139 protein-coding genes and 1 pseudogene (2 of these 140 running past the window's edge) are annotated in these 105,506 nt (G+C 69.2%); 30 read left to right on the forward strand and 110 right to left on the reverse strand.

Going from position 1 to position 105,506, the window contains the following annotated elements; genetic code table 11:
* A protein-coding gene (locus IE267_RS23810) for a hypothetical protein (protein WP_189764605.1) crosses the window boundary here: on the reverse strand, positions 1 to 106 show its 5' end (the start). 608 nt of this gene lie to the left of the window's left edge; only the first 106 of its 714 coding nucleotides appear in the window; its start codon is at positions 104 to 106; its stop codon lies off the left edge, out of view.
* Between the two features lie 125 nt (positions 107 to 231).
* On the opposite strand from IE267_RS23810, the gene IE267_RS23815 reads away from it, so the two are divergent.
* A complete protein-coding gene (locus IE267_RS23815) occupies positions 232 to 558 on the forward strand; it encodes a DUF6233 domain-containing protein (RefSeq protein ID WP_189764606.1) in 327 nt (108 codons plus the stop codon).
* 74 nt (positions 559 to 632) lie between these two features.
* Here the strand turns inward: IE267_RS23815 and ku are convergent, their stop codons facing one another.
* Positions 633 to 1,559 (reverse strand): non-homologous end joining protein Ku, encoded by a 927-nt coding sequence (ku, locus tag IE267_RS23820; RefSeq protein ID WP_189764607.1) that lies wholly within the window; start codon positions 1,557 to 1,559, stop codon positions 633 to 635.
* A gap of 101 nt (positions 1,560 to 1,660) precedes the next feature.
* Between ku and IE267_RS23825 the strand changes: the two genes are divergently transcribed.
* Positions 1,661 to 1,879: a hypothetical protein gene (locus IE267_RS23825; RefSeq protein WP_189764608.1), complete on the forward strand. Its 219-nt coding sequence runs from the start codon at positions 1,661 to 1,663 to the stop codon at positions 1,877 to 1,879.
* 83 nt (positions 1,880 to 1,962) lie between these two features.
* Here IE267_RS23825 and IE267_RS23830 read toward each other — a convergent pair whose 3' ends face one another.
* The 3 genes from IE267_RS23830 to IE267_RS23840 form a co-directional block, all read right to left on the reverse strand.
* Positions 1,963 to 2,304: a hypothetical protein gene (locus IE267_RS23830; RefSeq protein WP_189764609.1), complete on the reverse strand. Its 342-nt coding sequence runs from the start codon at positions 2,302 to 2,304 to the stop codon at positions 1,963 to 1,965.
* 146 nt (positions 2,305 to 2,450) lie between these two features.
* Complete coding sequence (locus IE267_RS23835; RefSeq protein ID WP_189764610.1) at positions 2,451 to 3,749, reverse strand: hypothetical protein; 1,299 nt, start codon at positions 3,747 to 3,749, stop codon at positions 2,451 to 2,453.
* On the reverse strand, positions 3,746 to 4,354 hold the full coding sequence (locus IE267_RS23840) for a recombinase family protein (RefSeq protein WP_189764611.1): 609 nt from the start codon (positions 4,352 to 4,354) through the stop codon (positions 3,746 to 3,748). Before IE267_RS23840 ends, IE267_RS23835 begins: the two co-directional genes overlap by 4 nt.
* 251 nt (positions 4,355 to 4,605) lie before the next feature.
* On the opposite strand from IE267_RS23840, the gene IE267_RS23845 reads away from it, so the two are divergent.
* The 3 genes from IE267_RS23845 to IE267_RS23855 all read left to right on the forward strand — a co-directional run bounded on the left by IE267_RS23845 (position 4,606) and on the right by IE267_RS23855 (position 6,265).
* Positions 4,606 to 4,830, forward strand: coding sequence for a hypothetical protein (locus IE267_RS23845; protein WP_189764612.1), 225 nt, complete (start codon positions 4,606 to 4,608; stop codon positions 4,828 to 4,830).
* A 364-nt stretch (positions 4,831 to 5,194) separates the two neighbouring features.
* Complete coding sequence (locus tag IE267_RS23850; protein ID WP_189764613.1) at positions 5,195 to 5,380, forward strand: hypothetical protein; 186 nt, start codon at positions 5,195 to 5,197, stop codon at positions 5,378 to 5,380.
* A gap of 276 nt (positions 5,381 to 5,656) precedes the next feature.
* Positions 5,657 to 6,265: a hypothetical protein gene (locus IE267_RS23855; protein ID WP_189764614.1), complete on the forward strand. Its 609-nt coding sequence runs from the start codon at positions 5,657 to 5,659 to the stop codon at positions 6,263 to 6,265.
* A gap of 31 nt (positions 6,266 to 6,296) precedes the next feature.
* Here the strand turns inward: IE267_RS23855 and IE267_RS23860 are convergent, their stop codons facing one another.
* The 35 genes from IE267_RS23860 to IE267_RS24035 all read right to left on the reverse strand — a co-directional run bounded on the left by IE267_RS23860 (position 6,297) and on the right by IE267_RS24035 (position 35,796).
* Positions 6,297 to 6,434, reverse strand: coding sequence for a hypothetical protein (locus IE267_RS23860; RefSeq protein ID WP_189764615.1), 138 nt, complete (start codon positions 6,432 to 6,434; stop codon positions 6,297 to 6,299).
* A complete protein-coding gene (locus IE267_RS23865; RefSeq protein WP_189764616.1) occupies positions 6,434 to 6,817 on the reverse strand; it encodes a hypothetical protein in 384 nt (127 codons plus the stop codon). The genes IE267_RS23860 and IE267_RS23865 overlap by 1 nt, the downstream gene beginning before the upstream one ends.
* Complete coding sequence (locus tag IE267_RS23870) at positions 6,807 to 7,232, reverse strand: hypothetical protein (RefSeq protein ID WP_189764617.1); 426 nt, start codon at positions 7,230 to 7,232, stop codon at positions 6,807 to 6,809. Before IE267_RS23870 ends, IE267_RS23865 begins: the two co-directional genes overlap by 11 nt.
* A gap of 3 nt (positions 7,233 to 7,235) precedes the next feature.
* Complete coding sequence (locus IE267_RS23875) at positions 7,236 to 7,601, reverse strand: hypothetical protein (protein WP_189764618.1); 366 nt, start codon at positions 7,599 to 7,601, stop codon at positions 7,236 to 7,238.
* 9 nt (positions 7,602 to 7,610) lie between these two features.
* On the reverse strand, positions 7,611 to 8,471 hold the full coding sequence (locus tag IE267_RS23880) for a glycoside hydrolase family 25 protein (RefSeq protein ID WP_189764619.1): 861 nt from the start codon (positions 8,469 to 8,471) through the stop codon (positions 7,611 to 7,613).
* A complete protein-coding gene (locus tag IE267_RS23885; RefSeq protein ID WP_189764620.1) occupies positions 8,471 to 9,346 on the reverse strand; it encodes a hypothetical protein in 876 nt (291 codons plus the stop codon). Before IE267_RS23885 ends, IE267_RS23880 begins: the two co-directional genes overlap by 1 nt.
* A gap of 1,239 nt (positions 9,347 to 10,585) precedes the next feature.
* On the reverse strand, positions 10,586 to 10,840 hold the full coding sequence (locus IE267_RS23895; protein ID WP_189764622.1) for a hypothetical protein: 255 nt from the start codon (positions 10,838 to 10,840) through the stop codon (positions 10,586 to 10,588).
* 13 nt (positions 10,841 to 10,853) lie between these two features.
* Positions 10,854 to 11,390, reverse strand: a complete 537-nt coding sequence (locus IE267_RS23900) for a hypothetical protein (protein ID WP_189764623.1) — start codon at positions 11,388 to 11,390, stop codon at positions 10,854 to 10,856.
* A 9-nt stretch (positions 11,391 to 11,399) separates the two neighbouring features.
* Positions 11,400 to 14,252, reverse strand: coding sequence for a hypothetical protein (locus tag IE267_RS23905; RefSeq protein WP_189764624.1), 2,853 nt, complete (start codon positions 14,250 to 14,252; stop codon positions 11,400 to 11,402).
* Between the two features lie 10 nt (positions 14,253 to 14,262).
* On the reverse strand, positions 14,263 to 18,042 hold the full coding sequence (locus IE267_RS23910; RefSeq protein WP_189764625.1) for a phage tail tape measure protein: 3,780 nt from the start codon (positions 18,040 to 18,042) through the stop codon (positions 14,263 to 14,265).
* Between the two features lie 38 nt (positions 18,043 to 18,080).
* Positions 18,081 to 18,503: a hypothetical protein gene (locus IE267_RS23915; RefSeq protein WP_189764626.1), complete on the reverse strand. Its 423-nt coding sequence runs from the start codon at positions 18,501 to 18,503 to the stop codon at positions 18,081 to 18,083.
* A 34-nt stretch (positions 18,504 to 18,537) separates the two neighbouring features.
* Complete coding sequence (locus IE267_RS23920) at positions 18,538 to 18,681, reverse strand: hypothetical protein (protein ID WP_189764627.1); 144 nt, start codon at positions 18,679 to 18,681, stop codon at positions 18,538 to 18,540.
* 116 nt (positions 18,682 to 18,797) lie between these two features.
* Positions 18,798 to 19,202, reverse strand: coding sequence for a hypothetical protein (locus IE267_RS23925; protein ID WP_189764628.1), 405 nt, complete (start codon positions 19,200 to 19,202; stop codon positions 18,798 to 18,800).
* 89 nt (positions 19,203 to 19,291) lie between these two features.
* The gene (locus IE267_RS23930; RefSeq protein ID WP_189764629.1) at positions 19,292 to 20,443 is read right to left on the reverse strand and encodes a phage tail tube protein; all 1,152 of its coding nucleotides are present in this window, start codon (positions 20,441 to 20,443) and stop codon (positions 19,292 to 19,294) included.
* A complete protein-coding gene (locus IE267_RS23935; RefSeq protein ID WP_189764630.1) occupies positions 20,440 to 20,691 on the reverse strand; it encodes a hypothetical protein in 252 nt (83 codons plus the stop codon). The genes IE267_RS23930 and IE267_RS23935 overlap by 4 nt, the downstream gene beginning before the upstream one ends.
* Positions 20,692 to 20,762: 71 nt before the next feature.
* Entirely contained in the window at positions 20,763 to 21,254 is a 492-nt protein-coding gene (locus IE267_RS23940) for a hypothetical protein (RefSeq protein WP_189764631.1), read from the reverse strand.
* Positions 21,255 to 21,271: 17 nt separating this feature from the next.
* Positions 21,272 to 21,940, reverse strand: a complete 669-nt coding sequence (locus IE267_RS23945) for a hypothetical protein (protein ID WP_189764632.1) — start codon at positions 21,938 to 21,940, stop codon at positions 21,272 to 21,274.
* A 3-nt stretch (positions 21,941 to 21,943) separates the two neighbouring features.
* On the reverse strand, positions 21,944 to 22,294 hold the full coding sequence (locus tag IE267_RS23950; RefSeq protein WP_189764633.1) for a hypothetical protein: 351 nt from the start codon (positions 22,292 to 22,294) through the stop codon (positions 21,944 to 21,946).
* Between the two features lie 70 nt (positions 22,295 to 22,364).
* Positions 22,365 to 22,970, reverse strand: a complete 606-nt coding sequence (locus tag IE267_RS40470; protein WP_189764634.1) for an HNH endonuclease signature motif containing protein — start codon at positions 22,968 to 22,970, stop codon at positions 22,365 to 22,367.
* 119 nt (positions 22,971 to 23,089) lie between these two features.
* Positions 23,090 to 24,460 (reverse strand): SU10 major capsid protein, encoded by a 1,371-nt coding sequence (locus IE267_RS23960; RefSeq protein WP_189764635.1) that lies wholly within the window; start codon positions 24,458 to 24,460, stop codon positions 23,090 to 23,092.
* A 124-nt stretch (positions 24,461 to 24,584) separates the two neighbouring features.
* A complete protein-coding gene (locus IE267_RS23965) occupies positions 24,585 to 26,444 on the reverse strand; it encodes a DUF6582 domain-containing protein (protein ID WP_189764636.1) in 1,860 nt (619 codons plus the stop codon).
* A gap of 2 nt (positions 26,445 to 26,446) precedes the next feature.
* Entirely contained in the window at positions 26,447 to 26,830 is a 384-nt protein-coding gene (locus IE267_RS23970) for a hypothetical protein (RefSeq protein ID WP_189764637.1), read from the reverse strand.
* Between the two features lie 16 nt (positions 26,831 to 26,846).
* Positions 26,847 to 28,304: a 2'-5' RNA ligase family protein gene (locus tag IE267_RS23975; RefSeq protein WP_189764638.1), complete on the reverse strand. Its 1,458-nt coding sequence runs from the start codon at positions 28,302 to 28,304 to the stop codon at positions 26,847 to 26,849.
* Between the two features lie 2 nt (positions 28,305 to 28,306).
* Entirely contained in the window at positions 28,307 to 28,588 is a 282-nt protein-coding gene (locus IE267_RS23980) for a hypothetical protein (RefSeq protein WP_189764639.1), read from the reverse strand.
* 84 nt (positions 28,589 to 28,672) lie between these two features.
* Positions 28,673 to 30,244, reverse strand: coding sequence for a phage portal protein (locus IE267_RS23985; protein ID WP_189764640.1), 1,572 nt, complete (start codon positions 30,242 to 30,244; stop codon positions 28,673 to 28,675).
* A complete protein-coding gene (locus tag IE267_RS23990; RefSeq protein WP_189764641.1) occupies positions 30,241 to 31,839 on the reverse strand; it encodes a terminase large subunit domain-containing protein in 1,599 nt (532 codons plus the stop codon). Before IE267_RS23990 ends, IE267_RS23985 begins: the two co-directional genes overlap by 4 nt.
* Complete coding sequence (locus IE267_RS23995) at positions 31,742 to 32,269, reverse strand: hypothetical protein (RefSeq protein ID WP_189764642.1); 528 nt, start codon at positions 32,267 to 32,269, stop codon at positions 31,742 to 31,744. The genes IE267_RS23990 and IE267_RS23995 overlap by 98 nt, the downstream gene beginning before the upstream one ends.
* Before the next feature lie 11 nt (positions 32,270 to 32,280).
* Entirely contained in the window at positions 32,281 to 32,673 is a 393-nt protein-coding gene (locus IE267_RS24000) for a hypothetical protein (RefSeq protein ID WP_189764643.1), read from the reverse strand.
* A 145-nt stretch (positions 32,674 to 32,818) separates the two neighbouring features.
* Complete coding sequence (locus tag IE267_RS24005) at positions 32,819 to 33,052, reverse strand: hypothetical protein (RefSeq protein WP_189764644.1); 234 nt, start codon at positions 33,050 to 33,052, stop codon at positions 32,819 to 32,821.
* Between the two features lie 14 nt (positions 33,053 to 33,066).
* Positions 33,067 to 33,318: a MerR family transcriptional regulator gene (locus IE267_RS24010; protein ID WP_189764645.1), complete on the reverse strand. Its 252-nt coding sequence runs from the start codon at positions 33,316 to 33,318 to the stop codon at positions 33,067 to 33,069.
* Between the two features lie 124 nt (positions 33,319 to 33,442).
* Entirely contained in the window at positions 33,443 to 34,183 is a 741-nt protein-coding gene (locus IE267_RS24015) for a hypothetical protein (protein ID WP_189764646.1), read from the reverse strand.
* A gap of 67 nt (positions 34,184 to 34,250) precedes the next feature.
* Positions 34,251 to 34,577 carry a hypothetical protein gene (locus IE267_RS24020; RefSeq protein WP_189764647.1) on the reverse strand — a complete coding sequence of 109 codons (327 nt, stop codon included), beginning with the start codon at positions 34,575 to 34,577 and terminating at the stop codon, positions 34,251 to 34,253.
* A complete protein-coding gene (locus tag IE267_RS24025; RefSeq protein WP_189764648.1) occupies positions 34,574 to 34,981 on the reverse strand; it encodes a DUF6221 family protein in 408 nt (135 codons plus the stop codon). The genes IE267_RS24020 and IE267_RS24025 overlap by 4 nt, the downstream gene beginning before the upstream one ends.
* The gene (locus IE267_RS24030) at positions 34,978 to 35,274 is read right to left on the reverse strand and encodes a hypothetical protein (RefSeq protein ID WP_189764649.1); all 297 of its coding nucleotides are present in this window, start codon (positions 35,272 to 35,274) and stop codon (positions 34,978 to 34,980) included. The genes IE267_RS24025 and IE267_RS24030 overlap by 4 nt, the downstream gene beginning before the upstream one ends.
* 138 nt (positions 35,275 to 35,412) lie before the next feature.
* Positions 35,413 to 35,796, reverse strand: a complete 384-nt coding sequence (locus IE267_RS24035; RefSeq protein WP_189764650.1) for a hypothetical protein — start codon at positions 35,794 to 35,796, stop codon at positions 35,413 to 35,415.
* 94 nt (positions 35,797 to 35,890) lie between these two features.
* Between IE267_RS24035 and IE267_RS24040 the strand changes: the two genes are divergently transcribed.
* Positions 35,891 to 36,142 carry a hypothetical protein gene (locus IE267_RS24040; RefSeq protein WP_189764651.1) on the forward strand — a complete coding sequence of 84 codons (252 nt, stop codon included), beginning with the start codon at positions 35,891 to 35,893 and terminating at the stop codon, positions 36,140 to 36,142.
* A complete protein-coding gene (locus IE267_RS24045) occupies positions 36,139 to 36,540 on the forward strand; it encodes a DUF6221 family protein (RefSeq protein WP_189764652.1) in 402 nt (133 codons plus the stop codon). The genes IE267_RS24040 and IE267_RS24045 overlap by 4 nt, the downstream gene beginning before the upstream one ends.
* A 58-nt stretch (positions 36,541 to 36,598) precedes the next feature.
* Here IE267_RS24045 and IE267_RS24050 read toward each other — a convergent pair whose 3' ends face one another.
* The 14 genes from IE267_RS24050 to IE267_RS24115 form a co-directional block, all read right to left on the reverse strand.
* Positions 36,599 to 36,934 carry a hypothetical protein gene (locus IE267_RS24050; protein WP_189764653.1) on the reverse strand — a complete coding sequence of 112 codons (336 nt, stop codon included), beginning with the start codon at positions 36,932 to 36,934 and terminating at the stop codon, positions 36,599 to 36,601.
* A 10-nt stretch (positions 36,935 to 36,944) separates the two neighbouring features.
* Complete coding sequence (locus IE267_RS24055; protein ID WP_189764654.1) at positions 36,945 to 37,163, reverse strand: hypothetical protein; 219 nt, start codon at positions 37,161 to 37,163, stop codon at positions 36,945 to 36,947.
* Positions 37,164 to 37,174: 11 nt separating this feature from the next.
* Entirely contained in the window at positions 37,175 to 37,669 is a 495-nt protein-coding gene (locus IE267_RS24060) for a hypothetical protein (RefSeq protein ID WP_189764655.1), read from the reverse strand.
* Between the two features lie 32 nt (positions 37,670 to 37,701).
* Entirely contained in the window at positions 37,702 to 37,929 is a 228-nt protein-coding gene (locus IE267_RS24065) for a hypothetical protein (RefSeq protein WP_189764656.1), read from the reverse strand.
* A gap of 30 nt (positions 37,930 to 37,959) precedes the next feature.
* Positions 37,960 to 40,503 (reverse strand): hypothetical protein, encoded by a 2,544-nt coding sequence (locus tag IE267_RS24070; RefSeq protein WP_189764657.1) that lies wholly within the window; start codon positions 40,501 to 40,503, stop codon positions 37,960 to 37,962.
* 71 nt (positions 40,504 to 40,574) lie between these two features.
* On the reverse strand, positions 40,575 to 40,967 hold the full coding sequence (locus IE267_RS24075) for a hypothetical protein (RefSeq protein ID WP_189764658.1): 393 nt from the start codon (positions 40,965 to 40,967) through the stop codon (positions 40,575 to 40,577).
* A 2-nt stretch (positions 40,968 to 40,969) separates the two neighbouring features.
* Positions 40,970 to 42,145 (reverse strand): hypothetical protein, encoded by a 1,176-nt coding sequence (locus IE267_RS24080; RefSeq protein ID WP_189764659.1) that lies wholly within the window; start codon positions 42,143 to 42,145, stop codon positions 40,970 to 40,972.
* A gap of 117 nt (positions 42,146 to 42,262) precedes the next feature.
* Positions 42,263 to 42,451 carry a hypothetical protein gene (locus IE267_RS24085; protein WP_189764660.1) on the reverse strand — a complete coding sequence of 63 codons (189 nt, stop codon included), beginning with the start codon at positions 42,449 to 42,451 and terminating at the stop codon, positions 42,263 to 42,265.
* A gap of 192 nt (positions 42,452 to 42,643) precedes the next feature.
* Entirely contained in the window at positions 42,644 to 43,741 is a 1,098-nt protein-coding gene (locus IE267_RS24090) for a hypothetical protein (RefSeq protein WP_189764661.1), read from the reverse strand.
* 22 nt (positions 43,742 to 43,763) lie between these two features.
* Positions 43,764 to 44,207, reverse strand: coding sequence for a hypothetical protein (locus IE267_RS24095; RefSeq protein WP_189764662.1), 444 nt, complete (start codon positions 44,205 to 44,207; stop codon positions 43,764 to 43,766).
* Position 44,208: 1 nt separating this feature from the next.
* A complete protein-coding gene (locus IE267_RS24100; protein ID WP_189764663.1) occupies positions 44,209 to 44,376 on the reverse strand; it encodes a hypothetical protein in 168 nt (55 codons plus the stop codon).
* Positions 44,377 to 44,405: 29 nt separating this feature from the next.
* Entirely contained in the window at positions 44,406 to 44,555 is a 150-nt protein-coding gene (locus IE267_RS24105) for a hypothetical protein (RefSeq protein ID WP_189764664.1), read from the reverse strand.
* The gene (locus tag IE267_RS24110; protein ID WP_189764665.1) at positions 44,555 to 44,782 is read right to left on the reverse strand and encodes a hypothetical protein; all 228 of its coding nucleotides are present in this window, start codon (positions 44,780 to 44,782) and stop codon (positions 44,555 to 44,557) included. Before IE267_RS24110 ends, IE267_RS24105 begins: the two co-directional genes overlap by 1 nt.
* Positions 44,779 to 45,111, reverse strand: a complete 333-nt coding sequence (locus IE267_RS24115) for a hypothetical protein (protein WP_189764666.1) — start codon at positions 45,109 to 45,111, stop codon at positions 44,779 to 44,781. The genes IE267_RS24110 and IE267_RS24115 overlap by 4 nt, the downstream gene beginning before the upstream one ends.
* A gap of 249 nt (positions 45,112 to 45,360) precedes the next feature.
* Here IE267_RS24115 and IE267_RS24120 point away from each other — a divergent pair, with 249 nt between their 5' ends.
* From IE267_RS24120 to IE267_RS24155, 8 genes are all read left to right on the forward strand, one after another.
* Positions 45,361 to 45,606, forward strand: a complete 246-nt coding sequence (locus IE267_RS24120; protein ID WP_189764667.1) for a hypothetical protein — start codon at positions 45,361 to 45,363, stop codon at positions 45,604 to 45,606.
* 131 nt (positions 45,607 to 45,737) lie between these two features.
* Entirely contained in the window at positions 45,738 to 46,373 is a 636-nt protein-coding gene (locus tag IE267_RS24125; protein WP_189764668.1) for an NUDIX hydrolase, read from the forward strand.
* Positions 46,370 to 46,783 (forward strand): NUDIX hydrolase, encoded by a 414-nt coding sequence (locus IE267_RS24130; protein ID WP_189764669.1) that lies wholly within the window; start codon positions 46,370 to 46,372, stop codon positions 46,781 to 46,783. Before IE267_RS24125 ends, IE267_RS24130 begins: the two co-directional genes overlap by 4 nt.
* A gap of 575 nt (positions 46,784 to 47,358) precedes the next feature.
* Positions 47,359 to 47,898 (forward strand): GntR family transcriptional regulator, encoded by a 540-nt coding sequence (locus IE267_RS24135; RefSeq protein WP_189764670.1) that lies wholly within the window; start codon positions 47,359 to 47,361, stop codon positions 47,896 to 47,898.
* Between the two features lie 143 nt (positions 47,899 to 48,041).
* Positions 48,042 to 48,461 carry a DUF6907 domain-containing protein gene (locus IE267_RS40475; protein ID WP_373304586.1) on the forward strand — a complete coding sequence of 140 codons (420 nt, stop codon included), beginning with the start codon at positions 48,042 to 48,044 and terminating at the stop codon, positions 48,459 to 48,461.
* Positions 48,458 to 48,625 carry a DUF8839 family protein gene (locus IE267_RS24145; protein WP_189764775.1) on the forward strand — a complete coding sequence of 56 codons (168 nt, stop codon included), beginning with the start codon at positions 48,458 to 48,460 and terminating at the stop codon, positions 48,623 to 48,625. Before IE267_RS40475 ends, IE267_RS24145 begins: the two co-directional genes overlap by 4 nt.
* A gap of 129 nt (positions 48,626 to 48,754) precedes the next feature.
* On the forward strand, positions 48,755 to 49,225 hold the full coding sequence (locus IE267_RS39725; protein ID WP_229861391.1) for a hypothetical protein: 471 nt from the start codon (positions 48,755 to 48,757) through the stop codon (positions 49,223 to 49,225).
* Between the two features lie 12 nt (positions 49,226 to 49,237).
* On the forward strand, positions 49,238 to 49,375 hold the full coding sequence (locus tag IE267_RS24155; RefSeq protein WP_189764672.1) for a hypothetical protein: 138 nt from the start codon (positions 49,238 to 49,240) through the stop codon (positions 49,373 to 49,375).
* 57 nt (positions 49,376 to 49,432) lie between these two features.
* Here IE267_RS24155 and IE267_RS24160 read toward each other — a convergent pair whose 3' ends face one another.
* A complete protein-coding gene (locus tag IE267_RS24160; RefSeq protein WP_189764673.1) occupies positions 49,433 to 49,582 on the reverse strand; it encodes a hypothetical protein in 150 nt (49 codons plus the stop codon).
* A gap of 94 nt (positions 49,583 to 49,676) precedes the next feature.
* Positions 49,677 to 50,219 (reverse strand): hypothetical protein, encoded by a 543-nt coding sequence (locus IE267_RS24165; RefSeq protein WP_189764674.1) that lies wholly within the window; start codon positions 50,217 to 50,219, stop codon positions 49,677 to 49,679.
* A 447-nt stretch (positions 50,220 to 50,666) separates the two neighbouring features.
* On the opposite strand from IE267_RS24165, the gene IE267_RS24170 reads away from it, so the two are divergent.
* Positions 50,667 to 50,861: a hypothetical protein gene (locus IE267_RS24170; RefSeq protein ID WP_189764675.1), complete on the forward strand. Its 195-nt coding sequence runs from the start codon at positions 50,667 to 50,669 to the stop codon at positions 50,859 to 50,861.
* Here IE267_RS24170 and IE267_RS24175 read toward each other — a convergent pair.
* From IE267_RS24175 to IE267_RS24360, 39 genes are all read right to left on the reverse strand, one after another.
* Positions 50,853 to 51,431, reverse strand: coding sequence for a hypothetical protein (locus IE267_RS24175; protein WP_189764676.1), 579 nt, complete (start codon positions 51,429 to 51,431; stop codon positions 50,853 to 50,855). The genes IE267_RS24170 and IE267_RS24175 overlap by 9 nt on opposite strands.
* Before the next feature lie 90 nt (positions 51,432 to 51,521).
* A complete protein-coding gene (locus IE267_RS24180) occupies positions 51,522 to 52,829 on the reverse strand; it encodes a hypothetical protein (protein ID WP_189764677.1) in 1,308 nt (435 codons plus the stop codon).
* Positions 52,826 to 52,987, reverse strand: a complete 162-nt coding sequence (locus IE267_RS24185) for a hypothetical protein (protein WP_189764678.1) — start codon at positions 52,985 to 52,987, stop codon at positions 52,826 to 52,828. The genes IE267_RS24180 and IE267_RS24185 overlap by 4 nt, the downstream gene beginning before the upstream one ends.
* Positions 52,984 to 53,433, reverse strand: coding sequence for a hypothetical protein (locus IE267_RS39730; protein WP_229861392.1), 450 nt, complete (start codon positions 53,431 to 53,433; stop codon positions 52,984 to 52,986). Before IE267_RS39730 ends, IE267_RS24185 begins: the two co-directional genes overlap by 4 nt.
* A gap of 135 nt (positions 53,434 to 53,568) precedes the next feature.
* Complete coding sequence (locus IE267_RS40585; protein WP_444545462.1) at positions 53,569 to 53,958, reverse strand: FDXHR family putative zinc-binding protein; 390 nt, start codon at positions 53,956 to 53,958, stop codon at positions 53,569 to 53,571.
* Positions 53,955 to 54,218 (reverse strand): sigma factor-like helix-turn-helix DNA-binding protein, encoded by a 264-nt coding sequence (locus IE267_RS24195; protein WP_189764679.1) that lies wholly within the window; start codon positions 54,216 to 54,218, stop codon positions 53,955 to 53,957. Before IE267_RS24195 ends, IE267_RS40585 begins: the two co-directional genes overlap by 4 nt.
* A complete protein-coding gene (locus IE267_RS24200; RefSeq protein WP_189764680.1) occupies positions 54,215 to 54,466 on the reverse strand; it encodes a hypothetical protein in 252 nt (83 codons plus the stop codon). Before IE267_RS24200 ends, IE267_RS24195 begins: the two co-directional genes overlap by 4 nt.
* A gap of 74 nt (positions 54,467 to 54,540) precedes the next feature.
* Entirely contained in the window at positions 54,541 to 55,152 is a 612-nt protein-coding gene (locus IE267_RS24205) for a hypothetical protein (RefSeq protein WP_189764681.1), read from the reverse strand.
* Positions 55,149 to 55,448 carry a hypothetical protein gene (locus tag IE267_RS24210; protein ID WP_189764682.1) on the reverse strand — a complete coding sequence of 100 codons (300 nt, stop codon included), beginning with the start codon at positions 55,446 to 55,448 and terminating at the stop codon, positions 55,149 to 55,151. The genes IE267_RS24205 and IE267_RS24210 overlap by 4 nt, the downstream gene beginning before the upstream one ends.
* On the reverse strand, positions 55,445 to 55,672 hold the full coding sequence (locus tag IE267_RS24215; protein ID WP_189764683.1) for a hypothetical protein: 228 nt from the start codon (positions 55,670 to 55,672) through the stop codon (positions 55,445 to 55,447). The genes IE267_RS24210 and IE267_RS24215 overlap by 4 nt, the downstream gene beginning before the upstream one ends.
* A 44-nt stretch (positions 55,673 to 55,716) precedes the next feature.
* A complete protein-coding gene (locus tag IE267_RS24220) occupies positions 55,717 to 56,211 on the reverse strand; it encodes a hypothetical protein (protein WP_189764684.1) in 495 nt (164 codons plus the stop codon).
* Positions 56,212 to 56,287: 76 nt separating this feature from the next.
* Entirely contained in the window at positions 56,288 to 56,575 is a 288-nt protein-coding gene (locus IE267_RS24225; RefSeq protein ID WP_189764685.1) for a hypothetical protein, read from the reverse strand.
* Positions 56,572 to 57,936, reverse strand: a complete 1,365-nt coding sequence (locus tag IE267_RS24230) for a replicative DNA helicase (protein WP_189764686.1) — start codon at positions 57,934 to 57,936, stop codon at positions 56,572 to 56,574. The genes IE267_RS24225 and IE267_RS24230 overlap by 4 nt, the downstream gene beginning before the upstream one ends.
* Positions 57,933 to 58,556 (reverse strand): DnaA ATPase domain-containing protein, encoded by a 624-nt coding sequence (locus IE267_RS24235; protein WP_189764687.1) that lies wholly within the window; start codon positions 58,554 to 58,556, stop codon positions 57,933 to 57,935. Before IE267_RS24235 ends, IE267_RS24230 begins: the two co-directional genes overlap by 4 nt.
* Positions 58,537 to 59,340 carry an LvrA C-terminal domain-related protein gene (locus IE267_RS24240; RefSeq protein WP_189764688.1) on the reverse strand — a complete coding sequence of 268 codons (804 nt, stop codon included), beginning with the start codon at positions 59,338 to 59,340 and terminating at the stop codon, positions 58,537 to 58,539. Before IE267_RS24240 ends, IE267_RS24235 begins: the two co-directional genes overlap by 20 nt.
* 84 nt (positions 59,341 to 59,424) lie before the next feature.
* On the reverse strand, positions 59,425 to 59,772 hold the full coding sequence (locus IE267_RS24245) for a helix-turn-helix domain-containing protein (RefSeq protein ID WP_189764689.1): 348 nt from the start codon (positions 59,770 to 59,772) through the stop codon (positions 59,425 to 59,427).
* Positions 59,769 to 60,632, reverse strand: coding sequence for a hypothetical protein (locus IE267_RS24250; protein ID WP_189764690.1), 864 nt, complete (start codon positions 60,630 to 60,632; stop codon positions 59,769 to 59,771). The genes IE267_RS24245 and IE267_RS24250 overlap by 4 nt, the downstream gene beginning before the upstream one ends.
* Positions 60,629 to 60,874: a hypothetical protein gene (locus IE267_RS24255; RefSeq protein WP_189764691.1), complete on the reverse strand. Its 246-nt coding sequence runs from the start codon at positions 60,872 to 60,874 to the stop codon at positions 60,629 to 60,631. Before IE267_RS24255 ends, IE267_RS24250 begins: the two co-directional genes overlap by 4 nt.
* Positions 60,871 to 61,353 (reverse strand): hypothetical protein, encoded by a 483-nt coding sequence (locus tag IE267_RS24260; protein WP_189764692.1) that lies wholly within the window; start codon positions 61,351 to 61,353, stop codon positions 60,871 to 60,873. Before IE267_RS24260 ends, IE267_RS24255 begins: the two co-directional genes overlap by 4 nt.
* Entirely contained in the window at positions 61,350 to 61,688 is a 339-nt protein-coding gene (locus tag IE267_RS24265; protein ID WP_189764693.1) for a hypothetical protein, read from the reverse strand. The genes IE267_RS24260 and IE267_RS24265 overlap by 4 nt, the downstream gene beginning before the upstream one ends.
* Positions 61,685 to 62,035 carry a hypothetical protein gene (locus tag IE267_RS24270; RefSeq protein WP_189764694.1) on the reverse strand — a complete coding sequence of 117 codons (351 nt, stop codon included), beginning with the start codon at positions 62,033 to 62,035 and terminating at the stop codon, positions 61,685 to 61,687. Before IE267_RS24270 ends, IE267_RS24265 begins: the two co-directional genes overlap by 4 nt.
* Positions 62,036 to 62,105: 70 nt before the next feature.
* The gene (locus IE267_RS24275) at positions 62,106 to 62,882 is read right to left on the reverse strand and encodes a recombinase RecT (protein ID WP_189764695.1); all 777 of its coding nucleotides are present in this window, start codon (positions 62,880 to 62,882) and stop codon (positions 62,106 to 62,108) included.
* Positions 62,879 to 63,799 carry a YqaJ viral recombinase family nuclease gene (locus IE267_RS24280; protein ID WP_189764696.1) on the reverse strand — a complete coding sequence of 307 codons (921 nt, stop codon included), beginning with the start codon at positions 63,797 to 63,799 and terminating at the stop codon, positions 62,879 to 62,881. The genes IE267_RS24275 and IE267_RS24280 overlap by 4 nt, the downstream gene beginning before the upstream one ends.
* On the reverse strand, positions 63,799 to 64,041 hold the full coding sequence (locus IE267_RS24285) for a hypothetical protein (RefSeq protein ID WP_189764697.1): 243 nt from the start codon (positions 64,039 to 64,041) through the stop codon (positions 63,799 to 63,801). The genes IE267_RS24280 and IE267_RS24285 overlap by 1 nt, the downstream gene beginning before the upstream one ends.
* Positions 64,042 to 64,151: 110 nt before the next feature.
* Positions 64,152 to 64,304 carry a hypothetical protein gene (locus IE267_RS24290; RefSeq protein ID WP_189764698.1) on the reverse strand — a complete coding sequence of 51 codons (153 nt, stop codon included), beginning with the start codon at positions 64,302 to 64,304 and terminating at the stop codon, positions 64,152 to 64,154.
* A complete protein-coding gene (locus IE267_RS24295; RefSeq protein ID WP_189764699.1) occupies positions 64,301 to 64,834 on the reverse strand; it encodes a hypothetical protein in 534 nt (177 codons plus the stop codon). The genes IE267_RS24290 and IE267_RS24295 overlap by 4 nt, the downstream gene beginning before the upstream one ends.
* Before the next feature lie 60 nt (positions 64,835 to 64,894).
* On the reverse strand, positions 64,895 to 66,004 hold the full coding sequence (gene dnaN, locus IE267_RS24300; RefSeq protein ID WP_189764700.1) for a DNA polymerase III subunit beta: 1,110 nt from the start codon (positions 66,002 to 66,004) through the stop codon (positions 64,895 to 64,897).
* Positions 66,001 to 66,147, reverse strand: a complete 147-nt coding sequence (locus tag IE267_RS24305; protein WP_189764701.1) for a hypothetical protein — start codon at positions 66,145 to 66,147, stop codon at positions 66,001 to 66,003. The genes dnaN and IE267_RS24305 overlap by 4 nt, the downstream gene beginning before the upstream one ends.
* A gap of 69 nt (positions 66,148 to 66,216) precedes the next feature.
* Positions 66,217 to 66,645 (reverse strand): hypothetical protein, encoded by a 429-nt coding sequence (locus tag IE267_RS24310; protein WP_189764702.1) that lies wholly within the window; start codon positions 66,643 to 66,645, stop codon positions 66,217 to 66,219.
* Positions 66,642 to 66,824 carry a hypothetical protein gene (locus IE267_RS24315; RefSeq protein ID WP_189764703.1) on the reverse strand — a complete coding sequence of 61 codons (183 nt, stop codon included), beginning with the start codon at positions 66,822 to 66,824 and terminating at the stop codon, positions 66,642 to 66,644. The genes IE267_RS24310 and IE267_RS24315 overlap by 4 nt, the downstream gene beginning before the upstream one ends.
* On the reverse strand, positions 66,821 to 66,979 hold the full coding sequence (locus IE267_RS24320; protein ID WP_189764704.1) for a hypothetical protein: 159 nt from the start codon (positions 66,977 to 66,979) through the stop codon (positions 66,821 to 66,823). Before IE267_RS24320 ends, IE267_RS24315 begins: the two co-directional genes overlap by 4 nt.
* On the reverse strand, positions 66,976 to 67,224 hold the full coding sequence (locus tag IE267_RS24325; protein ID WP_189764705.1) for a hypothetical protein: 249 nt from the start codon (positions 67,222 to 67,224) through the stop codon (positions 66,976 to 66,978). The genes IE267_RS24320 and IE267_RS24325 overlap by 4 nt, the downstream gene beginning before the upstream one ends.
* A complete protein-coding gene (locus IE267_RS24330) occupies positions 67,214 to 67,660 on the reverse strand; it encodes a hypothetical protein (protein ID WP_189764706.1) in 447 nt (148 codons plus the stop codon). Before IE267_RS24330 ends, IE267_RS24325 begins: the two co-directional genes overlap by 11 nt.
* A gap of 100 nt (positions 67,661 to 67,760) precedes the next feature.
* Positions 67,761 to 67,946, reverse strand: a complete 186-nt coding sequence (locus tag IE267_RS24335; RefSeq protein WP_189764707.1) for a hypothetical protein — start codon at positions 67,944 to 67,946, stop codon at positions 67,761 to 67,763.
* A complete protein-coding gene (locus tag IE267_RS24340; RefSeq protein WP_189764708.1) occupies positions 67,943 to 68,341 on the reverse strand; it encodes a DUF6197 family protein in 399 nt (132 codons plus the stop codon). Before IE267_RS24340 ends, IE267_RS24335 begins: the two co-directional genes overlap by 4 nt.
* A complete protein-coding gene (locus IE267_RS24345) occupies positions 68,338 to 68,598 on the reverse strand; it encodes a hypothetical protein (RefSeq protein WP_189764709.1) in 261 nt (86 codons plus the stop codon). The genes IE267_RS24340 and IE267_RS24345 overlap by 4 nt, the downstream gene beginning before the upstream one ends.
* Positions 68,595 to 69,377: a phage antirepressor N-terminal domain-containing protein gene (locus tag IE267_RS24350; protein WP_189764710.1), complete on the reverse strand. Its 783-nt coding sequence runs from the start codon at positions 69,375 to 69,377 to the stop codon at positions 68,595 to 68,597. Before IE267_RS24350 ends, IE267_RS24345 begins: the two co-directional genes overlap by 4 nt.
* A gap of 126 nt (positions 69,378 to 69,503) precedes the next feature.
* On the reverse strand, positions 69,504 to 69,785 hold the full coding sequence (locus IE267_RS24355) for a hypothetical protein (RefSeq protein WP_189764711.1): 282 nt from the start codon (positions 69,783 to 69,785) through the stop codon (positions 69,504 to 69,506).
* Between the two features lies 1 nt (position 69,786).
* Complete coding sequence (locus IE267_RS24360) at positions 69,787 to 70,035, reverse strand: helix-turn-helix domain-containing protein (protein WP_189764712.1); 249 nt, start codon at positions 70,033 to 70,035, stop codon at positions 69,787 to 69,789.
* Between the two features lie 176 nt (positions 70,036 to 70,211).
* Between IE267_RS24360 and IE267_RS24365 the strand changes: the two genes are divergently transcribed.
* The 5 genes and pseudogenes from IE267_RS24365 (at position 70,212) to IE267_RS24385 (ending at position 76,586) form a co-directional block, all read left to right on the forward strand.
* Positions 70,212 to 70,631, forward strand: coding sequence for a hypothetical protein (locus IE267_RS24365; protein WP_189764713.1), 420 nt, complete (start codon positions 70,212 to 70,214; stop codon positions 70,629 to 70,631).
* A 444-nt stretch (positions 70,632 to 71,075) separates the two neighbouring features.
* Entirely contained in the window at positions 71,076 to 72,398 is a 1,323-nt protein-coding gene (locus IE267_RS24370) for a site-specific integrase (protein WP_189764714.1), read from the forward strand.
* Positions 72,399 to 72,467: 69 nt separating this feature from the next.
* Positions 72,468 to 73,277, forward strand: a pseudogene (locus tag IE267_RS24375) (alkaline phosphatase D family protein); the annotation flags it as partial.
* Between the two features lie 154 nt (positions 73,278 to 73,431).
* Positions 73,432 to 74,838 (forward strand): GNAT family N-acetyltransferase, encoded by a 1,407-nt coding sequence (locus IE267_RS24380; RefSeq protein WP_189764716.1) that lies wholly within the window; start codon positions 73,432 to 73,434, stop codon positions 74,836 to 74,838.
* Between the two features lie 71 nt (positions 74,839 to 74,909).
* Entirely contained in the window at positions 74,910 to 76,586 is a 1,677-nt protein-coding gene (locus tag IE267_RS24385) for a DUF885 domain-containing protein (protein ID WP_167155298.1), read from the forward strand.
* Positions 76,587 to 76,667: 81 nt separating this feature from the next.
* Here IE267_RS24385 and IE267_RS24390 read toward each other — a convergent pair whose 3' ends face one another.
* On the reverse strand, positions 76,668 to 77,180 hold the full coding sequence (locus tag IE267_RS24390) for a rhodanese-like domain-containing protein (protein WP_189764717.1): 513 nt from the start codon (positions 77,178 to 77,180) through the stop codon (positions 76,668 to 76,670).
* Positions 77,181 to 77,274: 94 nt separating this feature from the next.
* On the opposite strand from IE267_RS24390, the gene IE267_RS24395 reads away from it, so the two are divergent.
* The gene (locus IE267_RS24395; protein ID WP_189764718.1) at positions 77,275 to 77,721 is read left to right on the forward strand and encodes an Lrp/AsnC family transcriptional regulator; all 447 of its coding nucleotides are present in this window, start codon (positions 77,275 to 77,277) and stop codon (positions 77,719 to 77,721) included.
* On the opposite strand, the gene IE267_RS24400 is transcribed toward IE267_RS24395, so the two are convergent.
* The 4 genes from IE267_RS24400 to fusA form a co-directional block, all read right to left on the reverse strand.
* On the reverse strand, positions 77,686 to 80,733 hold the full coding sequence (locus tag IE267_RS24400; RefSeq protein ID WP_189764719.1) for an AAA family ATPase: 3,048 nt from the start codon (positions 80,731 to 80,733) through the stop codon (positions 77,686 to 77,688). The genes IE267_RS24395 and IE267_RS24400 overlap by 36 nt on opposite strands.
* Positions 80,730 to 81,884, reverse strand: a complete 1,155-nt coding sequence (locus tag IE267_RS24405) for an exonuclease SbcCD subunit D (RefSeq protein WP_189764720.1) — start codon at positions 81,882 to 81,884, stop codon at positions 80,730 to 80,732. Before IE267_RS24405 ends, IE267_RS24400 begins: the two co-directional genes overlap by 4 nt.
* A 167-nt stretch (positions 81,885 to 82,051) precedes the next feature.
* The gene (locus IE267_RS24410) at positions 82,052 to 82,678 is read right to left on the reverse strand and encodes a YigZ family protein (RefSeq protein ID WP_189764721.1); all 627 of its coding nucleotides are present in this window, start codon (positions 82,676 to 82,678) and stop codon (positions 82,052 to 82,054) included.
* A 70-nt stretch (positions 82,679 to 82,748) separates the two neighbouring features.
* Positions 82,749 to 84,815, reverse strand: a complete 2,067-nt coding sequence (gene fusA, locus IE267_RS24415) for an elongation factor G (protein WP_189764722.1) — start codon at positions 84,813 to 84,815, stop codon at positions 82,749 to 82,751.
* A 480-nt stretch (positions 84,816 to 85,295) separates the two neighbouring features.
* Between fusA and IE267_RS24420 the strand changes: the two genes are divergently transcribed.
* From IE267_RS24420 to IE267_RS24430, 4 genes are all read left to right on the forward strand, one after another.
* Positions 85,296 to 86,024 (forward strand): squalene/phytoene synthase family protein, encoded by a 729-nt coding sequence (locus IE267_RS24420; RefSeq protein ID WP_308428839.1) that lies wholly within the window; start codon positions 85,296 to 85,298, stop codon positions 86,022 to 86,024.
* Positions 86,021 to 86,248, forward strand: a complete 228-nt coding sequence (locus IE267_RS40300; RefSeq protein WP_308428840.1) for a hypothetical protein — start codon at positions 86,021 to 86,023, stop codon at positions 86,246 to 86,248. The genes IE267_RS24420 and IE267_RS40300 overlap by 4 nt, the downstream gene beginning before the upstream one ends.
* A 130-nt stretch (positions 86,249 to 86,378) precedes the next feature.
* Positions 86,379 to 86,786 carry a CoA-binding protein gene (locus IE267_RS24425; RefSeq protein ID WP_161245622.1) on the forward strand — a complete coding sequence of 136 codons (408 nt, stop codon included), beginning with the start codon at positions 86,379 to 86,381 and terminating at the stop codon, positions 86,784 to 86,786.
* A 99-nt stretch (positions 86,787 to 86,885) separates the two neighbouring features.
* Positions 86,886 to 87,749 carry an alpha/beta fold hydrolase gene (locus IE267_RS24430; protein WP_189764723.1) on the forward strand — a complete coding sequence of 288 codons (864 nt, stop codon included), beginning with the start codon at positions 86,886 to 86,888 and terminating at the stop codon, positions 87,747 to 87,749.
* Positions 87,750 to 87,817: 68 nt separating this feature from the next.
* Here the strand turns inward: IE267_RS24430 and fxsT are convergent, their stop codons facing one another.
* From fxsT to IE267_RS24455, 5 genes are all read right to left on the reverse strand, one after another.
* Positions 87,818 to 91,792 (reverse strand): FxSxx-COOH system tetratricopeptide repeat protein, encoded by a 3,975-nt coding sequence (gene fxsT / locus IE267_RS24435; protein ID WP_167155280.1) that lies wholly within the window; start codon positions 91,790 to 91,792, stop codon positions 87,818 to 87,820.
* Complete coding sequence (locus IE267_RS24440) at positions 91,785 to 93,131, reverse strand: TIR-like protein FxsC (protein WP_229861393.1); 1,347 nt, start codon at positions 93,129 to 93,131, stop codon at positions 91,785 to 91,787. Before IE267_RS24440 ends, fxsT begins: the two co-directional genes overlap by 8 nt.
* Positions 93,132 to 93,321: 190 nt before the next feature.
* Positions 93,322 to 95,751, reverse strand: coding sequence for an FxsB family cyclophane-forming radical SAM/SPASM peptide maturase (locus IE267_RS24445; RefSeq protein ID WP_189764724.1), 2,430 nt, complete (start codon positions 95,749 to 95,751; stop codon positions 93,322 to 93,324).
* A gap of 20 nt (positions 95,752 to 95,771) precedes the next feature.
* Positions 95,772 to 95,963, reverse strand: coding sequence for a hypothetical protein (locus IE267_RS24450; RefSeq protein WP_161245620.1), 192 nt, complete (start codon positions 95,961 to 95,963; stop codon positions 95,772 to 95,774).
* A gap of 450 nt (positions 95,964 to 96,413) precedes the next feature.
* Positions 96,414 to 96,986 carry a helix-turn-helix domain-containing protein gene (locus IE267_RS24455; protein ID WP_167155274.1) on the reverse strand — a complete coding sequence of 191 codons (573 nt, stop codon included), beginning with the start codon at positions 96,984 to 96,986 and terminating at the stop codon, positions 96,414 to 96,416.
* A 128-nt stretch (positions 96,987 to 97,114) separates the two neighbouring features.
* Here IE267_RS24455 and IE267_RS24460 point away from each other — a divergent pair, with 128 nt between their 5' ends.
* Positions 97,115 to 97,981 (forward strand): EamA family transporter, encoded by an 867-nt coding sequence (locus IE267_RS24460; RefSeq protein WP_189764725.1) that lies wholly within the window; start codon positions 97,115 to 97,117, stop codon positions 97,979 to 97,981.
* On the opposite strand, the gene IE267_RS24465 is transcribed toward IE267_RS24460, so the two are convergent.
* A complete protein-coding gene (locus tag IE267_RS24465) occupies positions 97,982 to 98,737 on the reverse strand; it encodes an acyltransferase (RefSeq protein ID WP_189764726.1) in 756 nt (251 codons plus the stop codon).
* A gap of 100 nt (positions 98,738 to 98,837) precedes the next feature.
* Positions 98,838 to 99,368 (reverse strand): gamma carbonic anhydrase family protein, encoded by a 531-nt coding sequence (locus IE267_RS24470; RefSeq protein WP_189764727.1) that lies wholly within the window; start codon positions 99,366 to 99,368, stop codon positions 98,838 to 98,840.
* Between the two features lie 111 nt (positions 99,369 to 99,479).
* Between IE267_RS24470 and IE267_RS24475 the strand changes: the two genes are divergently transcribed.
* A complete protein-coding gene (locus IE267_RS24475) occupies positions 99,480 to 99,983 on the forward strand; it encodes an SRPBCC family protein (protein ID WP_189764728.1) in 504 nt (167 codons plus the stop codon).
* A 42-nt stretch (positions 99,984 to 100,025) separates the two neighbouring features.
* Here IE267_RS24475 and IE267_RS24480 read toward each other — a convergent pair whose 3' ends face one another.
* From IE267_RS24480 to IE267_RS24490, 3 genes are all read right to left on the reverse strand, one after another.
* Complete coding sequence (locus IE267_RS24480; RefSeq protein ID WP_161253365.1) at positions 100,026 to 100,682, reverse strand: DedA family protein; 657 nt, start codon at positions 100,680 to 100,682, stop codon at positions 100,026 to 100,028.
* Positions 100,683 to 100,757: 75 nt separating this feature from the next.
* Positions 100,758 to 103,241, reverse strand: coding sequence for a beta-glucosidase family protein (locus IE267_RS24485; RefSeq protein ID WP_189764729.1), 2,484 nt, complete (start codon positions 103,239 to 103,241; stop codon positions 100,758 to 100,760).
* Positions 103,242 to 103,497: 256 nt separating this feature from the next.
* Positions 103,498 to 103,935, reverse strand: coding sequence for a DUF4442 domain-containing protein (locus IE267_RS24490; protein WP_161253376.1), 438 nt, complete (start codon positions 103,933 to 103,935; stop codon positions 103,498 to 103,500).
* 134 nt (positions 103,936 to 104,069) lie between these two features.
* Here IE267_RS24490 and IE267_RS24495 point away from each other — a divergent pair, with 134 nt between their 5' ends.
* Together IE267_RS24495 and IE267_RS24500 are read left to right on the forward strand one after the other, a co-directional pair.
* Positions 104,070 to 105,146, forward strand: coding sequence for a DUF8017 domain-containing protein (locus IE267_RS24495; RefSeq protein ID WP_189764730.1), 1,077 nt, complete (start codon positions 104,070 to 104,072; stop codon positions 105,144 to 105,146).
* 102 nt (positions 105,147 to 105,248) lie between these two features.
* Positions 105,249 to 105,506: the start of an MFS transporter gene (locus tag IE267_RS24500; protein ID WP_229861394.1), read on the forward strand. The gene runs 1,041 nt beyond the window's last position; only the first 258 of its 1,299 coding nucleotides appear in the window; its start codon is at positions 105,249 to 105,251; its stop codon lies off the right edge, out of view.

Raw genomic sequence — 105,506 nt, forward strand, 5'->3', positions numbered from 1 at the left:
TGATGTAGTCGACGAGTTCATCGCGGGTGAGGGTCGCGCCGCTGGAGAGCTCCAGGCGGGTGCCGCCGTTGTAGAGGTCTTCGATCTGGTCTGCGGTGATGGCCATGGCGGGCTCCTCCCCTGACGCCACCTTGTGTAGCGCGCTACACAAACAATCTCACCGGAACCCCATCATGTCAAGCGCGCTACACATGCGTTGCGATGGGTCGAACTCGCCGTAGACTCGAACACGTGTCCGAACCCTCCCGTCTCGACCAGCTCCACTTCCTGCGCCGGTACCTCCTCCAGGAGCTGGCCCGGGTCGACGGCTGGATCCAGCGTGAGGAGGAGCGGCAGGCAGCAGAGACCCGCCGGACACCGCCGCCCGTACCCGACTGGGTCCTCGAACACTCCCTCACCGGGACGCCTCAGCGGCTTCACGTCGGCGGCTGCGGCCTCGGCGGCACACAGGCCCGCACCAAGCCGATCAGCCGTGACCAGGCACTACGGGCCCTCGGCGAGGGCGTCGAGGCATGCGGTATCTGTCGACCTGACGCCGCCCTCGGCTGGCTGGAGTAGGCCCCGCCCCATCGCCCACGAGGAGACGGGGCCCACCCGACACCTGTACGCGGCGACCACCTGCGGATGCACTCCTAGGCGCTGCGCGGCTTCCGGCTTGCGGCTTTCTTCGCGGTCGCCTTCTTCGCCGCGGTCTTCTTGGCGGCCGTCTTCTTCGCCGGCGCCTTCTTCGCGGCCCGCTTCTTGGGCAGGTCGTGGACGGTGGCGTCGCCTGTCTCGCCCCGGGCAGCCTTGGCCGACTCCATGGATGCCGTCAGTGCGGCCATCAGGTCGACGACCTTCCCGGCCTGCTCTGGCGCCTCACCTTCGACGGGCTTCGGGCGCCGATGCTCGGCCTTGGCGGTGAGCATCTCCTCGACGGCTTCGCGGTAGTGGTCGGTGTAATCGTCGATGTCGTCGCGGGCCATCGTCTCCAGGAGCTGGATCGCGGCGTCGACCTCGTCGTCCGTGAGCTCGACCGCCTTGGGTGCCAGGGCCTCGGGGCTGCGGATCTCGTCGTCCCAGTGCATCGCGTGCAGCACGATCGCGTTGTCCTTCACCCGCAGCAGACCGAGGCGCTCGCGGTTGTGCCACGCGAACTTCGCGACCGCCACCTTGCTGGACCGCTCCAGGGCCATACGCAGCAGCTTGTACGGCTTCGCCGCGACCTGCCCGGCCGCCTCGAGGTAGTAGCCGGCCCCGACACGCACCGGGTCGATGGTCTCGGCGGCCACGAACGCCACGATGTCGATGGCCTTCGCCGTGGGGAGCGGCATCGAGTCGAGTTCCGCGTCGGTGATCTCGACGATCGTGTCTTTCGAGACCTCGTAGCCGCGGCCGATGTCGTCCCGGCCGAGCTCCTGCCCGTCGATGTCGCACACCTTCTTCGTGCGCACCCGGGCCATGTCCTCAAGATGGACCTGATGGAAGGCGATGTTGCGGTTCTCGGTGGCAGCCACCACGCGGATGGGGATCGTGACGAGTCCGAAACTGATGGCGCCGGTCCAGATGGGGCGGGGCATTTTTCGCGGGCCTCCCAGGACCCCCCTGGTCGGACGTCCAGCCTACGGTCGGCGCTACCGCTCGGCATGCGCTGACCGGCCGCCCGCATGACGCTGGGCCCATGGATCCGACGATCATCGTGCACCGGCCCAGACCGGCAGGCGGCCGGCACGTCACCGTCCTCGGCCAGGACATCGGCGTCGCCCACTCCGACCGCGACCTCATCGAGTTCCTCCGTCAGTCCGGCCTCGACGAAACCGACGCCGAAGCCATGGTCGACGGAGACAGCCCCGAGATCGAATGGATCGGGACGGCAGCGCACGAGTACGGGGCAGCTTGAACCCTCCCGCGGGGAGGCCGGGAGGGGTCGGCCCGCGCCCAGTCGCAGCACCAGGCACGGGCTCGGAACCGGACGCCTTTAGGTCATGGGCTGATGTTTCGTCGGTGCGCTTCCCGTCGAATGTGCACCGCCAGTGTCTGTGCCCTCTCGGCCCGCTCCACCTGCTCGTCCGTCAGGTGGAGCGGCAGCGGCCGAGGGCGCCCGCGATCGTCGAGGAACAGGTCCGCCTTGCGCGGTAGTGGCAGCATGTCTGCGCTGGCGTAGCAGTCGTCCCAGCTGATGGTCCACCCGGACGGCGGGCAGCAGATGTCGGCGTCAGCTTCGGCGAGCAAGGCGTGGGCTTCCTCGCCTCCGAGCTCGGACTCGTGCGGCTCGGGCAGAAAGCGACAGGTGTACTTGGCGGCGTTGACGCGGCCGATGGGCATGGGGGCTTTCCAAACTGCGGTCAGTTCCTCGACCGCTTCAGGCCCCGCGCCTGCAACGACGGTAGCGCAACTCTCACTTCTCGGCTGGTGAGGTCTCCCTCTGCCGGACGGCGAGGGCTCACCTTTGACTGCCGCGCCACGTCCGCTCAGCGCGTCAGCTCCACCCTTGCGTCATCAGAGTCGAAGATCACAGCTGTCTCGACATCGACGTCCACAACATCAAGTACCTCAGGCGGTTCGACGGCGCTGTACACGTCACTCACGTCCACGACGACCGGACGTGGCGACAGGCCCGATACATTCGTGAACCATTCACCCGCCAGATCTAGGACGTCTTGCAACGCTGCCGACGGGAAGTACTCAACACCTCGCGTCGACAGCCACCCTTCTCTGTCGAGTCCGTCCAGGACGAACCTTTCTAGCGTCCTCGCCGTCCCCGCAGGCAGCCCCGAGATCCGAAGATGCTGTGCGGTCAGTCCGTCCTCGGCGTGCTGCCGGAGGCGGTTGTAGCCGCTTCCCGAGCTGATGCCAGGCTTCACGGTCTCCTTGCCGGTCGTAGCGTCCAACCCGCTCACGACGTAGTACACGTCGTGAGGTGGGACAGATCCGCCGTACATCCCTCGTGGGCACTCGGGGCAACCACGCTTCATCTTGTTCGGGACGAGGCCGAACTCGTGCGCGGCGAAGCAGACCGCCCGGTGCGGTCGTGACGCTGCTATCCACTTCGACTCAAGGATGGTGATGCCGAGATCCTTGGCGCTCTCCGAAAAGCTCTGAAACTTGGCCATCTTGCCGCAGTCGCCGCAGAAGTCCGGACGGATGGCCTGACGTCCGTCCCAGCTGTCGACGCTGAACGTGTGCAGGTGGCCACGTCGGCATCTGACATCGGCGCCGTTGACGTACTTCTTGACGATGGCCGAGCGCGTCTCGCGGACGACCGCCTCGATCTTGGCGAACCCTTCCGCGAACTCGGCGACCTCCTTACATCTGGCGCAGAGGACGACCGGATCACCGCGCCACGTCCTCGTTCGTGCGCCAGTCAGCGTGAAGACGTGCCCCTCTGGGCACTTAGCCGAGAACACGACATGACCGTCCCCGGTTGCGTCTCGCTTATTGGTGACCGTGAGCTCTATGCCCTGGGCCTCAGCTACTACCTTCAGATCGGCCTGGCATTGCGCGACCCAGCTGATATTGCGGCACTCCCCACACCACGGCTCGCCGGGGTCGACCCCGAAGGGCCTAGGGCTCGTTACGACATCCAACGCGGTGACGCTGAAGTCGTGCCCGGCGCTGCACCTGACGTCGGTCCAGCCCTTCAGACCGCGCTCCTTGTTCAGCGTCCAGTCCTGGCGCCGGCATGCCTCACGAAACAGGTCCATCAGCGCCGCAATATGGACGGCGGCTTCGGCGCTCACGTCCTGCGACTTCGACGCGTCACCGATCACTGGGCGACCTCTATCGCGGCGTCGTGAGCTTGCAGGGCCTGCGAGATGGCACCGATGCTGGGGTTCTTGCCCTTGTTCGCGCCCTCGGTGATCCGCAGGTGGGGCTGGATCTGCTTGAGGCTGAAGCCCTGTGCGCGAAGGGCCACGGCTTGGATCACCAGGGGCTCGGTCATCACAGGGCGGCGGCCACCAACGCGTCCGCGCTTGCGGGCCGCTTCGAGACCGCTCTTGGTCTTCTTGACGATGTCGCGCCTGCGGTCCTCGGCGAGCGCCAGGGCGAGGTCGAGGATCAGGGAGCGTTCGGTGTGCTCGCCGGCGGCGATGCCCTCCAGGACTTTGACGGCGATGCCTCGCTCGAAGAGATCGTTTAGGACGATCAGGCCTTCGAGGAGGTTCCTGCCGAGGCGGTCGACTTCCTGGACGCAGAGCATGTCGCCGTCGCGGATGTAGCCGAGAGCGTCCATGAGCGCGGGGCGCTCTTCGGCTTGGAGCTTGCCGCTGACCTTCTCCTCGAACACCTTGATGCAGATCGGGTCCAGCGCGTCGTGTTGTCGCTCGGTGTTCTGCCTGTCGGTGCTTACTCGGACGAGCCCAACTAGGGCCATTCAGAGTCTCCTTCGCTCATCAAACGTCTCACCATCGTAGATGAACGACACGAGTAGATGAACGGGTTTCTGAACAACTCGCCCTCGGGGTAAGACTCTTGCTTCATGATCGCGTTCAGGTTCACTACGCGACCGTTTGATGAAGGGCTTGATCGCTCAAGCCCCCCTGCTTCAGGGTGCGTTACGCGGTCCATCCTGACGATCTTGACGCGCACCCTTGACTGCAACCCTTGAATGACTACCTTGGGTCCATGACGACTGAGACCACGCAAGGCACCCACTTCTGGTTCATGACGATCCACTCCCCCAACGCTGCCGGCTTCTTCATGAACAGCTATCAGGGGGCGTGGACTCCGGAGCCGAGCGCAACGCGGCTGGACACCTTCAATGCCATCCGCCGGTACGTCGACACGGAAGACGCGCGGGCCCGCGGTGGCATAGTCACCGCCTTCGACATCCAGCCCAACGAGCTCTGAGAGGCGCCGCCGTGACCAACAGGCCCCGTCTTATCCCGACTGGCAACTGCTGGTGCGGCTGCCAGCGGGAGGTCGGCCTCGGGAAGTTCTTCGCCCCGGGCCATGACAAGACGGCTGAAGCCGCACTGATCGCCCTCAGGTACGAGGGCAGCGTCCCGCACTTCCTTCACGCCCACGGCTACGGCCCTCAGCACTCCGTGACCGGAGACGCAGTGGAGAAGACCAACTGGGTGGAGTGCCCTTGCGGCTATCGCGGTGCACCATCCAGCGTCCGTCGCCACCAAGACAAGGCTGGCCACGGCGACATGGAGGTGTAGGCGTAGGCAAGCCCGCACACCGACGTCGTCATGGAGAAGTGAGGGCCATGACCATGAACAGTTCGTCCCGCACGAACATCGCCTTCTTCGTCCCGCTCCTCGTCGCCCTCGGCGTGTTCGCAGCGATCGTGCTTCCTGGCGAACTGGACGGTGCGCGCTTCGCTGTGGCCGCCGTGGCGCTCCTCGCCATCGCTCCCGGCGGCGCTTGGCTCCTCAGTCGTCTCCTGCGGTAGCCGCACAGCGAAGCGGCCCCGCCCTCCGGAGAGGACGGGGCCGCTCTCGCAATCAAGACGGAAACCTCGGGCCCACCGTTGCAGCGGGGGCTCAGTCACGGGTGCGCTCACGCCGTTGAGTTGCAGCACCGGAGCCCAGTATGGCAGCAAAAAGCTCCCGCCACTCAGAGAGTGTCGGGGAGTCTTGAGCCTCATCTGCCGCTGGCGAGAGCGCCAGGATCGGGACGATCAGGAACTCGTGAGCTGCCCGGCCTACTGCCGCTAGAGTCCGGGCGCATGAACATCCCTTGGGGCGACATCACTACCTCCGTCGCAGCTTGCGCAGGCGTGGTTGCCGCATTCGGCGCCTGGCGTGCAGCAGATCGCTCGGCCAAGACGGCCGATCTCGTCGCCAGCATCGAGCGTGAGCGCTGGCATGCCGAGCTCACACCGCAGTTCACCATCGAGTTGATGGAGACAGGGAACGGTCAGGCGGTGATCAACGTCCACTTGGATGGGCCCGATTCGCTTCGCCATCTCGACTCTGTCGCTATAGCCGTCGGCAACGACGACAGAGGGCGCACGCTCCTTCACCCGGAGGGGAGGCTGACGCAGGCCGACATTGACGCCCACGTCTGGGGGCCCTTCAAGTTCACGCCGGGCGCCAACGGAATCGACGAGCACGGGCGCGGGCCGGAACCATTTCCGCTGACCGTCGGCAGCGGTCAGCCTCGGGCGATGCAGCGCACGAGGCCTGGCCATTGGATGGACGGCAAGACTCAGGGGGTCTGGCAGGGCGAGTACGCAGGCAAGCCGGTCAGGCTGGTGTTGACGTGCCGACGCGGGGACGACGAGTGGATCATCCATCGGCAGCTGGAGAATCCGCCGTTCCAGTCAGCGGTATGACGAAAGCCCCCTCCCGTAGGAGGGGGCAGTCTCAGTCCAGTTCGGTCTCGTCGAGCTGCACGGCTGGGGGCTCTTGGAAGAGGTTCTGCCAGCTGGGTTGCGGCGGCGTCTGGGTGCCCGTTTCTGCGGGCGCTCCTGCGCCGGTGGCGCTCGCGTCTGGTGTGGGCATTACGCCTCCGGGTGGTACGGGATGAGCTCGGCAGGGACCGGCTCTTCGGGGAGCCCTGCGGCGATGAGGCGCCGGTTGGCGCGCCTGATCACCTTGAGGGCGGTGCGGAGGAGTTCTTGGAGACGGCCTTCACGTGCCTCGCCTTGCTCCATCAAGTCGGTCATTCGGTCGACTTTCTGCTCCAGCCGCGTGATCTTACTCTGCATGTCCTGCCAGATCGCAGGGCTGACCTGCAACTGGCCGGAGATTTCGACGACTTCGGCCGGAGCCGAAGCCTGGATCTCGCCGGATGGCGGGCGGGGCCCGCGCCGTCCGGTGTAGATCACGCCGATCAGGCCGATCACTGCGACGACGGCCCCCCACAGGCCGCTGTCAGCGCCCATGGCCGCCGCCTCTCAGGCCGTACTCCGGCCACCCATTGATCCGGATTGCGATGTAAACGAACACCCCCCATGTCACGCCCGACGTCCACGCCTGCGAGAACGAGCCGGAGATCCACGCGACGAAGTTGGCGCCGGACCACAGGCTCATGGGGAGCGTGGCCGCGGCGAATCCCCACCTGTCCCAGCGGGGGCGCGGCTCGAAAGCGAAGACGAGCGCCAGGAACCCGGCCACCATCCAGAGGGCGCCCCACCACTCCATGGGGAGAAGATTTGTCAGGACGCCTACGCCTCGCACAACGCCGTAGCGGGGATCCGTAGCGGCGCCGAAGCCGTAGAACGATTCGAAGATCCCGAACGCGGCGAGGATGGAGCCGCGGCGGCCCAGGCGTTTGGACAGCCGTCGGGCCGCCTGCACGCGTCACACTCCCTGCGGCCCGGCCGGCCGAGTGAGGGCAGCGGCGGGGACCGACGCGGTGACCTGGGTGCGGGTGTACGCGGCGACGGCTGCCGAGACGAACGCGAAAACAACGGCCTGGGTGTCCGGCGCCCAGTGCAGGCCGAAGCCGACGGCGGCGGCGATGGCGGCCTGGGTGAAGCCGAGGAACGCGGCGCCGACTCCGTCATGCACCTGGAACGCAATGATCAGCGCGACGATCGCGGCGGCGACGGTGTTGACGAGCGCCTGCTGATCAGCGCTGGCGTGAAGCCAGAACGCGCTGATGAGCTTTACGGAGGCGGCGACGAGGCCGAGGACGAGGGCGGGTTCCCTACCGAAGATCTTCATTGCGTGCTCCTAGTTGGCGAGGCGGGTGGCGAGATTCGCGGCGATGGCCGCCCCGAGGGCGTTGGCGAACGTGGGGCTGGAGGTGAGCTTGTCGGCGAGCGCCTGCAGCTGCGCATCGCTCACGACCGGCGCGGAGAGCGCGTCGACTTTCTTGCCGAGTGCGACAACGCCGGCCTGTGCGGCGGCGGCCGCGTTTGCGGCGTTGGCGAGGGTCTGGTGGACGTCCGGCTTGTCGCCGTGGGAGTACGACCAGACGTCGGCGGGGGTGGGCATGTCGTCCTCCGGTTGGGGTTGGGTTCCGAGCGCCCAGGCGCGGAGTGCGGTGGCGTCGAGGTGGCAGTAGTCGCGGTCGACGTTGTCGGCGCTGTACTGGTGGAACAGCCAGTTGGCCTGGATGGCGGGGTCACCGGCGGCGCGGTTGGCGGTGGCGATCCACAGGAAGTCGCCGTAGTAGCCGGTGGTGTCGACGTTGCGCCAGTAGTCTGTGTTGGCGTACATGCCGACCCTGTTGTTCGGCAGGCGGCCCTTGACGTACTTGATCCAGGCGTCTTTGTACGCGGCCTGCCGCGCCTTGGGGACGCCAGCGTTGGCCTTGTCGTAGCCCTCCCAGTCGAGGACGACGAGGTCGCCGGGCTTCCAGGCGACCTGGGACAGGAAGTAGTCGGCCTCGGCCTGCGGCGAGTTGCCCATGTGCGGGTAGTGGTAGGCGCCCCAGACCAGCCCATTCGCCTTGGCATGGTCGCGCTGGGTGTGCCAGACGGGATTGATGTAAGAAAGGCCTTCGGTGACCTTCACGAAGACGAAGGAGAGGCCGCTCGTGCTCGGCTGCGCGGACTGGTACGAAGCCCAGTCCTGCCCGTAGATCCCCATCAGAGCCCCTTGGCCGCGAGCCAGGTCCGGGCAGCCGCCGCCATTACCTGGTCAGCGCTTGCCGGAACTGGGGCCGGTGTTGGGGCCGGCGAAGGTTGGGGCTGCGGCATGGGGCTGGGCTTGCCAGTGATGGCCGCATAGTCCTGGCCGAGGGTGTACGTGTCGATGCCCGTCGGTGACTTGCCGTTTACGAACCAGTCGGCCGTGACGGGCAGCCAGATCTCGTCGACTTGGTGCACGTAGAACGAGGACGTCATGGCCTGCTCGGCGCCCCAGGTGACGACCTTCCAGACGGCCGGGCTGTAGGCGCCCACGAGGACGCAGTGGCCGCCGAGATTCCGGGAGCCTTTGACGTAGTCCCACGGCTTCCCGGCGTTGAACTGGTCTTCGGCGGACTGCGGCACGTTCATGCCGACGGACACCGCGCCGAAGAGCGCGATCGCCTGCTGGACGAGCTTGGTGTTACTGGGGTGGATCGACGCGTAGGCAAGGATCTTGTGTCCGGCGATGCCGGTCTTCATCCAGTACGCCATGACGTCCGCGATGTAGCAGCCCGTGTCGGTGGACTCGTTGCCCGGGACGAAGCCGCTGACGGCCTCGTAGCCGGTGAGGACGTCGTTGTCGCTGACCTTCACGGCCTTCCCGGACGCGTTGCGCGTCACCAGCTCAATGTGGTGACCGACCTCGGCGAACGTGCAGTCGCCGCACTCGTCGTTGAGGTACATCGGCCAGCTGGCGGAGTCGACGGGAGCCTGCCAGTCGACACTTGCGGGCGGGTCGGCAAGCGCCGGGGTGACGTAGTCCTCCAGGCGGAGCTGGGGCCGGGCGGGCTGCGCGGGGCGCTTCCCTCCCCGGAAGGTGATGTTGCGCGGCATCCGTGAATCCCTTCTGGCACGACAAACGCCCCGGCCGAAGGCTCGGGGCGTCTGGGGAGTGAAATGGCTGCTAGGCGGTGGCGCGGAGTCCTACTCCCTCGGCCAGGTACGTTGTCTGATCTTGAAGAGATAGGTCGTAGACGGGGCCGAAGTAGTCCTCATTCTCAATGCTGCGCACCCGGCGCCATACGTGCGTATCGGTCTCGCGGCAACGCCCGGCGCCTGCGGGCATGCTCAAGGTCCACCGAGGTTGCCTTGTCGCCGCTGCCGAGTTGAGGGTCGGCCGCGACCAAAGGATGCAAGGGTGGCGCCCGTTTGCCTGGGCTATGTCATACATCGCCAGCCCCAGGTCGGCGCTGATGGTGACGCCTTCGACGCAGCCGTCTTTGCGCTGACATCCGTCACCGTCGATCCAGCCTCCCAACATGGCTGCAAGGAACTCTCGAGAACCGCCCATAAGGCTGTCGTGAGGCCGCTTTAGCCCGGACCCGTTGCCGCAGAGCCCAGACAGAAGCAGCGCCCACCCAGTTCCGTGAGCGGTCACGTTGATCGAGTTGTTCGGGCGATGCGCAACGTGCGCACTCACCCCCCAGCAGGTTCGGAGGAGGTGAACAGTCTCAGCCACCAGGGTGTCCGCCTCTTTCTTCGCGAACGTCCAGCGTGCTTTGGACGCGTCACAGGACCCTTCCGCAAGGAAGAGCCCCAGAAGGCGACCGGTGCTTTCGTCCAGATCAATAGTGTCTGGAAGCGCGTTTGCGTCGACACGGAGTCCCTTGCGTCCGGGGGGCCCAGCCCAGCGATTGCCACGAGTGAGTCGATGCGAGGCCTTGGTCACGAACTGCTCGACACTCACGGAATCCGCCGATCCGTCGAGGTACTTGGGAAGGCAAACCTCGTCGCTTGTGAGGAGCCCCCGTGCTGGCACCAATCCGCGCGCGGTGACGACAGGATGATCTCTCGTCAAGCGGAGATGCGAATGGCCCCACAGGACGAGCCGCACGAGCCTCGTTGGTTCGTCACGGACAGCCAAGCGGCGGACTTTCGCCGTACCCAGATCCGAGGTCACAACACTGTCGAGCAACCTGACTTCCGAAATGCGACGTTCAGAACCATCGGCCATGCGGATTCGCGTGCCTGGTAGGTGCGACATAGAAACGATTTTACGCTGATCGAGGGAGGGGATTTGGTGATTTGCGCGAGCGCCCCTTAAGAACATCCGCCCCTCGGACTCCGGAGCGATCAGGTGAAGGTGGGCGGCGAGAGCGTCAGGTTCGTCGTGTAGACCCGGTACTCCATGTCCTGCTTGGTGACGGTCATCGGGTTCACGACGCCGGCGGGCCACGGCTGGGAGTTGAACGCTTTGGCGATGCCGAGGGCGATCTCGTCCGTGACTCCGGCGCCGGCAGTCAGGACGAAGCCTCCGTCGTTCTCGCCGGTCTCGCTGCTGATGGAGAAGCTGAACTGGTACTGCGTGCTTTCGTTGACGCTGCTCACGGGGTGCTCCTCGCTATCGGCTGATCCAGAAGACGCGCATGGAGGGCGCAAAGAGGCCGCCGACGGTGGTCGATAGGGCGGACGTGCTGGAGTGGGCGCACATGATCTCGATGTAGTCCGTGGTGCCGTTGCAGGTGACGAACGAGGTGGTTTGGATGCCGTGGAGGACGGCCTGCGTCGGGTCCATCGAGGCGCCCGATCCGATGACTGCGCCGCCGTTCAGGCCTACCTGGATGCGGCGGTCACCAGCCGTGTTCGCCACCCAGCCCGCGTTCCCTGCCACGAAGTACAGGCCGGCCACGGTCGGGGTGTAGCGGGAGGTGTTGGTGACGGTGCTGTGTCCGCCGTCGGGGTCCAGGAGTTCGGTGTCCATGGTCAGCGCGGTCATGGCGTTGGCGTTGGGTATGGACTGGGCGCTGGACTGGTAGCCCCAGAACACGGGCGGGCCGAGAGCGAAGTTGTTGAAGTCGCGGACCTGCGCGTTCCAGGTTGCCGACGTGACGAAGAGTCCTGGCGATTCGGTGACGGCTACGGGGACGGTACGGGCCATCAGCCCCTCCTAATATGCGAAGGCGACGGCGTCGAGTGCGGCGACGGCGTCCCAGGTGGTGGGGTCGGTAGTCCCGGCCGGAAGGACCTCGCTGATCAGGTCCCCGGCTGTATGGGCTTTGGTGGTGGCTGCGGTGAGCGTGATGACGGCGCTGGTCCAGCCCGTCGAGGTCACGCCGACTGCCGAGACGGTGACGGTCTCCTGGTTGGCGGTGTTCTGCCCGAGAACGATCTGCGTCCCAGCGGCCAGCTGGGATGCGAGCGGGTTGGTGTTGTCCTGGCTGTTGTTGATCGTGATCGAGGTGACACCGCTGGCGACGGTCGTCTTCAGCGTCGTGTGCCAGGCTGCGAAGATCGCATAGGGCGTGGTGTCTGCCGGGGAGCACTGCAAGGTGACGGTGGCTTCGCCGTTGTCGTCCCAGTCGATCTTGATCGACTCGACGAAGCATTCGATCTGGATCGCGTTCAGGTTCGGGGGCCGCCTCATCACTCGCACCCGGGTGCCGAGTTCGAGGCCGAGGACCACCGGCCACAGAGCCGGGTACGCCGAGGGGTGCAACTTGAGCGAGGAGACCCGCGTCGAGGGCTGCTTGTACCGAGACAGGAGGTAATCGGCGGCATCTTGGCATTCTGCTGCCGACGACGAGTTGATACTTCGGGTCAGCGTCCGCGGCATGTACGCCTGGATGGACGTGGCGTCCTGCGCGGCAAAGGTCTGCCCGGTGCCGCTCTGTGTGACCGTGATCTGGTTGGCGAGGTGCGTCGGGTCGTAGTCGAGCTGACAGTCCTCGTAGGGGAACTCGCCAGCCGCCACGTTCTCCCCGAATGTGTACGCCGGGGTGAGGGCGTTGTACCGGGCGGCCCTGGAACGGAAGTTGACGCGCCCGTTCGTGCCGACGAAGTGCTCGCCGTTCTCGGTGTCCACGACGGCTTGCAGGGCCGTGAGGGCGTCCTGTCCACCGAACGCGGCTGGCCCCATGCTGGTGGTGAGGCCGGTCTGGATGTTCGAGAGGGCGGTTGAGCCAGCGTATTGCAGAATGCGGCTATAGCGGGCATCAGTGGACTCGCCCGTGAACGAGTTCTTCCACGCCGCATAGATCGCGTCCGTGTTGTTATTGAACAGGTAGCTGCTGAATTCGCAGGCGAACGCGATGTCGCCCTGCCAGTTATCTCCTGCGGCACCGCCGAGACCGATGTCATACCAGGCGCCGAGGGAATCTGAGACGAGGCCGGTCGGGGTGATGGCTGATGTGAAGCCGGTGAAGAACCAGTTGTTGCCGTCGAGGGAAGTTCGGATCTCGCCGGCGGCCTGGTTCCATCCGAAGATCGCAAGGTGCCAGTTACCGTCGAGGACGTTGGGAAAGCTGCCGTTGTTGGCGGTGAAGGTCGTGTTGCCGAAGGAGCCGGTTGGGCCACCGATGACCAGATGCAGGTGGCCGTCAGGGAATATAGACAGGAAGATCCTGGAGCCGGTGGCGAAAAGCCCCGTTGCAGCGTGCTGACGGTCCATCGATGACCAGATGCACGCCGCGTCCGTTGGCGTCGGCCCCGTGTACCGGAACGCTACGCACCTCGTCCAGGAAGCCGGGTTGGTCGGTCCGGTAATTCCGGCGGTGGTTAGGTCGATTACCGAAGAGGCGAAACCTCCGCCCTGGCCCGGGCTCGGGTTGGTGAAGGTTGTAACGGTTCCGGAGCTACCAGTGAAGATGCCATTCAGTGGGTCCGTGGCAGTGATCTGTGTACCGGCGGCAATCACGCCCGGCCCGTACTTTGACCTCGCGATCCCGGCGGCGTTGTAGGCTCCGAACGCTTCCGTAAAGGTCGTCGAGCCCGCTGGGTCATCGAGCCGGTACGCGAAGCGCGGAGACGCTGCGTTGATAGCTTCGGTCAGTGGATCGTCGAGCTTGACCTGCGACAACAGTGCAAATGCATCAACAGCCGTGGGGCTCACTGTGCCGTAGGTGCCGTACTTCCACGTGGGAGTCCAGCGCTCGACGAATCCCTCGTACATCGGGTACCAGACCCCGGGCTGCACCCAAGCGCTCGCCGAGCCGCCTTTCTCGAACTGCCAGGCGTCGACCTGGATCGAGCACGTGGCAGCGGCAGTGGCGGCGACCACGGCGTCGATATCCACTGCCATGGCCCCGGCCGGCGCGGTCGCTGTGACCGTGATCAGAGTCCAGGAGGCTGTGGCCGACCCGGTCAGGGTGACGGTGGATCCGTAGGTGAAGGAGGTCGCTGGGGCGAGTGGTGCGAGATACCAGCCGATGCCCGCCTTCACCTGCAACGTGGTGGACGGGGTGACGTTCCGGATCCGCATCTGCATCGTGTACGTCTGGCCGGGCAGTACCGCCGGCTCCATGGTGCGGCAGATCCGAGCTCCGACCGCAGATCCGCTCGGCACGCCGAACTGGAGAACATTCGAGCCTTGGTAGGCCGTGGCAGAGGTGACGATGATGCCGGAAAATGTGGGGTCGGTGTCGCTGAAGATGTCGGCGTTGTAGACGTTGGCGCCGACCGCGTAGCCGCCGAGGTCCCCGCCCGTCGCCATGATCTGCGACAGGAGGTTGATGGACGGCGGCCACATGGCACGCTTGCGGTAGGGCTGGTAGGGCGCGACGTGCCCGTAGAACGGACCGCTGCTGTTGGTCGGGTCGAGGACGCCGTCCGTGTTGGCGAGAGTCAGGGACAGTTCGCCGGTTCGGACTTGGTCGAGCTCGTATTGGCGTCCCCGCTGGCTGCCGCCCGTTCCCATGGTGCGGCCGGTGACCTCGACGAAGCGGTCCCATGGGGCGCCGCCGTTGGCGTTCCAGTACGGCGCCCAGCCGTCCTCGATCAACGGCCAGTTGGGGTTGTTCGCCATGCTCGCCTCCTCACCTGGTGGACTGGTAGGACTGCCAGGTCTGCGAGTTGCGGGCACCGAGGCGGACCATCTGCTGTTCGACCTTGTCCCTGAGATCCCGCTCGGCGAGGATCGAGCCCTGCGCGCTGATCGTCACGCTGTAGTTGTTGATGATCGTGGCGCCCCCTCCTCCCATAGCGAGCCCTGGTGTTCCGAGGGCGCCGGCTCCAGTTACCGCGGTTGCCAGGCCGCGGGCTGCGGTGGTGGCGTGGTGGGTGGCGTCCTGGATGCCTTGGGCGAGGCCTTGTGGGACGAACTGGCCGAGGTCGGCGAACACACGGGACGGCGACCGGATGCCAAGGGCCTTCTTGATGGCCGACTGCATCGATTTGGCGATCTTCACCATCTGGGCCTGGATCGCCTTCTCCTGCGACTGCAGACCCTTGATCAGGCCCTGCGCGGACTGGATGCCCGCCCCGTACATGGAGTCCGCGACCGCCGCGCCCGTCCCGTTGGCCGCCTTCTGCATTCCGGCCCGCATGGTGTTCATCTGCATGATCTGCGACTTCGATGCCGCCGCCAGGGCGGTCGCCGTAGCACCGGCCTGGTCGACGCCAGCCGTGGCGAGCTGACTGATCTGGTCGGTGCTCAGCCCCTTGGAACGGAGCACTTGCAGGTCGGCGGCGAACTGCGTTGCCTTCGCGACCTGGGCACTCATGCTGTTCAGCACGTCGGACGCTGCCATCGGCCTCGTCGCGTCGGGCGAGGCGGTGATGATGGATACGTTCTGCATCATCCCGGCCGAGACCGCGTCGCGTTCCTTCGTCCAGTCCTTTTGGAGGCTGGTGAGACTGGACTGGGCCGCCTTGATGCGGGCTGCGACGCTGTCGCGGTTGTTGGCGAGGCGCAGGAGCGCCGAGTTGTCGTTGGCGACCAGTCGCTGCAGGGATTTCTGTGCCGTCCCGAAGTCGACGTAAAGGGACCGGGCAATGTGCGTCGTAGCGGTCTTGACGCTGGCCGTTGAGCCGGTGAGGCCCTGCAGGAGACCGTGCATGACGTAGCCGCCGAGAGCTGCGAACTTGCGTGACGGCGATCGGATTTCGAGCTCGTCGGCGAAGGCGGACACGGTGCCCTGAGCGATACCGACGGCTGCACTCTGGACGTTCGCGAAGCGGCTGTTCATGCCGTTCACGAGGCCCTCGATGATCATCTGTCCGGCGCCGTGCAGCAGGACCCGGTCGCGGGCGGGCGGGCCCTTCCACGAGGGCAGCAAGCTCGTGAGGTGCGACAGCGTGGACTGCACCTTGCCGAACGCAGACTCGATGCCGTTGAGCAGGCCATTGATGATGTCGCGCCCGGCACTGACGAGCCAGCTTCCGGCGCCGCGCAGGGCGCCCATCACTTTGCCCTGGATCCCTGTGATCAGGTTCAGGATTCCGGCGACGGCAGTCTGTACGGCCTGCCGGGCGCTGTTGATCGCGTTGGTGATGGTCGAGCGGATGCTGTTCCACGCCGATGACGCGATCGATTTGATGCTGTTCAGCGCCGAGTTCCACATGCTGCGCAGTTCGTTGATCCTCGACTGCACTGCGGTATAGATCGCCATGATCGCGTTGGCGATGGCTGACTTGATCGCATTCCAGACCACCGACGCGACCGCCTTGATCGCGTTCCATGCCGTCGACCAAGCGCCAGCCAGGGCACTGGACACGGTCTGCCAGATGGAGACGAAGAAGTTGATCGTCGCCGCGAAAGCGGTCTTCAGTGCGTTCCACACGGCCAGGCCGACCGTCTTGATGGCGTTCCACGTGAACGTCCATGCGGTCTGGAACCACGTGGTTTTCACCGCGATGAACACGATCGCCGCCACGAGAGCGGCAAGCGCGAGGATGATCAGCGAGATGGGGTTGGCGTCCATCGCCACGTTCAGCGCCCACTGGGCAACGGCCGCGGCCTTCTCCGCCACAGTCGTTGCGATCAGCGCGATCTTCTGCGCTGTCCACGCCGCAGCCGCCCGCAGACCTGCCACGGCACTGGCTGCCATGGACTTCATGAAGTCCAGCGACGCGAGCGCCGCGGTCCTCATCGCCGTTCCGACCGTGGAAATGCCTGAGGCGAGACCTGACCAGGCGGCCCTGCCTGCCGAGGCCGCGGCAGTACCGACAGAGCGCCCGAAGTTGGCGACAGCCGTACCGGCCTTGGAGGCGCCCGACTTGAGGCCGTCCCAGGCGTACATGCCCTTCAGGCGCATCGTGTCGAACGCACTGCTGGCGCCAGACGCCACGCTCCCCCACGGGACCTTCTTGATGACACCAGCGATCCCGGTGACCGCCTTGAACAGCGGGCTGACGGCGCCTGCAATGAATTTGAGGACGGAGCCGGTCAGGACGACGCCGATGGCTATGGCGAGACCTTCGGTGGCGGTCTTGTGCTGCTCGAAGAAGCTGACGACGGACAGGATCACGGGGATCAGCTGGGTGCCGATGGTGATCGCCGTGGTCGTGACGGCCTCTTTCAGTTTGCCCATCTGGACGTTGAAGGACTTCTGGGTGATGTCCCAGCCTTCGACGTCCTTGCCGCCGTCCTTCATGGACTTGGCGACCTTGTCGACGCGCTCCTTGAAGCCGTCCGTGTTCTCACCGGTCAGCTGCAAGGTCGTGTTCAGGCCGATGGCGCCGCCCGCCATCTTCTTGATGGCCTCGGTGTACGTCTGGGCTGCCGGGCCGCCCTTCTTCAGCTCGGCGTTGAACCCGGTGGTCTTCTGCAGCAGCGTCTTGAACTGGTTGCCCATCGCGTTCTGATCGGCGGGCAGCGCCTTGATGGCCTTGGCGAACGCACCGGTGCTCATGGCCCCGGTTTGCAGGTCCGTGGCCAGCTTCTGGACGGGCGCGGGCATGCTCTTGAGCATCGTTTGCAGGTCCGCGCTGGCTTGCTTGGTCTTGTTGAACGAGTCGAGCAGGACGGTGCCGGACTTGCCCATCTTCGACAGGACGGTCTGGGACAGCAGGTCGAGGGTGCCGGTCAGTCCGCGCTGGCCCAACTTGGTGGACACATCTGTCGAGGACAGGCCGAGGCGCTGCATCTCCTGGACGGCGACATTGTTCGGTGCGGCCAGGCTGCGGATGGTGGCGGCGAGTTCCTGGGTGGCCTCGCGTGCCGAGGTGCCGTGCTGCGTCAGCGTGGCAATGGCGCCGCCGACCTGGGCAAAGCTGATCTTGTTGGCCGAGGCAATAGGAATAACGGTGGACAGAGCTCCGGAAAACTCCTCCATGGTGATCTTGCCCTCGCCTGCCGCCGTCTTGATCGCGTTCATGACGCTGACCGAGTCGGACGCCTTGAGGTGGTACGAGGCCATGACGCTGGTCATGGCATTCGTGACGTCCTTGAGCGATGCACCTTCCTCGCGCGCGCCCTGAGCCGCGGCCTTCAAGACCTTGAGGCCGTCGGCTCCTCGGTAGCCGGCCTTCTCGACCTGGTACATGCCGTCGGCGAGCTCTTTCGTCGACGTGCCGGTCTCACGGGCCAGCGACAGGACACCGTCCGAGACCATCTTCAGCTTCGACGTCGACTCGCCACAGGCCGTCACCAGGAGGTTCATCTGCTGCTGGAAATCACCAGCCGCTTTGACGCCGTAGGCGACAAAGCCGAGCCCCACGACGGTGGTGGCTTTGCCGACCTTGGTGAGCATCCCCGAGAGGCCGCCCATGCGCTGGGTGAACGTCTCGCCCGACGCCCCCGCCTGGGTCATCCCCGAGACGAAAGGCGCGGTCTCGGCCCGGAGGCGAACAAAAAGATCGGCAACTTCGGACATGAGCACCGCCCCTCAAGTCCTGGTGGGCGGTGCGCGGATCAGATGCGGGGCCAGCCGACCCGGTAGACGCTCATGTACAGCTGCGGTGCGACGACGGTGATCCCGAACCGGTAGGCCGGTCCGAGGAACGGATAGATCGCCCCGTTGCGGAGCCCGGTCTCCAGGGCAAGGCCGTACACGGAAGCGGGCGTCTTGCCGTAAGGCGGGGAGATACCGGCGCCGGTCCCGACTCTGGTTTCCCAGCCGGCGCCGTAGGACACGACCGGGGTGTGCGTGATGGAGCGGCGTAGCGTGCCCGAGATAACCGCCGGCCCGCTTCCCGGGTGGGCGGGTGTGGGGGTGCCGCGTTTGTGGGCGCCGCTGGACGCGTTGACCTTGGCCTGGCGTTCGATGGCGTTCGCCAGCTGCGTCAAAACAGTGCGGGACTTGACCTGCCCGTCTGCGGCGATCTCGGCGAACAAGGCCCGGAAGATCCCGGGACGCAGTTCCATCGCCTCACCCCCGGGCGTCGCGTTCGGCCTTGCTGCGGGCGCGTTGGGACTCTTTTTCCTCTTGTTCGCTGATCATGCCGAGGAAGTCGAGGGTGTAGCGGCGCACGTAAAGCGGTGTGGCCTGGAGCTGCTCCCAGGACCAGTGCATGCGCCGCATCAGGATGAAGTCGGCCCATTCAGCGGGGTAGTCGTCGCTGCCCCACGTCCCCTCGATGATCGATTCGACCGGGAGGAGAACGTCCTCGTAATACGAGGAGCCAGGGCCTACTGAGGGGAGACGGTCGCGTTGACCTCGTCCATCATCCGACTGATGATCCGCATCGGCAGCCGGGCGACGTTATCGACATTGATCGGGCCGATCCGAGGCTGAGCGTCCCCTGATCCCAGCGACTCAAAAAGCGCGACAGGGTCGGCGTCTTCGGAGATCTCCAGCGGCGGTGTCTGGGAGGCGTCATAGACCTTCCAGGCGACGATGAGCCGGGCGAACACCTCGTACATGACCTTCTGGGCGTCATCCGGGTCGAGGGGCTGGCCCTTGTCGTCAGTCGGTACGTCCCTGGGGGTGATCTCCCGGGGTGGCAGCAGCTGCGGGTTACGCATCAGCACCGAGACATCGTCGCCCAGGTCGGGGAACTGCATCAAAACGTAGGGGCTCGTGTAGCCAGGCATGGTGGTGCTCCAAGCTGAGGGCGTCGAGGGCGTCAGACCCCGGTCGTGCCGTGACGCCCTCACGTGCGGCACGACCGGGGAGTTAATCGTCAGTAGGCGGACGTGGTCCAGTTCTTCAGGACGACCTGCATGGCACCGCCGTCGGTGGCGTTGTTGATGCCGGAGATCTCGAAGTCGGCGGTCACGTAGGTGCCGGACTTGTCGTAGCCGCCCTTGGACCAGCCGGGCGCGGTCGTCGTCAGGGTCAAGGAGGCCCCGCCGGCGACCAGAGGCTGCGTGAGAACGGCGGACGTCGGGGACGTCTGCAACGCCTGCAGGTACTGGTTGTAGTCCGTGTCCGACTCGTAGATCGCCTTGTACTTGATGTCGGCGTCCAGGACCCCGGAGAACACCTCGCGAGGCTGCTGCGAGCCATTGGAGGCGTGGATGGCCTCGACGTCGCGCTTCAGGGTGAGGTCGTAGGACAGGCCGCGTGTGGAGGCACCGCCGGAGTTGGTCATGGCCCACTGCCAGCCGAGCATCGGCTGAACGGCTGTGAACGTAGGGGCGGACAGGCTGCCTTGGATGGCGCCGATCCAGCCGGTCATCTTGGCGTCGAGGGTCGCCATGCCCTTCGGGTCGATCTTGAGGCCGACCTCACCGAGCATGCAGCCCGGGTAGCCCCAGCCTTCGAGGACGTTGTAGTCGACGAAGGAGTACGTCGGCTTGGCGACCGTCGCGGATTGCTTGAACGTGTGCGTCGTCTGCGACAGAACGGTCACGGCCGAGCTGTGCGCCTTGGTGAGACCGCCGACCGGCGTGGTGATCGGGATCGTGTACGGCCCGGAGCCCGACGGCGTACCGGTGATCGCGTACTCCAGGTTGGCGGCCGTATCGATCGCGATCGTCGAGCCGGCCGGGATCGTGGCCGCCACCGAGATCGACGTCGCGCCGACGGTCGTCGACGCCGACAGGGTCGTCGAAACGCCCGCCGACACCGTGTCCGGGCCGATGATCCGCAGAAAGTAGCCGAGGCAGTCCGGATACGCAGGGAGCTCCACTGACGCGGAGGTCTCCCCCACACCCTGGTACAGGCCTTGCAGGTTGGTGTCGCTGGCCCGGTAGGAGACGTCCTTGAGCTGCGTGTACTCGATGTTGAAGTCGGACTTCGTGACCGGAATGTAGAACGTGGGTGCCAGGAAGGTGCCCTGTACGGACTCCTTGGCGATGCCGATCCATCCGAGCCGGGAGAGGAGTGTCACTGCGGCTCACCTCCCTTGCCGTCCTCGGCGGACGCGGTCTTGCGAGGGCGGGACTTGGCCGCCTCGACGGGGGACTTGTCGTGCTCGGGATCCGGCTCGTCGTCGACGGCCGTCCAGCCGTCCAGGAGCACCGGGCGATCGGTGACGTCGCCCGACTCGACGACGTAAGGCAGCTGTTCGGGCTCGTCGTCGGTGGCCGGCGTGGCCGCGAAGGTCCACGCGTAGGGGGTCGTGTTGCGCTGGCGCACAGGGCTCTCCCGTGTCGGGTCGTGGGAAAGCCCCCGGCCAGACGGCCCGGGGGCTGGAAAAGGGGTGGGGGTCAGCCGTTGATTTCGATGTCGTCGGCCGAGTAGCTGACGACGCACGTGAGGTCGGCTCGGTCGCGCAGCGACGGCTCGGGGTCGGCGAAGTCGATGCTCACCTCGGCCGGGTCCTCGGCGACGCTGAGGAATCGGCCGCCGTGGGTCTTGTCGAGCATCAGGCCGCCAATCCGCTGCAGGACAAGCTCGATGGCGTTGTCCAAGGCCTGCTGCGGGGTTTCGGCGGCTCCGGTCGGGGAGGATGCGGGCCAGATGATCCGTAGCTCGATCTGGTGGCGGGCCATGCGGCGCACGTGCGCGGTCCGTACCTCCTGAAGGCGCCGCCGCATCACGTACAGCTGGCATCGGCGCTGGACCGGGGTGCGCGGGAGGTACCCCTGCACGATGTCGAACGGGCCGCCGTCCGTCGTGAGCAGGGCAGGGAGTCCGTCGGCCGGGTCGTAGGCGGTCAGCCAGGCAGTTTCCCGGGCCACCGCATCCGCACTGCTCACACCGGCCCCCAAGTGGTCTAGGTGGGCTGGTATTTGCAGAGGATGGCCTCGGCCTGCGCCGACAGGACACCCCGGTCGTGCCCGAACTGGGTTCCCGCCGGGTCGATCTCGCCGAGCACGTCGCTGGCCGCGATGAGCTTGCAGGCGCGGCCGAGGTCGGCTGGCACCGTGCTGTAGCCGCCGTCATAGGTGACGCGAATCCACGAGCCGACCGGCAGGAACGTGCCCAAGCCGAACCAGACGTGCCCCGAGTCGGCCTCCGGGCCGAGCAGGGACGCCACGGTGACGGTCTGGGATCCCCCGTAGGAGCGGAGGATCGTCACTCCGAGGTTCGCGTAGTTCCACAGCTCTGGGTAGCGCGGCGCGTATTCGTTCAGCCAGACGTGCCGCACCTGGTCGCCGGCACCCAGCGCGTTCGCATACGAGGTGCCGAGCGTGCCCTGCATGTCCATCGGCATCGATCCGGCGTCCGCGTACTCGTCCGGGTCGATGCCCTGCGCCCGGTGCGACTCCTGCACGGCGGTGAAGGGCGCGAGGCGGCGGCCGGCGATGCCTTCGCACTGCCGGGTCGCCTCGATCATCAGCTCGTCGAGGGCGCTCGTGCTGTAGTCGCGGACCAGGTCGGCGAACTGCCCGGCCTTCAGGTCCGTAGCGGTGGCGAGCGGGACCAGGGAGTCCGCGGCCACCGGCTACTCCTGGGCAGAGGCAGGCTTGCGCCCGCCGCGGCGGGCCGGCTTCGGCGCCTCGACGTCCTCGCCCCGCGGGTCGACCTCGGAGTCTTCGGCCTTCGGGTCGATCTCCGAGAACTCGGCAGCCCGCTCGGGGTCGTCGTTGTGTGCCTTCGCCGCGTCGAGGTCCAAATCGGGCTCCTGAACGGGTCCGGCTTCCGGTTCGGGGGTGACTTCGGAGAATCCGGCGTCGTCGATCGCCAGCAGCGCGGCGATCTGGTCGGGGTCCTCGATCTCGACGATCGCGCCGTCGGAGGTCCAGGTGTGGCCGAAGCTGTCGCTCCCGGCTGCGGCCTTACGGATGCGTGCCATGGGTTCGTACTCCCTTCTGAAATGCCGAAGGCCCCGCTGATGCAGGGCCTTCGGTTAGATGTTGAGGCTTCTATGTGGGGTCGGCCGCTTGCTGCAACGCCTTAGCTCGGGCCCGCGATCGCCTCGTGGCCTCTCGTGCGCATTGGCGGCACCCACCCCTGTCGCCACCGATGCGACCGTGCTCCGCGTACAAGTGGCCGTTTCTGCACTGCAGTTTGGGTGCTGGTGGCTTGGGCGGATTCAGGATGCGCTGTCTCGCTCGCCACTCGGCTGTGTATCGACGCTCACACGTCCGACATGCGCGCTTCCCGCTCTTGCAGATCCTCAGGTTGTCGCCTGAGTACGGGTGCCCTGCCACGCAGTGGGTCTTGTTGCGCTGGAATTCGGCGCCGTTCTCCCAAGACTTGGCCCGCCGCAGGTTCTCCGCCTTCGTTACGCAGTCCAGATGCGCTGGGTTTACGCAGTTCCGAACACGGCAGAGGTGGTCGATGGTCATCCCTGGCGGGATCGGGCTCTGAGAAAGCTCGTAGGCCAGGCGGTGGGCAAGGTAGGTCTTGCCCCTACTGCTGAACTGGCCGTAGCCGTTGGTCGAGCCGAGGGGCTTCCAGAGCCAGCACGCGTCGACATCCCCGACGTCAACCTTGCTCCAGAACCGCATCACGGTAGCGTTGTCCATGTCGGACCTCTCATCCAGGTTCGTCCACGCCCCGGGGGTGTTTCAGCACCCGCCGGGGTCTCAGTAATTCTAGCTAACTCGCCCTGTAACAGGGCGAGTTAGCTATGCCGAAGGCGTCATCACGAGCTCAGGGTGGCCGTGACGCGGCTGAGCCGGCCGAGGTAACGAGGTGCGCGAACCGCGAGGGTCGTGTCGGAGACGATCGCGTAGGGCAGCTGGTCCGGGCCGGACGTGGTCGGGTACACGTCCAGCGGGGTCAGCTCGCGCACGTAGGGCCGGACTACGAAGTTCGGGTCGCGCGCCATGAGGTAGATGTTCTCCTGGCCGGTAGCCGCGGGCTTGGCCGCCGCGTTGGTGCCGACGTAGGCGGTCGGGCCCTGGGCTGGCACGGTCGACGCGTTCTTCGGGGTGAGCTTGGTGCCGTCATCGACGATCGACGTGGTCAGCACCGGGGTGACGCCGTCAGCGGCGACACCGACACAGGCGTCGACGTAGCCGAGGAGCGTCTCGGTGCCAGTCCCGGTGCTCCGGTAGACCTTGTAGACGTTGGGCTGCGAGCCGTCGAGGCCGGTCGGCGTAGAGAACGAGAGGGTGACGGTCGACGTCGAACCCGAAGTGGTCTGCGAGACCTCGGTGGACGCCTGGATCTCGCCCTGTCGGGCGATGACCGGCACGATCTGGTAGTAGTACGTCGCCGCGGCGAGCGTGCCGCCGGTGGTAGCGGTCGCGGTGGTGACCGCGCCCATGCCGTAGCCGCGCGCCGACAGGAACGACGACTTGATGATCGGCACATCCCGGTAGGTCATGACGTTCAGGCCGCCGGCGACCTCGACGCGGTCGGAGAACCGCTGCTGCGCCTGGAGGAGCTGGGCCACCTTGGAGGCGGCGGTCGGCGACATGACCAGCATCCAGGACGCGTCCTGGATGGCCATGGCGGCCTGCTGCTCGACCATGTCGATGAGCTTGTCGAGGGCGCCGAGGGACATCGCGGCGTTGAAGTCGATGGCGTTCTGCCCGTTGCCGGAGAATGTGCTGACCAGCGAGTCGAGGCCATCAAACTGGGGGTACGCGCCGTACTGGGTGGAGGCGGAGTTGCCCCACAGCATGGCGTTCTCGATGTCCCAGTACAGGCCCTGAATCGAGCCCTCGATTTCCTGCTGCTTCAGATCCTGGGCCAGTCCGCGGGTGACGGCCTGGGCGTAGCCGGTGACGGCGCCGACGGCCTGCATGTTGCGGATCGTGAACTGGTTCTGCACGTAGGTGCTGTTGGAGACCGGGCGGGCGCCGCCGTCGGTGACGAAGCCGCCGGTGGCGCGCTGCGTGCGCTGGTTGAAGTAGTAGACCGTCGAGTCCCACTTGCGGGACGGGGTCGCTCGGACCAGTGGCGCGTAACGGCGCTGGTACTCGAGCAGCATCGGGTCGACGATCGTCGGGGTCAGCGCAGATGCGCCTGCCGCGGTCAGTGCCTCGCGGAGTTCAGCCTGGGACATGGTGGTGCCTTTCAGGGAAGTGGGGGTACGACGAAGCCCCGCGCTTGGGCGGGGCTGGGTGACCATCACTGCCGTGAGGCACCAGCGAGGCTGGCGGTCGGGAGAGGCTCAGGATGCGGTGCTGTTAGCTACGGGGCTCACGGTCGCCGAGGATCGCGGTGACGATGGCCTTGCCTGCGGTCGGGCGCCACTCCTCGTCGGTGTACTCGTGCAGCGGCTTCTGCGGCCAGCTCTCGGGCAGGCCGCTGGAGACCGTCGACGATTCGGTGACCGGCTTCACGAGGCCCTTGCGGGACGGCCCGGCCGCCTCGACGTGCTCCTGCACGGCCGTCGGCAGGGCCTTGGCGATGCCCTCGGCGACGAGCCGCTGGATCCGCTGGTCTTCCGTCTCGGTCACCTCAACGGCGGGGGCCGCCTCAGCTACCGGCTCGGCCTCCGCGGACTCCACCGCGGCGGGGGCCGGGGTCATCGCGGTGACGAACCCTGCAAGGGCGTCGCTGAGCTTGTCGATCTTCGCTCCGAGGGCGTCCATACCATCGGTGCTTCCCGGGGTCTCGGCCGCCGGGGTGGTGGACTCCGCCATGGCGGGCTCCTTCTCCTGGGTGGGGTCGGCCGCCGGCGTCTCCGGTGCCGAAGTCTGTGCGATCTCTGCGTGCTTGCGATCGATCGCTTCGTTGACCATCGCCGCAGTGACGATGGTGCCGGGGCTGAGCTGGCCGGACTCGTGTACGAGCCGCCAGTGCTCTGCTGTCATCGGCGCCCCGGCCGCGACGTAGGAGACGCTCTCCCCCATGTCGCCGCTGTCGTCGTCTTCGTCGGTCTTGCAGTGCATGCAGGACTCGCACGCGCAGGGGCAGCCGCCGGGGGTGGCGGGGATGGCGCAGCCGCAGCCGCACGGGCAGTCCGCGCCCGCCGCAGATGCTGGAGAGCTGTCGTCGTCAGGTTCGCCGGGGACGTCGACGTCGGCGTCCATGTCGGGGTCGAGCTGCATGAGGGCCTGGCAGGCGCCGTCCATGGCCGCACGCCCGACCGCATCGAGGTCGTGCGGGTCGAGGCTCTGCGAGCTGACGGTCACGGTGGTCGGGCCGTTGGTCAGCGAGACGAACAGGTTCCCGGCGTCTGTCGAGTCCATGCCCCAGTACTCGGCGAGCGTCTCGGTGACCTGGGTGGTGGGGTCGATGAGCCAGCCCTCTTGGGCGGCCACCGTCACCCCGAAGCCCTTGAGGGCCTTGGTGATGCGCTGCTTGACCCGCTTCAACTGCGCGGCCGTGTAAGCCCGGGCGTTGTCGGCCTGGTTGATGTATGACCAGGCGGCCTTGGCGCGAGCCTTGGTGTCGAGGGGGTACCGCTTCTGCTTGTCCTTCTGGTAGCCGGGGTCCGCGAACGGCCCCTGCTCGCCGGAGGCGTCCGCCCCGTCGGCGGCTTCGGTGACGGTATGCACCAGCGCCTCCTGCACTGACTCGGTGATGAGCACCCGGCCCTCGGATGCGGTCTCTGCCGGAGCGCTGCCCGCCGGCGTGTAGGTGTCGACGCGCGCCCCGAGGACTCCCGGCTTCCGGGTGAAATCGAGGCCATCAAGTTCCAGATCGTCTGCGGTCTCAACGGGCACGCCGTCCGGCCCGGCCTGGCGCCGGACCTTGCCGACCCATGCGCCGCGGATCGACACCCCGGACAAGTACGGGGCGCCACCGGTGGTGTCGACGAGGGCGGCGATCGTCCGGGCCGGCTGGGTGTCTGCGAGGTCGGCTGAGTAGATGGCTCGCCCCGCCTCGTCCTGCTCGATGGCGGTGATCCGTCCGACGATCTGCGTGGAGTCGTCATCGGCCGCGTGGTGGGTGAGCATCGTGAGCGGCTGCGCGCCCTCGGCGAGTCGCTGCCGGGCACGAGCCACGGCGCGGCCGATGGCCTCGGCGGTGTAGAGGCGGCCGTTGCGGCTGACGCCGGGAACGAGGGCGATGCCGGAGACCGTTCCGAGAGTGCCCATGGTCACCTCCCGATCAGCGAGATCGTGACGCCGGTGAAGCTGGGGTTTGTTCCGGTGACGACCCAGCGGACACGGCCCTTGCCGGTGAGGATGTAGCCGCCCGAGCCCGGCCCCAAGCTGGCGAATGTGAAGTTCGGGCCCGAGGTGATCGCGGTGAGGGTCTGGGTGGTGAGCCAGTAACCGGCCGCGTCCTGCACGTCGTAGTACACGGTGATCGACGGGGTCGTTCCGGTCGCGCCGGTCACGAAAACGGACAGGATCCCGTTGGCGACGCTGGTGGTGTCCAGTACGCCGCTGTCCCCGGACGCGGTGATGGTCTGGGAGGCCGGGGCGTACACGGTGACCGGGTCGGCGGGCAGGGCGGTTACGAGGGGCGCGCGAGCCATGACGACTCCTATCCGGTCAGGTGAACCAGCTGGCGAAGTGGGCGAGGCTGACATCCGCGGCGTAGCAGCAGCGGCAGTTGGGGTGGAGGGGCATGCGAGGCTGGTCGCCGACCCGCCACGGGCTTCCGGTTTCGGCGTCGATACAGGAGCCGCAGACCCTGCCGTCCCCGGCGGTGATGATGTCGATCAGTTGGACGCCCTCGGACTGGTAGAGCGCGAGGGCGCCCTCGTCTGCCGCGGTGGTCATCGCCCAGTCGACGGTGAATGCGACGGCGTCGCTGTCGCCGGTGAGGATGTCGGCGGCGGCGTCGATGAGTTCGTCGCGGCTGAGGCCGTCTTCCATGCCGGATGCCAGGGTGCGGCCTAGGTCGTCGGCGACACCGTCGACCATGCGGCCGAGCCAGCCGCCCGCGTCGCCCCACAGTTCGTCGAGGCGCTCCATTGCCGCGTAGGCGTCGGTGAAGGCGATGTTCCAGTCGAGCCCGATCCTGTTGGCTCGCTCGGCTGCGATGGCAACGGCGTTGACCATGCCTTCGGCCCGTCCGGCGGCAATCGCATTACGCAGTGCGATTCGTACCGTCGTGAAGCCGGCCAGGTCGGCGAGGACGGCGAGCATCGCCTTCGCCGCGGCGAGGGCTGCGGCCCGAATGCCGCTGCGGTCAGGGCCGTCGGCTTCGTGGACGCCGAGCTGCCAGCGCAGCCGGTCGACCATGGCGGCGATGCCGTCGCGGGCAACCAGGTCGCGCCACAGGGCATTGACGCTGGCGGTGTGCCGGTCCTGTTGCTCCTGGCGCCTCTGGAAAAGCAGTGCCCACATACCTTCGAGTTTGCCGAGGTCGATGGTCGCCTTGAGGATGTCCGGGTCGTCGGTCGCTTCGGTCGCTAGGTGTACCGCGGTCTCGCAGGCGACCTGTACGCGGCGGGTCATTGGGCCGCCAGACAGCGCCCAGCCTGCCGCGAACGCTTCGCGGGCTACGGCATCCATGGGATGCGCGAGCGGGCTGTCGATGCGGTCGAGGCCGTGGACGGCCGAGAGCGCGGTGAACTCGATCGGTTGGGCGTCGAGTCGGTCGAGCGGGGCCGGCTCGTCGAGGTTGAGGTAGATCAGGGAGCAGTGGGCGGTGAACCCGTGCCCCCGCGGGATCTCAATGCCGCGTTCGTGCAGGGCGTCGAGGGTGTCGCGGCGGAGGTCTTCGAGGTCCGGGGAGTCGACGAGGGCGACGAGGACGTCCTTGTCGCCGCCGGTGAAACGGGCCAGTCCCGCGAGTTGAGCGGTGAACGGTCGCCGGGCGGCGAGTTCAGCTACCGCGTCCCGCAGGACGTCCCCGTCGACGTGGTCAGCGTCACCGAGGTAGGCGACTGTGACGTGCAGTTCCTCAGCTGGGAGTCCGCCCTCGACCGCGAGTTGCTGCGCGAGTGCGGGCGGCGGATAGAGGGCGATCATGCAGCCGTCGGAGAAGTTCGGGGACGCCACGGTCACCCCCGGTCGACGTCTCGGTACTCGATGACCGATTCACGTACCTGGTCTTCGTCGGAGTCGCCGGAATCCCACCACTCAACGGCCCGCCACACCTTGGCGAGTGTCTGCGATGCGGCCTCTGCCTGATCAAGGAGCGATAGGACGCGGCGGGTGGCTTCGGCGGCGTCCTGCGCGAAGTCGAGCTCGCCGAGACGCTCCGCCATTTCCTCAAGGTCGCCACGCTGCCGCTCCAGACCTCGGGTGTGGAGGAATAGATAGTTGTAGCTGCCGCCGCTCATCCGACCCTCTTCTTGATCAACGCCGCGACGTCTTTGGCTCGCAGCGGATGGTTCGGCGGGTCGGGAGGCTGGACCGGTCCGGGGTCAGGCGGCGTGCTCATCGACACCTCCCGGTAGTGCGGCCAGGGCTTCCTGTAGGCGGGCCCGGTAGAGGAGGCGCCGGGACTCGGCCGTCGGCGGGGCTCCACCGTCCGGCTCGTCGGGCGGCCCGACGCCGGGTGGCGCCTTCCCGGCGAACGGCGCCAGTTGGGTTGGCACCCCAGCCTTGTCGGGCTTCTCCACCGTGACGGGCTCCCCCTCCTCGGGATCGCCGGGCTCCAAGGAGGTGCCGCGGAGTTTGTTCGCGATGCTGGCCTTGGAGGCTGCGTCCATGTCGGCCCAGCGCACCAGGTTGGTGCGGTCGACGAGGACCGGCTGGTCGCCGCCTTGGACGGGGGGTTCGTTGATGTCGGCGCGGTAGCGGTCGAGGGTCCAGGAGCCGTTGCGGAGCCGCATGTCGCGAATGTCTTCGACGGTCTTGGAGTCCCGCATGTCGATGTCGCTGAACTTGAGCTTCCAGCCCTCGACGCCGAAGCCGAGCCGCGCGAGGTGGAAGTTGAGGGCTTCGAGGACGAGTTCAGCGATCGGCTGCACGGTGTTGACCATGAAGGTGCGGTCCTGGGATTCGCCGGTGCCGCCGCCCAGGTTCCCGGACTCGATGATCCCGACCTTCGCCGGGGGCACCCCATAGGCGGCGATGATCTCGTCGCGCTTCTGCTCCAGGTACTTCAGGTAGTCCATCGTGCGGGACTGCGCCAGCTCGTGGACTACTGCGCCGCCCTTGGTGGAGATCGGCACGCCGATGTTGCGTGGGCCGATGTTGCGCTGCATGTGCTGCGCTACCCACTTGTTGATCTCGCTTGGCGAATGCGACGACGGAAAGTCCACGTGCAGAACCGGCGGCGCACCCTTGCGAAAGATCTCCTTCGACGTAGCCGATGCGAACAACCACGACGTGATCGGCAGCATCGCGGCCTGCGTCGGCGACACCCCGAACACCCCGGAGCGGGGCGAGTCCAGGCTGATGTGGATGACCTCGCGCGGCTCGAACACGGCACGCTGGCCCAACTCTGTCTGCTGCACGTAGCTGGTGATCGTGCCGTGCTCGTCGGCGATCGGCAGCATCGACGGGCAGTCCAGCGAATACAGGGCGACGGGCTGGTTCGCCAGCCACACGACCTCGATGAACGCATCCCCGAAAACCAGCAGGTCGGTGATGACGCCGCGCAGGATCTGGCGGATGTTCTCACGCGGGTTGCAGTAGGCGAGCATCCGCTCCAGGAGGAGGACTTCCTGCGGTTTGTCGGGCTGCTCCTGGTCGCCTTCGCCGTCGTCGTTCGTCCAGTCGGTGACGAGTCCGCCCGCAGTGACGGTGCGGGCGATGGCGTTGACGGAGGCCCACGACCAGGGGCAGGCGAGGTAGGCGTCGTACAGCTGGCTGAGCGAAGTGCGGCGGTCCGTCTGGGTGGCCGCCCCCAGGCCCTGGTTGGACTCAGTGAGCCCGCCGGGGCCGACCCCGTACTCGTAGCCCGCGCGCTCGGGGAGTTTCGCTGGGGCGGTCTCCAGCACCTCTACGCCGCTGCCGGTGACGCTCTGCCACCAGGTCTTGAGGCTCATGGGACTTGCACCGTCCCCCCGGGCCGTGGACCCTCGTCGTCGCCCTCAAGCCACCAGGCGCTCGTGTCGTCGGGCGGTCGGTAGGCGACGGTCGGGCCCAGCGTCGCTACCGGCTCCGCGGCGATGGGTGTGTTCGCCTCTTCAAGGAGCACGAACTCGGGGCCAGTGCCGAGATTGGCTAGGGCGTAGCGGAGCGCATCTGCTCCATGATCATCCGAGGTGGTGTCGGCGTCCTCGGGATCCCCCTTGGTGGCGTGCGGCAAGTCGGACAGTTCCCGGTACAGCTCAGTGACCGTCGTGAACAGGTGCAGCATCGGACAGGTCTCCCAGCCGAGCGCCCGGTGGTGCGGGCAGGCCGGGCCCTCGCCCAGGTAGCTGCGGACACGCTGCCAGCCGGTAACCCTAGAGCCGGCGCCTTTGCCTGCGGGGCTCAGGTGAACGCCGTTGTCGGCATACACGGAGGCGATCGCCTTGGCGTCACCGCGGGTGGCCCACATGGCGTCGTCTGCGTACCGGACAGCAACGTGCTCGCCGGGGCTTTCGGCGGCGAGAATACGGCGGGCTTGCTCGGCTTCGCCGACCTGCCGTTGGTACAGCTCACGGTAGACCCAGACCCGGCCGTCCTCGTCGACCGCGGCCCACAGGACGGCCCAAGGGGCGGCGAAGCCCCAGTCGATGCCGTTGTAGCGCCGCCAGGTCGCCGGGAGTTCGATCGGTTCGATGACGTGGCGGTCCCGCTTGAGCTCGGGGAACATCATGCCCGCGAACACGTCCCAGTCTCCGTCCAGGAAGGCGGCTCGCAACTTCTCCGGGAGCGCTTTGAGGTCGGCAGCGTACTCGGGGTTGACGTGCGGATTGTCGGCGAGCTTCGACGGGATGAAGCGCACCGTCCGGCCCCGATCGTCGGTGACGACGGACTTCCCGTAGTTGGTGGGCTGGATGTAGCGGACCTTGACTGCGCCGTGGCCCGGGCCGCCGGGGTTGGTGCCGGAGCGGATCCCGATCACGGGAATGTCGGCGCGCCCGGAGCGGAGGCGGCTTTCGAGGAACGAGCAGACGTCGGGCGGGGCGAGGGTGCGCTCGTCGAAGATGAGCAGCTGGTACTGGCCGCCCTGGCGGCGGCTTGCGTCCTTCACGGATTCGGCGTACCGGAACATCATCAGCGACCCGTTGGGGAAGCGGAGTTCGTACTCGGTGCCGTTCCATGAGGCGCCGAGGGCCGTGGCATAGCTGTAGTTGGCCAGCTCGGCGAGCAGCGATTCCTTGAGCTCGCCGTAGGTACGCCGGAACGCACCGACACGGATGCCGGGGTAGCGGACGCAGGCCCGAATCCCCTCAGTGATCAGCGAAACGGTCTTGCCGCCGCCCGCCGAACCTCCGAAAAGCACGTCGAACTCGGTGGCGTCGTGGAACTCCTGCTGCCTCGGCGTCGGGACGTAGCCGAGTTTCCCGAATACGTCGATGTGGCGAAGCCGGTCGGCCTCGCGCCGCTGCACCTCAGCCTGAAGTTCCTTCAGTTCCTGCAGGCGCTTCAGCTTCAGCGTCAGAAGCGGCGAGCTGCTCGTTGAGGTCGGCGATGGCGGCTTCGATGGCATCGATCGTCATCACCTCCAGGCGCTGGGGCGCGTCCAGGCCTCGCAGCTTCGCGATGCGGTCGAGGATTTTGACGAGGCGGTCGATGGCCGCGAGGACCGGCCCGTCGTCTTCGAGGGGCTCCCCGGTTTCCGGGTGCTCGACGATCCGGCCGCTGTTGATGACGTAGTGCCGGGTCCGCAGGATCTTGTGGGCTTCCTCGGCGAGGAAGTCCAACTCGATCAGCTGCTCCTCCCGGTACACCTCTACGCTCGCATGCTGCTCGGCGATGCTTTCTTCCAGCGCCCGGTGAAAATCCCTGGAGGCGGCGTTGGCGTTGGCGTAGCCAAGCTCCTCGTAGAACTGGCTGTACGGGACCTTCCGGCGCCGGTACTCCACAAGCTTCGCCCGGCGGACAGCCATAGCGGCGCGTTCACCACGGTTGACGGCCATGACGCCTCCTCTCAGCCCCAGCCGGGCGGCAGTTGCTGCGGCTCAGGTTCGGGCTCGGGCTCAGGTGCCGGCTCGGGGGTGCAGGTGCAGGGCGGCGCCGTGCAGGCCTTCGTGTGGATGAGGGACGCGGCGTCGAGGGTGATGGCGTGGTCGAGGCAGCCGTAGATGGTCCGCGTGACCTCATCGGCTGTCGGTAGGGGACCGAAGTCCGGCGGGGGCTTCTGCTGGTCGGCGAGCTCGGTGAGTTCGTCGCGGCGCCCCTGTACGAGCGCCAGGTAGTCGGCGAACTCGGCGTCGGTGAGGCGGCGTTGCCAGTGGACGCAGGCCGGGGCGCCGCACGTGGTGCAGGCGGGGCCGGCCGGCTGGTCGGGGACGGGGGTGGGTCCGTCAGGCTGCTCGGTCATCGCATCTCCCGTCCCTGTTGATTGAGGTCATTCGTAGCGCTCGGAAGTTGGGGTGTCCCGCTGCCCGGTTGTGAGCCCAGGAGGGGGCAGCGGGACGTCGAGGCCGCACCCGGGGGGATGGATTGGCGGCCCCGAGACTGGGGAGCTAGCGCCAGCCCATGCTCGCGACGCTGACCGTGCCGTCCGCGGCGCGCTGGAAGACGGGCTCAATGCTCGTCGCTCCGGTCGGGGCGTCCGGGATGTCGAGCGTCAGCACGGTGCGGCCGGGGTGCTGGTCCGGCTTCCGGCCGAGCTCTTCCGCGTGCAGGAGGTCGAGCATCTGCACCATGTCGGCTTCGTGTAGCAGCTCGGTGGTGATCAGCATCGTCACGGTAGACACGGCGCCTCCAGTGCTCAGGCCGCGACAGGGCCGTACACTCGGCGGGCTCGCTCGCGGGTGGCCTTCTCGGCACGGATCACGTCGATCGCCCGGAACAGCGGCCGACCCTGGCGGTCTGCCAGCGGTCGGCCGGCACAGTCGAGGGCCTGCGTCAGGACGCCGCGGTACTTCCAGTTCCTGACCACGTGCGGGGACACTGCGGCTGCCTCTGCCGCTTCGGCGACGGTCCACAGTTGGGCCCGCAGGTCTGCTGTCAGATCGACCACGGCGACGTCCTCCCTGATCTTCCCGCATACGACGAAAGGCCCCGACGATGCGTGATCGTGGAGGCCTTGAGCATGTGCGGGCATGCTGCGCGTAGCGCCAGGATCATGCATGATGCCGACAAAATCAAGCCACGGCCTTCAATGCCTTGGTCAGGGTCTTCATGTAGGCGTTGTACTCCGGGGTCGTGAACACGCGTTGGCAGTCAGGGTCGCGGCACTCGATGTAGGGCAGGTCGTTGACGAGCCGCAGGTCAGTGGACTGCACGAGGTAGGGGCCCTTGCAGTGCGGGCACGGTCCAAGGCGTTGGACTTCGCGCTGTGGGTGATCCTTGATGAACCGCTGGGCTGCCGCGTGCCAGCCGCGTATCTGGCCGGCGGGGTTGTTGTTGGCCCGGTCGTGCGGCTCCGAGGCGGCCGGATGTTGCTGCATCATCCAGTCGAGATGAGCCTCAAGCACCTGCACGCCGACGGTGATTCGGGGCCCAACAGGTCCGGTCGGATTGAACGCGGCTCCGATTCCTCGGAGGTGGAGGACGTCGGCTTCGAGCTCCTCCATCTCGCCGAGGAGCGTCTCGATGAGAACGAGCGGCGCCTGCCCGGGGAATGAGGCGTCGGCGCCGGCGCTGGAGCGGATCGCTGCGGTCATGGGGGCGCGGCTTCCGTTGGTCGCCTCAAGGTGAACAGCGGCTAGGAGAGTGGGCAGTTCGGCGAGCTGCCACCGGGCGCGTTCAACGCAGCTGTCGCACTGGACGGGCTGGCCCCACGCGGGGGTGATGTGGTGTTCGGTACCAGACTCGGCTGCGACTTCTTCGGCACGGCGCCAGGCCGTGTTGCAGGGCCCGGGGCAGATGGTGGCGGTGTGCATGGTGCGGCTCCTCGACAGGCGTGGTGCAGAGGTGCGGTGATACGCACAGTGTGCACGGTCACGCTGACTAGCCGAGATTGCCCGGGCGGTCGAGATGCGCGGCACTGGGGTCCTGTCTGACGATCTCGATCGTGCCGTCGGCCTTCTGGAACGGGAACGAGTAGGCGTCGTGACGCTCCCAGACGGCACGGAACAGGTCCATTTCGCGGCGGGGCGTGCCCGGCGGGAAGGTGATGACCGCGTGCGCCATGGCGCCGCTGAATTGGTTGAGGCCAACGAGGGCAGCGGCGAGCGTTCCGGGCTTCGGCTCGATGCCGAACAGCTCGAACTCCAGGACGGCGATCCGAACCAGATCTGCCCGGGGCGCTGGGGGCTTCCGCCACGGCCACTTCATGACACCTCCCCACTCCAGCCCCAGGATTCGGCGAGGAGGCGGATCGTTCGGCACGGGCAAGTGTCGCCGCTCCACGTCTCAGGCCAGGACCCTCGGTCGCTAAGGCATGTGGTGCACTCGTCGGGCCATCCGGGAACGGGCTGGTGCAATTCGAGTAGCTTGCGGTCAGCGGCGATCCGACGCAGTACGGCGGCGGGACTGTTACAGATTATGTGGGCCTGTTGCTCCTCGGACGGTGAGCCCTCGTCGTACACGACGGGCTCGTCCTCGGAGTCGTAGATCGCCACCGTGTCAGACGGATGCGCCTGCCTGCGCCACTCGTCACCGCCCGCCGCTTCCGCGTCGCGTTCGGCTGCGGCCATGGTCTTCCGCAGCCAGAGGAGCATGCGGTCCGTCTCCGTCACGGCCGCTCCTCTCCGTACAGCGCGGCGAGGATTCGCCGGACTGGGATCGCGTCATCCTCTCGGTACTGGCGGGCGACTTTCCGGACCCGGGCCAGCGTCTCTTCGGTGTCCCGCATGCGCGCAAGTTCCGGCGTAAATGCCTTGCGGAGGATTCCGGCAATCGTGCGGCGATCAGACGGGGAGTCCACTGGCAGACGGGCGCGCTCGGCCCATGTCAGGTCGGCGAGTACCGCTTCGATGCGGTCGCGGGTGGCTCGGTTGCTGGTTGGCAGCATGTGCGGGAAGTCGCTCATGCGGCCAGTATGCGTCGGTCCGTCAACCTAGGTTTCGTCACTCTCGGGTTCGCCTTCGTCGTCGCGGTCGTAGGCGTCGAGCCAGTAACGCTCGTCAGCCTGGGCGGCTTCTGCGACCGTCTCTTCCCAGGGCGTGGTCTAGGCGGCCTCCGCGGTGACCACGGCGACCAAGTGCCGGGTGCCCTTGTAGCTGTGCAGCCCGGCGTACAGGGCCGGGTCGTCGGGGGCGTACAGGTAGACGTGGATCCAGCGGCCGGTGGTGCGGTGCTGAACCCAGGCGCGGGGCGCGCTCACACCCTGGGCGGCGCGGTACGCCTTGGCGACGTGCCGGCCGAACCAGGCCTGCTGACCGTCGGGGAGGTCGCCGCCGCCGTGCTTGATGAGGAAGTCGCCGGTGCGGATGAGCTGGCCGCTGGCGACGAGGGCGGCGATGTCGCCGTTGAGGGTCGCGTAGCCGACGGGCCGGGCGATTCGGAGCGCGGCGGCGATGCTGCGACAGATCGAGCGAAGTCTACGGATCATCGGGTCCCCCTTAGAAACCTTGTGGCCACACAGTAGTGAATAACTGTGTAGCTACACAAGCGATTCACTGAAAACCGTGTGGGAACATGGCTTCATGGCCGCCAAAGAAACCGACCACACCTTCACCACCCGCTTCCGCATCCCCCGCCGCATGTGGGACGCCTACGGAACTGCCGCCGAACGGCAAGGCACAGACCGCAGCACCGACCTCGTCGACCACGTCCGCGCCTACGTTGCTGAGCACGGCAACGAGGAGGAGCTGTCCGAGCTGGCTGCCGCGGAAGAGGAACTCGCCGCTCGCCGAGCACGCAAAGGCGGCCGTCCAAGAAAGGAGAACGCCAAGTGACCGAGGCTCTGGTGCAGTTCATCCGCGACCGGCTCGACGAGGACGCATCCCGTGCCTCGAACTGGCACGACCTGGAGTGCGAGATCCATACGCACCTCGGCACAGGACTTGTCGCGGCAGTGGCCGCGTCGCGCATGTTTGCCGACGCGCCCGGCGCAGTCTGCGACTGCGGAGGTCCGGCCCGCGTCCTAGCCGACGTCGAAGCTAAGCGGCTCCTGCTCGCAGAGCACCTGCCCTCGCCATACCCCATGGCGAACTCCTCGAAGGCGTACTGCGACTGTCAGGCGCAGGACGGAGTGGTCTACGAAACGTACCCATGTCTCACCGCCCGCCTCCTAGCCCTCCCTTACGCCGACCACTCGGACTACCGCGAGGAATGGCGACCGGTGACCGGCTAGCCCCGAATACGACAGCGGCCCCGGCCGGTGAAGGCGCGGGGCCGCAGTGCTAGTTGGGTCAGTTCCCTTCCGGCCGGGCCATCGCCCGGCACTTCTCGGCATGCGCCTGGGCCCAAGCGTGGGCCGCCTCGTCCGCGGTCTGCGGGTCGCGTACTTGCCACTCCGCGCCGAAGCTCCCACGGTGGAGCCCATAGTGCGAGAAGGTGGCGTCGCTCGCACACCCTGCGCAGACCACCTGAGTCAGTGGGCGATCTTCCTGCGCTCCGTTGGGGAACCGATGCGGCTCCGATACGACCGAGAGATCCACCGTGGTCCGGTCGTCGACTGCACCGGCGACGGTGACGTAGCGGGCGATGACGCCCTCGGGCCAGGCGGTCTGGGATGCGGTGGTCATGGCGGGTCTCCTAGTTCGGGTAGGCGGGGCCGTCGTACTCGACGGCGTAGATCCGGGCTTCGGGGTGCTCCTGCTGGGTGCGCAGTACGTCGGTGACGATGCAGTCGATGCTGTTCGTCGAGTTGAAGGACAGCAGCCGGCCGGTGCGGTGGTCGTACAGCCGGTAGTGGATGTCGGTGTACGTCCTGCGGCGGTCGGGGAGCTGCTTGCTGTTCCAGATGTCGGCCATGGTCGTTTCTCCTACTGCTGGTTGGTGGTCTTGGCCCACAGGCCGCTGGTACGGGTCTGGACGTTGCGCTGGTCCTGGTAAACGTCGCCGTTGTAGTGGTGGTGGATCTCGGCAGGCGCCGCCTCGACGACTTCCTTGGCTCCCCGGAGCAGCCGGACGACGGCAAGGATCGGTACGGCCAGTGCGGCGGGTGCGGCGCAGATCCAGCCGATGACCGTCGGGTCGGCCTGCCCCGAGGCGAGCAGTAGCCCGATCGCGATCAGCCCCGGCGGGACCGTCGCCACGCTGCAGAACAGCGCGGTCCGGCCGATGTCCGTTGAGCGCTGCGACATCGGCGGGATCCCCGGCTGAGGCACGGCCGGTGCGGTGCCGATCTGCGGTCCGTCCGCCCACGACGGCACGGTGGGGTCGCTGGTGCGGGCGAAAGCCTGCCATTCGGCAGTGAGGGCCTCGTCGATGGCCGTGGCGAGCTTTCGAACCTCGGCCCGGTCGGTGGGGTCAGGCATGGCGGGTCTCCTTCCGGGCCGTCTGGCGCGGGCTACTTCGAGGACACGGAGTTGACGGTCGTCGTGGCGACCTGGACGCCGTTACCGAGCGCCCCCTGGACCTTGGCGACGGCGCCGCTGCCCCAGGGGGTGGCGACGAGGAGGATCCAGAACAGGCTGACGGCCAGGACTTCCCGCTTCTTGTGGTGCTTCTTCCTGACGAGCCAGATGCCGAGCCCGATGCAGACGAGCACGAACAGGCCGGTGACGGTGAGGTTCACGGTGTGATCCCTTTCTGTGAGGTGGATTGGTCAGGCGTCGATCGGTTGGGCGGTGTGCCAGTCACGGTTGCGTTGGGTGAGCTTGCCGAGGCGTTCCAGGCGCGCGGTGGCGTTCGCGACGTTGGCGGGCTTCAGGTCGGTGACCTCGGCGATCTGCTTGTTTCGTCGGGCTCCCCCGTCGACCGCATGCCAGACGAGCTGGGAGCGGGTGGGCGGGACCAGGTCGTCGAGGTCGTCGTCCTCGACCTCTACGACCGCCGGGACGACCGGAGCGGGCTTCAGGTCGACGACGGTCTTGTTCTTGCCGGTCTTCTCCTGCTCCGTGGCGACGAGTTCGCGAAGGAAGGCGTCCTCGTCGGCGGCGTCGAGGTGCCGGTACTCATCGCGGCGCAGGTAGGCGACGCCGGCCGCTTCGGCTTCCGAGTCGGTGAGGGTGATGCGAGGCAGCTGGCGGAACACCTTGACCGCGTTGTGGTGGTACATGACGCGGGACTGGGTGTACTGGGCTGAGCCATCGGCGATGTAGCACAGACCCCCGGTACCGGCCCCGTTCGGGAACTTCTCGGGGATCGGCTCCAGGCGGAACTCCGGGGTACGCGAGCCCAGCGACATGCTGTCCACGTCGGCGCGCGCCGTGCGGAACAGGGCGATGTTGCCGGACTGGAACATGTCCCGGACCGCGTTGGCGTCCGCGTTCGAGCCGATGGCATCCAGGTTGGGGAGCTGCACGTGGGCGCGCGCACCGATGCCAGCGGCACGGGTCTGGCGTCCCAGGTGAGAGGCGCCCTTCAGGACAGCAGCGGAGTTCGGGTCCCGACTGCCCTCCTTGGCCATCTCGTTGAACTCGTCGAACGTGACGGACATGGGCGCGAACGGCTCGCCCGGCACGAAGAAGCTTCGGCCGGTCTCCAGGTCCCCGTCGGCGTCCCTCCACTGCATGCGCATCTGCACGGCGAATCGGTGCTTTCCTACGTCTGAGGCGCCCTGCGCCAACAGGGCAAATCCCAATGGGGATTTGACCAGCCAGTCCAGGTCGTCGGTCCACGAGGCGTAGCCGACGCCGCCTTTGCCGTCGGCCACCCAGGAGACGAATCCGTTGACGGCTTGGGCGATCAGCAGGGCCTCTTCCAGGGAGGTTTTGCCTGCCCCGGTGGTGCCGGAATCGAAGGAGTGGACAGCCGACATGCCCGGGGTTCCGGACAGGCCGAACTTTCCCGCGTTGGGGATCATCAGGCGCCAGCGGGCGGGGCGGCCGTAGATGTCCACACCGACCGACACGTACCCGTCGGCGTCCATGCGGAGTGCGTCCAGATCCAGAGGGACGCCGTCCTGGAGAGGGTTCGACGACATCTCGTTGACCTCGATGCGCCGGGCATCCATGGCTCGTAGGTGCAGCCGCGAGACGGCTTCCTCGCCCGGCATGTCGAGTGCCTGGGCAATCGTGCGGGCCTGTACGGCCGTGACGGGGGTGCCTTTGCGGGGCAGCAGGAGCGTGAACTTGCGGCCGGTGTCGGTCTCCTCGACGCCGTGCAGCTCGCTGCCTTCATATGGGTTGTACTCCTGCCAGATGTCCGGCAGTTCATCTCCTGCCCGGGCGACGAGGGGCTTGAGCCGAACTGTGAGCTTGGCCCTGTTCGCGGCCATATCGTCGGGCCGGTAGACGTTGACAGCCCGCGGCGGCACCTCGAAGGCGATCGAAACGGAGTCCTCGTCGACAGCCAATGCGGCCTTCGCCGTCGAGGACACGATCACAGCTGTCAGCTTGTCGTCATCCAGGGAGAGACTGGCCAGCTTGGAGCCGGGCAGCGGGCCGCGGTCGCAGGCGATCCACTCCGCCCAGCGAGCCAGGTACCAGTCGACTCCCTGCGGAGCGTCCGTCTTGGCAGCTGCCGCCGGCTCCGGGCGACGCCACATCCGGGAACCCCAGGCCGCGCCCGCAGACGCAACCGTGAGGTGCGCCCACCAAGGCAGCTCGACGAAACCAGCGGCCGGGATCGCAGTGAGCGGACCGGCCCGCAGCGCCATCTCCGTGAACGAATAGGTACGCCACCAGCCGCTCCCCCAGTTCGGCAGCCGTTGCGCCCAGGCCTTGCGGAGGAACGCGCAGCGGGCACGGTGGGCTTCTGCCGTCGCCGCGCGCACAAGGGCGGCACGGTCGTCGTGCTGACGCCAGCCGTCGGCGATCCCGATGACCGGCACGAGCAGCCCGTTACTGCCGACGGCCGGGCTGTACGAGTTGTCGACAGTGAGGCGGTTGCGCATGCGGCGGACCTTGCGCCGGTAGCCGCGGCTGCTGCTGCGGCATAGCCACTCCCACGGCTCGCCCTGGCCGGGCAGCCACCGCCACGGCCCCGGGTGCATGCCGAGCGCGGTCCAGCCCGCGGCCACCCCGGTGGCCCCGATGGTGGTCAGGAGCAGTGGGTCGCCGGTGAGATAGCCGGAGGCGACGCCCAGCCCGGCCCCGACGTACAGGCCAGGATTGTGGAGCTGGTCGATGCGGCCACGCAGGCCACCCTGGGCCGGTTGCGGCGTCTGGTTGGTGAGTTCGGGCTTGGCTAGGGTCGGCGTTGCCATCCGGTCTGCTCCAAGTCTGCGGTGGTGAAGGGCGGGGCCGGGCGAGGGCTCCGCCCTTCGTGACGTCGCGCCTACCGGCGCGCGATGAACTCGCGGTCGGCCATCTGCACGCTGTGGGTGCGGTTGGCATCGGCCATGCGCCCGTGCTGGGCCCGTGTCTCGGCATCCAGCCCCTGCGCCACGGTGGTCAGGGAGTCGGAGGCGGACACGATCTGGCCGACGTTGGCGGCCATCGCGTTCGAGAGAGTCGCGATCTCCATGTAGGCGGAGGTCGTCGGCTCGTCGACGTCCAGCTTGGTCATGGCTTCGGACAGATACCGTGCCGAGTCGGCCCGGTCCTGGAAGCGGGACTGGAGACGCTCGACCGCGCGCCGCGTGGTGGCGGCCCGGATGCCGTAGGCGCCGGCCCGCGCGAGGACGGCGGCATAGGTGACGATCGCGCCGACGCTCTTGCCTTCGCTCATGGTCAGGCCGCCTTCGTCTCGTAGGTTTCGGTGTGCGCGGAGGTGTCCTCGGCGTCGACCGCATCGGAGATGTACACGTCCCGGTCGGCGACGGTCTCCATGTCCTTGGCGATGTCGGCGTAGACGCCCTGTCCGGCTTCGAGGAGGGCCTTGGCCTTCACGACGGTCTCGGCCTGGGCAACCGTGTTCGACTTCAGTTCGTCGATCTGGCTGTTGATGACCTGGTACTGCTCTTTGCCGCGGGCGATCCAGCCGATGACCTTGGGCCCGAAGCCGACGGCTTCCATGGCCGCGATCAGCGTGTCGCCGCGGCCGATCTCCCGTTCGCACCGCTTGCCGATGCGGCCGTACACGGCCACGTCGTCGTCGCACATCAGGGAGAGTTCGTCGCTCTCGTCCATCACGGACTCGTAGGTGACTTCTGCCGCCATGCGGCCAACTCCTTCTCCGGCATCCGCCGGCTGCTGATCGGTTATGGGCTGCGGTTCGGCCGGCGCGGGAGCTTCGGCGGGAACCGTGGGGGTGGGCTTCGCCGCCGGGACGGTGGGCGTCTCGGGTTCTGCCGCAACTGGCGGTTCCGCGACGGCCGCTACCGGCTCCGGCGTGACCGGTGTTGGCGCGTCGCCGGTGGGCGCGGGTTCGGGCTTCTTGAGCGACACAGGCTTCTTGTTGCTGTCGACAGTTGCCGTCGGCGGTTCTGTCGGCATCGCCGGTACTGCGGGCGGGTGAGCTGGCGGCAGCGGCACGAGCACCGGCGTCGGATCGGGATGGCCCTTGGCGCGGCGGCGCTTGCGGTACTCGCGGACGGCCCCCTTGCCGGTGTCCTCCGCCCAGGCCACGCCGCGCGCAGCCCAGCGGCCGGCGTGACGGCCGACCGGGGTCGCTACCCGCTCGATCGGACTGTGGCTCCGGTACCCGGACCGGAGTGCCTCCGGCAGCGTGAGCACCTGAGCACCGGCCGGGGCCGACGCTCCCTTGGCCAGCGGAACGCCGGTCGAGCCACTGTCGGACGCCTCTACCCCGTGCCTGTTGGCGATCCGCTGCACGGCTTTCTCGTGCCTGGTGGACTCGCGCAGGATGTCGCGCTGCGCCGGCGACAGCCCCATTTTTGACTGCTCGCTCTGCGCGCCGGCCGTGTGCACAAGCCACGCGCAGGCTGCGATGAGCAGGAGTTCCATCGGTTCCCTCCTTACGTTGTGTGTCCGGGGCGGGTGAACGCCGGAGTTGTGCGCGCACGTGCGCGCGTAGCACGCCGGGAGTTCACTTGTCTCGGAGGTGAATGAACGAGTGAACGATCACGTGGTGTAGCGGTCGGTGATGGGCTGGAGAGCCTCGGCGACCTCGGCCCACATGCGGTTGGCGATCACCGGGTCGAGGCCGCGCGAGATGCTGCGCAGCCGGTCCACCCGGCGGATCGCACCCGCCTTCGGCGAACGCCGATCCAGCCGCTTGATCTCCTTCGGCCAATACGTAGAACCGCTCACAGTCGTTGATCTCCCTTCATGGGTGTCGAGTTGGTTGCGGCATGCCGGGCCTGCTCACTGGGTCTGCGAACGTTCCGCTCACCGGGTCACTCACCGGCTTGGCCTGCGGTTTTGGGTGCTGGACTGCATCCGGCAGTCTCAGCGAGGACCAGACCGAGGGGCTGGGCCTCACTGGGGGTGCCGGTTGGCGGCCTACGTGGTGGTGACGCCGGCTTCGCGGGTCTCGATCTCGCCCCAGACGCGCCGGACGCGCTCCTCGCGGGCGGTGAAGCCGGCGGCCCGGAACTCGGTCTGGGCTTGCCGGTAGGAACGGGGCGGCTCCATGCCGTACCGGAGCCACCGAAGAACGACCGCGAGCTGCTCGTCAGTGAGGCGTGCGCCCGGCTGCGGGGTGTCGACGCCTTCAATCGCAGCAAGGTCTTCCAGGCTCATGGGGTCCTCGACAGGGGCTTGGTCACGGGGTGCGCCGGTGTCCGTTTCGTCCACGGTCACAGGCGGAATGGTCACGGCCTCGATTTCCGGGCTGGCCTGTGTGACCACACCGTGACCACCCAGTTCGGCCGGGGTGTCTCCCGCCGGCGTGACCATCGGCTGGGTCACGGCCAGCGCGAAGTCCCTACCGGCGAAGGCGAGGGCCTTCATGCCGTGCTTCTTCTCCGACTCAACGAGGCGCTTCTCGGCCTTCGACCTCGCCTTGTTGATCTCGGCCTGAGCCTTCGTCAACGTGTCGGCGCGGGCGATCTGCCGCTGCATCTCGGCGAGATGCCCCGCCGTCTCGGTGACCACATCCGTGGTCGCCCCGGACTGGAGATGCCGCGCCTCCGCAGAAGCCAGCGCACGGGCATTCCGGTCAGCAGCGGACTGCTCGGCAATCGCGGCCGCCGTACCGGCGTCGGCCAGGACGTTGCCCGCGAACAGGCGCAGCCCCATGAACGCGGCGGCAGCAACCGGGACGAAAGCGAACACCTTGGCGTGGCCGAGGAGCAGCAGGATCGTCGCCGACACTCCGACCGCAACAGCCGATAGGCCGAGCATCACCACCATGCCGACGGTCGACCGCTGTCGGATCGCGATCTCCGACATGCGCAGCGAGCCGATCCACAGGGCATCGAAGACGATCGCGATCGCCCAGGCGACGGCCGTACCGAGCTTGCCGTGCAGACCGACCATCTCGCCGAGCTGGCCGCCCACCGTAATGGCGACCAGCGCCAGCGACGCGGCGGTCAGCAGCTTCTCGATAAGCGCGAACACATCCACGCGACGAACGAACTCGCGGGTGGCGACGTTCATGAGGCCTCCTTTCAAGGTTGGGTCAGGCCCGGTGCAGGTACTGGGCCATGGCGTCTTGCAACAGGTCATGGGCTTCGCGAGCCTGATCACCGACGACGTCGAGATCGGCCGGGTCACAGTCGCCGACCGCGAGGGAGTAGCCGACCAGCTCCCGCGCCAGGCGCCGGAGTTGGGCATCGGGCACGGCGCGCACGACGTGCGCACTGGCCGCGGTCATCTCGGTACGGGCCTGATAGCGGGCCCGCCGATCAGCCGGCGTCTCCAGCTGGTGATCGCGCCGGGCGACCCGCTTCAGGTACTGCTCACCCCGGTGACGGGCCGCCTTCTCCAGCAGCACCGCCACCGCCAGACCAGCCGCCTCACGCCGACGCTCCCTACGGCCCGCCAGATGCACGGCCCACTGGGCCAGCCCCGCGGCCAGCGCCCCGACCAGGACGGCGACGGCACCGACGATCGCGCTCCCCATGTCATCCCCCGTCGTTCTGGTCGGTGTACTGGTGACCGCTCGGGCACGTGAAAGTACGGATGCTGATGTTGCCGACCAGCCGATAGATCCCAGAGGTCGGAATCTGCCCGTCGATGTCGCAGGGGTAGCTGGCAAGCTCATTCGAGCCGAGCGCCACCGCGCCGGGCATGTGAGCGTGAATCCAGACAGGCAACGCCATCACGTCTCACCGCCCGCGGCGTCGTCGTGCGAGCCGGCCGGGCACTCATCCACCCAGCAGCGGTGCACGCGGCACGAGTCGGGGTGCTCGATCGTCAGGGAGTGCCACAGATCGTCCGACATGGTGATCGGCTCCAGCACGGTCGCCATCACAGGCCGTCCCCCCTCGGAATCCACAGACTGCGGTCCGCCTCGTAGGGGTTGATGCCACGCCGCAACTGATCGGCATGGTCACGAAGCTCCGCTGCACACTCGGCGGCCATACGCGCCTCGGAACTGGCAGGCTCGAAGCCTCCCGCGACAGCCAGAGCGCGCGCCGCCTGCAACTCGCGATCGGCGGCAAGGACGGTCATCTCGCGGCGACTGAAGAACATCACGCCACCGCCGGAGTTTGGATGCCGCGGATCTCGTCCATCAGCCGCGGCCCGCCACGGTGCGCGTCGTCCAGCTCGGTCGCGTCAAGGATGACCTCGGTCATGCGGGACTCGTCGCCCCGAGCCCAGGCGGCGCGGAACTCGGTCAGCAGCTGAAGCGCGAGACGGTCCGGATCGGGGCGGAGCTCGACGACCGTCGGAGCGGGCACCAGCGTCAACGCCCGGGCCGCAGTGGCCAGCGGGCTACGCAACGCGAGATCGGCGTCGGAGAGGGAACGCAGGGGTGCGTGATCGCTACCCGGGCGCGCCGGAATAGAATGCGTCTTAGCCATCAGGGGTCCCTTCACAGATCCTGGTGGTTAGGCCCTGGCCAGCGGTGGAGTCGCTGAGCTGGGGCCGTTTTGTTTGGTTGTGGGTGCCGGTGGAGTCGGCAGTTGAGGCTGCTTGGGGTGGAGTCCCCGCGTTGCTTCAACCCCCATGTTGAAGGTGCACTCTCTACCTGTCAACCACCTCCGGTTGATCCAACTCCCTTTATTCAACGGGGCATTGAACGCCGGACGATCGATCCCTACTCTGACTGCATGAGTGAAGCTCTGAGCGAGGCCCTGGATACCGCCCTGTCCGAAGCGGCGGAGGTCGCCGACCTCGTTGAGCGCTTCCGCGCCGCGCGCAGACTCCGGGCTCGGATAAGCGCAACCGACCGAGGTGCGATGGAGATCGAGCAAGGCGTTGTCTGGGCTCTTCATGAGGGCCGCAGCTGGGCAGACGTGGGCGATCTTCTGGGCTTCAGCGGCTCTCGCGCCGAGGCCATCGCCCGAGGCAGATAGAGCGTGTTCGGTCATGCCGTCGAGTCAACGCCTGACGCAACGCCCAGACCAGGACAGTCAGTGCAGCGACAGTGCAGTGATCATGCAGCCACAGTGCAGTACCGCAAGACGATGCGGCGGGAGCCGGTTAAGTGGACGTCATCGACATGTGGAACGGCCATCGAGCGTGTGCACTACAGGCCGCGCTCCGCATGACGAACGAGAGTTTCGCAACGCATCTCGGGGTGGCGGTCCGTACCGTCGCCGGCTGGCACAAAGACCCCGAAGTCGTGCCCCGCACCGAGATCCAGGCAGCACTAGACACCACTCACGAGAAGGCAGACCCAACAGTGCAGCTTCGCTTCGCGCGCATGGCACGCCCCGCCGCAGGACCTGCGGAGGCGCAGGCCCTGCGCGTCGCGATAGCGGTGGTCGTGCGCGGCGAGGAAGTCCTGCTGGTCTGCCGACGCGGCGATTCAACGCTGCGCTGGCAGTTCCCGGCCGGAATGGTGAAGCCGGGCGCCACGGCCGAGGACGTCGCGGCACAGGAGACCGTCGGCGAGACGGGAGTTCACGCAGCGGTACGCCGTCACCTCGGCGAGCGCCTTCACCCGGCCACCGGCGTGCTGGCCTCGTACTTCCTTTGCGAGTACCTGGCTGGCGACGCCGTCAATGTGGACGTCGTCGAGAACTCCGCCGTGAACTGGGTGCCGATCAAAGACCTACCGAAGTTCATCCCCGCCGACAAGATCTATCCGCCGATCACGGCAGCCCTGGAGGACGCATGACCGACACCACCGACAAGCCCGGGATCTCCGCCGCGATCATCGTCCAGGACGACAAGGTCCTGATGGTCCGACGGCGCATCAGCGAAGGCGAGTTGATGTGGCAGTTCCCCGCAGGCGCAATCGAGGCCGGAGAGACCGCCGAAGAGGCAGCCGTGCGGGAAACCCACGAGGAGACCGGGCTGACCGTCGAGGCAATCAAGCTGCTTGGCGAGCGGGTGCACCCGAAGACCGGGCGCCTGATGTCGTACACGGCGGCCGCCCCGCTCTCGGGCTCGGCCATCGTCGCTGATGAGGAAGAGCTCGACGCGGTTGCTTGGGTCGGCCTCGACGAGATCCCTGAGTACGTTCCTTACGGGCTGTTCGAGCCGGTGCAGGAGTACCTCGATGACACCCTGACCAGCCGCGCGTAGGGTCACAGGCAAGTAGGGGCTCCACTCAAACCGGGTGGAGCCCCTACTCATTCGCCTTCACGACCCTGCGGCCGGTGGGCGCCCTGGGCGCGCGCGGTTAGACAGCCACGTCGTGATCGTGGACTGCCGCCAAACTAGTGCTCGACTGAACGTCGCATCCGGCAGTGGCAGATCTTGGGGGCGCAGGGGGTGCCCTGCTCCCAGGCGTCGACGGGATCGCTTCAAGTACTCGCGCACCGAAGCAGCAGTGACGCCGGCCTGTCCGGCGACGGCCTCGGTGTCGATGTACGGGTCTTCCTGCCTTTCCGGCACCGCTCCTCCTTGTTCCCACGATGGGAACAACCGTATCGAAGCCTCCCGAGCCCTCCGCTCATTGACTTGATCCAAAGTGCTCTCCTTCCGCGAGGCTTGTAATTGTTCCCGTCATTGGTACTGTATAGGTGTTGCGGCAAGTCGCCCAGGGTGACACCGCCCACGTTCTGCACTGGAACTGCATCAGAGATGCATCGACGGTCTCTGAGGATCGGTTGACGATGTCTCCATCGGCGGACACGCCCCCATCGCGAAGGAGTGCCATGAGCGCACCCCCTGAGCGCACCGCGCTCTACCGGTACTTCGACGCAGCCGATCAGCTGCTGTACGTCGGCATCTCGTTCGACCCCGACGTCCGCTGGGAGGGGCATCAGGTCTATGCGACCTGGCGTGATGCTGCTGTGCGGCGTACCGAGACTTGGTTTCCCGCACGTTCCGAAGCGCTCGCGGCCGAGAAGCAGGCGATCCGCACCGAACAGCCGCTTCACAACAGGGCTCACAACTATGACGTCGTCGCGGACGGTTACCAGGACTGGCCCTCTCTGCGGGACCTAAAGAGAGGCAAGGCGGCACGCCTGGCGGAGCTCATCAGCACCGAGATCGCAGAGGGGCGATGGCTCCCCGGCCAGCGCATCCCACCGCCCGAAGCTCTGGCCGCCGCCACGGAGGTCGGCCGCAGCACCACGGATACCGCCTTGCGGAGACTGAAGGATGCCAACCACCTCGTCGCGCGGTATGGATCCGGGCACTTCGTTGCATGGCCGGGGCGAACGTCGTTCGGACCGCCACCAAGGAATGGATAACCGGGCCCCCCTCTCCGGCCAGATCCCGCCCCGCGTTTGAAACGTGAAAGGCCGGACGGTCATCACCCGTCCGGCCGGTTCAACCAGCGGCTCTGACCTCGCTGATCAAGAAACCCCATCACCCAAATGATTGGAGGCTCCTGATGGAGTCTACGCATCGTGCTGCTTTAGCGCAGCCCCGCCTCTCCCCTGCCGGGTCTGCGGGTCGGCTGTCTCCCGCGCTGGTTCATGGCCACCTGATTCACCTGCCCTGCGAATCGTGGTGCGTCACGGACCACGTAGCCGAGAACGAGGGTTTCCTGGAGGACGTGAGCCACTCCGGGGCCATGGTGGACCTGGTCGTCCCGGGTGGCGAGCCGTCGTATCGCCTTCTGGTACACGCCCGGTTGAGCGTTGATCCTTTCGCGCCTCGCGAGGAGGACCGGGCGCCGTTCGTCGTAATCGATGACGGGTCCGAGGACTTCCGGCTGTCACCGTCGCAGGCTGACGTGTTCGCGGACCGGTTGATCGCTTTCGCGCAGCAGGTGCGCGCGCTCGGCCGGGCGATCGGGGAGGCGTCGTGATCCAGCAGGTTCTGGAGCGGTTTCCTGCGGGTGCTCCGCGGGGTTCGTGGCCGGCGGAGGAGTTCGCCGAGCAGCAGCGCCGTGAGGGCCTGGCGGCGACGGTCGTGATGGACCTGGATGCGGACGCGTTCCTGGTTGTGGTCCGGGATCCTGACGGCGGTTAGGTCCGGTGTCGATCGAGCCCGGCCCGGGCGGGGTCACTGGTGTTGGTGAATCCTTGCGGGACGTCGGTTCACTGCGGGGGGTGCTCCCGTACCGTAGGGCGCCCCCCATGGTGAACAGGAGTACCGGTGATGGAGTTTGCTGAGGAGGCCCGGTCGCGGCGGGCGCATCTGCTGCGTATGGCCAGGCCGGACGATGACCGGTTGCGTGACCGTCTGCTGGCGTATGCGGACGGGACGCCGGATCCGCCGGCGATGGGGCATCACGGGATTGAGACGCGGGGCTGCCCGGAGTGCCGCGGCACGATGTGGCGGCAGCGCAAGGACTTTGTCTGTGCCGGTTGCGGTCACGTTCGGGGAGCGGTCATGGAGTGCCCGCACTGCCGTGTCGAGATGAAGCGGCCGCCGAAGGGCTGGGTGGACCGGCATCACTGCCCGAGGTGTCGCCGTACTGCGGCGTCGACGGATACGGCGGCCGACGTTGAGGCCCGTGAGCAGCAGCGTCTCGACGCGATCGCTCTGCTGGATGCGGCACTTGAGGAACAGCGCCACCAACACAAGGTCATCAGCGACCTGGAACAGGACATCTCGGACACTGAATGAGGGAAGGTCACCATGGGCGGGACCACGACCAAGGGCTGCGGCAGCTGCGGCGGCACAATGTGGAAGACCTACGAGACGGACAAGGACGGGAACGTCACGAGCCAGTCTCAGTGGGTCTGCTCCAACCCCCAGTGCGGCGCGATGGAGTAGCGCGAAGAGCAGTGAAGCCCGCCATCCCAGCTTGGGGTGGCGGGCTTTATCGTGCATCTACTCGGGGATGTCGGTCCATACTCGTGCCGCCAGCAGGTCGACTTCGTCCTGTGACAGGCCTGCACGGCATGCGATCGTCATCGTGGTGCCGTCTGGCAGCGTCGCTTCGCGCATCTCTACGCCCGGTACCGGCTCTTCCTCGTCCATATGTCACCCCTTCCTGCGGACCGTAACTGCCGGGACGGCGCGTCGGACACGGCGCGCTCCCGCCCTGGCTCCGCGGCGTGGCGCCGCAGCGCGGCTATTTCCCGGCGGCTACTTGGTCGGCGTCTTTGTCGGCTTTGGTGAGGGCTTTGTCGACTTCGGTGGTGGCGGGGGCTGGCTTGGTTGTGGTGTCGATGGTGTTCTTCTGTGCCCACTGGTTGATGGCGTCGGTGGCGGCGGCGATGTCGTCGTGCCAGGTGTTGATGCTGTCGGGTTCGTTGTCGGCGGTGAACTGTTTGTCAGCCTTGCGGAAGGCGTCTTCGCTGGTGAGGTCGAGGAGGGCTTTCTGTTGCCAGGGCCCGAACTTGGGGGTGCCCCAGGCGTTGCGGCCGGTGTTGATGCTGTCGCGGTAGTGCTGCACGTTGGCGTGAAGAATTTTCGCGGCGGCGGCGCGGCTGGCTGCGGGTGCGGGCTTCTTCGGGCCCTCGGGTGGGAGGCTGGCTTCGAGGGTCGCTGTTCCGGCCCCGGGGTTGGCCGTGGCGGTGGCGGGCCGGCCATCGGCTTTGGGTGTGCTGGTCGAGCAGCCAGCGAGTAGGAGCCCTGCGGCGGCGAGCGCGATGACGGTGCGTCTGTGGTTCATGGGTCCCCCAAGCGGTGAGGGGCCTATTGCACTGCTGAACGCCGGGGCGGGCGAGCGGTGTTGCCGTTTCGTGACGGGACAGTGGTGGGATCTGTCGCTGAGCGTGACTAGACCGGAGGTCGTGCGCAGCGTTTGTTTCACCCTGGGCGTTACAAACGCTGCACCCTGTCACGCCTGGTGGCTACGGTCCGTGACATGAAGGAGCGCCCCCGGCCCGGCGGGGGCGGGGGCGCTCGGCGCGCTCTGCGCCAACAGGCGCGCGGTGCACGGTTGGAGCCGGTGCGGCCGTCCAAAAGGAGGCGTGTCCAACGGTAGTGCTCCCCCGACAGGGCCGGCTATGCCTGGTAGGGCTTTGGCACGCAAAGGAATCAACTCAAGCTGGCGAGGGCATCGGCTCGCGGCGGCACCGAGGGCGTAACCCCTGCTGCGCCTGGGAGTTGACCGGTCATGGACGATCTCGCTGCCCCTGTGACTGGTACGTACTCCGATGCCCCGCGCGAACCGTTGATCACTCTGGTGGAGGCGCGGGATGTCGTGCGGCTGCTGCGCCACTTCGCCGAAACCCACGGGCAGGGCTCCGACGAGGGGCTCGACGCCTATGCCCTGGCCACCGAGTTGGCTGGCCGACTGTCGTCAGAGTGACTTGGGGAAGTCCCGCGCCTTGATCTTTGCCATGCGGCCGTCGGCGTGGTGGAAGACCAGGCCTTCCGATCCGTCGACCTCGGCGAGCTGAAGGACGATCGTGCGAAGGTCGTCAAACGACCTGCCTGGCAGGGAGACGACGTCGGCTTCGGCGTGCGCGATGAGCCAGTGATGGGGCTCGCCCTCGGGATTCCCGTTGATCTTCGGGCCGACCAGCTCGTAAGTGCCCGGCCGGAACGGCGGGACGTCCTCACGGAGACGCTCGACATTGGCGATTGCCTCGGCATGGAACTTCGCGAAACTCGACTGCTCGACCTGCTCCCAGCCGACGGTGCGGCCGGTGATCTCGTCGGTACTGATGGCCTGGAAGGTCGGCGGCGGGGTCTTGCCGGGCTTGACCTCGCGGCGCGCCCACCAGGTGACGCCGTCGTACATGACGCAGGTCCCGTCGTACTTCCTGGTGGCTACGCCTTCGCCGGCGAGGACCCATTCGCAGCCGGGCGTCACCGCAGGCAGGACGTAGCGGCGGTCCTCGGGATTGCGAGCGAACATGGTCGGGATCTTCTGCATGTGGATCTCCTGGTGGGTGCTGCACAGATTGTGGTCGACGAGCAGCCGGTCAGTCGCGGCATTTACTGTCAGCCCGTGAGGCGACTCGGGTTAGCCGTTGAGGGCCTGCTCGATGTGGTCGGCGTAGTCGACGGCCAGGTTGTGGGGCGAGCACCAGGTCCGCATGTCGGCGGCCAGGGCGCGGACTCGTTCGAGGGCGGCTTGGTCTTTTCCGCCTTGCGTGGCCAGGGCGACGTGGGCTCGGTGGAGGGCGTCGTGCCTAGAGCGCAGCTGCTCCAGCTCGGTGTCCCGGATGGTGAGCACAGCGTCGGCGTGCGCGTACCAGGCGGCCCGCATGTGTTCCCATTCGCGGCCGTCGGCGAGGAACGCCTTGGATCCTGCGTGACCGGCCATGGCTTCCGCGTACCGCTGCCGCAGATCCGCCGGTTCGTTGTGCGCGGCTGGCTCCGGTGTGGGCTGGCTGTAGGCGTCGCGGATGCGCTGGTCGAGGACGGCGTCGGCCTGCTGGGCTTGCCAGGCTGCGAGTCCGATGACGTCGCCGACAGCCTCGCCGAGCGGGGTGCCATGCCCGATCATTTGGTCGAGCTTCGCCAGGTCGTCGATGGTGATCGGCACGCCAGGCGGCGGGGGCCGGTAGCCGTTCGTCGTGCAGATCTTGGTGAGGATGAAGTGGGCAGCGGCGTCTTCGCTGTTCGAGGCCGATGGGGCTGGCGGCTGATCTTGCCCGGGTGCTACAGCCTCAACCGTGGGGGCGGCATCGTCCGCCCCGTTGGCTGCGGCGAGGACGGCGTCGGCTACGGCCTCGCGGACGGACAGCGGCAGCCACTGCCCGGGGGCGTTGAGGACCGGTGCGACCGCGTTGCGGGCCAGGGCTCGCCGGCGGGTGTCGGCCCCGGCGGCGATGTCTTCCGTCCGCCGTTCGAGCAGGGTGGTGGCGGCGTCGGGTTCGGGGCATTCGAGGCGGGCGCAGGTGATGTAGCCGCCGGAGCCGACGAACAGGGACGCGCCGCGGCAGGCCGGGCAGCGGCCTTGGACGGCGGGGAAGGCGCTGGTCGACGGGTTGTCCAGGGTTGTCCGAGTGCTGTCGACGCGCTGTTCGAGGTCGGTGACGGTGCGCGTGACCATCTGGGCTCGGTCCGTAAGGGCAGCGAGCCGGAGTTCGCTGAAGGTCACGATGTGGCCGCACGGGTCCTGGCGGATCGACATCAGCGACAGGTTCAGGTGGTCTTCGCGGACGGTGACGTCTTGGACCGGCTGCTGGCAGACGACGCACGGCGGCCAGGGGTAGAGCAGAAGCGCAACGCCATATTCCTCATGCTCTCGGCGGCGTTCCACGGCGACGAGCACCTTGAGGAGCTCGTCGTCGGTGAGGCGGCGGGTGTCAGGCTGGTCGTTCACGTCGTCTCCTCGGGCAGGTTCAGGTCGGTGGTCGTGGCGGGCCAGGGTGCGCCGTGTGCGCCGAGCCCGGAGTGGTAGCCGGGGCAGTCGACGTGGGCCTCCTCGGCCGGGGCGTGGAGGTCGAGGAAGGCTTGCTCGTCGGGGTCGAGGGCGGTCACGGCTGGGGCTCGGCGTTCCCCCACCGGATGAGCTGCCGAAGCCAGACGGCGTCTTCGGGTGCGACGTGCTGGCCCGCAGTGGGCTGGACGACTAGGCGGACCGGCTGACCGTCACCGTCGCGTTGTGCGTCGACGTGGACGGCCCAGGAGCAGCGCGTGGGGGCGCCGTGCCCGTCGGGGCAGTGGGCGCACGGCGCGTTCTCGTCGACCTCGCTGGTCTCGTGGTCGAGCCAGATGATGCGGGTGGCGCCGCCGTGGCCGTGTACGTGCTCGGCGTCGTCCATGCGGTCCCAGTGGACGCTGGAGGGTCGTTCGCCGAGCCAGCGGACGGAGGCGGTGCCGTCGGGCCACAGCACGCCGTCGGCGACGCGGCCGGTGCCGGAGACGCCTGTGATGTCGATGTCGCGCTGGAGGTAGAAGCGTCGAGGGGGCTGAGGACTGGTCATTTCGGTTCCTTCCGGGCGGGGTTGGGGTGGCGGGGCGCCTGTGTGGCCCTGAGGGCCGTTCTCGGGGCGGGAGGTCCGTGACTGCCTCCGGGGCGAGTTCGGGCGGGAGAACCGCGCCCCGGAGTCGTGCAAGGGCTATGCAGCAGCTTCGGTGGGGGCGTCGTCGCGGCGGAGGGCTCCGTAGCCGCCGACGGGTGCGGGCCATCCCCACAGCGTCCCGAACGGCTTCTCGCGGGCAATGAGGCCGACGTCCTCGGGGTTGTTGCACCGGAGGCCTTTTCGGTGCTGGTCGAACGCGGACAGGGAGCTGAACGTCCGATGGCAGCACGAGGCGTGTGATCGTTCGGTCCCGGTCCACCAGGCGCCGCATTCGCCGTGGATCACGGCGTTCGGGGGTATCGGGGTCGGAGTCACATCTTCGGTCGGCACAGAGTTGCCCTTTCCTGCGGGAAGAGTTTTGGTCAGGAGCGATTGGGGCGCCGTCGGCGTCCTTGACTGAGCCCGGGGCCCTGAGGCGGCGTTCACGGCGCGGACGCCTTCTCGGGTGTGGAGGCCGCCGGGATCAGCCCCCGCTCCCGCGCCACCCGCACTGCCGCCGAGCGCTTCAACTCGCGCGGCAGGTAGGCCACATCGAGCCGCTGGTACGCCGTCGACAGGAGCGTCGAGACGCGTTCCCGGGTGACGCCCATGCGTCGGCCGACCTCGGCGAGGCTGGCCCCGTCGGCGGCCAGGGTGAGCGCCTCGGCCTGCCTGCCCGTCAGCGGCATCCGCTTCGGACCCCTCACGACTGGCTCCCGTTGATCGCTCGGGCGACGGCGAGGGCGGCGTTGATCGTGCAGTCCTCCTCGCCGCACCGGTCGCTGTGCTCACCGGCCAACGGGCTGGCCGCCTCGGCCTCCAGCCAGTCGGCCAACTCAGGCCCGAAGATGGCGAGCGCGCCCGGCGCCCAGGGTCGGGTTGGCTCGTCGGCGACCCAGACACGGATCTTCTCCGCCGCCGCCTGGAGTTCGTCGGCGGGGCTGGTGTCGGTCATGTTTCCTCCGGTGGTGTTCGTGCTGGACTGGGCGGGCGCCGCTCCGGATAGGCCCCGGAGCGGCGCGTCGGGCGTCACGGGGCAGGGCGCTCGTCAAGATCCGGCTCCGGGTCGTAGCCGGTGAGGGTCGCCACCCGCCACTGCGGCTCCGACGGCCACGCCTCCTTGGGCTGCTGCTGGCGCGGGTTGGCGAGGCATGTACCGGGATCGACGCCTTCGCAGTTGTCGCAGGCGTGCCCGGCCTCCTCGGGCTGCTGCGCCTCGTCGGCCATGCGGCGGAGGCGTCGCGGGGCGGTACCGGACTTCAGGCGAGCACGGATCGCCTCGCTGGTTGCCGCACTCGGTGGAGTGTTGATCGCTCGGTCGTAGGCGTCCGCCGCCTCCTGCTCGTCGGCCATGCGGCGGACCTCGGTTGCTGCGGCGGCCAGTTCTCGGGCGGCGCGCGCTTCCTCGCCGAAGTCCGAGCTGGAAAGCGCGTCGATGGCAGTGGCGCGCCGATCGCACTCGTTAGCCGCTTCCCGCAGCCCGGCGCTTCGGCCGACGGGCGCTGGCAGGACGGCCATCACGGCGTCGGCATGGTCGCCGTATTCGTCGGGCTCCATCAGCTCGTCAGGCAGCCAGGTGAAGCCGGACGCCTCGCAGATCGCGCGGCGGATCCGGTCGCGCAGGGTGGGCTGGTCGGTCATCGCTGTTTCCATTCGGGGCAGTTGGTGACGGGCGTGAAGTCGGCGGGCAGCGGGAGTCCGGCGGTGCAGGACGGCATGTCCGGGCCTGAGCTGCCCCAGTTGCAGCCGGGCTCGCAGCCGCATGCGTCGCCGCCCGGGTCGAAGTGCTCGCACGTCTTGCAGGCCCGGGTGGCGGGGTTCTTCCAGCAGCGGTCGATGTGCGCGGCCGTCGCGGCCTTCCTGGAGCGGCTGCGGGAGCAGTGCGGGCAGGCGTACCGGGTCACGCGGACCAGCACCGGGCCGGGCAGGTCGGTCATCGCTGCACGCCCCCGATCACGCGGGCCGCGTCATCGTCGTGGGCATGGCCGTTGACGTGCGCCCACTCGGCGACGTCCATCGGCCAACGCAGATCCTGGTAGCCGATCACGACGTGGGTGCCGTCCTGGCGGACCGTGTGCACGCTGTCGCCGGGCCGGGTCGCCTCCTCGACGACAGCGGCGGCGGACTCGGGGCTGATGCAGGTGAGTTGGATCTCGGTCATGGGGTTCCTCCGGGTCGGGTGGTCGGGGCGGTCAGGCGGCGGGGTCAGGCGGAGGCAGGGAGCCCGGGCTGGACGATGCGCGCGAACCCTGCGCGCCATGTGTCGCAGCCGCAGAACACGGAGCGGTGCGGGTGGTCCTGGCAGCCAGCGCGATAGCGGTCGACGGCGGCGAGCAGCGACGGGTGGGCGGGCCGGGCCAGGCCGACGCTGCCAGTGGTCTGCGGGTGCCCGTTCCACGTGCTGGTGGCCTCGCACCCAAGGGCCCGGAGGGATGCAGCCAAGGTGTCCAGCTCGCCAGGCTCCAACGGGTTCGCCGGGGTCTTGAGCTCGTTGGGCCCGTTGTCGATCCACGCGATCTCCGCGACATCCACGACGACGACGACGCGCTTCCAGTCATTGGCGGGGATGAAGCTGTAGCGCCGGTTGGTGGCGGATGCGTTCAGCAGCAGGCCGTGGTGCTGCTGCCAGGCGTTGTCGGGCTGCTCGGTTTCGTACAGCCAGCGCAGTCCAGTGGTGAGGACAGTGTCGAGTTCGGGCATCGGGTTTCTCCTCGGTGTGGTGGCGGGTCAGGGGGCTGGCGGGCGGCCACGGCGGTCGTCGTGGCACGGCAGGCAGTCAGGCAGTGCAGGCGGGGCAGTGGCATGTGGTGTCGCAGGCGGGCCGGCCGTCCAACTCCCAGGCCCGGTACTCGGCGAGCGCCTGGTCGACGGCGGCGGGATGAATCTGGGGCCGGGCCACGGGGCCGCTGACGGGCCAGGCGCCGGGACGGTCGCGCGGTATCTCCGGCTCGGGGTCGGGGGGCTTGGGTTCGGCGGGCGCGGGCCGGCCGGTGAGGGAGCGGACCCAGGCGACGAGGTCGCCGTCGGCGCGGAGGGCGGCGATGTCCGCCGGCTCCGCGTTCACGCGATGGCCATGTCGACGAACTGGGCATAGTGCCCGGCGAACGCGGTGGTGATCGTGGCGGTGGGTCCGCCGCGGTGCTTGCCGACGATGAAGTCGGCCTCGCCGGCCCGCGGGGATTCCTTCTCGTAGGCGTCCTCACGGTGCAGGAGGATCACGATGTCGGCGTCCTGCTCGATCGCCCCGGACTCGCGCAGGTCGGACACCATCGGCTTCTTCTCGGTGCGCTGTTCGGGGCCGCGGTTGAGCTGGGCGAGGACGACCAGGGTGATCCCGAACTCCTTGGCGAGGAGCTTGAGTCCGCGGCTGAGCTTGGCGACCTCGGCCTGCCGGTTCTCCGCCTTGGGTGCCTGCATCAGCTGGAGGTAGTCGATGACGACGAGGCGCAGGCCGACGGTGCGCACGAGGTGACGGATACGGCCTCGCAGGATGGGCAGCGACAGGTGGGCGCTGTCGTTGATGTGCAGGGGCGCCTCGGCGATCTGCGGGACGAAGCGGGCCGCGCGTGCCATGTCGGCGTCGCTGACGATGCCCTGCTTGATGTGGTGCAGGGGGATGCGGGCCTGCGCCGCGAGGATGCTGTTGCCGAGTTCGTCCTCGCCCATCTCCAGCGACTCAAACAGCGTCGGGATCCGGTGGGTGATCGCGGCGGCGCGGGCGAGACCGAGGCCGAGGGTGCTCTTGCCCATGGCGGGCCGGGCGCCGACGACGACCATCTGCCCGGCGGCGAATCCCCCGGTGAACAGGCTGTCGAGGTCCATGAAGCCGGTCGGGATCCGGTCGGCGTTGGTGGGCGGCGTGACGGCGCGCTCCAGGGCGTCGCCGATGATGTCGCCGACGAGCTTCGGGGCTCCGGCGGCCTCCCTGCGCATCAGCCCGTCGAGGGCGTCCTGGGCGGCGGCGATGTCAGTCTCGGGGTCGAAGCCGGCGGACTGGGCGCGCAGCCGCATGTCGGAGCTGAGGGCGAGGCAGCGACGGGCGACGGCCTTGGTGGTGATCTGCCGGGCGTGCCAGGAGGCGGCCTGGTAGGACGGCTCGGCCTCGTCGTACAGCCGCATCAGCTCGCTGATGTCGAGGGGCGGGACCGGGATGTAGCCGGTGGCCTTCCAGGCCTGGAGCTGCCGGTCGACGGCCTGCCAGCGGATCTCGCCGACGGTGAGGGTCTGGCGGACCTCGTCGACGGCGTGCCAGACCCAGCGCAGCCGGTCGTCCTGGATGTCGGCCGGGTCGAACTCGTGGGCCAGTTCGTCGATGAGGGCGGGCCGGGCCATGACGGACGCGGCAATGACGCGCTCCTCAGTGGCAGAGGCCGGGCCGTCGGCGGGCTTGTCGTCGAGGGGGGCGTCCCACAGGTCGGCGCTCATGCGGCGGTCTCCTTGCGGCGGTCGGCGCCTTCGAGGAGGACGACGCTGGACTGGCACATTTCGGCGAGCCGGGACGAGACGCGGGGGCCGGTGACCTCGGACAGCTGGTTGGGCAGCACGTCACAGGTGATGATCACGGGGCGGCGGTTGATGTATCGCTCGTCGAAGATCTCGAAGAGGCGCTCCTGCGTCCACGGGGACGCCTTGGCCGCGGCCAGGTCGTCGATGAACAGCAGGTCGCAGGCCTGGAGTTCGCCGACCAGGGTGCGGCGGATCTCGTCGGGCCCGTCGGGGCGCAGCGCGTCGAACAGCGCCGTCGACCGGTAGGTCCGCAGATCGGGGCCGCCGTTCCAGGGGCGGGCCGGGGCGTACCAGGCTTCGAGCCAGCGCCGGCAGGTGCGCCAGGCGGTGTGGGTCTTGCCGACGCCGATCGGGCCGGCGAGGAAGAGGCTGCTGCTGCCCCAACCGGCGATCCAGTCCCGGACGTCCCCGGGGAGGTCGATGGGCTTGCGGTAGATCAGCGGGGTGCGCTCGTCGAAGTGGCTGAGCGCGGCGTAGGCGCGCTCCTGGAGCCAGCTGGCCCGGGGGCTGAGGTCGTTGTCAGCCGAACTTGAGTGCATTTTTCTTCTCCTCGTCGGTCATGTCTCGGGGTGCGGGCGCGGGGCCGGCGGGGCGCGGCAGGGAGGGCACGTCGTCCTCGAAGCGCTTCTGGTTCAGCCAGGTCGAGGCGTGCGGGATGAACTGCTGCTCGGTCTTCGCCGCGACGTGGTAGTCGGCGTGGGCTTTGACGGCAGCGAGAAGGGCGTCCGGGTCGGCGCCGGCCTGGGTCGCCTTGATCCACGCTTTGGCGGCTTCGCTCTTGCCGGCCTTGCGGGGGTAGCGGGTCCAGAACTCGTCGAAGGCAGGGCCGGGATCGGGTGGAGTGCGCGCCGCCGAAGGCGGGTTTCCCTTCCCTGTTCCCTGTTCCTTTCCTTTCCCTGTTCCTTTCCTTTCCGCCAGTGAGTCCTCACTGACTCCTCCGTGAGGAGTGGATGAGTCCTCATCACCGCAGGTCGCGCCCAGGATTGGGGCCTTTGGAGGCGGAGGGATCTTGCTCGGCGTCGGGCGGTTGATTTTCTGGTGCTCAGCCCACCCCGTGACGGCCAGGTAGCGCCTCTGATTGAGGGTGTAACGAGCGATCAGTGAGGACTCACTGAGGGCTCCCAGATCCCCCTCGATGTCGAGCGCGGTGCGGTCGTCGAGGGGCCACAAGGCGGCCTTGATGAGACGCGAATCGTCGACACAGCGACCCTCGTCGTCGACGTGCGTCCACAGGCCAATGAACGTGAGGCGCTGCTCCGACGTCAGGTCGGCGATCGTCAGCGAAGTGAAGAACTCCGGCTTGATCGAGCGGATACGGGCCATCAGATCGGCTTCTTCCTGGCGGTACGGGTAAGGGGGTGCGGGTGCCGGGTTAGCGGGGTCCGGCGCGGGCCGGGCGGGAGGCGGTCACGCGGCGGCCCTGCGGGCGCGGGCGTAGTAGACGGTCTGCCGGGTGCAGCCGACGCGGCGTGCGGTGACGGAGGCGGGCAGTCCCCACTGGTCGCACTGGGCGATCGCGGCGTGTCGCTCCGCGGGCGTCAGTTCGGGTGGCGGGTCGCCTGCTGCGGCACGTGCGATGGCTGCGTGGTCGGGCTCGGGGGCGCTCCATGTCCAGTCGTCCCCGGCTTCGCGCCGTTGGCTGCGTGCCCGGTAGACGGTGCGGGGCGAGCAGCCGAGTTGCGTGGCGATCTCTGCGGCTGACAGTCCGAGCTGGTCGAGTTCGGCTATCGCGTCGCGGCGCTGTGCGGCGTTCACGCGGCCACCTCCACGCGGTGGGCGGTGAGGACTTGCTGGAGGTAGTCGCGGCTGATGCCGAGGCGGACCGCGATCTGTTCCTTGTCGAGGCCGGAGGTGCGCATGATCCAGGCGGCGTCCTCGGCGATGGTCTGGGCGCGGGGCTTCTTGTACTCGGGGATGAAGTCCGGGTCGTCGATGGCGTCGAGGTAGTGGTTCCAGTACGCGGTGGGCGCCCAGTTGCGGTCGGCCGCGTAGTGGCGGGCCCGTGTGGCGGTTCGCCTGTTCACGCCGAGACGGGCGGGCTTCTGGGTGCGCAGTTCTTCAAAGAGGTCTGCTGCCTGCCGGGCGGTGCTCCGGGCTACGTGGCTGCTCTCGCCTGCCTGGGTGCGGCGAAGGAGCTCGTAGATGTACTTGGGGTAGAGGCCGACCTGTTCCGCAAGGCAGTTGAGGGGCCAGCCGTCGGCGACGAGGGCCTGGATCCTGCGGATGGTGCCCGTGGCGTCGATCAAGGGGGCAGCAATGTCTTCCGCCTGAACTGCGAGGATCTTGTCGGCGGTGGCCTTTGCCACTCGGTACTTGGCGGGGTACCTGCGTCCACTGGGGGGCGGGGGCAGGAGGTCACGAACGGCCTTGTCGCTGACCCGCGCTTGGATCGCGACGCCGTGCGGAGTGGCGCCGGCGGCGAGTAGGGCGATGACGTGGTCGCGGACGGGCCGGGCGTCGACGAGTCCTTCCCAGGTGCCGGCGGCCTGGCTGTGGAGTCGGCTGCGGTTGTACCGGTTGTACCGGTCCACGCACTCGGGTCGGCGGCAGTGGTAGTTCGTGTAGCAGGTGAGCTTGTCGTGATGCGGCGGGAGGGGTTTGGTCGCGGTGGTCACTGCTGCTCTCCCGTCGGGTAGAGGGGCTGGATGGTGGCGGCGTACTGGTCGAGGTCGTGGTCGAGGCGGGCGAGTTCCTGGAGGGCGTCGGGTTCGGCCTGCCGCTCGCGTCGCTGCTGCCGGGTTTCGGCGATCCAGCAGGTGAGGGTCCAGACGCCGCTGACGGCGAGGACGAGGAGCGCGAGCCACAGAAAGACCGCGAGGAATTGGGCGGCGCCGATGGCGAAGGAGAGGGGGCTCACGGCCGGACCTCCCACACTTCGATGCCTGCTTGGCGGGCGAGGCGGGCGCAGTTGCGGGTTCCGTAGGACGGGCCGTGCGGATCCGGGGCGGCGATCATGAGGTCGGGGCGGGGTTGCTTGGCGACCATGGCCGCGTTGCGGCGGGGTCCGGCGCCCGGGCAGTACGTGGACAGCAGTCCTGGGTGGGCCGTATCACCAGGGGCTTTCGTGCGCCGGTGACCAGGATCGGTGGGGCAGTCGGGTGCGCAGGCGTCCCAGTCGGCGGGCATGGGGTCTTCGAGTACGCCCAGCCAGCTGCCGCACGCTCGGATCCAGTCGGAGGCTGCCTGGTCTCCGGACATCTGTCCGGGGCAGGCTCCATGGCGGACGATGACGGGGCCTTCAGCGATGTTGAGGGCGAGGTCGGCAAGGGCGGCGGTCACGATGCCGGTGTTGGGCAGGCAGCGTCCGGCGGCGAGGAGTACGACCATGGTCTTCACGCCGCCTCCCCCTGGTCGGCGTTGGTGCGCCGCCGGTAGACCGCGACACGGTGGCCCTTGGTGGCGGGTGCGGTCGACGGCACGAACTGGCCGGTGCCGATGAGGTAGTTGTGGCTCATGCCACGAAGTACGCCCGGCAGGACGCCGGCCGCTACGTCGGGGAGCTGATCCCGGAGGTCGTTCGCGGACACGGTGTCGTGGTCGCGGATCCAGATGAGGACAGCCTGGGCAACGATCTTGCGGTCCCACTCGGAGGCCTGGCGGACCAGCTGGGCGAGCGTCTTGTCGCGGACGTCGGCGGCGACTTCTTCGGCGAGAGTCAGGCGCTTACTCATGACGCCGCCTCCTGTCGGCGGGCGGCACGCTCGTTGTGCTCGGTGATCCACTGGTCCGGCTCGAAACCGAGGGCGATCGCGACGCGGTAGACAGGCCCGGCGAGGTCTCCGCGGGTGAGCGTGAGGTGCAGGCCTTCGGCCAGTCCTTCGGCGGCCTGCGGGGCATGGCGGCGGAGCATTTCCAGTGCCAGGGCCGCGATGTGTCCGTTGACTGCGGTGTGGGTGTGGGCTTCGCGCAGCCAGCGGTTGTTGATGTTTTCCTGGGCGAGCTGGTCGGCCTCAAGCGAGGAGCGCAGCATCGCCTCGATGAAGCCGCGAGGCGTATCGGGAGTCTCGAACGTGGTCATGGCTGTGGTCTCCTTGGGGTTACGGGGCCCCTGCCTGTTTGCGGCGGGCAGGAGCCCCGAAGGCGGCTGGCTAGTCGACGAGTTCGCCCTCGACGGGCTCGTCGTCGGGGTCGGCGTGGTCCAGGACGGGCGGCTGGGCCGGGAGTTCGGCGTCGGCCCGCTCGGCGAGGACTTCCTGGGCGGCGCGCATCTGCTCCTTGCGCCACTCGGTGGAAGTGGGCACCCACGGCTCCAGGCGGCGGGCGACGGTCTTGAGGACCATCTGGTCGAACCACTTCACCCACGGCGACGTCGCGCTGTTGCTGCCCTTCGACTCCTTGCGGACCTTGTCGATGTACGGCCGGTCGATGACGACGACCCGGGACGCCGAGCCGTCCTGGAAGATCCCGTAGGCGTAGGCGCCGATGACCTCGCCGCGCGTGCCGAACCAGTCGACCTTGTGGTTGGGGCGCTCCATGTCGGGCTGGTACTCGAAGACGTCGTTGGCGCAGACGACTTCGGCCTTGACGGCCTTCACGGCGCCGGCCCTGTAGATGCGCTCGACGACGCCCCGGTAGCCCTCGATGCCTTGGACCTCGTTGCCGAACGGGACGAGGTAGTACGACTCGGTGCCGGGTTCGTGGCCGAGGCGGGCGCATTCGAGGAGGGCGTTCATGAGGGAGCCGGGGTTGCGGGTGGCGACCTGCATTAGGTTCTTGTCGCGGCGCAGGCTGCCGGTGGCGAGGCGCATCCAGGTCTCGCCCTTGACGTGCGACGGGAGGACGAGGGTGAAGTCGTCGCGGTACTGGCGGACGAGAGCTTCGGGCCCGTTGTCGCGGGTGGCGATGGCGTTGCTGATCTGGCTCATGCGGCGGTGTCCTTGCTGGTGTAGGGGTTGAGGGAGTAGGTCTTGCCGCCGCGGACGGTGCGGTAGGCGATGCGGCGGTCGCCGACGACGGCGCGCTTCCCGTCGCCGATGTGGTCGAGCAACGTGGCCTTGGCGGCGGTGAGTTCGGACTTCGCGTCGGCCATCTGCCGCTGTGCGGTCTCGTAGCGGGCCGCGTCCTCGGCGGGGATTTCGACGTCGCGGTCTTCCAGGCCGTCGGGCTGGACGCGGATCGTCTGATAGGTGGCGTCGGAGCCGTCGATCGGCGGGCGCTCACCGGCCTCGACGGTGCGCAGGAATTCGGCGGCGGCGTCCCGCATGAGCTTGGCGTCGCCTTCGTCGTAGTCGACGTACAGCTCGCGGTAGTCGCAGCCGCCGATCAGGACGCCGATAGGGGTGCGGGCGTGAAGGCCGAGGGTGTCCTGCTGCCAGATGACCTGGCACCGGTAGTAGACGGGCACCTCGTCGGTACCGTCCCGGCCCCAGTCGTCGCCGTAGGGCGACGTCTTGGCCTCGAAGATCCCGACCGGTCGGCCGTCAATGTCTTCACGAAGGGCGATGAGCCGGTCGGGCGTCGCCCGCTGCCAGGAACGTTCGGCGTGCCGCCATGTTCCCGTCGACAGGAGAATGAGGTCGGGGTGCTCGTCCTCGTACTTGCCGACGACGGCCGGCTCCAGGCGGTTGCCCCATTCGATCTGCGGGCTGGCCTCGAACGGCGGGACGGGCAGACCGGCCTTCTTGTGCCAGAGGCTGAAGCGCGACTGCCACGGCGACAGGCCCATGACGGCGGCGATCTCGGTGGCGGTGACGCACAGGCCGCCGCGGGCCTTCTCCCACTCCGGGGAGCCCGGGGTGAAGGTGCCGAGGAGGACGCCGGTCGGCGTCTCGACCGCGGTCATCAGAACGGCTCCACGATCTTGGCGCGGCGCCAGAGCGGGATGCGCTTCGCGCGGTACGGGTCCCAGCACGGGCACGGTGCGCTGTCGGGCTCCCAGGTGTGGTCGAGGACGTAACCGCCCCCGACTTCAACGGCGCCAACGCCACCGCACTCGGGGCAGTTGGGCTTGGGGCGCTGCTGGAGGTAGATCGCCCGCTGGTACAGCTCGGCTGTCCAGCGGCCGATGCGGATGGTGGTGCTCATGTGCTTGGCCTTTCGGGTGTTGGGGGCCAGGCCGCCCCGGTCAGAGGGGGCGAGGCGGCCTGGCGTGCCGCGGAGCCCGGGGGCGGCTCTACGCGGCGTCTATGGGTGGATCAGAGGAGGTCGTCGAGGATGAACTCGCCGAACCAGACGAGGGCGGCCGTGGCGATTCCGGCGATCAGTGACCACTGCGGGCTGTGGGTGAAAGCCCAGACGATGACGAACGCTGCGGCGGACAGCAGCAGGCCGGCCAGGAAGCGCGTCACCGCTTGAGCCCGGCGACAGCGACCTTCACGACGCGCTCCGCCAGGTCGCCGCCGAGCTCCGAGACCACCAGGTCCCGAGCCCTCTGTACGGCTTCGGCGATCTCCGTCTCGAAGGCCTTCTTCACCTCGGCGCGGACGGCCTGCTGGAGGACGGTGCCCTTGTCGCTGCGGTAACGGTCGGCAGGTTCGGCGAGCTGCTTGCGGGCCTCCTCGGAGATCAGCTCCGCGAGGGTGGTCTCCTGCCCGGTGCGCTCTCCGTAGCCGTTGGTCTTGTAGATCGGCCGGGCGAGGGCCTCGTCGATGGACGGCCTGACGGCGGCACGGATCTCCTCGACGCGGACTTCGAGCACCTGCTCGCGCAGGCGCTTCCACTGGTCGTCCTTGACGAGACGGTCCACGATCTGGGTGGCGACAAGGTCAGCAACGGTCTTCGTGCCTTCCGTGTAGGGGTCGCCGTCCTCGTCGAAGCTGACGACGTCCGCGACGACGGTGTTGAGGCTGAGCTCGTCGACCTTGATCTCGATGTTCACGATGCTCCTGGGATGCTGGTAGGTGAGCCCCGCCCGAATTCGCCTCGGGCGGGGCGGTGGTCAGAGGCGGACGGGCATGACGAGGTAGCGGTAATCGGTGTCGTCGCCGACGGCGTGGACCATGGCGGGCTTCACCGGGCTGGTGAAGCCGATACGGACGGTGCTCGTGCCTGCGGCTTGGAGTCCGCCGAGGAGGTTGGCGGGCTGGAAGGCGACCTGCATGGGCGGCCCGTCGATGTGCTGTCCGTCGACGATGTCCATGGCCGCGGCACCGGTGTCTTCGCCGAGCGCCCGCACGGAGATCGCGTCCGTGCCGAGGCCGATCAGCACCTTGGGCTTCTTGTCCGAGGCGACCAGGCAGGCCCGCTTCACCGCGGCGACGAGCGGTGCGACTTCCACCGAGGCCTCGGTCGTGAATGCCTTGGGGATGAACTGGTGCGGGTCCTTTCGGCCCTGCTCGTCGATCCTGGCCAGCGTCGTGTAGCGGGTGGCGTCGCCCATGCCGGCGGTCGTGCCGGTCAGGTTCAGCCACAGGTCGCCGCTGGCTTCCATGCCGCGGACCGCGTCGGCCAGGATCCGGGCCGGGACCAGCGCCGCCACCTGCGCGCCGGGGTTGGTGGCCTGCCAGGGGATGGTGCGCTCCCCCATGCGGTACCGGTCGGTGGCCCAGACGGTCAACGTGTCGCCTTCTGCGAGGAGTTGGATGCCGCCGCGCCACGGCTCGGCTTCGACCGTCGTGTCGGTGGCGACGACGGCCTGCATGACGGCCTCGGTGAACTGGGCGGCGTCCACGGTGCCGTCTGCCTCGGGACGCTGCGCGACGGCCGGATAGTCGGCGAGCGGCAGCAGGGTGAGGAGGAACTTGTCGCGGTCGGCTTGCAGGGTGACGCGCTGCCCGTCGACGGCGATGTCGACGAGGTCGGTGCGGTAGGTCGCCACGACCTGGGCGGCGAGCCGGCCGGGGATGACGATGCGGCCCGGCTCGATGACGGCGGCGTCCAGGCGGCTGCTCGTCGACACCCTCTGGTCGACGCCCGACACGGTCAGCGTGTCGCCGTCGGCTTCCAGGAGGAGGCCGGCGCGGGCCGGGATCATGGGCTTCGGGTCGAGTTGGGCGGCGGACCAGGTGAGGGCGGCGGCCAGCGTGCGGTGTGCGACCTGGACTTTCATGCCGCCTGCTCCTCATCGAAGGGCAGCATCTCCGCCTGTTCCGGGGGCGCTTCGGTCTCGGGCTCGTCGACGGGCCACGGCCTCGGCCGGCCGGAGCCGACCACATCGACGTCGGAGAAAAGGGCGTCCTGTACGTACTGCATGGGGTGCTCCTAGGTACGTCGCGGGCGGGCGGATTTGGGGGTCGACGCCGCGCCCGCGGGCTTGTGGGGTCAGGCGGCGCCCTGCGCGAGCCGGTCGGCGAGGACACGAACCTCGTCGTCGACGTCCGACACGGCCCACGAAGGGCGGCGGGGCGGCTCGTCGGGCTGCGGGAGCTGGTCGCGCGGAATGGCCTGCGTCGTCTCGGAGGCGGATTGCTCCCGGCCGGCTTCGAGTTCGTCGATGCGGGCGGCCTGGTCGCGGATCGTCTCGTCCCGGACCTTGACGATGTCCGTCGAGACTTCGAGCTGCTGGGCCAGATCACGGATCTGCCCGCGGAGCTCGTCCTTCTCTTCGACGACCTGCCGGTTGGCTTCGGCGGACCGTTGCAGACGCTCCTTCAGGCGCCGGCATTCGGCGCGGGCCGCGTCACGGTCGTGGCGCAGGTGAACGCGGGTGTACCGGCGGATCCCTCGGCTGGCGAACAGGCTGATCGTCACGGCTGCTCCCATCCGAGGCCGGGGTCCAGGGCGTTGAGGTCGTGTCCTCGGGCTGCGGCGTAGGCGATCCGCAGGTCGGCCTGGCTGGTGGCGGCGTCGGCTGCGGCGACCGGGTCGGTCATCCACAGGCCGCCCGGGTGGAGGCGGAGGCGGAGCTCCGACAGCTGCTGGAGAGTCATCGGTCCCCCTGACGCTGGTGCGGAATGCGGGTACGGGCGGCTTCGCGGCGGGCTGCGCGCCGGTTGCTGAGGTGCTGGCCCCAGACCGCGAGGAACCCGATGGCGCCGATCAGGCCTGCGGTCCACGCGATGGACGGCCACGGGCTGGAGGTCATGCGATCACCTCGTGCCGGGTGAGGGCGGCCGTCAGATCGGGCGCCACGTCAATCACGTCGTTGATCTGGCGGCGCGGCCCGTCAGCGATGCCGAGGCCGATTGCCAGGTCGTCGTTCTCCTTGCGGAGCCGCGTGTTCTCGGCGTCGAGCCGTTCGAGCTGCCGGTCGCGAATGCTCAGCTCCGCGTGCACGGCCTGGAGTTCGCCCCGGAGCCGCAGGATCTCTGCGGTGAGGTCAGTCGCCATCGCGCTCACCGGCCTCGGGGCGCACGGCGTAGGAGTCCCAGCCGATCCGCTCGGCCTCGGCGGTCAGCAGTTCCCGCCAGCCTGTAGGCGGCGGAAACTCGGGGTTCTCGCCGTCGGTCTTGTAGTAGAGACGGCCTGGGCCGTCACCAACCCGGAACGCGATGCCGAGCTTCCGCGCATCAGCAATCAGGACGTCCACGGCGGCTGAGAGACCGGAGCGGACCTCCCCGTCGGCGACCGCGTAGCGAGTCCACAGCTTGCCGTTCGTCGACAGGTATCCGGCGTCCGTGTCGTTGTCCCCGGCGAATCCGTCGTCGAAGAACTCCACTGTGCCGTGCCAGCCGCTACGGGCATGGCCACCCGACCAGCTAGAGAAGTCGGCCCAGACCAGAACGATGCCCGTGGACCAGTACGAACTGCTTACGTCGAGGATCATCGGTTCCCCCCAGTGCGGAATCGGTTGAAGGCCCAGAAGCAGGCGGCGGAGAAGGCCCAGGCAGCAGCCCAGGCGGCGAGGCCGTGGGCGAGGAGGCGGATCATGCGGCGGCCTCCTTGGCCTGCTCGCCGAAGGGCCGGTCGGGGCAGAAGTGCGGCCCCGAGTGCGCGGCGTAGGCCTCCAGATAGGCCGACTCGTTCACGGCCTGAAGCAGCTCCAGCCGCTCCGTCAGCGACGCCGCGAGCGCCTTGTACGAGCGCAGTTCGCGCTCCGTCTCGGTGCTCATGCCGCCACCGCCACCAGTGGAGCCGAGAACATGAAGTCGATGTCAGCAGCGGCCGACTCGAAAGCGGCGATGACCTCGGCGGCGGTGCGCCCGTCCTGGTCGTTCCAGTCGGCGATGCGCTCCTCCGGGTCCCAGTCGACGATCGTCGAGTGGATCCGGCCACCCAGGAAGGTCACCGCGTCCTGGTACAGCTGCGGGCAGTCCACGAGATCGGCCGGCGGGACCGGGTCACCTGTGATCACCAGGGACAGGGCGCCGGTCGCGTCTACGGGAACCGTCTGGCGGGTGCGGGCCAACAGGAGCGCACCGTTGAGGTAGCCGCCCTGGTGGTGCCCGTTCGCGCGGATGATGTCGGCGGCCTGCAGGTACACGAAGGCCAGCTGCGGGTTGCTCATGACGCCCCTCCACGGGTGCGCTCGGTGCGGATCAGGGAGACGACGATTTCGGGGACGGTAGAGTCCGGGCAGACGTCGACGAGGAGATGCCGGTAGTCGAGCTGGTGGGCCGTGTCGGCCTTCACCGGGTGAGCGAGCAGCCAGCGCAGGCGGTCCACCGACAGGTCGACCTTCGGGCGGACGAGCTGCTGCTCGACGTCCGCCAGCGGCACGTCCCAGTCCTGCTTGCTGCGCGGCGGGATACCGATGTCCGTCATGCCGCACTCCCGAGCGTCTGCTGGACCGGGAACTGCTCCGCGTAGTAGCGCGTCCAGGTGTCCTCGAACAGCGGCAGGTGGCGCGCCGTCCAGGCGTAGGTCTCGCGTACCGATCCGTTCGGCAGGTCCGACTGGCGCTTCCCCGGCTTCTCGCCGTGCTCCGCCTCGTACAGGGCGGCAGCCCGCCGGCCGAACCAGGACTGGACCGACTCGATCTGCTTCCGCTTCAGGCCTTTGTCCTTCAGGAAGTCCGGGACGTACAGCGGGGCATCGGCCGGATCGATCTCCGGCTCCTCACCGAGCGCACGCGAGGCGACCATGCGGGCCTTCGTCTCCAGCCACTCGGGCGAGACGATCCCCGACAGGATGCTCAACACCTCGGCCTGCTGCTTCGCCCGGGAGATCAGCGAGTCGAGCTGGTCCTCGGTAGCTCGCGGGTTGATGGCGCCGCCCTGCGTCCAGTACGCCTCGATCGCGTCAGCTGTCTCGTTCTGAAAGGCGACGAGGACGGGGCGGGCGGAGTCGGTGACACGGTTCTCGTTGACCGTGGCCAGCAGCATCAGGAAAGTGCGGACCGGGACCACGGACATGGCGTAGGTCTTACCGTCTGTTCCAGTTGTGGGCGCGCTGCCCACAACTGCCCAGGACCGGCTCTTCAGCTTGCGCACCTGTGTCGGGTAGTCGAGCCCGAGCTCGTCGACCGCGGGCTTCAGCACGATGTTCGGCTGGCCGTCGACCAGCACGGTGTGGATGGAGCCGACAGAGAGGTCGAGCTTCACGACCTCACGCGACTCAGGCGATGATGTAGGCACGATCTGCCTCTTCTCTTTCAGACGGGATGAGAGGTGGATCCAGGGCCGTCTGCCGGGGGCTTGGCAGTTACCGGCGGCCGGCCCGCATAGCCGCTAGGCGGCGGAGAGGGACTGTCTGGCGCTGCGGGAGCGCCGAATCGGCGCCGCGGCCATGCGCCGGTTGGCCTCGTAGTAGTAGCGGCGGTCTTCGCGGCTGATGACGATGCGGCCCGCTCGACCACCGCCGCTGCGGCTGTGGGGGTAGCCGTCTTCGTTGATGCGCCGACGGAGGGTTTTGACGCTGCACTTCATGACCCAGGCGAATTCCTGGAGCGTGAGGTATTCGGCGTCGGGGTCTTCGGGCCGGACCGGTTGGTTGTAGCTGGTCGCGGGCACGTCACTCCCTTTCGTTGAAGCCGCGTGGGGGGTCGCGGAGTAGCTGGGTGTCTGTGGCGTTCAAGGCCGTGCGGAGTGCGGTGTACCGCTCGGGTCTCATGCGTGTGCGGGCCCCCGTTTCGAGCTTCCGGAGGTAGCTGTCGTCCACTCCCACCACCTGTGCGAGCTGATGGACGCCGAGGCCTGCCTGCATGCGGATCGTGCGGATCGCCGCCCCGTTCACCTCGAAGGTGGCTGGGGGTTGGTGCATGCTTCAAAGTTACCCAGAGATGCCCACAGTGTCTACCCACTACTGCCCAGTAGTTGCCCTTGACTGGACAGTGATGCCCATGAATGCCCTGTGACCTGCGGCGATCCTGGGGCATCTTTCGGCCTTTGGTGCCCCCAGTCCTGGCTGGTCCTGCCTAGTCCTGCCAAGATGGACCCATGGCACCCCGTGACCTCCAGCGCCTCGCGCGCACTGCAAAGCAGCGCCGCATGGAACTCGGCTTGGCCCTGGACGACGCAAACGCCAAGGTCGGCGGCATGGCAAAGCACACCTGGCGACGCGTCGAACTGGGCGAACCCGTCCGTGACCTGAGCTACGCGAAGCTCGACAAGCTCCTCAGGTGGGCACCGGGCAGCTCTCTCGCTGTACTCGCCGGCGATGCGGCAGTACCTGTCGAGGCGTCCGGGGCGGATCCCGACGTCCTGATTTCGCGTCTCCCCCGCGAGGCGATCGACGAAGAGGCACGCGATGTCATCCAGCTCGCGACGATCGCCACAACTCGCGGCCTGACCTCCGACGAGATCCGGGCACTGAGCGACCGCGTGGTCCACGACCTGCGCGAACGCGGCATCATCTAGGCAAAGTTCACTCGAAAGAAGTACAACCTTTTCGTTTTACCGATTTGTTACCCGGTTTCCCCAGACCACTTTGAACACTTGCGGTCTCAACTACCGCAAGACGTGGCAGAGTCGATGCACGTCCTTGGAGGCTCCCGACAAGCCCGATCACTAGGGGGAGCCATGCGGTATAGAGACGCACTCATAGACGACTACGGGCCAACCTTTCAGGGTCAGGTCTTCACGGTCGACGACGGGATCGTCTGTGTAGTCCCCCGGCAGCTGCTCACCAGCGGCGCTGATCCCGCGGCAATGCGGGAGATGGTCAGGGGACATGGAGGAGACTGTGGGGAATGCCGCAACTGCCCCCTGGGCAGCGGCAGCTGACACCACGGGTGTGCGGAGTCCAGGCGGTAGGGGTACCTGCCGGACTGCCGCCCCACCAGCCGACACCTGGGGGCAACCATGGCGAGAAGAACCCTCGACGTCTACACCGAATGGCGCGGCGGTACCTGCCGCGTGAAGTGGTGGACCGGGGAGTACCTGCCGTCGGGGCGGAAGCGGTTCGAGTCCGAAGGCGGATTCGACGACGAGGACGAAGCCCTCAAGCACGGCATGGCAAAACTCACGGCAATCCGCGACGGTTCCAACATCAGCAACCGTGACGCGTCGACGCTCATGGACGACTGGCTGGATACGTGGCTCACCGGGCTGGACCACGGGCACCTCACGGAGGAGGGCTACGACGGCATCGTTCGGAATCACATCCGGCCCTACTTCACGGGGAAAGCCGTGGCCGACGTGGACGTGCTGGTCTACCGCGCGTTCCGGAAGCATCTACACAGCAAGGAGTACGCCCCCGGCAAGCTTCTGGCCCCCAGCACAATCAAGAACATCATGGGCGTACTGAACATGGTGCTCGACGATGCGGCACCCAAGCTGATCAAGACCAGCCCCGTTGAACGCAAGCGCCCGCGGGGCCGATACAGAAAAGCCAAGAAGCGTGAGCGGAAGAAGGACATGCTCATCGAGCACGTCGACCGACTGGCACGCAACGCCGAGATCCTGATGGGGCTTTCCGGCTACGTCCTGGTCTGGATGATCGCCACCACGGGCATGAGGCCTGGCGAACTCTACGGGCTCACCCGCGAGTACTGCTATCCCGCGTGGCCCGCGTCAGACCTGCGTCTCGACGATGACGAGACGGACCGGTACGACGACGACCTCGATCGGTACGGCAAGGGCGGCGACCGCATGCCAGCGGTACGCGTGGAGCGCCAAGTCCAGTACAAGAAGGGGAAGCTGGGCTTCTTCCCGCCCAAATACGATTCTTACAGAACCCTTGTGATCCCCCCATTCCTGGCTCGAATGCTGGAGACAGTGCTCGCCTCCCACGACAGCAACTGGGTCATGGTCGCTCTGCAAGGTGGTGGCCTGGGCCACATCACGTTCCACGGCAAGTGGTGGGGTTGGATCACGGGGGGCGCAGAGGAGCGCCAGGGCTACTGGGCCCGGCCGGAGGTCAAGCCGGTGGCCGCCTACCTTGGCAAGCGGTTCTATCTGCTGCGTCACGGACACAAGTCGTGGCTCGATGCGGACGGGCATAGCGAGTTCGCCAAGGAGCACCGCATGGGGCACGAGATGCCCGGGTCGGCCGGCACCTACAGCACGGTAACGGTGGAAGAGGAGCGTGCCATCATGAAGAAGCTGCAGCGGCGATGGGACCGTCACATCGAACGGATGCACGCCGAAGCTTTGATCGCCAACTCTCGACCCGTTTCCCAGTAGTTTCCCACTCGACCTTTGCGAATCATGGGATGTGCTGGTGGGGGGCATTTAAAGGCCTCAAAGCTCCACTTGCGGAACAACTGGTATCCCGGGCAGATTCTGGACGACGTCCGCTACACCGAGAAGAACATCGATGTCCTCGCGGCCCGTTCGCGGCGGGCGTTCAGCGAGTACTTCCCGATCTCGACGCTCGGCACCGGTGACCGCGCGGGCCGGGTGCAGCGGGTGCTGCGGCACGGTCCGCTCCTGGACGTCTTCGTGCTCGACATGCGGACGTACCGCGACGCCAACTCCCCCGACCGGCAGCCCGACGACCGGGTCGGCATCCTCGGGTCCGAGCAACTGCGATGGCTGAAGCGTGAGTTGGCGCGTTCGCGCGCGGTGTGGAAGGTCATCGCCGCCGACATGCCGCTGGGCATCGTCGTCGTGGACGGGGCCACCGACTTCGAGGCCGTGTCCCAGGGCGACCCGGGAGCCCCGCTGGGGCGGGAGTTGCAGATCGCGGAGCTGCTGCGGTTCATCAAGCACCGCCGGATCACGGGCACACTGTGGCTGACCGCGGACGTCCACTACACCGCCGCCACGCACTACGAGCCCGAGCGCGCGGCGTTCCAGGACTTCGCGCCCTTCTGGGAGTTCGTGTCGGGGCCCCTCGCCGCGGGCGGCTTCCCCGCGAACAAGCTGGACGGTACGTTCGGGCCGCGCCCGGTCTTCACGCACGCCCCGGCCGCGGCCAACGCCTCGCCCCTGGAGGCCCCGCCGAACTTCGGCGAGATCGAGATCGACGGCGCCTCGGGCGACCTCACCGTGCGGCTGCGGGCGCAAGGAGGTTCGGTACTCTTCACCCAGGTGCTGCGGCCCGGCCTGGTCGGCCAGTGAGGCAGGTGGCACGGTTGGGCAGACCGCGGGGCGGAGGCGAACGCTCCAGGCCACGCCCGGAGGAAAAACAGCCAAAAGAGCATCAGAAGCACACTTAACCCGTCAGTCACAAAGCGTTCGTGATCACGCAACACCGCTGCGTCACAGTGATGCCATGACTGATATCCAGGGACAGATCTCCCACAAGCACGCCCGCCGCCGTCACCACTGGCGGCGGGACCTCGTCGAACTGGCCGCGCTCTTCACGGCCGTGGCCGTCGCCGACGGACTCTCGAACCTGGTCGCACACGGTCCCGACGGGCCGTTCCTGCTGGTCGCCTCGGCCGTGGCACTCGTCGCCACGGCGGCCTTCCACACCTGGTGGGCCCGGCGCAACAGCCATGCTCCGCCACTTGCCGGCACCGGCGATACGAGCGATACCGACGCCACGGCGAGCGGTCACGAGGGCGGGAGCACGCCCCGCGAGACGGCGCTGTGGCGGATGCGGACGACCGTACGGGACGCGCCCGGCAGCCTGGCCGCGCTGTGCACCGTCCTCGCCGAGCGGCACGTGGACATCCTCACGCTCCAGACGCACCCGCTCGCCGACGGCACCGTGGACGAGTTCCTGCTGCGCACCCCGGCCGCACTGTCGGCCGCCGAACTGTCCCGGACCGTCGCCGCGGCCGGCGGCCGGGACACCTGGACGGAGCGGGCCGACGCCCACGACCTGGTGGACGCGCCGACCCGGGTTCTCGGCCTGGCGACCAGGACCGCCCTCGACGCGGCCGAACTCCCGCTCGCCCTGCGCCAGTTGCTCGGACGCTGCACCATCCACTCGCTGCCCGCGGTCTCCCTGACGGGCCGCGCCACCGGCGCTACCGCCCCGGTCGAGGGCGTCCTGGAGTCGACCGTCATGCGGCTGCGCGATCCCAGCGGCGGGGCCATCACCATCGAGCGACCCCATCTCCCGTTCACCCCGACCGAGTTCGCCAGGGCGCGCGCGCTGGTCGAGCTGGACGCCCGGCTCGGTCCCCGCGTTCCGCGGGGCGAGGACGTCCTGACGCTGCCCGAGGGCAACGAGATCACCGTGCGGCGCGCCGCCCCGAGCGACCTCGAAGCGGCCAAAGCCATGCACGAGCGCTGCTCCGACCGCACCCTCGGCCTGCGCTACCACGGTCCCGTGGCCGACGCGGACCGCTATCTCGGGCACCTGCTCAGCCCGCGCTACGGCCGCACGCTCGCCGTGCAGACCGCGTCGGGGCGCCTGGTCGCGCTCGGCCACCTGCTGTGGGACGGCGACGAGACCGAGGTCGCGCTGGTCGTCGAGGACTCCTGGCAGCGTCGGGGCATCGGCTCCGAACTGCTGCGCCGACTGGTCGAGCTGGCCGTCGAGGCCCGCTGCGACAGCGTGTACGCCGTGACCCAGTCCTCCAACACCGGCATGGTCGCGGCCATGCGCGGCCTCGGGCTGCCCCTGGACTACCAGATCGAGGAAGGCACCCTGGTGGTCACGGCCCGCCTCGACCGGAGCGCCCAGGTGGGTTCGGCCGCCCGGCGCGGGCAGTTCGGGCAGGGCTGAACCGGCTCGGGGACCGCGGACCGGGAAGAGGGGTGGTGACGCGGGGGCCGTCGCTCGGAGAGGATGTCCGCATGCCAGACACTTCCAGCAGCGCACTCCCCCGCCAGGTCGCCGACGCCTATGTCGACGCACTCATCGAACTCGACCCGATCACCGGGAGCTATCTGGGCGTCAGGGCGAGCCACGCCCTCCTGCCCGACTTCTCCCCCGCAGGGCAGTCGGCCCTGGCCGACCTGGCGCGCACCACGCTCGCCCGTCTCGACGAGGCCGAGCGCCTGCCCGGCGCGGACAGCGACGCCGAGCGGCGCTGCGGCAGGCTGCTGCGGGAGCGTCTGACCTCCGAACTCGGGGTGCACGAGGCCGACGAGGGCCTGCGCAAGGTCAGCAACCTGAGCTCGCCGGTGCACGAGGTGCGCATGGCGTTCACGATGACGCCGACCGAGACCGAGGAGGACTGGCGTGCGCTCGCCTCCCGGCTGCGCGCGGTGCCCGCCGCCCTGGAGGGTTACCGGGCCTCGCTCGAACTGGGCCTGGAACGCAAGCTGTTCGGCGGCCCGCGTGCCACGGAGACGGTCGTCGGGCAGCTCGGCGAGTGGGTCGACACCGGCTTCTTCGAGGGACTCGCCGCCGCCGGCCCCGAGTCCCTGCGCACCGGACTCGACACCGCCGCCGCCGAGGCGACCGCCGCCCTCACCGCGCTCCGCGACTGGCTGCGTGACGTGTACGCGCCCGGCATCGAAGGCGCGTCCGACACGGTGGGCCGCGAGCGCTACCAGCGCTGGTCGCAGTACTACAACGGCACCGCGCTCGACCTGGACGAGGCGTACGCCTACGGCTGGTCCGAGTACCACCGGCTGCTCGGCGAGATGAAGACCGAGGCCGCCAAGATCCTGCCCGACGCCGGGCCCTGGGAGGTGCTCGCCCACCTCGACGAGCACGGCGCGCACATCGAGGGCGTCGACGAGGTCCGCGACTGGCTGCAGGCCCTGATGGACGAGGCCATCGAGGCGCTCGACGGCACCCACTTCGAACTCGCCGAGCGCGTACGGAAGGTGGAGTCCCGCATCGCGCCGCCCGGCGGCGCCGCGGCCCCGTACTACACGGGCCCCTCCGAGGACTTCTCGCGCCCCGGCCGCACCTGGCTGCCCACCATGGGCGAGACCCGCTTCCCGGTGTACGACCTGGTGTCGACCTGGTACCACGAGGGCGTGCCGGGCCACCACCTCCAGATCGCGCAGTGGGTGCACGTCGCCGACCAACTCTCGCGCTACCAGGCGACGGTCGGCCAGGTCAGCGCCAACGCCGAGGGCTGGGCCCTGTACGCGGAGCGCCTGATGGACGAGCTGGGCTTCCTCACCGACCCCGAGCGCCGGCTCGGTTACCTGGACGCACAGATGATGCGCGCCTGCCGGGTGATCATCGACATCGGCATGCACCTGGAGCTGGAGATCCCGGCGGACTCGCCGTTCCACCCGGGCGAGCGCTGGACGCCGGAGCTGGCCCACGCGTTCTTCAGCGGTCACAGCAGCAGGCCCGCCGACTTCGTCCAGAGCGAGCTGATCCGCTACCTGTCGATGCCGGGGCAGGCGATCGGGTACAAGCTGGGCGAGCGCGCCTGGCTGCTCGGCCGGGCGAACGCGCAGGCCCGCCACGGTGACGCCTTCGACGCGAAGGCCTGGCACATGGCGGCCCTCTCGCAGGGTTCCCTCGGCCTTGACGACCTGGTCGACGAGCTCTCCAAGCTCTGAGGTCGCGGCGGGGGCGACCCGTTCAACGGGCCGCCCCTACAAGGGAGTTCGGGGGTCACCGCGCTCGGGCCGCGCAGGAGTTCAGCAGCCGCACTCGACCGCGCCGGCCGGCGCGGTCAGCGGGTCGGCGGCGCGGTGCCCGCTTCCCTCCCACGTCTCGAAGGCGAAGCCCTCGCGCACCCAGTACTCGAAGCCGCCCAGCATCTCCTTGACCCGGAAGCCGAGTTCGGCGAGGGCCAGGGCGGCGCGGGTGGCGCCGTTGCAGCCGGGGCCCCAGCAGTAGGCGACCACGGGCACGGACTTGTCCAGGAGCCGCTCGGCCTGTTCGGCGATCAGCGCGGTCGGCAGATGGACGGCGCCGGGCACATGGCCCTGGTCCCAGGACTCGGTGGAGCGGGAGTCGAGGACGACGAAGCCGGGGTCGCCCCCGGCGGCAAGAGCCGCGGCCACGTCGGAGACGTCCGCGTGGAAGACCAGGGAAGCACGGAAGTGGGCGGCGGCGTCGGCCGGAGCGGCCGGGGCCACCCGCAGGACCGGGTTGTCCGGGGCCGCGCGCAGGACTCGGTCGGCGGGGGCGGTGAGCTGTGTCGTCATGGCTGAAAATCTAGGCGCGGGTGATCCACGACGGAAGGAACGATCCTCGGGGCAACCCTTGATCCGCCGGGGATTTCACGGTTGTGTGGGCGACATGAACGCGTATTCCCCGGACGCCACCGACTGGCGCATATTGGAAGCCCTGCAGGAGCAGGGCCGGGCCACCTTCGCCGAGCTGGCCCGGACCGTCTCGATGTCGGCCAGCGCCGTCACCGAACGGGTGCGGCGCCTCGAAGAGGCCGCGGTGATCGCGGGCTACACCGCGGTCGTCGACCAGGAACGCCTGGGCCGCCCGATCCTCGCCTTCGTGCGGCTGCGCTACCCCAACGGGAACTACAAGCCGTTCCACGATCTCGTGGAGGCGACTCCGGAGATCATGGAGGCCCACCACGTCACGGGTGACGACTGCTTCGTCATCAAGGTCAACGCCCGCTCGATGAGCCACCTGGAGGAGATCTCCGGGCGGATCGGCACGCTGGGGTCCGTCACGACGAGTGTGGTCTATTCATCCCCTCTGCCCCGGCGCGCGATCGGCCATTGAGCCGGCCCCGTCGATCCCGCGCAGCCGCACCGACGACCCCGCGCGGTCCTTCACCACTTCCAGCTGGGCGGGGATGCGCCGGCGCAGATCTCCCACATGGCTCACGATGCCCACGCTGCGGTCGCGTTCGCGCAGCGAGTCCAGTACGTCGAGGACCTCGTCCAAGGTCTGGTCGTCGAGGCTGCCGAAGCCCTCGTCGATGAACAGGGTGTCCAGGCGCGCGCCGCCCGCCTCGTCCGTGACGACGTCGGCGAGGCCGAGGGCCAGGGCGAGGGAGGCGAAGAACGTCTCCCCGCCGGACAGTGTCGCCGTGTCCCGCTCCCGGCCGGTCCAGGCGTCCACCACGTGCAGGCCAAGGCCCGAGCGGCCCCTGCCGCCCCGGACGTCGGAGTGGACCAGGGTGTAGCGGCCGCCCGACATGCGCTGGAGCCTGGCGGTGGCCGCGGCCGCCACCTGCTCCAGACGGGCGGCGAGGACATACGACTCCAGGCGCATCTTGCGCTCGTTGTCGGCGGAGGTGCCCGCGGTGAGCCCGGCCAAGGACGCCACCCGCTCGTACTCCTCGCGCAGCGGACCGAGCGCCCGGGTCTCCTCGGCGGCCCGGACGCTCAGTGCGCGCAGTTCCGCACAGCGGGCCCGGGCCGCCGCGAGGGCGGACGCCGCGTCCCGCAGCGCGCGTTCGGCCGCGGCGGAAGCGTGCGCCGTCTCCTCGGTGCGGGCCGGTGCGGCCCGGCCCGCGGCGGCCGTCTCCGGTTCGGCGAGGCGTGCGCCGATGGTCGCCTTCCGCTGCTGCCAGGCGTCGAGCCGGTGCTGGATGTCCCGCTGGCCGCGCTCGTCGACCTGGGCGGCCGACGCCGCGGCGGGGGTGTCGAAGCCGGCCCGGAACGCCGCTTCCGAGAGCCGCCCGTCGGCCTCCTTGAGCCGCGCGGCACTGTCCTCGACGGCGCGGACCGCCTCCGCGGCCTCGGCGAGGATGGCGGCGCGGTGTTCGAGCAGACCGGCCTGTTCCGCGACGCTGGCCGCGCCCGCCCGCACCTCGCTCAACTCGCTCTCCAGCGCTGCCTGTTCACGGTCGAGGGCCTCGCGGCTCGCGGTGCGGGCAGCGATCTTCTGCTGGGCTGCGCGCTGGGCCGCGAGGCGCTGCTCGTACTCCCGCTCGGCCGAGGCGAGCGCGAGCCGGGCCTCGTGCAGCCCTCCCGCCGCGTCCCGCGCCGCACGGTGTTCGTTCTCCAACTCGTTTGCGGCGTCCGCCAGTTCGGCCACGCTCGCGGTACCCGCCTCGGCGCGGGCGCCCGCGATGTCCTCCCGCACCGAGGAGAGGGCTGCCTCCGCCTCGGTCCGGAGGCTCTCCGCCCGTCGGTGGGCCTGCTGCGCGGCGTCCTCGGTGGCGCGGTCGACCTGCCCGGTGCCGGGGCGCGCGGGCGCGGGGTGCTCCGCCGAGCCGCACACCGTACAGGGCTCGCCGTCCTGGAGACGGGCCGCCAGCTCGGCCGCGATGCCGCGCAGCCGCTCCTCGCGCAGCGTCAGCCACCGCTCGTGCGCGGCGTTGGCGGCCGCGCGGGCGTCCTCGTGCCGACGCGCGGCCTCGCCCAGGCGGGCCTCCAGCGCGTCGCGTTCGCGGGCGGCCGCGAGGCGGCGCCGGGCCGGCTCCAGTTGTCCGGCCAGGTGTTCCGCGCGGGTCGCCGCTTCGTGAGCATTGTCGATCCGGGTCTGGTGGCCGAGCCTTGCGGTCTCCCAGCCCGCGAGCCAGGCCGCGGTGTCGGTGAGGACGTCCTCGTCGGCGCGGGACTGCCGGTCCAGGCGGGAGCGCTCCTCGTCGATCTCGGTGCTGCGGCGCTCGGCCCGGCGGGCTGATTCCAGCGCGCCGAGGTCCTGGCGCATCCGCCGCTCCAGGGCGGCGAGTTGATCGGCTCCGGCGTCCGCCAGGTCCGGGTGCAGCCGCTCGCGCGAACGGTCCCGTTCGGCGGTCGCGGTGCGGTGGGCCCGTTGGGCCTGCTCCCGCCACTCCAGGGCGGGCGCGACCCGTTCGGCCTTGCGGGCCGTCTCCAGGCGGGCCTTCAGTTCCTCCTGCTCGGGTTGGCCAGCGGCCAACTCCTCGGCGCCGGCGCGCGCTTCGGCGTACCGCGCCTGGAGTTCGGCCAGCTGCCGGGCCTCTTCGGCGAGGCGGCGGGCGGACGCCTGCCTGCTCTCGGCGGCGGCGACCGCGGCCGAGGCGATGTCGAGGCGTTCGTGTGCCGCGCTGCGCGCGACGGCCGCCCACTGCAGGACCGCGGAGGCGAGTCCCGGGTCGCCGGGCCGTGCGTCGGGCAGCGGCCAGGCGCGTGCCTCCGCGCCGCCGCCCGCGGCCTGCGCCATCCGCTGGGCGAGCGCGAGCAGCCGCTCGTCGCCCTCCTTGACCTGGCGTTCCGCGGTCCTGCGCAGCTCTGCGAGGCGGTCCTCCACGGCGGCGAACCGCCGGGTGTCGAAGAGCCTGCCGAGCAGCTTGCCGCGCGCCTCGGCATCCGACCTGAGGAACTTGGCGAACTCGCCCTGCGGCAGCAGGACGACCTGGCAGAACTGCTCCCGGCTCATCCCGAGGAGCCGGCCGAGCTCCTCGCCGATCTCCTGGTGCGAGCGGCTGAGCGCCCGCCAGGCTCCCTCGGCCGGGTCGTACTCGCGCAGCCAGGTCTGCGCCTTCTCGGTGGTGAAGCCACTGCCGCGCTTCTTGGGCCGGTCCTGCTGCGGGCGGCGGGTGACCTCCAACCGCCGCCCGCCGACGGTCAGTTCGAGCAGCACCTCGGTGAAGACGTCCGGCGCGGCATGGTCGCTGCGCAGCGGTGTGCCAGGGCTCTGGCGGGCGCCGGGCACGGCTCCGTACAGGGCGAAGCAGACCGCGTCGAGCACCGAGGTCTTGCCGGCGCCCGTCGGGCCGTGCAGCAGGAAGAGCCCCGCCGTGGACAGCGCGTCGAAGTCGACCTCCTGGCCGCCCGCGAAGGGGCCGAAGGCGGTGACGCGCATGCGGTGCAGTCTCACCTGGCCACCTCGTGCACCCTGTCGTCCACCCGCACGGCGTCGAACGCCCCTTGCAGGACGGTCCGTTCGCGGTCGTCGGGGCCGCTGCCGCCGCGTACGTGGGCCACGAAGTCCTCCGCGATCTGCTGGTCGCTGCGGCCGCTGAGCCGTTGCGCGTACGAGGCGTGGGGGTCGCCGTCCGCCCGCTCCGGGTCGAAGACGAGGCTGAGGGTGCCCGGGAAGCGTGCGGCGATCCGGGCCATGGCGTCGGCCGGGCGCACCGCGTCGGTCAACGTGGCCTCCACCCAGGACTGTTCGTGCCGGGCCAGGGCCGGGTCCTCGATGAGCTCGTCGAGGCGGCCGCGGACGCGGGCGAGCGGGCGGGGCACCGGGCAGTCGATCCGCTCGGCCGCGACGGCGCCGTCGGCGGCGAGGTCGACCAGCCACATCGACTTGCGGTGCGTGGCCTCGGAGAAGGAGTAGGCGAGCGGCGAGCCCGAGTAGCGCACCCGCTCGGTGATCGTCTGGCTGCCGTGCAGGTGGCCGAGGGCCACGTAGTCCACGCCGTCGAAGACGCCCGCGGGCACGGCGGCCACTCCGCCCACGGTGATGTCCCGCTCACTGTCGCTCGGCTCGCCACCGGCGACGAAGGCGTGCGCGAGGACGACGGAGCGGGTGCCTGCGGGGCGGGTCGCGAGGTCGGCCCGCACGCGCTCCATGGCCGCGGCGAGCACGGCCTCGTGGCCGGCCTTCGGCGCGGCCAGTTCGTCGCGGACCAGGGCGGGCTCCAGATAGGGAAGCCCGTAGCAGGCGACGTCACCGATCATGACGGGGGTGCCGCAGCCCGCCGGGTCGGTGCGCAAGTGGATGCCCGCCCGCTCGATCAGACCGGCCCCGACGCCGAGCCGGCGCGCCGAGTCGTGGTTGCCGGAGATCATCACGGTCGGCACCCCGAGGTCGGCGAGGCGGTGCAGCGCCCGGTCGAAGAGGTCGACGGCGGCGAGCGGGGGCACCGCGCGGTCGTACACGTCCCCCGCCACCAGAACCGCGTCCACACCCCGGTCGCGCACCGTCGCCACCACGTGGTCGACGAACGCGGCCTGGGCACCGAGCAGGTCGACCCGGTGGAAGGACCGGCCCAGGTGCCAGTCCGAGGTGTGCAGGAATCTCATGATCCTCGAGGGTAACGGTGGGGTACGACAGCCCGGGCGGCAACGGAGACATCGTTCCGTTCCGAAGACCTCACACACCCACCCCCTTTGTCCCTTGAGTCGCTTTCCGGGGGCGCCCCGTGCCGATTCCGGGCGTGGCGGACGCACCGGGATTCGTGCTCCACACCTCACGCGTCCCCGTACGCCTCGCCGCCGAGCTCCAGGGTCGCCGTGCCGGCGGTCGCGTCGGCGAGCCAGGAGCGGAAGGCATCGACGTCCGCCTCGGGCAGACCGAGGCCGATGGTCACGGACTCGGCGTACCGCACCTCGCGCACCGCGCGCCCCGTCGCCCGCAGGTCGTTCTCCAGCTTGCCCGCGCGCTGGTGGTCGACGGTGACCGTGGCGAGGCGGTACTTCCGGCGCACGACCGTGCCGATCTCGTCCAGGGCCTCACCAACCACACCGCCGTACGCCCTGATCAGACCGCCCGCACCCAGCTTGACCCCGCCGTAGTAACGGGTGACGACGGCGACGGCATAGCGCACTTCGCGCCGGGTCAGCATCTGGAGCATGGGCACTCCGGCGGTGCCGCCGGGCTCGCCGTCGTCGCTCGCCTTCTGCACGGAGGCGTCGGCTCCGATGACGTACGCGAAGCAGTTGTGGCTGGCCGTCGGGTGTTCCTTGCGGACGCGGGCGACGAAGTCCTGCGCCTCCTGTTCGGTGGCGGCGGGCGCGAGCGCGCAGAGGAAGCGCGACCTGTTGATCTCGCTCTCGTGCACGCCCTCTCGGGCGACGGTCCGGTACTGCTCCTGCATCCGACCACCCTATGCGCCCGCGCCCGCCCCGCCCCGCCCCGGCGGACCGGGGCGGGGCGGGCGGCGGCGGTCAGCGCGCCAGGAGCACGTCGGCCACCGCGGCCGGTACCGGCGCGAGCGGGGCGGGCCGGGTGGTGAAGGTGCCCCGCCCCTGGGTCCGGCCGCGCAGTCGGGAGGCGTACCCGAACAGCTCGGCCAGCGGGACCGTCGCCGTGATCACCGCCGACCCGGCACCGGCGGTGGACGCCGACACCTGGCCGCGCCGGGCGGCGAGGTCCCCGAGGACACCGCCGACGCCGTCCTCGGGAACGGTCACCGTGACCTCCGCGACCGGTTCGAGGAGTCCCATCGCGCTCACCCGCAGCGCCTCGCGGAGCGCGAAGCGGCCCGCGGCGCGGAACGCCATCTCCGAGGAGTCCTTGGAGTGGGTCGCCCCGTCGGTGAGCGTGACCCGCAACCCGGTGACCGGATGGCCGCCGAGCGGACCCTCGGCCAGCGCGTCACGGCAGCCGGCCTCCACGGCCCGCGCGTACTCCTGCGGAACCCGGCCGCCGACCACCGTCGAACGGAACGCGAATCCCCCTTCCGCCATGGGCTCGACATCGAGGACGACGTGCGCGAACTGCCCGGCCCCGCCGTCCTGTTTGACGTGCCGGTAGACGAGCCCGGTCACCCCGCGCACCACGGTCTCGCGGTACGAGACCTGTGGTCGGCCGACGTTGACGGTCACGCCCCGGTCACGGCGGATCTTCTCCACCGCGACTTCCAGATGGAGCTCGCCCAGACCCGAGAGCACGGTCTGTCCGGTCTCCGGATCGGTCCGTACGACGAGCGACGGGTCCTCCTCGGCGAGGCGTGCCAGGGCCGCGGAGAGTCGTCCCGGGTCGGTGCCGCGCCCGGCCTCGACCGCGACCGACACCACTGGATCGGCCACCGAGGGCGGCTCAAGGAGCAGGGGTGCTTCCGGTGCGCACAGGGTCGCGCCGGGCCGCGGCGCCTTGAGGCCCACCACCGCGACGATGTCCCCCGCCATCGCTTCCTCCCTCTCCTCGTGCCGGTCTGCCTGCACCCGCAGGATGCGGCCGACCCGCTCGACCCGGCCGCTCGCCGCGTCACGCACGGAGTCGCCCTTGCGCAGGGTGCCCGAGTAGATCCGCAGATACGTCAGGCGGCCGCGCTCGGTCGCGTTCACCTTGAAGGCGAGCGCGGCGAACGGCTCGGCCGGGTCCGGCGCCCGCTCCGCTGCCGCGTCCTCGCCGGCACCGCGGACCGGCGGCAGATCGGCGGGCGAGGGCAGATAGGCGACCACCGCGTCGAGCAGCGGCTCGATGCCGCGGTTGCGGTAGGCCGAGCCGCACAGCACCACCACGGCGTCCCCCTTCAAGGTCAGCTCGCGCAGGGCGCGTTCGAGGGTCTCCTCGGTGAGCGCCGAGGCCGCGCAGAACTCTTCGAGCGCGTCCGGATGGAGTTCCGCGACCGTCTCCTCCAGGAGGCGGCGCCGTCGCGTCGCCTCGTCGAGCAGCGCGGCGTCGACCGGTCCGGCGGTGCAGAGGTCGTCGTGCCACATCAGGGTGCGCATCCGTACCAGGTCGATGACGCCGGTGAAGTCGTCCTCGCGCCCGACGGGCAGCTGCACCACCAGGGGGACGGCGCCGAGCCGGTCCCTGATCGAGGCGACCGCCGTGTCGAGATCGGCGCCCGCCCGGTCCAGCTTGTTCACGAACGCGATGCGCGGCACGCCGTGCCGGTCGGCCTGCCGCCACACCGATTCGCTCTGCGGCTCGACTCCGGCGACGGCGTCGAACACCGCGACCGCCCCGTCGAGCACCCGCAGGGAGCGTTCGACCTCGTCGGCGAAGTCGACGTGACCCGGGGTGTCGATCAGGTTGATGCGGTGCCCGTCCCAGTCGCAGCTGACGGCCGCGGCGAAGATGGTGATGCCGCGGTCGCGCTCCTGCGCGTCGAAGTCGGTGACGGTCGTCCCGTCGTGGACCTCGCCCCGCTTGTGCACGGCGCCGGTGGCGAACAGGATCCGTTCGGTGACGGTCGTCTTGCCCGCGTCGACGTGGGCGAGGATGCCGAGGTTGCGGACGGCGGAGAGACAAGTGGCGGCGGGGTTGGGCCTGTTGGTGCGCATGGCCGGAGGCCTTTCGAGTGCCTTCGCTGAGCCGGGCTCAGGAAGCAGCGGGAAGGTGACAGCGCGATGAGGGGACGGCGTCAGGGCGCTCGGCGTACGTGTCGTGACACGACAACAAGGCCGAGGCGCAAAATTTTTGACGTTCCGTCAGTGAATGTCGAAGACATGCGGTGAAGGCCGCGCAGCCGTCACCGTGCGACGCGAGACACCAAAATCACGTCGTACCGGCTCGAAGGGGCGAAGTCGGCGGTGTGCTGCGTACGCATGTCCCGACTCCCCTTCTCCTCGCTCGTTCGCCCGTCACCCGACGGGCGGCGTCACGCCCGGTCGGCGCCGCACAGGGCGAGTGTAGGGAGAGGGGCGGGGTGGGGGCATCGGGTTTTCCGGCAGCGGTTCCGCCACGGCGGATTGCCGGCAACGGTCCCGCCGCGCCGCCGTGATCAACTGAAGGTCCGTATCCAGACCCCAGGAGAGGCTTCGATGAGCGCGTGGAACCAGGCACTCGACGCCGCGGGCATCCACGACCCCGGGCTGCGCGACGACTACACGCGCCAGCGCGAACTGACCGCTCGTTTCAAGCGGAGCGCCTATCTGGCCGCCCGACTCCTTTTGCCGCCGCCGCTGTTCCCGCACGTGATGGCCATGACCGCCTTCATGCACCACAGCGACAACCTGCTCGACAGCGGCGCCAGGGAAGGGCGGGCCGCGGCCTACGACGCCTGGGAGCGCCAGGTCCGCGCCGCTCTCGCCACCGGCGAATCCGGCCACCCGGTGCTTCGCCCCGTGCTCCACACCCTTGTGGCGCATCCCCGACTGCGCGGCCACATCGAGGAGTATCTGGTGACCGCCCGCGCCGACCTGGACTTCGCCGGGTTCGCCACGGAGGCGGACCATCAGGCGTACATCGACGCCTACTCGCTGCCCGCGTTCCTGCTCGTCGCCTGCCTGATCGCGCCGGACGGCGACGGTACGGAGTTCCGCGCGGCGTGCCGGACCTTCATCGACGCCGGCCAGCGCCTCGACTTCGTCAACGACCTCGCGGAGGACCTCGCCGACGGGCGCCTCACCATCCCCCGCGAGACGCTGGCGCGCCACGGGGTCACCCGTGAGGACCTGGAGCAGGCCCGCGATCTGCCCGGCACCCGTGAGCTGATCACCACTGCCTTGGGCAGGCCCGGGCCACCCTCGCGGACAGCCGGCCGCTCGTGACGATCGTCCCGGCGCCGGGCCGCCCTCTGGTCCGCGCGCTCATCTCGTTCGACGAGCTCACCGCGGCGGCCGCGGCCCGCAAGGGCGCCGGGCTCCTGTCGGCACCGGCGCGCCCCTCGGCGCCGGGGGCCGTACGGGTGCTGCTGCGCGAGTACGCGCGGGCCCGGCGGTTGCGGTGCGCGGGCGCCGGGGGCACCCGGCCGGGGCTCCGGCCGCGTCCATGACCCCGCGCGCGGAACAGGAATGCCGTCGCACGTCGCCGGTGTTCCCCCAGTGACGTGGGCCGCGGGGCGCCAACCGCAGACCGCGGCCCCACCCACCGTGGACCGACCGAGGACACCCCAGGAGACGCCCGTGTACGCCGATCAGGACACCATCCGCACGATCCTCACCGACACCGGCGACACCTGGGCCGTGGTCGGGCTCTCCAACAACCGCAACCGGGCCGCCTACGGGGTGGCCGAGGTCCTGCAGCGGTTCGGCAAGCGGATCGTTCCCGTCCACCCCAAGGCGGAGACCGTGCACGGCGAGCAGGGCTACGCCTCCCTCGACGCGATCCCCTTCCCCGTCGACGTCGTGGACGTCTTCGTCAACAGCGAGCTCGCCGGAGCCGTGGCCGATCAGGCCGTGGCCGTCGGCGCCAAGGCCGTCTGGTTCCAGCTCGGGGTCGTCGACGAGGCGGCCTACGAGCGCACCCGGGACGCGGGGCTCGCCATGGTCATGGACCGGTGCCCGGCGATCGAGATCCCCCGCCTGCGCTGAGCCGATCCGGGCCCCGCGCGCATTCGACGAGTGCGGGTATGTACCACTGAATGGCACACGCTCATACTGGCGCCAACCAGACCTAGCGGGAGGCACCAGTTGGGGGAGCTGATTCGTACCCGGGACGGGCGGGACTTAGGGGTTGAGAGCTACGGGAACCCGAAGGGCAGACCGGTGTTCCTGCTGCACGGCACGCCGGGGAGCCGGCTCGGTCCGGCCCCCCGCAGTGCGGTGCTCTACCGCCTCGGGGTCCGTCTGATCACGTTCGACCGGCCGGGATACGGCGATTCGGACCGGCTGCCGGGGCGCCGGGTGGCGGACGCCGCGGCCGATGTGGAGGCCATCGCGGACGCCCTGGACCTCGACGAGTTCGCCGTGGTGGGACGCTCCGGCGGCGCCCCGCACGCGCTGGCCTGCGCGGCACTGCTCCCGGACCGAACGGCCCGGGTGGCGGGCCTGGTCAGTATCGCGCCGCGCGATGCGCAGGGGCTCGACTGGTTCGAGGGAATGACCGAGTCCAATGTGCGCGAGTACATCAACGCGGCTGCCGGGAAAGGCCAGTTGACGACGGCCCTGGAGATGCGGTCGATCACCATCCGGTCCGATCCGAGGCGTTCGGTGGACGACATGCGCCACCGTCTTCCCAAGCCGGACCGGGGCATCGTCGCGGACGCCGGCATCCGGGCGATGCTGGAGCGCAACTTCGAGGAAGGGCTGCGGAGTTCGGCCGACGGATGGGTGGATGACGTGATGGCGTTCAGCACCGACTGGGACTTCCGGCTTGAGGACATCACCGCGCCGGTGCTGCTGTGGCACGGCGAGCAGGACGTGTTCGCGCCCGTCCAGCACACCCGCTGGCTGGCCGAGCGCATTCCGGGCGCCCAGCTGGTCGTCGAGCGGGGCGCGGCCCACTTCGGGGCGCTGCGGGTGCTCACCCGTGTGTTGAGCTGGGCCACTTGGTGAGTCACTGAGGACACGGCGAACAGGGAGTGCCCGGGCCCGCTGGGCCCGGGCACTCCCCCGTCCGCGTCTCACACCGGCTGCGGCTCCAGGTCGCGGTTGATCCGGCGCCAGGCGCGGGCCGCCTCGGCGATGGGGTGGTCCACGCCCAGTTGCTTGGCGGCCGGCTCCAGGATGGAGGCCCGCAGGCGCTGGGCCTCCTCCTCCCGGCCGGCCGCGCGCAGCGTGATCGCCAGGTTGGAACGGCAGGCGAGCACATCGGGATGCGTCGGCCCGAACCGCTCCAACAGGCCCTTGAGCGCGGTCCGTTCCCAGCGCTCTGCCAGGTCCGGCCGGCCGAGGTCGCCGTAGGCGTTGGCGAGGTTGATCGCCGCGCACAGCGTGAACGGGTGCCTGGAACCGAGGACTTCCTCCAGGGCCGCCCGCACGTCCTCGCCGCCGCGCGCCGCCTCCTCCGCGGCGCCGAGACCCCGCTGGTAGATGTACAGGTTGTTGCGGCAGGCCAGGGTGAAGGGGTGCTCCTCGCCCAGGGTGCTCTGGTAGCCCTCGTAGGCCTGGAGGGCGAGGTCGAGGGCGGCCTGCTTGTCGCCGGTCGCCGAGAAGTCCGCGGCCAGGTTCAGGCAGCAGGCGAGCGCGTCCGGCGCCTTGGTCCCGTACCGGCCGCGGTAGCGGTTGTACGTTTCCTCGGTGAGCCGCTTGGCCTCGTGCGGGTGCCCGGCCTTGCGCAGGGACACCGCGAGGCTCTTGGCGGTGCGCAGCGCCTCGGGCACGTCCGCGTTGAGGACGCGCTCGAACGCCGCCACCACCGCGCGCAGTACCTGGATGGAGGCGGCGTACTCGCCGCTCTCGCGCAGGTCCCGCGCCAGGTGGCCCTTGGTGGTGAGGGTGAAGGGGTGCTCCTCGCCCAGCAGGGCGCTGCGCCGCTCCACCGTCTCCTCGTCCAGCCGACGGGCCGCCTCGCTGTCGCCACTGAGCCGGTAGTCGATGGCGAGGTTGTTGGCCGCGATGAGGGTACGGGGATGGTTCTCGCCGAAGATCTGGCGCAGCCCGTGGTAGATCCGCAGGTCCCGGGTGAGGGCCTCGTCGAACCGGCCGAGCGCGCGCAGGTCGGCGGCGAGGCTGCCGGTGGTGATGAGGATGCTGGGGTGGTCGTCGTTGGGGTGGTCCTTGTGCAGGACGCTGATCTGCCGGGCCAGGGTGTCCTCGTCCATCGCCCGGGCCTCCTGGTACTTGCCCTGGGCGCGCAGCGCGTTGGCCAGCTCGAAGCGGATGTTGAGGGTCTGGAGGTCGTTCTCGCCGAGCTCGCGCGTCCAGACCTTGTTGAGCTGGGTGCCGAGCACCCGGGCGCTCTCCAGTTCGCCGCGCTTGAGCAGGTAGCGGATGCGGTCGACCATCAGCTGGCGGACCTTCTCCTCGTCGCAGTCCGCGATGCCGGAGGCGCTCAGGTGCGGCCAGATCAGTTCGAAACTGGGCCAGCTCTTGGGGTCGTTGACCGGGTTGTCGCGGTCGACGCCCTCCACCGGGCGGGCCTCGGCGAGGATGCGGTGCACCTCGTGCTTGGCGGTGTCCACCTCTTCCTCGGTGAGCCCGGCCCGCACCGCGGCCTGGACCAGCCGGTGCACCTGGATGCTGCTGTCCGCCGGGTCGACCTTGGCGAGCGCGAACCGGTTCAGCGTCTGGATGACCTTGCCCAGCATGTACCGCTCGCGCAGATCCGGGTCGTACGGCAGGAGTGACTCGAACATCGAGTCGCTGCCGATCAGCCGCATCGAGATGGGCTCGGCCGAGAAGAACGAGCACAGCTCCAACAGGCGTACCGCCGCCTTGGATTCATCGCGCAGCCGGCTGATGGAGATGTTCCAGGTGGCGCCGATCTGCTCCGAGTAGTCCTCGGGCTTGCCGAGGGAGAGGACCTTGGTGCTCTGCTCCCTGAGCTGTTCCACATACGCGTCGACCGGCGTCGCGGTCTCGGCGAGCCAGGCGGCGGCGACCTCGACCGCGAGGGGCAGGTCACCGACCGCGTCGGCGACCCGGTCGGCGTCGGCGACGGGCAGCTTGGTGACCCGGCGGCACAGGTGCTCGATGCTCTCGGCGCGGGTGAAGACCTCGACCTCGATGCCCTCCACCTTCGTCGAGGCGGGTTTGTTGCGGCAGGTGGCGAGTATGTGGCCGTAGGTCTCGCCCGCGATGGGCTCCATCTCCTCCGGGAGCAGTTTCAGCGCCCGGTCGAGGTCCTCGACATTGTCGAAGATCAGCAGCCAGCGGGAGTACGGAGCGCCGCGCCGCAGCGCCTGGAGGGCGGCCGCGGCGGCCTCGGCGACCACGTCGCCGGCCCTCAGATCCATCTCGGCGGCGAGTTCGGCGAGCGAGGACACCACCCGGTCGGGCTGCTCCGCCTCGATCCACCACACCAGGTCGTAGTCGGCGCGGAAGCGGTGCGCGTACTCCCGGGCCACCTGTGTCTTGCCGACGCCGCCGAGGCCGTACAGGACCTGGGGGAAGCGCTGGGCGGAGCGGCTGTCGCCGCGCAGTTGGTCGCGCAGCTTCTCCAGCACGGTGGTGCGTCCGGTGAACCAGGCGTGCCGGGGTCGTACGTTCCAGACCTTGGGCACGCTGCCCGGGTAGCGCGGCCCGGCCGGCGCCGACGCGAAGGCCGCGACCGCCTCGGACCGGTCGAGCGCGTTGAGCACGGCCGCCGCCGCGTCGTTCTCGTCCAGGCGGACCAGGTCGATGACGCCCCGGTTGCTGAGCGGCGGGCTGAGCCGCACGTCGCCGACCCGCACGGGCAGGATGTGGCGCCGCACGCCCGCCGCGTCGAGCCCGCTCCCGGTCTCCCAGGAGCTTCTGGCACGCTCGGAGTTGAGGTAGGCCTGCGAGACGATCGGGATGACGCGGTAGCCGATTCCGGTGGTGAACTCGATCTCGGGCGTGCCGGTTTGGGGCGCGCGGACGTCGACCGGCACGACGTGGAAGCCGGCCACGGTCAGCACGTGCACCAGCCAGTCCACCCACATCTGGTCCTCGGCGACATGGGTGAGGACCAGGTTCGACGGCGGCATGGGCCGGCGCCGGGTGTAGGCGGCGACATGGGTGAGCCGGTCGGCCTCGTCCATGGGCGGCAGCGAGTTGACGAGTCCGCCGGTGAGGACGGAGGTGAGGCGTTCGCAGGCGCTGAGCATGGAGCTGCTGACGTTGGGGGCGTCGCCGAAGGTGGCGAGGATCTCCTCGTACGCGTAGAAGGGGCGGTAGGGAACCTCCACCGTGCCCCAGTAGTTGCCGAGTTCCTCGGGGCTCAGGCCGCTGGGGAACCCGGGGAAGCTCTCCCGGGCCAGAGCTCGTCCGGCGTCCGCCTTCTCCTTCTCGCCGTCGTCGATGCGCATCGGGACGGGCAGGATGCGGATGCGGCGCTCGTGGTAGCGCTCCTCGATGTCGCGGGCCACCGCGGAGGCGCCGTCGATGCTCTGGTCGCTCAACGTGAAGCAGACGACGAGGACTTCGGGCATCTGGACGGTGCAGATGTCGGCGATGTCGCTGAGTCCGGTGCGGCTGTCGATCAGGGTGTAGTCGTAGTGGCGCTGCATGTCGTCGCGCATGGCGTCGAAGAACTGGCCACCGCCGAACCGCTCGTGGAAGTCGTCCCAGTCCATCTTGCCGACGATGGAGGGGTAGTCGCGGTTGCGCCGCCCGGCCGACAGGAAGTCCAGGCTGCCGCCCTGGGGGAAGTTCCAGTTGAGGGAGGTGGCGTGTGGGCGCACCCGGGCGTATTCGCGGTGCCAGTCGGGTTCGCGGTCGGCGGGGCGCCGGGCCTCGTCCTGGTAGTCGGTGATCAGGTTGATCAGACCCGGGGTCGCCTCCAGGTCGGCGAGGTCGAGGAAGGGGTGGAAGAACCGGTGCAGGCCCGGTGCCTCCAGGTCCCAGTCCACCGCCAGCACCCGGTACCCGTTGGCCGCCAGGATCCAGGCGCAGTTGGCCAGCGCCATGGTCCGTCCGGTGCCGCCCTTGTACGAGTAGAACGTGACGACGGTCCCGTTGCGGTTCTCAGTCATCTGATGAGCCCTCCGCCTTATCACCGTGGTTCTTGTCCTGGTCCGTGCTCTGACCGCGGCCGCTGGGGCCACCCGCGCCGTAGCCGATGCCGCTGGGCAGGACCCGGGGCATCGGCCCACCGCTTCCGGGCGGTGGGTAGGTCGGCGCGTTGGCCTCGTAGTGTTTGACCGCCGCCTTCACGGCCCCCGGGATCGCCTTGCTGAAGGCTTCCAGTGTGGGCAGTCCGGCGCTCGGTGTGCGGTGTCCGTCGCTCTCGTCGACCCGGGCGGCGAGTGCGGCGTCGGTGTGCTGCGACAGCTCCTCGTTGCGCGCGTGGGTTTCGGCGTCGGCCACGTTGCCGGGGACCATGACGCTGATCCAGGGCCGACGGGTGGCCCCCAGCTGGTCGAGGAGTTCGCGGCGGCGCCGGGCGTCGAGGGCCCAGCGGTCGAGCAGCAGCAGACCGGGCCCGGGCGGGCCCGAGGCGAGGAGCCGCTGCGGCTCGGCCTCGAAGTCGCTGAGGTGCACGGTGTAGTTCAGGTTGCGTACGACGTCGACGGTGTGGTCGGCGAGCGGTCTGGAGGACGCCGGGTGGTACGGGTTCCAGTCCAGGGCCTCGGTTCCGTAGCAGTCCGGGCTGCGTCCGGTGGGGAGACTGGAGCGCGAGCAGGCGAGGACGGAGACCTCCATTTCACGGGCCGGGCCGCCGGTCGGGCCGAAGGCGGGCGGCACCTTGGCGTAGTCCTGGTGCGGGTCGCCGTGCTCCAGCTGGGCCTGCTGGGCCACGTTCACGATGCGTTTGGCCAGCCGGTAGACGGCGCGTTCGTACTGGTCGCGCAGGTAGTTGAGCTTGATGAGCCCGTAGAAGCCCTCGTCGGCGTACTCGTCACCGAAGGTGGCGTGGTTGAACTGGAGCCGCTCGGCGGGCTGCGGCAGCTGCCGCGTCGGTACGGGCACCCACAGCGCGGGCACGATGCCGGTGACGGGGTTGCTGTTGTTGTTGCTGTGGCGGGTGTTCTGCGAGGCGGCCCGGCTGGAGAAGGCGAACCACTCCCGGCCGCACTGTTCGCTGAGGAAATAGCGCGGTGAATAGAGCGGTACGAACACCTTGCAGTAGGCCAGCGCCTCCGAAAGGCGTTCCTGCCAGCCCTCACCGGGCTGCATCTGCTGATCCATGAAGCCGGCGCTGCCGGCCGGGAGGGGCGTCAGCTGCATCACATGGGCGCAGAGGTCCCGGAAGAACCGCTGGACCCACAGGTTGGGGTCCTTGTCCTTGGGGTCGCTCTTCGGCGTGTGCGCGTAGCTGAGGAAGAAGTATGGCTTCTGCTCGTCTCCCCCGGCCCCCACTGATCCCTGCACCACTGTCTCCCCCGGTCCAAGTGGATGGGACCTCAGTGTAGGAACGGAGGATTCTCCGGCGGAACAGAACGAACAAACCCATGAGGAGATCCACTCACCGAGTTTCGATCAGATCATGACCGAAATCATGCGGAGCCCGGTGAGTGGATCAATCAATGGGAGGGAGAATTCGCTCAATTCGCAGGTGAATTCACTCGGCGCCGCCTTCGACGCGGGCCTTCCAGGCGGCGCGATGGCGCCGGGCGGAGTCCTGCGCCGCGGTGAGCGCGGCCGGAGAGACGGCCTCGCCCCGCCACCCCGAGACGGTCTCGCCCATGCGTCCGACGAACCGTTGCCCCAGGTCGGTGAGGGATGCCGAGCCGAGCAGCACGTCGACGGCCTCCGCCGTCTGCTGCCGCCAGCGCGCGAACTCCGCCTCGGCCAGAGCCCGTTCGGGTCCCGTGCCCGCCGTTTCACGGCGCACCCGCCAGAAGTCGGTCACCGCGATGTGGGCGTACGTTCCCTGGAGCAAGCCACCGATCGGGCGCGGATCGGCGCGCCAGGGGGCGTAGTAGCGGTCGCGGTCGGCCTTGTCGTAGAGGTCGACCGCGTCGAGGACCGCGGCGAGCTTCACATGCTGGAACTCGTGGACGATCAGCAGGGCGAGCTGTTCGGGCGAGGCGGGACGGGCCACCCCGATCGCACCCCAGGCGTCCTTGCAGGCGGCGCTGACGTCGCTGCCGTCCGGGGCGTGCAGAGGTGTGATCAGCCGCAGTCCCGCGGCCACGCCGTCGGCGTAGGCGGGCAGTTCGCGCCGGATCAGGGACCAGGCGCCGGTCAGGTCCTCGGACCACAGCTTGGCCTCGTCGGCCGCGAGCCGTGCCGCGACGGGCCATTCGTGGCAGTCGCGCAGCGGGTCGGTGTCCTCGATGGCCACGCTCCACCCCTCGCCCGCGAAGAGGCGTACGGGGTGCCAGTGCGGGGTCAGGCCGTCCATGCCCTCGTGCCATCCGATGTCGAGCCCGCGCGCACCGGCCCGCACGGTGAACCCCTCGGCGCCCGCGGTCACTTCGGCGTGGCCGGCCGAGCTGTCGAGCCGTACGGTGCCGAGTCCGGGCAGCCGCAGCATGCCGTCGCGCAGCGGCACCGTGACCGTGCGGTCGAGGCGGGCTCGCAGCGTGGTGGCGGCCGCGATCTCGGCGAGGCCCGCGGCGGGCGCCACCCGGCCTTCGAGCACGCCCAGCGCCCACGGTCGGGTGTAGGGGTGCACGAGGACACCGGCGAGTTCGTCGGGCACCTCCGCGTCGAGCTGGGTCAACAGGTCCCAGGCGGCGGCGCCTTCGCGGTCGGACAGGGCGATGCGCTGCTCGCTGACGGCGGCGAGCAGTTCCTGGTTGATGTCCAGCTGGGCTGCCGCGAGACGAGTCACGGTGTCGGCCCCGCCGAATCCGGTGGCCAGCTCCTCGAAGTCGGCCTGCTCCAGAGGCAGTTCGGTGGACGATGCCTTCGGCGCGGGCACTTCCGCCTCACGGTCGCGGATGGTGGTGACCAGGGACAGCAGGTCGGGGCAGAACACCGAGGGGTTGTCGAACTCGCTGCCGTCGCTGCGGTAGCGATGGGCGTAGAGGCCGCCGCCGCAGGACTGGACGACCGGGCAGTCGCGGCACTGCCGGCAGAGCTGCTCGATGCCCTGCTGGCGGGCGAGCATGCCGGGGTGCTGGAGTACGTCGTCGAGCGAGTGCGTGAAGACGTCCATGCCGGTGGCCGGTGCCCCGTCATAGGACGTTTTGAGACTGTCCGCCTGCTCGAAGGTGCCGTCGGTCTCGATCACGACCAGGTCGGCGGGGGCGAGCCCCAGCGATTCGGTGAGGCTGCTCTCGCCGCGCAGGGTGCGCAGCACCGAGTCGAAGATGCGGACCGGGACGGGGCGGCCCGCCGCGTCCCAGCGGCGGTAGATCGCGTCGAGCCAGTCGGCGTAGGGGGTGGCCGCGCCGCCGGGGCGGGGCGGCGGCGTGTCCCAAGTGGCGTGCGGCAGAAGGAAGTCGATGCGCGGGGGCGACAGCTCCACCAGGGCGTCGTAGACCGCGACCGGGTCGTTCTCGACGTCGATGGTGCAGAGCAGTCCGGCGAACAGGCGCCGGTAGCGCGGGCGTTGGAGGAGTTCGACCGCCCGGATGACCTTGGCATGGCTGCTGCGGCCGTCCGCGTAGCGGCGGTGGCGGTCGTTGGAGACCTTGTCGCCGTCGAGGGAGACGCCGACCTTGATGCCGAGTTCCAGGAAGAGTTCGCAGAACGCCTCGTCGAGCAGCACGCCGTTGGTGTGCATGCGCAGATCCAGGGCACTCACTCCGTGCAGGGCCCGCCGGAGTTCCTCGGCGGCCCGGCGCAGTCGGTCGGGGCCGGCGAGCAGTGGCTCGCCGCCGTGCAGCACGACGTGGACGGTGGGGAGTCGATGGCGCCGGGCGTGCTCGGCGATACGGTTCGCCACCTGGGCGAGGATCTCCTCCGAGACGGCGCGGGGCCTGCCCCGCCAGCTGGTGTCCGCGTGTTCGTAGACGTAACAGTGATCGCACGCCAGGTCGCATCGGCTGTGCACCTTCAGCACGAATTGCGACAGGGCAGGCGGAATCGGCCGGTCCATGGGGTGAGTCGTTCCGCCCGTCAGAGCGCCGACTGGAAGGCGGACGCGGCGGGAACCGTGGGGCTCCCGTACGCCGCCATCACCCGGGTGAGGTTCGCCGGCGCACGGCCGGCGCCCTGCGCCGCCGCCCGCCGCACCAGGGGGAGCCACGGGAGGGCCGGCCTGTGGAGGGCGGGGCCGGGCCGTACGGCCGCCGAGACGAGAGCGTCCACGTGAGCGCCTTTCGGATCGTAGCGCCGTGTCTCGCAGCGGAGTCTTTCCGGATCACTGCGCAAACAGGCTCATGGAGAACGTTGCATGGGCTTTTGGTACGTCGTGCAATGCGGCCGCACGCCGTGCCCATGTGCGCTCATGCGCCACGAGCGACTGGTCCGACCACTGCAGCCTCCCCGGGACACCACAACTGCCTTGGCCCGTGCCCAGGTTCGGCGTTGACGCGGAATCCACTCGCACGAGTGGTTTCGTCCCGGGCGGACTCCGCTTTTCGTCGCCCCCCGGAGACGAGAGAGTCGACGATGCCAGCCTCCACCCGACCACGCCTCCATTACCAGACACCAGGCCAAAATCGTCCAGAAGGCGATGCCGAACCGATCACGGTCCACCATCAAAGCTAACAGGCCCCGCAGGAAAGGCCGTTGGGGGGCTCATTGCCCCAACGGGCCTCAGTGCTCGAACGGTACGGAGACGGCCATGGTCATGGACACCGGCTCCGGTCCCGCATTGCGGTACGTGTGTGCGGCGCCGGCCTCGAAGGAGGCCGAATGGCCTGCGGGGATGACGTAGTCGACGCCGTCCACGGCGAGCGTGAGCGTGCCTTCGGTGACGTGGACCAGCTCGACGGTGCCCGTCGGATGCGGGTCGGAGTTGCTGCCGTCGCCCGGCATCAGGTGCCAGTGCCACATCTCCAGGGGCCCCGGCGCCTCGGTACCGGCGAGGAGCGTGTTGTAGCTCCCCCGCTCGGTGGACCAGAGCCGGACGGCCTGGTCGGGCGGGACGATGCGCACCTTGGGGCCGCTCTCGTAGTCGAGCAGCGTGGTGATGCTCACGCCGAGCGCGTCACCGATCTTCACCACGGTGCCCACGCTGGGGTTGGTCCGGGCCTGCTCGATCTGGATGAGCATGCCGCGGCTGACGCCGGCCCGGGTCGCGAGCGCGTCGAGGGTGAAGCCGCGTTCGGTGCGCCAGCGCTTGACGTTGCGGGCCAGTGACTGGGTCAGCAGTTCGAGGTCCGACACATTCCGTCCATGAGGTGGGCCCCGGAGGGCCATCCAATATATTCAATGACAGGGTTCAATACAGTGCACTATCGTGTGGTGCACCCTACTGATCTACCGTGTCACTGCACTGTACTGCGAGGCCTGCCATGACAGCACTGTTCGCCCTGGCCGCCAGCCTCCTGTGGGGTCTGGCCGACTTCGGCGGCGGGCTGCTCACCCGGCGGATGCCCGCCCTGACCGTCGTGGTCGCCTCCCAGACGGTGGCCGTGGTGGTCCTCGGCACGGTCGTGATGGCCACCGGTGGCTGGCACGAGGCCGGCCCGCAGCTCTGGTTCGCGGTGGCGGCGGGAGCCGTGGGACCGGTCGCCATGCTCAGCTTCTACAAGGCCCTCGCGCTCGGCCCCATGGGCGTCGTCTCCCCGCTCGGCTCCCTGGGCGTCACGGTGCCCGTCGGGGTCGGGCTCGTCCTCGGCGAGCGGCCGGGGGTGCTGCAGTTCGCCGGGATCGCGGTGGCCGTGATCGGCATCCTGCTCGCGGGCGGGCCGGAGTTCCGCGGCGCCGCGGTGCGCCGCCGGGCCGTGCTGCTCACCCTGCTGGCGGCCTTCGGCTTCGGCGCGGTCATGGCGCTCATCTCGGAGGCGTCCACCACGGTGACCGGCCTCTTCCTCGCGCTCTTCGTGCAGCGCGTGACCAACGTCGCGGTCGGCGGCACCGCCCTGTTCGTCTCGGTGCGGCGCGGTGCCCGGGCGCTGCCCGAGGAGGGCGGACTGCGCGCGGTGCGGCTCGCGCTGCCCGCGCTCGCCTTCGTCGGCCTCGCCGACGTGGCCGCGAACGGAACGTACGCGATCGCCGCCCAGCACGGCCCGGTCACCATCGCGGCGGTGCTCGCCTCGCTCTACCCGGTGGTCACCGCGCTCGCCGCGCGCGGCGTCCTCAAGGAGCGGCTGCGGGCGGTACAGGCGGCGGGCGCGGGTCTCGCGCTGGTCGGCACGGTCCTGCTGGCGAGCGGCTGATCAGGCCTCTTCGGGCTCCAGCTCGGGCCCCAACTCCGCGATGGCGAGCAGCTGTTCGGGGGTGACGCCCTCCGGGATCGGCACCGGCGCGGGCGTGCGCAGCGGCGGCTGCCAGCCCTTCTCCTCGTCCCAGGTCCGTACGACGCGGGCCGGCGCCCCGGCCACCACCGCGTGGTCGGGCACCTCGCCGCGTACCACCGCACCCGCCGCCACGACCACGTTCCGGCCGAGCCGGGCGCCGGGCAGCACCACGGCTCCGGTGCCCAGCCAGCAGCCCGGGCCGATCTCCACCGGCTCCATGCGCGGCCACTGCTTGCCCACGGGCTGGCGCGGATCGTCGTAGCTGTGGTTGGTCGAGGTGATGTAGACGTACGGGCCGCAGTACGTGTCCGAGCCGATGCTGACCGTCGTGTCGGCGATGACGTGGCTGCCCCTGCCCAGTACGACTCCGTTGCCCAGGGTCAGGATGGGCTCCGCGCCGAGGTCGAGGCCCGGCATCATCCCGGCGGTGAGGGTGACCTGTTCGCCGATGATGCAGTGGTCGCCCAGCTCGATCCAGGGCTCACCGAAGACGGTGCCCTGCGGGAAGGCGAGGCGGGTGCCGACGCCGATCCGGCGGAAGCGCAGCCGCCCGGGGTGCGCGGCGGTGACCGCGCCCGCCTCCCTCACCACGGCCCAGCCGGCGTGCACCGCCCGGGAGGCGATGCGGCGCCGCCAGGCGGTCAGCGACGAGAACGTGTTTCTGTTCTTGGGCACCCGCTCACGGTACTCATCGCCGGCCCGGGCGATCAGGGCCGACGCCTGTGATCTTCCGCTCAGCGCGGGACCACGGCCACCAGCGCAAGGGGACGGCCGGTCAGCCGCCGTGCGCCTTGCGGTGGTCCTCGGCCAGGCCCAGATACATCAGGGCGTTGACCTTGATGCCCTCGCGCTCCTCGTCGGTCAGCTCGCGGCGGATCTTCGCCGGCACCCCCGCGACCAGCGATCCCGGCGGCACGACCATGCCCTGCGGCACCAGGGCGTGTGCCGCGATGAGCGAACCCGCCCCGATCCGGGCGCCGTTGAGGACGGTGGCGCCCATGCCGACCAGCACGTCGTCCTCGACGGTGCAGCCGTGCAGCACCGCGTTGTGCCCGACGGTGACCCGCTCGCCCAACGTGACGGGGAAGCCCGGGTCCACGTGCACCGTGCAGTTGTCCTGGATGTTGCTCTCGGCACCGATCACGATCGGCCCGCAGTCGGCCCGCAGGACCGCGTGGTACCAGACGCTCGCCCGCGCGCCCAGGGTCACCTCGCCGAGCACCACCGACGTGGGTGCGGTGAATGCGGTCGGGGCGATCTCGGGCGTCTTTCCGCCCACTGCCACGACCAACGCCTGCTCTGCCATGCGCCACTCCTTGAACGGATTCCCACGGGGGTACGGATCCATCGCGCCGGGGGTCACGCTAAGCGACCGCGCCTCGGCCCGCGCGGCCGGGGGCCCGCTTACGATCACGCGATGGCACTCTTCCGGATCGACCGCCGCACCCCGCTCACCCCCGCCGAGGCCTGGCGACGGCTCACCGACTGGGAACGGCACGCCCAGGGCGTGCCGTTGACCCGGATCGTCGTGGAGACCCCGCCGCCGAGCGGCCCGGGCACGGTCTTCGTGGCCCGCACCGGGCTCGGCCCGCTGGGCTTCGACGACCGGATGGAGATCACCCGCTGGGAGCCGCCGGCCGGGGACGCCCCGGGCGTGTGCCGCCTGGAGAAGCGGGGCCGGGCGATCACGGGCTGGGCCGAGATCGAGGTGGGCACGGCCGGGAAGGACCGGGACGCGAAGGCCTCGTCGGGGGAAGGCGCGCCCCGGGGAGGCGCGTCCGGCGGTGGGACGTATCTGGTCTGGCGTGAGGACCTGCGCGTACGTGGACTGCCGCGCGCCCTCGACCCGTTGACGGCTCGCGCGGGACGGCTCCTGTTCGGGCACGCCATGAGCGTGCTCCTGAGGGACCGGACGCGCTGACCGGCCGCTCCCGCCCCCGGCGGGATCAGGCCCCGGCGGTGATCAGTCCCCGGCGGGCACGTTCTCCGGAGCGGAGTTCGCCGCCTCGGCCTCGGCCATGGACTTCTTCGCGCGGTTCTTGACGACCAGCATCGACGCGACGCCGATGAGCAGCGCCGCCACCAGGCCGAGGTAGGAGAAGTTCTTCAGCCAGGACTCGGCGACGATGCCGAGGTAGTAGATGACGGCCGTGGTGCCGCCCGCCCAACAGATGCCGCCCAGCACGTTGGCGATGAGGAACTTCCAGTACGGCATGTGCAGGACACCGGCGAGCGGGCCCGCGAAGATGCGGAGCAGCGCGATGAAACGGCCGAAGAAGACGGCCCACATGCCCCACTTCTGGAAGGACCGCTCGGCCATCGCGACATGGCCCTCGCTGAAGTGCTTGGGGAACTTGCCGCCGAGCCAGGCGAGCAGCGGCCTGCCGCCCTTGCGCCCGATCGCGTAGCCGATGGAGTCGCCGATGACCGCGCCGGCCGTGGCGCAGGCGCCGAGCACGACGGGGTTGATGTGCCCCTGTTGGGAGGCGAGCAGTGCCGAACTGACCAGGACGATCTCGCCGGGCAGCGGGATGCCGAGGCTTTCGACCCCGATGACCAGTGCCACCAGAAGATAGACACTGACGGCGGGGATGTTCTCCAGCCACTCCTGGATGTGCAACGCCGCATTCCTCCCGCTCGCCCCGGCCGGAGCCCGGCATGCGCCCCCCTGGCGCACGCCGGGAAGCCTACCCGCTCAGGTCCGGCGGCCGGCCGGCCGCGATCCGACCCGGCCATGGCCCACCAGGCGCACCTCGCCGGCCGAGACGCCCACGCTCACCTCGCGCGTTCCGGTGCCGAGCACCCAGCCGTGCCGGTTCCCGTCCCACGAGGAGAGCGAGCGCCGCGAGATGTTCACGGTCACCTCCTGGGCCCGACCCGGTTCGAGCCGCAGCCTCCGGTAGCCGGCCAGGGCGCGGCGGGGCTGGTCGAGGCGGAGGTCGGGCGAGGGACCGAGGTAGACCTGGGCGACGGTGATGCCGGTCCGGGCGCCGGTGTTGCGCACAGTGAACCGGACCGCGAGGCCGTCCCCGTCCGGCCGCACGCTCAGGTCCGTGTAGGCGAAGGAGGTGTAGGAGAGCCCGTGCCCGAACGGGAACAGCGGGGCCACTCCCTCGGCCTCGTACCAGCGGTAGCCGAGGTGGACGCCCTCGGAGTACTCCTCGGTGCCGTCCACGCCGGGGTAGCGGCGCGGGTTGCCCGCCATGGGGTGGCGGTCCTCGGCCGCCGGGAAGGTCTGGGTGAGCCGGCCGCCGGGGTCGCAGTCCCCGAACAGGACGGCCGCGGTGGCCTCGGCGCCCTCCTGGCCCGGGTAGTACATCTGCAGGACGGCACCGACACGGCTCAGCCACGGCATGGTGGTGCACGAGGACGTGTTGAGCACCACCGCGGTGCGGGAGTTGGCGGCGGCGACCGCTTCGATCAGCTCGTTCTGGTGGCCCGGCAGGGCGAGTCCGGTGCGGTCCGCGCCCTCGGTGGCGTCCTCGTACGCGAACAGCACCACGCTGTCGGCCGCGCGGGCCGCGCGCACCGCCTCGGCGACGTCCGCGGCGCGGGTGGTGCCGGTGGTGCGACGCAGCCGGAACAGCTGGCCCCGGTCGCGGCCCTTGGCGGTGATGGCGAGCCGATGGTCCCCGGCGGCGAGCCGCAGCGGGCTGCTGCGCCGGACCGCGAGCCCGTCGGGCGCGGTGCTGACGAGACCGCCCGCGAAGAGTTCACCGAGGCCGGGGGCGGGCGGAAAGAGGTCGGTGCCGTCGAGCAGCACCTTGGGGCGGTCCCCCGAGTAGTGGATGACGAAGGTCCACTCGTCGGCGTCGGCCACGGTGAGCGTGCCGTCGTACGTCCAGGTGGCACCGGGCTCGACGTGCTGGGCCTCGAAGTCGGCGCCCGGTGAGGTGTCGGGCAGCGGCTTGCCGAAGAGGTCCTCGCCGAGCGCGTAACCGATGCGGGCGCCGTCCCCGGCCCGGGCACGCAGCGCCTCCAGCGGGCTCTGGGCGTGGTCGGGCACGACGTGCGCGCTGCCGCCGCCGCTGACGAACGGGATGCTTCCGGTGGGGCCGACGACCGCGATGGAGCGGGCGGCGCTGCCGGTCAGGGGCAGGGTGGCGTGCCGGTTGTGCAGCAGGGTGGCGCCGGCCCGGGCGACCTTGAGCGCGGTGCGCGCCCCGCGCCGGGCGTCGCGGCCCGGGCGGGCGGGAGCGCTGCCGTCGAGCAGTGAGAAGCGGTCCATGACGGTCAGGACCCGGCGCACCGCCCGGTCGACCAGGGCCTGCGGAACGCTGCCGTCGCGCACGGCGTCCTTCAGGGCGTCGGCGAAGTAGTCGCCGCCGGGCATCTCCATGTCGAGCCCGGCGGAGAGGGCGGCAGCCGTGCTGTGGGCGGCGAACCAGTCGGTCATCACCCAGCCTTCGAAGCCCCAGTCGCCCCGCAGGATGTCGCCGAGAATTGGCTTGTTCTCGCAGGCGAAGGTCCCGTTGACCTTGTTGTACGCGCCCATCACCGCGCCCGCTCCGGCGCCGACGGCCGCCTCGAAGCCGCGCAGTTCGAGCTCGCGCAGGGGCTGTTCGGCGATCCGGACATCGACGGTCATGCGGTCCTTCTCCTGGTTGTTCAGGGCGAAGTGCTTGACGGTGGCGATGAGCCCCTGGCTCTGGATGCCGCGGATCTCCTCGGCGACGAGGTCGGCGCTGAGCAGCGGGTCCTCGGAGAACGTCTCGTAGTTGCGCCCGGCGTACGGGGTCCTGATGAGGTTGACCATGGGCGACAGCAGAACGTCCTGGCCGAGCGCGCGGCCCTCGCGGCCGATGACCTCGCCGTACTCGCGGGCGAGCCCGGGGTCGAAGGCCGAGGCGAGCAGGACCGGCGCGGGCAGGGCGGTCGCGTGCGCGGTGACGCGGACGCCGGCCGGTCCGTCGGCGAGTCTGAGCGGAGGGATGCCGAGCCGGGGCACGCCGGGCACGTACCCGGCCTGGCCGAGGCCCGCCGGATCGTCGGCGCCGTGCAGCAGGCCGATCTTCTCGTCCAGGGTCAGGCGCGCGAGGAGGTCCTCCACCCTGCGCGAGGCCGGGGCCGTGGCGAGCGCGCGGGCGGGGGCGGCGAGGGTGCCGGTGGCGGCGGCCGCGACCATGGCGGCGCCGCCGAGCAGACGCAGTGCTGACCTTCGGGAAACGGTGTCGGACATGGACCGTCACTCCTTTGTGTGCGGGCACGACGTGGTGGACCGCGGCACAGCAGGCGGCGGGCCGACGTTCGAGGTGTGAACGCACTATGCGGCACGACCGAGTTGACAACCCGTCAGGCGCCACGAGGCGCCGGGAAACGTAGGACCGTCCGGCGGAAGAGTCAATGCGGGCGAGCGGTCGGCTTTCGGGACGTGGAGAAGGCGCCCCGGCCGGAGCCGGGACGCCTTCGGGTTCCGTAGCCTGCGCTCGGCGGGGTCAGGAGTTGGGGCGCAGGGTCCAGACGACCGTCATCTCACCGGTCACGGCGTCGTCCGCGCGCTGGATCTCGATGTGGACCGGGAACTCGGGGCGCTGCCCCGCGTCCAGCTCGGCCACCACCTCGGCGATCGGGCGCCCCAGCGTGGCGGTCGCGGTGACGACGCCCTTGGCGAGCTTCTTGTAGCCGATCTCCGCCTTCACGGCGAGCGGCACGGCGCGGTGCATCTGGTCGCCGAAGGCGGCGATGACGATCGCGCCACTGGCCGACTCGGCGAGGGTGAACATGGCTCCGGCGTGCGGTCCGCCCACGTGGTTGTGGTAGTCGGCCTGGTCCGGAAGACGCACCACGGCGCGCTCGGGGGTGGTCTCCAGGAACTCCAGGTTCAGGGTGCGGGCCATGGGAACGGTCGCGGTGAGCATCTCGCCCACGGACATCTGATCAGCGCTCATGGCAGCAGATGTTACCCATGGGTAGCGAGCGTTGGCCATCCCTCGCGGAGGCGGCCCGCGAACAGGAGTGCGGGGGCGGCCGTAGCAGGAGCGGGGGTACACCTCTATGGTTACTGGCCATGTGGCCAGGACAGCAGCCGCCCGGGGGCGAGCAGAACCCGCAGGATCCGAATCAGAACCCGTACCAGCAGCCGGGGTACCAGCAGCCGAACCCGTATCAGCAGCCGGGGCAGCAGCAGCCGAATCCCTATCAGCAGCCGGGGCAGCAGCAGCCGGCACAGCCCGGGTACCCGCCGCAGGGCTACCAGACGCCCAACCCGTACCAGCAGCCGACGGTTCCGCAGTACCCGGTGGGCGCACCGCCCGGACCGCCGCAGCCGCCGCAGAACAATGACAAGAAGAAGACCACGATCATCGCCATCGTGGCGGCCACCGCCGTGGTCGTGGCTGCCGCCGTGACCGGCTTCGTGGTCCTCAAGGACGACGGCAAGAGCAGCAGCGAGGCCGACGGCAAGAGCACGAAGTCGCCGTCCGCCGCGGGCTCCGGTTCGGCCGCGCCCTCCTCGCCCGCCGCCAACCCGCGTGGCGCCGGCACCGACGTCAAGCCGGTCATCGCGGGCTGGAAGGTCGTGGTGAACCCCACCCGCGGCGACGCCTTCGACGTGCCGCCGGACTGGGAGGTCGACAGCCCGGGCATGAGCGTGGGCTGGTCCGACAAGGCCGACAAGAACGGCTTCGGCGGCATGATGATGTCCTCCCCCGCCTACCTCAAGTCCAAGTGGTGCACCACCAAGGACAGCAGCGGCCGCGACCAGAACACCTCGCTCGCGAGCGTCGGCACCAAGGGCGCCAACGGCGCGAAGTCCACCGGCGACGCGGCCGAGCAGGCCGACGACTGGCTGTACTACGCCTACACCCAGCCGGACAAGGACCACATCACCTCCGAAAAGCCGGTCCCGTTCACCACCAAGTCCGGTCTCCAGGGCAGTGTGGTGCGCGCCAAGACCACGGGGGTGAAGAAGACCGACAAGTGCTCCACCGAGGGCCAGTCCGTGCTGTTCGGCTTCAAGACCGCCAAGGGCGACCTCGCCGCCTGGAGCCTCATCGCGAACACCGGCGTGCCCGGGGCGGTCGACGAGGACACCATTCAGAAGATCCTCACCACCATCCGCCTGGTGCCCGTCACCAGTCCCTGACACGCGGACGCGGGGTCCCTGACACGGGGACGCGGAAGCCCCCGACGCGGGACGGCGACAAATCGTTTGGCGTGCGGGGCCGGTGGCGGCGATAGTCCCGGGGTGACGTCCGCCGCCATCGCCCCGCCCGCCCGCCGCCCGTCGTGGGCCGGCCGGAACTACACCCTGCTGACCGCCGCCGCGGTCGTGACGAACCTGGGCAGCCAGGGCGCACTGATCGCGGCGGCGTTCGCGGTCCTGCAGTCCGGCGGGGGCGCGGGCGACGTGGGCCTGGTCGCGGCGGCGCGCACGGTGCCGCTGGTCCTCTTCCTGCTGATCGGTGGCGCGCTGGCCGACCGGCTGCCGCGCCACCGCGTGATG

Origin of the sequence: Streptomyces xanthochromogenes, from assembly GCF_014650455.1 — a bacterium.
GTDB lineage: Bacteria > Actinomycetota > Actinomycetes > Streptomycetales > Streptomycetaceae > Streptomyces > Streptomyces xanthochromogenes.

What these genes read in the sequence shown, in the direction of transcription:
- ku (WP_189764607.1), bottom strand. Translation starts at nt 1,559, where the DNA reads ATGCCCCGCCCCATCTGGACCGGCGCCATCAGTTTCGGACTCGTCACG.
- IE267_RS23825 (WP_189764608.1), top strand. Translation starts at nt 1,661, where the DNA reads ATGGATCCGACGATCATCGTGCACCGGCCCAGACCGGCAGGCGGCCGG.
- IE267_RS23830 (WP_189764609.1), bottom strand. Translation starts at nt 2,304, where the DNA reads ATGCCCATCGGCCGCGTCAACGCCGCCAAGTACACCTGTCGCTTTCTG.
- IE267_RS23840 (WP_189764611.1), bottom strand. Translation starts at nt 4,354, where the DNA reads ATGGCCCTAGTTGGGCTCGTCCGAGTAAGCACCGACAGGCAGAACACC.
- IE267_RS23845 (WP_189764612.1), top strand. Translation starts at nt 4,606, where the DNA reads ATGACGACTGAGACCACGCAAGGCACCCACTTCTGGTTCATGACGATC.
- IE267_RS23850 (WP_189764613.1), top strand. Translation starts at nt 5,195, where the DNA reads ATGACCATGAACAGTTCGTCCCGCACGAACATCGCCTTCTTCGTCCCG.
- IE267_RS23855 (WP_189764614.1), top strand. Translation starts at nt 5,657, where the DNA reads ATGAACATCCCTTGGGGCGACATCACTACCTCCGTCGCAGCTTGCGCA.
- IE267_RS23860 (WP_189764615.1), bottom strand. Translation starts at nt 6,434, where the DNA reads ATGCCCACACCAGACGCGAGCGCCACCGGCGCAGGAGCGCCCGCAGAA.
- IE267_RS23865 (WP_189764616.1), bottom strand. Translation starts at nt 6,817, where the DNA reads ATGGGCGCTGACAGCGGCCTGTGGGGGGCCGTCGTCGCAGTGATCGGC.
- IE267_RS23875 (WP_189764618.1), bottom strand. Translation starts at nt 7,601, where the DNA reads ATGAAGATCTTCGGTAGGGAACCCGCCCTCGTCCTCGGCCTCGTCGCC.
- IE267_RS23880 (WP_189764619.1), bottom strand. Translation starts at nt 8,471, where the DNA reads ATGGGGATCTACGGGCAGGACTGGGCTTCGTACCAGTCCGCGCAGCCG.
- IE267_RS23885 (WP_189764620.1), bottom strand. Translation starts at nt 9,346, where the DNA reads ATGCCGCGCAACATCACCTTCCGGGGAGGGAAGCGCCCCGCGCAGCCC.
- IE267_RS23900 (WP_189764623.1), bottom strand. Translation starts at nt 11,390, where the DNA reads ATGGCCCGTACCGTCCCCGTAGCCGTCACCGAATCGCCAGGACTCTTC.
- IE267_RS23905 (WP_189764624.1), bottom strand. Translation starts at nt 14,252, where the DNA reads ATGGCGAACAACCCCAACTGGCCGTTGATCGAGGACGGCTGGGCGCCG.
- IE267_RS23910 (WP_189764625.1), bottom strand. Translation starts at nt 18,042, where the DNA reads ATGTCCGAAGTTGCCGATCTTTTTGTTCGCCTCCGGGCCGAGACCGCG.
- IE267_RS23920 (WP_189764627.1), bottom strand. Translation starts at nt 18,681, where the DNA reads ATGCACTGGTCCTGGGAGCAGCTCCAGGCCACACCGCTTTACGTGCGC.
- IE267_RS23925 (WP_189764628.1), bottom strand. Translation starts at nt 19,202, where the DNA reads ATGCCTGGCTACACGAGCCCCTACGTTTTGATGCAGTTCCCCGACCTG.
- IE267_RS23950 (WP_189764633.1), bottom strand. Translation starts at nt 22,294, where the DNA reads ATGGCACGCATCCGTAAGGCCGCAGCCGGGAGCGACAGCTTCGGCCAC.
- IE267_RS40470 (WP_189764634.1), bottom strand. Translation starts at nt 22,970, where the DNA reads ATGGACAACGCTACCGTGATGCGGTTCTGGAGCAAGGTTGACGTCGGG.
- IE267_RS23960 (WP_189764635.1), bottom strand. Translation starts at nt 24,460, where the DNA reads ATGTCCCAGGCTGAACTCCGCGAGGCACTGACCGCGGCAGGCGCATCT.
- IE267_RS23965 (WP_189764636.1), bottom strand. Translation starts at nt 26,444, where the DNA reads ATGGGCACTCTCGGAACGGTCTCCGGCATCGCCCTCGTTCCCGGCGTC.
- IE267_RS23970 (WP_189764637.1), bottom strand. Translation starts at nt 26,830, where the DNA reads ATGGCTCGCGCGCCCCTCGTAACCGCCCTGCCCGCCGACCCGGTCACC.
- IE267_RS23980 (WP_189764639.1), bottom strand. Translation starts at nt 28,588, where the DNA reads ATGAGCGGCGGCAGCTACAACTATCTATTCCTCCACACCCGAGGTCTG.
- IE267_RS23985 (WP_189764640.1), bottom strand. Translation starts at nt 30,244, where the DNA reads ATGAGCCTCAAGACCTGGTGGCAGAGCGTCACCGGCAGCGGCGTAGAG.
- IE267_RS23990 (WP_189764641.1), bottom strand. Translation starts at nt 31,839, where the DNA reads ATGCCATCGAAGCCGCCATCGCCGACCTCAACGAGCAGCTCGCCGCTT.
- IE267_RS23995 (WP_189764642.1), bottom strand. Translation starts at nt 32,269, where the DNA reads ATGGCCGTCAACCGTGGTGAACGCGCCGCTATGGCTGTCCGCCGGGCG.
- IE267_RS24000 (WP_189764643.1), bottom strand. Translation starts at nt 32,673, where the DNA reads ATGACCGAGCAGCCTGACGGACCCACCCCCGTCCCCGACCAGCCGGCC.
- IE267_RS24015 (WP_189764646.1), bottom strand. Translation starts at nt 34,183, where the DNA reads ATGCACACCGCCACCATCTGCCCCGGGCCCTGCAACACGGCCTGGCGC.
- IE267_RS24020 (WP_189764647.1), bottom strand. Translation starts at nt 34,577, where the DNA reads ATGAAGTGGCCGTGGCGGAAGCCCCCAGCGCCCCGGGCAGATCTGGTT.
- IE267_RS24030 (WP_189764649.1), bottom strand. Translation starts at nt 35,274, where the DNA reads ATGAGCGACTTCCCGCACATGCTGCCAACCAGCAACCGAGCCACCCGC.
- IE267_RS24035 (WP_189764650.1), bottom strand. Translation starts at nt 35,796, where the DNA reads ATGATCCGTAGACTTCGCTCGATCTGTCGCAGCATCGCCGCCGCGCTC.
- IE267_RS24040 (WP_189764651.1), top strand. Translation starts at nt 35,891, where the DNA reads ATGGCCGCCAAAGAAACCGACCACACCTTCACCACCCGCTTCCGCATC.
- IE267_RS24050 (WP_189764653.1), bottom strand. Translation starts at nt 36,934, where the DNA reads ATGACCACCGCATCCCAGACCGCCTGGCCCGAGGGCGTCATCGCCCGC.
- IE267_RS24055 (WP_189764654.1), bottom strand. Translation starts at nt 37,163, where the DNA reads ATGGCCGACATCTGGAACAGCAAGCAGCTCCCCGACCGCCGCAGGACG.
- IE267_RS24060 (WP_189764655.1), bottom strand. Translation starts at nt 37,669, where the DNA reads ATGCCTGACCCCACCGACCGGGCCGAGGTTCGAAAGCTCGCCACGGCC.
- IE267_RS24070 (WP_189764657.1), bottom strand. Translation starts at nt 40,503, where the DNA reads ATGGCAACGCCGACCCTAGCCAAGCCCGAACTCACCAACCAGACGCCG.
- IE267_RS24075 (WP_189764658.1), bottom strand. Translation starts at nt 40,967, where the DNA reads ATGAGCGAAGGCAAGAGCGTCGGCGCGATCGTCACCTATGCCGCCGTC.
- IE267_RS24080 (WP_189764659.1), bottom strand. Translation starts at nt 42,145, where the DNA reads ATGGAACTCCTGCTCATCGCAGCCTGCGCGTGGCTTGTGCACACGGCC.
- IE267_RS24090 (WP_189764661.1), bottom strand. Translation starts at nt 43,741, where the DNA reads ATGAACGTCGCCACCCGCGAGTTCGTTCGTCGCGTGGATGTGTTCGCG.
- IE267_RS24095 (WP_189764662.1), bottom strand. Translation starts at nt 44,207, where the DNA reads ATGGGGAGCGCGATCGTCGGTGCCGTCGCCGTCCTGGTCGGGGCGCTG.
- IE267_RS24100 (WP_189764663.1), bottom strand. Translation starts at nt 44,376, where the DNA reads ATGCCCGGCGCGGTGGCGCTCGGCTCGAATGAGCTTGCCAGCTACCCC.
- IE267_RS24105 (WP_189764664.1), bottom strand. Translation starts at nt 44,555, where the DNA reads ATGGCGACCGTGCTGGAGCCGATCACCATGTCGGACGATCTGTGGCAC.
- IE267_RS24115 (WP_189764666.1), bottom strand. Translation starts at nt 45,111, where the DNA reads ATGGCTAAGACGCATTCTATTCCGGCGCGCCCGGGTAGCGATCACGCA.
- IE267_RS24120 (WP_189764667.1), top strand. Translation starts at nt 45,361, where the DNA reads ATGAGTGAAGCTCTGAGCGAGGCCCTGGATACCGCCCTGTCCGAAGCG.
- IE267_RS24130 (WP_189764669.1), top strand. Translation starts at nt 46,370, where the DNA reads ATGACCGACACCACCGACAAGCCCGGGATCTCCGCCGCGATCATCGTC.
- IE267_RS24135 (WP_189764670.1), top strand. Translation starts at nt 47,359, where the DNA reads ATGAGCGCACCCCCTGAGCGCACCGCGCTCTACCGGTACTTCGACGCA.
- IE267_RS40475 (WP_373304586.1), top strand. Translation starts at nt 48,042, where the DNA reads ATGGAGTCTACGCATCGTGCTGCTTTAGCGCAGCCCCGCCTCTCCCCT.
- IE267_RS39725 (WP_229861391.1), top strand. Translation starts at nt 48,755, where the DNA reads ATGGAGTTTGCTGAGGAGGCCCGGTCGCGGCGGGCGCATCTGCTGCGT.
- IE267_RS24155 (WP_189764672.1), top strand. Translation starts at nt 49,238, where the DNA reads ATGGGCGGGACCACGACCAAGGGCTGCGGCAGCTGCGGCGGCACAATG.
- IE267_RS24160 (WP_189764673.1), bottom strand. Translation starts at nt 49,582, where the DNA reads ATGGACGAGGAAGAGCCGGTACCGGGCGTAGAGATGCGCGAAGCGACG.
- IE267_RS24165 (WP_189764674.1), bottom strand. Translation starts at nt 50,219, where the DNA reads ATGAACCACAGACGCACCGTCATCGCGCTCGCCGCCGCAGGGCTCCTA.
- IE267_RS24170 (WP_189764675.1), top strand. Translation starts at nt 50,667, where the DNA reads ATGGACGATCTCGCTGCCCCTGTGACTGGTACGTACTCCGATGCCCCG.
- IE267_RS24175 (WP_189764676.1), bottom strand. Translation starts at nt 51,431, where the DNA reads ATGCAGAAGATCCCGACCATGTTCGCTCGCAATCCCGAGGACCGCCGC.
- IE267_RS39730 (WP_229861392.1), bottom strand. Translation starts at nt 53,433, where the DNA reads ATGACCAGTCCTCAGCCCCCTCGACGCTTCTACCTCCAGCGCGACATC.
- IE267_RS24200 (WP_189764680.1), bottom strand. Translation starts at nt 54,466, where the DNA reads ATGACCGACACCAGCCCCGCCGACGAACTCCAGGCGGCGGCGGAGAAG.
- IE267_RS24205 (WP_189764681.1), bottom strand. Translation starts at nt 55,152, where the DNA reads ATGACCGACCAGCCCACCCTGCGCGACCGGATCCGCCGCGCGATCTGC.
- IE267_RS24210 (WP_189764682.1), bottom strand. Translation starts at nt 55,448, where the DNA reads ATGACCGACCTGCCCGGCCCGGTGCTGGTCCGCGTGACCCGGTACGCC.
- IE267_RS24215 (WP_189764683.1), bottom strand. Translation starts at nt 55,672, where the DNA reads ATGACCGAGATCCAACTCACCTGCATCAGCCCCGAGTCCGCCGCCGCT.
- IE267_RS24220 (WP_189764684.1), bottom strand. Translation starts at nt 56,211, where the DNA reads ATGCCCGAACTCGACACTGTCCTCACCACTGGACTGCGCTGGCTGTAC.
- IE267_RS24230 (WP_189764686.1), bottom strand. Translation starts at nt 57,936, where the DNA reads ATGAGCGCCGACCTGTGGGACGCCCCCCTCGACGACAAGCCCGCCGAC.
- IE267_RS24235 (WP_189764687.1), bottom strand. Translation starts at nt 58,556, where the DNA reads ATGCACTCAAGTTCGGCTGACAACGACCTCAGCCCCCGGGCCAGCTGG.
- IE267_RS24240 (WP_189764688.1), bottom strand. Translation starts at nt 59,340, where the DNA reads ATGGCCCGTATCCGCTCGATCAAGCCGGAGTTCTTCACTTCGCTGACG.
- IE267_RS24265 (WP_189764693.1), bottom strand. Translation starts at nt 61,688, where the DNA reads ATGAGTAAGCGCCTGACTCTCGCCGAAGAAGTCGCCGCCGACGTCCGC.
- IE267_RS24270 (WP_189764694.1), bottom strand. Translation starts at nt 62,035, where the DNA reads ATGACCACGTTCGAGACTCCCGATACGCCTCGCGGCTTCATCGAGGCG.
- IE267_RS24275 (WP_189764695.1), bottom strand. Translation starts at nt 62,882, where the DNA reads ATGAGCCAGATCAGCAACGCCATCGCCACCCGCGACAACGGGCCCGAA.
- IE267_RS24280 (WP_189764696.1), bottom strand. Translation starts at nt 63,799, where the DNA reads ATGACCGCGGTCGAGACGCCGACCGGCGTCCTCCTCGGCACCTTCACC.
- IE267_RS24285 (WP_189764697.1), bottom strand. Translation starts at nt 64,041, where the DNA reads ATGAGCACCACCATCCGCATCGGCCGCTGGACAGCCGAGCTGTACCAG.
- dnaN (WP_189764700.1), bottom strand. Translation starts at nt 66,004, where the DNA reads ATGAAAGTCCAGGTCGCACACCGCACGCTGGCCGCCGCCCTCACCTGG.
- IE267_RS24305 (WP_189764701.1), bottom strand. Translation starts at nt 66,147, where the DNA reads ATGCAGTACGTACAGGACGCCCTTTTCTCCGACGTCGATGTGGTCGGC.
- IE267_RS24315 (WP_189764703.1), bottom strand. Translation starts at nt 66,824, where the DNA reads ATGACTCTCCAGCAGCTGTCGGAGCTCCGCCTCCGCCTCCACCCGGGC.
- IE267_RS24320 (WP_189764704.1), bottom strand. Translation starts at nt 66,979, where the DNA reads ATGACCTCCAGCCCGTGGCCGTCCATCGCGTGGACCGCAGGCCTGATC.
- IE267_RS24325 (WP_189764705.1), bottom strand. Translation starts at nt 67,224, where the DNA reads ATGGCGACTGACCTCACCGCAGAGATCCTGCGGCTCCGGGGCGAACTC.
- IE267_RS24330 (WP_189764706.1), bottom strand. Translation starts at nt 67,660, where the DNA reads ATGATCCTCGACGTAAGCAGTTCGTACTGGTCCACGGGCATCGTTCTG.
- IE267_RS24335 (WP_189764707.1), bottom strand. Translation starts at nt 67,946, where the DNA reads ATGAGCACCGAGACGGAGCGCGAACTGCGCTCGTACAAGGCGCTCGCG.
- IE267_RS24340 (WP_189764708.1), bottom strand. Translation starts at nt 68,341, where the DNA reads ATGAGCAACCCGCAGCTGGCCTTCGTGTACCTGCAGGCCGCCGACATC.
- IE267_RS24345 (WP_189764709.1), bottom strand. Translation starts at nt 68,598, where the DNA reads ATGACGGACATCGGTATCCCGCCGCGCAGCAAGCAGGACTGGGACGTG.
- IE267_RS24360 (WP_189764712.1), bottom strand. Translation starts at nt 70,035, where the DNA reads ATGCACCAACCCCCAGCCACCTTCGAGGTGAACGGGGCGGCGATCCGC.
- IE267_RS24365 (WP_189764713.1), top strand. Translation starts at nt 70,212, where the DNA reads ATGGCACCCCGTGACCTCCAGCGCCTCGCGCGCACTGCAAAGCAGCGC.
- IE267_RS24370 (WP_189764714.1), top strand. Translation starts at nt 71,076, where the DNA reads ATGGCGAGAAGAACCCTCGACGTCTACACCGAATGGCGCGGCGGTACC.
- IE267_RS24380 (WP_189764716.1), top strand. Translation starts at nt 73,432, where the DNA reads ATGACTGATATCCAGGGACAGATCTCCCACAAGCACGCCCGCCGCCGT.
- IE267_RS24385 (WP_167155298.1), top strand. Translation starts at nt 74,910, where the DNA reads ATGCCAGACACTTCCAGCAGCGCACTCCCCCGCCAGGTCGCCGACGCC.
- IE267_RS24390 (WP_189764717.1), bottom strand. Translation starts at nt 77,180, where the DNA reads ATGACGACACAGCTCACCGCCCCCGCCGACCGAGTCCTGCGCGCGGCC.
- IE267_RS24395 (WP_189764718.1), top strand. Translation starts at nt 77,275, where the DNA reads ATGAACGCGTATTCCCCGGACGCCACCGACTGGCGCATATTGGAAGCC.
- IE267_RS24405 (WP_189764720.1), bottom strand. Translation starts at nt 81,884, where the DNA reads ATGAGATTCCTGCACACCTCGGACTGGCACCTGGGCCGGTCCTTCCAC.
- IE267_RS24410 (WP_189764721.1), bottom strand. Translation starts at nt 82,678, where the DNA reads ATGCAGGAGCAGTACCGGACCGTCGCCCGAGAGGGCGTGCACGAGAGC.
- fusA (WP_189764722.1), bottom strand. Translation starts at nt 84,815, where the DNA reads ATGCGCACCAACAGGCCCAACCCCGCCGCCACTTGTCTCTCCGCCGTC.
- IE267_RS24420 (WP_308428839.1), top strand. Translation starts at nt 85,296, where the DNA reads ATGAGCGCGTGGAACCAGGCACTCGACGCCGCGGGCATCCACGACCCC.
- fxsT (WP_167155280.1), bottom strand. Translation starts at nt 91,792, where the DNA reads ATGACTGAGAACCGCAACGGGACCGTCGTCACGTTCTACTCGTACAAG.
- IE267_RS24445 (WP_189764724.1), bottom strand. Translation starts at nt 95,751, where the DNA reads ATGGACCGGCCGATTCCGCCTGCCCTGTCGCAATTCGTGCTGAAGGTG.
- IE267_RS24460 (WP_189764725.1), top strand. Translation starts at nt 97,115, where the DNA reads ATGACAGCACTGTTCGCCCTGGCCGCCAGCCTCCTGTGGGGTCTGGCC.
- IE267_RS24470 (WP_189764727.1), bottom strand. Translation starts at nt 99,368, where the DNA reads ATGGCAGAGCAGGCGTTGGTCGTGGCAGTGGGCGGAAAGACGCCCGAG.
- IE267_RS24475 (WP_189764728.1), top strand. Translation starts at nt 99,480, where the DNA reads ATGGCACTCTTCCGGATCGACCGCCGCACCCCGCTCACCCCCGCCGAG.
- IE267_RS24485 (WP_189764729.1), bottom strand. Translation starts at nt 103,241, where the DNA reads ATGTCCGACACCGTTTCCCGAAGGTCAGCACTGCGTCTGCTCGGCGGC.
- IE267_RS24490 (WP_161253376.1), bottom strand. Translation starts at nt 103,935, where the DNA reads ATGTCCGTGGGCGAGATGCTCACCGCGACCGTTCCCATGGCCCGCACC.
- IE267_RS24495 (WP_189764730.1), top strand. Translation starts at nt 104,070, where the DNA reads ATGTGGCCAGGACAGCAGCCGCCCGGGGGCGAGCAGAACCCGCAGGAT.